This is a genomic window from Streptomyces sp. NPDC001549 (genome assembly GCF_042894025.1).
Taxonomy (GTDB): domain Bacteria; phylum Actinomycetota; class Actinomycetes; order Streptomycetales; family Streptomycetaceae; genus Streptomyces; species Streptomyces kutzneri.
On sequence record NZ_JBIAVJ010000031.1, the window covers coordinates 1 to 111,116 of the forward strand.

Below are 111,116 nucleotides of genomic sequence, written 5' to 3' on the forward strand. Positions count from 1 at the left end.
CATCAGACAAGCGGACTTCAACAGCACGAGGACCCGGGGGCATAAAAACAGGCTACAGACTTAGCCCTGAGATTTCCGGCGCATCACACTAGTGCTGTGACCGGCAAGGTTCACCGGGTCACGACGCCCGGCCACAGCACTAGGGCAGGCCGGCCAGGGTTTCGCAGCCGGTGGCGAAGTCGGTTCCGTCTTCGCCGTCGCAGGCGTCCGGGCCGTCCGGGCCGTCCGGGCCCCCGGTGAGGAAGTCGCCGGCGGGGCCTGCCTTGAGGGTGTCGATGCCCTCGCCGCCGTCGAGGAAGTCGGCGCCTCCCGCCGTTCCCGCGCTCGCCGTGCCGGTGAGGTCGACGTTGTCGCCGAAGACGCGGTCGTTTCCGGCGCCGCCGCTGATGGTGTCGTTGCCCGCGGCGGTGCGGAGCGCGTCGGCCGGGCCGCTGTCCCCGACGAGGAACTCGTCGGAGGCGCCGCCGATGATCCGGTCGTTCCCGGCGCCGGTCGCGCGTCCCCCCGCCGGGTTGGTGACGGCGTGGTCGCCGATCGCCGAGATCCCGCCGTCGGCGCCCAGGTCCAGCAGGTCGTTGCCGCCGCTGCCGATCGCGTGCTGCGCGGCCTCGCTGTCCCCGGTCATGGTCTCGGCCCCGGGCCCTCCGAGGAGTACGTCGCTCCCCGCGCCCGTGGCGTTGCCGGCGAAGGCGCCGGAGTCACCGAGCAGGGCGTCGTCGCCGGGGCCGCCGTCGATCCGGTCGGCTCCGCCGCCCACCGCGCTCAGTCCTCTGCTGTCCCCCGTCATCCGGTCGTTGCCGGGACCGCCGATCAGCTGATCGTTGCCGCCGCCCGTGGCGTTGCCTCCGGGGGCGTAGCTGTCGCCGGTGAACTGGTCGTCCCCGTCGCCTCCGAGGAGGCGGTCGTTGCCGCCGCCCGAGGCGTTGCCGGCCGGGCTGAAGCTGTCGCCGCGCAGCTGGTCGGCGCCCGCCGAGCCGTCGATGGTGTCGTTGCCGAGTCCGCCGATCAGGATGTCGTCGCCCGCCAGCCCGCAGATCAGGTCGTTGCCGCCCTGGCCGTGGATCGTGTCCGGGCCCGGAGTGCCGACGATGACGTCGTTGCCCGGGGTTCCGTCGGTGGTCGCGCCGGGGGTGGCGACGACGAGGGTGGCGGGTACGCCGAGGCAGGTCACCGCCCGTGCGCTGACGTCGCCGGTCCCGAGGAGGACGACGGATCCGGCGGCCAGGGCGCAGGCGAGGCCGGCGGCGGCCACCCGGCGCGGGCGATGTCCCGGCTCGGCCGCACGCTGATGTTCCCGGTGGGGCATCGTCTGTACTCCCTTTGCCGCAATTAGTCGGACTATCGCCATAACTAGTCGGGGCATGGGCCTCGGTGACGCCGACACACGGGCGGGCTCGGGCAGACGGCTGACGCGGATCGCCCCCATGGAGCAACGCCGAGGAGCGCGGGCGGACCCGTCAGGGGGCCGGCTGAGGACCCCGTCTCCTCCACCCCCTACCGGGGTATGACATCCGACTTGGCTCCACGGTCGGACGTGGGCGCGGATACCCCCTACCTACCTTCCACCTCGTCACGAGGAGAGGAGAAGGGGCATGCGCCGCTTCGGAAGGACGATGGTCACGGCCGCGCTGGCGGTGGCGCTCGTCGGGGGGACAGCCGGGTGGGCCTCGGGCGACAGCCAGGCGGCGGTCACCGGACCGCCGCCGGGCACCGCCGCCTGGCGGGCCGACACGGCGTCCGGCCGGCCGCTGCCCGATCCGGCGACCGCCGCGCCGCGCGAGGTGGCCGCCTTCTTCGCCGGGCTGGACGACGCGGCTCGCCAGGAGCTGCTGCGGTCCCACCCGCTGGTGGTGGGCAACCTGGAGGGGGCACCGCTCCCCCTTCGGTACGAGGCCAACCGGATCGCCGTGGTCGCCACCGGTGAGGCGCGCTACACCTCCCTCGCCGCGCCGGACCGGCAGATCCTGGCCTTCGACCCGCGCGGCCGGGGCCAGGTGGCCGAGGTGTTCGGGGACCTGGAGCGCGCGGAGCACGTCTCGGTGATCGTGCCGGGTTCGGACAACGACGCCGCCACCTACGACGCCCCGCGCAAGCCCCACACCGGCCCGGCAGGGATGGCCCGGGCCCTGCGCGAGGCAACCGGTGCCGGGACCGGGACTGGGACCGGGACCGGGACCGGGACCGGAGCCGGGACCGGAGCCGGGACCGGCGGGTCCACCGCCGTCGTCGCGTGGATCGGTTACACCACCCCGGTCGGCGTCGGCCTGGACGCGGCCGACGGCCGTCTCGCCCGGGCCGGAGCGGCCCGGCTGGCCCGTTTCACGGCGGGACTCGACGCGGTCGGCACGCCCGACCCGGTGCTGTTCTGCCACAGCTACGGCTCGGTGGTGTGCGGGCTCGCGGCCCGGCACACCGACGCCGCCGACCTCGTGGCCTTCGGCTCCCCCGGAATGCGCGCCGACACGGCGGCCGCCCTGCGCACCGGGGCCCGCGTCTGGGCCGCCCGGGGCCCCTCCGACTGGATCGCCGACGTCCCGAACGTCGAGTTCGCCGGGATCGGCCACGGCGCCGACCCCACCACCGCGGCCTTCGGCGCCCGCCGGGTGCCGGCGGCCGACGTACAGGGCCACACCGGCTACTTCATGCCCGGCACCCAGTCCCTGGCGGCCTTCGCCGCCATCGCGAAGGGAGAGGCCCGATGAGCGCCTCCGCCACCCTGGCCCCGCTGCGGAAGGCCGCCGCGCGGATCGACGGCCGGACCCCCGCCCACCGCGACCGGGCGATCGACGGGCTGCGCGCGCTGGCACTGCTGGCCGTGCCCACCGGCCACTGGCTGCTCGGCGGCTTCACCCTCGACTCCGACGGCGGGCTGCACAACGCCAGCCCGCTGTCCGCGTTCGGCGGCCTGGCCCCGGCGAGCTGGGTGCTCCAGATGCTGGGCATCTTCTTCCTCGTCGGCGGGTACGCCTCGGCGCTCTCCTTCGGGCGCCGCACCGGGTCGACGGGCGCCTGGCTCAAGGGCCGCGTCGTCCGGCTGGGGCGGCCGGTGCTCGGAGTGACCGCGGTGTGGGCGCTGGCCGCGCCCGTGCTGTACGCGGCCGGGGTGCCGGAGGCGTCGCTGCGGACCGGGGCGACGCTGGTGGTCCAACCGCTGTGGTTCGTCGGGGTGTACGTGGTGGTCACCGCGCTGACCCCGTACTGCGTGCGGGCGGCGCGGCGCCTCGGCGGCTGGGCGGCCGCCCCGCTGCTCGGTTCCGTCGCCGTGGTGGACTTCCTGCGCTACGGGCCGCTCGCCGACCCCGTACCGTCGTGGCTCGCCCTGGTGAACATCCTGCCGGGCTGGCTGTTCGCGTACCAGCTGGGCGTCTCCTGGGGCGAGCGGCGGATCGGGCGGCGCGGGGCCTGGCTGCTGCTGGCGGGCGGGACGCTGCTGTTCGCCGCGCTGCTGGCGGTCTTCCACTATCCGGCGTCGATGGTGGGCGTACCGGGTGCGGCGCGCACCAACTCGCACCCGCCGTCGCTACTGGTACTGGCCCTGGCCTCGGCGCAGTCGGGCGCGGCGATCCTGCTGCGCGACCGGCTGGCGAAGCTGCTGGCGCGGCCAGCCCTGTGGGCCCCGGTGGTCGTGATCAACCTGTCCGCGATGACGATCCTGTGCTGGCACCAGACGGCGATGCTGGCCGCGGCCGTGCCCGGCTCGTTCGTGGGTGAACTGGCCGGGCTCACGACGGCGCCGGACCGTCTGGGCTGGATCGGGGCACGGCTGGCGTGGATGCCGGTGTTCGCGGCGCTGTTGGTCGCTCTCGCCCGCTACGCGAGGCGGTTCGAGGTCGCGCCGCGGGAGGGACGCCGGGCGAGCGCGCTGCGCCGGACCGTGGCCGGGCTGCTGGCGGCGGGGTTCGCGGTGTTCGCGCTGGGCCTGGCCTGAGCGGGACCCGGCGGATACGGGATCCCATATCCCATATCCCGGATACGGCGAGAGCGCCGCTCCCTCCGGGGAGCAGCGCTCTCGTCACGTACGGGCGCTCCGCGTCAGGCGATCGAGGCGGCGACGATCGCGGCCACGGCGAGGTTGCAGGCGGCCGAGACCCAGACCGCCGGGTGGGGCTCCGGGTCCACGACGATGGCGCCGAGCTTGCCGGGGGTCACCAGGTCGAGCACGAGGAAAGCCACCGCCATCAGGATCAGGCCGAGCACACCGAAGGCCGCGGTGGACAACAGGCCCTTGCCGAAGTCCGCGTACGTCGTCCAGATCGAGGTGAAGACGATGCCGCCGATGCCGAGGAGCGCGGAGCTGAGGAAGAGGGCCGCGTTGCGGTTGCGCTCCTCCCAGATCTGCTTGGGAAGCTTCCCGGGCGTCAGCACGTCCACGAGGACGATGCCGAGGATCAGCAGCACCAGGCCGAGGGCGCCGTAGGCGCTGGTGCGGCCAAGTCCGTTGATGATGTCGCTCATTGAGAAGCCTGTCTCCGCGTGGGTGGGAAAGTATGTGCCGTGGAGAGGCCGAATCTATCGCACGGCCTTGACGCGGACCATGGGGAGGTCAGCAGATGGTAAAGGTCAGGGCCGCGCGGCCGGCCGAGGCGGAGGACCTGACCGGGCTGGTGATGCGCTCCAAGGCGCACTGGGGGTACGATGCCGCCTTCCTGGCCGCGTGCGCGCCGGAACTGCGGATCCGGGCCGGCGACGTGGCGGCCCGCCGTGTCGTCGTGGCCGAAAACGGGCGGGGAGAGGTCCTCGGGGTCGCCTCGCTGGAGGGGACTCCCCCGCTGGCCTCGCTCGGGCTGCTCTTCGTGGAGCCGTCCGCCATCGGCCAGGGCGTGGGACGGCTGCTGTACCAGGACGCGCTGCGGCGGGCCGTGGACCTGGGGGTGCGCCGGCTGGTGATCGACTCCGATCCGCACGCGGCCGGGTTCTACCGCGCGATGGGGGCGGTGGCGGCGGTGGCTGCGGTGGCAGCGGCCGCACCGGACGTGGCAGCCGACGATGCGGCCCTGGTCCGGTTCGAGGCGGCTCCCGTTCCGCTCGCCGACTGGGCGCGGGCCTGGACCGGTGGCGGGCGGGCCGTACACCTGGGCAATGTCGGCGAGTTCAACGCGCAGTTCGCCGACGCCACCCTGGACCCGGAGCAGCGGCCCGCGCACCACTACGCGTGCCTCGCTGCCTTCTACAGTCCCTACCCGGCCGCCCTGGTGCTGCCGCGGCCGGTACCGCGCGGCTGGACCGAGCTGGTCTGCCGCCAGCTGGGCTGGAGCGGGGTCGAGGTGTACGACGGCCTGCTGGACGCGGATCCCGGCCTCGCCGATGCCGTACGGGCCCGCCCGGCGCTGGCCGCTTTGCTCACCAGGGCGGGGCTGCCCCTCGTACCCTGGGGGCGCACCCGGCCGTTCGGTCGGCTGTCGGGCCGGCCGTGGCGGCCCGGGGAGCTGCGCTACGAGTCGAAGTCCGCGGCGCACGCCCTCTTCGGGCGGATCCTGGCGGACGGCGGGCATCCCGGGATCGTGCTCCCCCGGCAGTGGCGGGCCGACGGGCGGTGGGCGGCGGCCCGGATGCTGGCGGCCAGGACCAGGGCGGGCGAGAGCACCGTTCTGAAATCGGAGCACGGTGTCGGGGGTTCGGGCACCACGGTGGTCACCCCCGAGCGGGTCCGTGCCGCGGGCGGGGCGCGGGCCGTGCTGCGGCGGCTGCCGCGCGGACCGCTGCTGGTGGAGGAGTACGTCGGCGGCGGTCCGGCGGCCGGGGCCGGCGAGGGGCCGCGGGATCTGACGTACGACGGCTTCGTCGACGACGCGGGCCTCGCGCACGAGGTGGGCGGGGCGGTGATGGACGTGGCGGACGGCTGTTACCGGGGTGCCACGGTGGGCCCCGGGGTGGTGCCCGCGTGGGCGGAGAAGTCCCTCACCGCCTTCGGCACGGCGGTGGGGCGGGAGCTGGCGGAATCCGGTTACCGGGGCTGGTTCGACGTGGACTTCGTCGCCGACGGGGCGGGGCGGCTCGCGCCGACCGAGACGAACCTGCGGCTGACCGGGCCGTCCGTCGCCTTCATGGTGGCGGCCCGGCTCGACGCGCTGCGGGGCGCGGGGCACCTCGTACGGATCGCCGACCGGGTGGAGCTGGGCGCGAGGCTGCCCGAGGCACAGCTGGACGAGTTGTGCGCGGCCCTGGCCCGGGGCTGCGCGGAGCTCGGGGCCGTGTTCGTCCCCGCGATCCCGACCGGGGCCTTCGAACCGGCGCCCTGGCTGGGTGTGCTGGTGGCCGCGCGCAGCGGGGAGGCGCTGGACGCGGCCGAGGCGCTGGTGCGGGCCGAGGCCCTGGCGGTCGGGGCGATGTTCGGCCCGCCTTGAGCCGTCTCTTCCCGGTGCCCCGGTCAGCGGTCGGGCCAGTCGTCGACGGGGTCGTGGAAGTCGAAGGGGTCGGCCGGTTTGCTGACGACGTAGGCCGCGACGACGACGCCCGCGATCATCAGCGGGATGTTGAAGGCGTAGACGAGGGCGGCCTGGCGCGGCCAGTCCTGTTTGGCGGCCAGCCGGTAGAGGTTGTCCTGCGGCCACCAGGACAACAGCAGGTAGGACACGGCCAGATGGGCGGCCACGGTGAGGGAAGGGCCGCGGCGCTGGCGCAGCATCCGGGCGCGGCCGCCGAACAGGAACACCACTCCGACGCCGAAGGCGACGCACTCGAACAGGTACAGCAGGGAGAACAGGAACGCCCAGGGCTGCGGCACCCCGGTGAGGTCGGTCGATCCGGGCCAGAGGAGGTTCGTCAGGATCAGGGCGACGAAGCCCAGGACGACTCCCCCGCAGCCGGCCGCGCAGCCCGCCGGGGTCTCGCTGTTGCCTGCGGCGGCCCCGGACTTGCCGGACTTGCTTCCGGCGGTCCGCGCCGCCGCGGGCAGGATGGGCAGCGGCAGGGCGTCCCGGTCCTCCTGGCCCGCCGTGGTGCGGGGCAGGGTGCGCAGCCGGATGACGGTGCGCGGGGACTCCTCGCGGAGCACCTTGCCCGCCAGGTGGTCGCGCAGCTCCTCGATGTCCGGCAGCGGGGCCCCTGCGGACCCGGTCCGTCCGCCGGGCGGTGGGGCCACGTACGCGACGAGCCGCCGCGGGCCGCGGGGGCCGTCGACCCCCTTCAGGATGGCCGCGCCGATCCCCTCGTGGCTGCGGATGGCGGATTCGACGGGGTACGGGTCGAGTTGGCGGCCGCCGGGCAGGGTGATCCGGTCCCGGATCCGGCCGCCGTACTCCAGCAGCCCGTCCTCGCGGAGCAGGCCGAGGTCGCCGGTCGGTATCGCGTCGGCGCCGTCCGGCGGGCCGAGGCGGATCTCCCCGCCGCGTACCTCGGCCCGGAAGCCGGGGAACGCGGTGCCGAGCAGGGAGATCTGTTCCGGGTCGTCCAACGGGTGGGGCAGCTGAGGCAGTTCGAACCAGGTGCCGATGCCGGCGCACTCCGCGGAGCCGTAGACGTTGAGCACGCGCGCGCCGGGGCGCAGCCGGACCTGGAGGGTCGCCTGCTCGTCCAGGTAGAGCCGGTCGCCGGAGACGGCGAGCAGCCGCAGGGACCGGCAGGCGGGGTCGGCCCCGAGGTGGGCGGCCGGGGTGAGGCTGCCCTGTTCCGCGTCCTCGATCAGCAGTCGGGCGGCGCCGGCCGGGTCGGTGTGCAGCACGGTGACGCGGTCGGTCTCGACGGCCGCGCGGATGCCCTCGGGCTTCCAGGCGGAGCGCGGGGACAGCACGAGGGCGCCGCCCGAGCACAGGGCCCGGGTCCAGCCCGCGGCGAAGGCGGTCACGTCCGGACCGGCTGTGAACAGGTGCCGGTCCTGCGCGGTCGGCCGGGCCACCTCGGCCCAGCCCTCGTGGGCGGCGAGGAGCAGCCCGTGGCTCACGGGCACCGCGCGCGGCTCGGCCGCCCCGGTGAACAGGACCGCGGCGACGCGGCCGGGCGGCGGGGCGACCGCCCCGGGAAGCCGGTCCGCAGGCGCGTCCGCGGGCCGGTCCGCAGGCGGATCCGCGGGCGCGTCCACGGGACGGTCCACGAACCGGCCCGCGGACTGTTCGGTGCGCGGCCCGCCGATCGCTGCGGCCTCCGCGTCGAGCCGGATCACCCGAGGGCCGCCGCCGTTGTCGAGGGCGGCATGCTGGGCGGCATCGGTGAGCAGGACGAGGGGCTCGGCCGCGGCCAGCTGCCGGCGCCCGGAGCGCGGGCTCTCCACGTCGATGACGGCGTAGGACCCGCCGGCCTTGAGGACGGCGAGGAGGGCGACGACGAGTTCGGTCTGCCGGGCGGTGCCCACGGCGACGAGTGCGCCGGGCGGCAGGCCGGAGGCGAGCAGACGGTGCGCCAGCCGGTCGGCTCGCGCGTCCAGTTCCCCGTAGGTGAGGCCGTCCGGGCCGGAGATGAGCGCACGGGCCCCGGGGGTGTCCCGGGCCCACTGCTCGAAGCGGTGCAGGACGGTGTCGGTGGTTCGTTTGCCGAAGCGTACGGACTCGGATCCCTGCGTCATGGACCGATGATGCCACCGGGCACCGACAACGGACGCGGGTCGGCAAAATCGCTCGTGCGGGCGGGAGTTGGCGCCCCGTGCGGGCGATCCCGGACCGGATGCTTGACCTGAAGTTCGGTTGAGGTCCTAGCGTTCGGGTCATGGACATGGAAGTCACCGCCTGGACATCGCTGCACAGCGCGATCAACGCCCAGCAGGACCGTCGTACGCTCTCGCGGGCCGGCCTGCGCCGCGTCGCCTCCTTCGCCCGCCCGCACCGCCGCGGGCTCACCTTCTTTCTTCTGCTGAGTGTGGTGACCGCGCTGCTCGCGGTGGCCACCCCGGTGCTCGCCAGCCGGGTCGTCACGGCCATCGTGGAGGGCCGCGACAGCTCCGCGGTCACCCGGCTGGCCCTGCTCATCGCGCTGATCGCGGTCGCGGAGGCCGGGCTCGGACTGCTGACCCGCAGACTCTCCGCCACCCTCGGCGAGGGGCTGATCCTGGATCTGCGGACGGCGGTCTTCGACCACGTGCAGCGGATGCCGGTCGCCTTCTTCACCCGGACCCGGACGGGGGCCCTGGTCAGCCGCCTCAACAACGATGTGATCGGCGCCCAGCGGGCCTTCAGCAACACCCTGTCGGGGGTGGTCGCCAATACCGTCACCCTGGTGCTGACCCTCACCGTGATGCTCAGCATCTCCTGGCAGATCACTCTGCTGGCGCTGGTGCTGCTGCCGGTGTTCGTGCTGCCGGCTCGCCGGATGGGGGCGCGGATGGCGGCGATGCAGCGGGAGGCCTCCGCGCTGAACGCCGCGATGGGCACCCAGATGACCGAGCGGTTCTCCGCCCCGGGCGCAACGCTGGTCAAGCTCTTCGGGCGGCCCGCCGACGAGTCCGCGGAGTTCGCGGCCCGGGCGGCGCGGGTGCGGGACATCGGGATCCGTACGGCGATGGCCCAGTCGGCCTTCATCACGGCCCTCACCCTGGTCTCGGCGCTGGCCCTCGCGCTCGTCTACGGGCTCGGCGGGTTCTACGCCCTGCGCGGTTCCCTGGACGCCGGTTCCGTCGTCGCCCTCGCCCTCCTCCTGACCCGGCTGTACGCCCCGCTGACCGCACTGGCCGGCGCCCGTGTCGAGGTGATGAGCGCGATGGTGAGCTTCGAGCGGGTCTTCGAGATCCTCGACCTGAAGCCGCTCATCGCGCAGAAGCCGGACGCCCGCCGGGTGCCGCAGGGGCCGGTGGCCGTGGAGTTCGACCGGGTCTCCTTCGGCTACCCGGCCGCCGACAAGGTCTCGCTCGCCTCCCTGGAGGAGGTCGCCACCCTGGATGCCCGGGGCGGTACGCAGGTGCTGCACGAGGTGTCCTTCCGGGCCGAGCCGGGCCAGATGATCGCTTTGGTCGGCTCGTCCGGCGCCGGCAAGTCGACGATCGCGCAGCTGCTGCCGCGACTGTACGACGCCGACGCGGGCGCGGTCCGGCTCGGCGGGATCGACGTACGGGACCTCACGGCGGACTCGATCCGCGAGACGCTCGGCATGGTCACCCAGGACGGGCACCTCTTCCACGAGTCGGTGCGCGCCAACCTGCTGCTGGCCCGCCCGGAGGCCTCCGAGGAGGAGATCTGGGAGGCCCTGCGGCGCTCGCGGCTGGACGGGCTCGTCGCCTCGCTGCCGGACGGGCTGGACACGGTGGTCGGGGAGCGCGGCTACCGGCTCTCGGGCGGGGAACGGCAGCGGCTGACCATCGCACGGCTGCTGCTGGCCCGGCAGCGGGTGGTGATCCTCGACGAGGCCACCGCGCACCTGGACTCCACCTCGGAGGCCGCGGTGCAGGAGGCCCTGGGCGAAGCCCTGGCGGGCCGGACGGCAGTGGTGATCGCGCACCGGCTGTCGACCGTACAGGCGGCGGACCTGATCCTGGTGGTCGAGGACGGCCGGATCGCGGAACGGGGCACGCACACCGAGCTGCTGGCGGCGGGCGGGCGGTACGAGGAGCTGTACCGCACCCAGTTCGCCGTGTCGGGCGGCGAGGCACCGGTGCCGGGCGCATGATCCTGTGATGGACATCAAACTGGAACTCGTCGCCGTCCCCGTCACCGACGTGGACCGGGCCAAGGCCTTCTACGAGAAGCTCGGCTTCAACGCCGACCACGACGTCACCGTCAGCGAGGACATCCGCTTCGTCCAACTGACCCCGCCGGGCTCGGCCTGCTCGATCGCGATCGGCAAGGGGCTGACCCGGATGACCCCGGGGTCGCTGGACAACATGCAGGTCGTCGTCACCGACATCGAGGAGGCGTACGAGGACCTGCGCGGCCGGGGGGTGGAGGTGACGGAGATCCAGGACCTGCCGTGGGGCTCCTTCGTCTACTTCTCCGACCCCGACGGCAACGGCTGGGCGGTCCAGCAGACCACCCCCCGCAAGTCGGCGGGCCCCGCGTAGGCCGTCTCCGCCGGTGACGCCGGTTGGACGTTCCGCCGAGGGCGGGGCGCGACCGTGGTCGGGAAAGCACCTTGCCTGCGGGCCCTGTTGACGGATTGGCTGGCCAGGTCAGGACGGCAAGGTGACTCCCCGGGGAAGCGAATGACATCCATGCTCGACGGCTGTACCCCGTGGCCCGACGAGTTCGCCGACCGTTACCGGGCTGCCGGGCACTGGCGCGGCAGCACGCTGGACAACCTGCTGCGCGACTGGGCCCTGCGGTACGGGCCGCGGACCGCGCTCGTGCACGGCGGTACCCGCGTCACGTACGCGCACCTGAACCGGCGTGTGGACCGGATGGCCGCCGGGTTCCGGCTGCGCGGCCTGCGGACCGGGCAGCGGGTCGTCGTCCAGCTGCCGAACGTTCCCGAGTTCGTCATCACCGTGTTCGCGCTGATGCGCGCCGGCGCGGTCCCCGTGTTCTGCCCGATGACGTACCGCGCGTCCGAGGTGTCCCACCTCGTGCGGGTCGGGCAGGCCGTCGGCTATGTCGGTCCCCCGGCCCACCAGGGTTTCGACCTCACGGCGATGGTGGCGGGCATTGCTGCCCAAGGCCCCTTCCTGCGGCGGGTGTTCACCTTCGAGGCCCCGGGCGAAGCGTCCCCGTACGGCGGCTTCACCGTCGACCCGGCGGGCTGCCAGTACTACCCCCTGGGCTCCCTCGACTCCCCGCCCGAGCGGCCGCTCGCGCAGAGCGCGGACCAGGTGGCGTTCTTCCTCGTCTCCGGCGGTGTCACGGCGGAGCCGGCACTCGTTCCGCGTACCCACAACGACTACGCCTGCCAGGTCCGGGCCGCGGCGGAGCTGGTGTCGCTCACCGGGAACGACGTGTACCTCGCCGCGCTGCCCGCCGGGTCCGACTTCGCCTTCGGCTGCCCCGGCGTCGTCGGCGCCCTCTCGGTCGGCGGCACCGTCGTCCTGGCCGAGGACCCGGGGGCCGCCGCATGCCTCTCGGCCGTCGCGCGTGAGCGGGTCACCGTCACGTCGCTGGAGCCTGCCGCCGCCCGGCGCTGGCTCGACCTGCTTCCCTCGGTCCAGACCGACCTGAGCAGTCTTCGTCTCGTGCAGATCGGCGGCGGGCCCTTGGACCGGGCGACCGCCGATCAGGTGGGGGTCCCGGGTTGGGCTGCCGCCTGCAGCGGGTCTTCGGCACGGCCGAGGGGGTACTCACCCTCACCCGGCCCGCCGATCCGGACGAGACCGTACTCACCACGCAGGGCCGCCCGCTCTCGCCCGACGACGAGATCCGCGTGGTCGACGCCGACGGCACGGACGTGCCCGACGGGGAGACCGGCGAGCTCCTCGCCCGCGGTCCCCGCACCCTGCGGGGCTACTACCGGGCGCCCGACCGCAATGCGCGCTCCTTCACCGCCGACGGCTACTTCCGCACCGGCGCCCTCGCACGGCGCACCCCGGACGGCGGGCTGGTGGTGACCGGCCGCCTCAGGGACGTTCCGTCCGCTCCGTGACGGGCGGGAAGGAGTCGGTGGGAGGATGTGCCGATGCCGACACCGATGCCGATGCCGATGGACCGTGAACCGATGGATCTCGACGCCTACGTCGAACGGACGCGCGGCGGACCGTGCTTCGTGTGCGCCTTCCTCGCCGGGGATCCCGACTACGCGCACGAGACCGTCTTCGAGGACGAGCACCACGTGGCCTTCCTCGACCGCTGGCCCACGCTCCCCGGAAAGGTCCTGGTGGCTCCCAAGGCCCACATCGAGCACGCGGTGCGCGATCTGGACCCGGCGGCCTACACCCGGCTGATGCTCGTCGTACGGGAGGTGGCGCTCGCCGTCGAGGACGTCTTCGACAGCGAACGGACCTACCTGTACTCGCTGGGGAGCCGACAGGGCAACGCCCACCTGCACTGGCACATCGCGGCGCTGCCGCCCGGAGTCCCGTACGAGCGGCAGCAGTTCCCTTCCCTGATGACCGAGAACGGGGTCCTCTCGCCGTCGCCCGCCCAGCAGGCCGCCACGGCAGGGCTCCTGCGCGCGGCCGTCGCCGCGCGCGGAGCCCTCGAACCGCCGCGGTGAGCTCAGGCCTCCGCGGCGGCGTGGTGGTGGTCGAGCTCCCACGCGTGGTGCTTGAACTCGTGGCGGAAGTCGGCGTGGTCCTCCCACTGGCGGGCGATGCCGCGCAGTACGTCCCAGTTCTGTTCCACCGCCTGGTCGATGACGCGGCGCATGGCCGGCTCGGCGGATTCCCGCTTCTCGATGAGGCCCTTGATGGCGGAGGCCTCCAGGACGGAGTTGCGCAGCGCGCGCAGGGCGCGGGAGGTGTCGTCCATGGCGAAGCCGTGTTCGCTGCCCGTCGCCTCGTCGAACAGCGGGGTGAGCCGCGCCTCGATGAATGCGGTGATCCGCTCGAAGTGCTGCACGTCCATCGGGGGCTCCCTCTCCTGCCGGACCACGCGGTGTATCCGGCGTCTCCACTCGCTTCTGCTGTTCAGGCGCCATTATCCAGCAGTCGGCCGGCCCGGCCGGCCCCGGCCGGGGCTGCCGTCAACTCCCCCCTCACCAGGGCCTTTTCCTCGTGATCTATGTTGATGGTCCGGTGTGAGCAATCGATATGGGGGACCGGTGGACGGGAATCCAGGGCTGACAGAACGCTTCGAAGAGCACCGCTCTCATCTGAGAGCGGTGTCCTACCGCATGCTCGGCTCGCTCGCCGAGGCCGATGACGCCGTGCAGGAGGCCTGGCTGCGCCTCGACCGGTCCGACGTCAGCGATGTCGGGAACCTCGGCGGCTGGCTGACGACGGTCGTGTCGCGCGTCTGCCTGAACATGCTGCGCTCGCGCGAGTCCCGGCGCGAGGACCCCATGGAGGCGTATCCCTCCGACCCCGCCGTCAGCCGTGCGGACACCGTCGACCCCGAGCAGGAAGCCCTGCTGGCCGATTCGGTCGGGCTGGCGCTGCTGGTGGTGCTCGACCAGCTGGCACCGGCCGAGCGGCTCGCGTTCGTGCTGCACGACCTGTTCGCCGTGCCCTTCGACGAGATCGCCCCGATGATCGAGAAGTCCGCGGCGGCGACCCGTCAGCTCGCCAGCCGCGCCCGCCGCCGGGTCAAGGGGGCCCCGCTGGTGCCCGAGGCCGATCTGACCCTTCAGCGCCGGGTCGTGGACGCCTTCCTCGCCGCCACCCGCGGCGGGAACTTCGACGCGCTCGTCACCCTGCTCCACCCCGACGTGGTACTCCGGGCCGACAAGGCCGTCGGGCCCACCCCCGCCCCGCTCCTCGTCCGCGGCGCCGTCACCGTCGCCACGGGTGCGATGGCCGCGATGCAGCGGGCCCGGTCCACGGCGCCGGCCCTGGTCGGCGGAACGGTCGGCCTGGCGATGGCCCCGCTGGGACGCCTGTTCCTGGTGCTCGGTTTCACGATCGAGGACGGCCTGATCACCGAGATCGACATCGTGGCGGAACCGGAGCGTCTCGGCGCGCTCGAAATCGCCGCGCTCGATGTCTGAGGGCCGGCTGTCCGGCCCGCGGAAGCGGCCGTAGCGATTCCGTGCCGCGGCCGCCTCTTCAGGGCCGCGGCACGGCGCTCACATACTGGCGCCGTGACCGACTGCGTCAAGCACCTGCCCACGGGGGCGATACCGCAGGGCATGGTCGCGGCGTGGGGCGTCGACACCGCCCCACGCCGGCTCCGGGCCCGCGTACCGGCGGTGTTCGCGCCCGCCGCCGGGAGCCTCCTCCTCGCGGGCCCGGTCCTCCTTGAGGAGGAGCGCAGGCGCGAACGGGCGCGGAAACGCGCGGAGTCGGAGTCACGGAGCTCCGACTCCTCCACCGGCGGCGGATGCGGCGGCGGGGGATGCGGCGGCGGGTGCGGCGGCTGCGGGTGACGCCGCGCCCCCGGGGGCCGGGGCCAGGGCCGGGACCCGGCGGTCAGGGCGCGAGTACGTCCAGTTCCTCCAGCGCGCCCACCGCGATCCGGCGGGTCAGTGCATCGGCGCGCGCCGCGTCGCCCTCGCGGATCGCCTCGGCGACCTGGACGTGCAGGGTGACGGCGGCGGGGTCGGGATCGTGGAACATCACCGCGTGCTCGGTGCGGCCGGTCAGGACCTCGGCGACCACGTCCCCGAGGCGGGCGAACATCTCGTTGCCGGAGGCGTTCAGCACGACGCGGTGGAAGGCGATGTCGTGCCGCAGGTAGCCCTCCAGCTGGTGGCCGCGTGAGGTGCGGACCATGCCGAGGGCCGCCTCGGTGAGTTCGGCGCACTGCTCCGGTGTGGCCAGCGTCGCGGCGAGCCCGGCCGCGACCGGCTCGATCGCGGAGCGCAGCACGGTGAGGGACCGCAGTTGCCGGGGCCGGTCGGTGCCGGCCAGCCGCCAGCGGATCACGCGCGGGTCGTAGACGTTCCACTCGTCGGTGGGGCGCACGGTGACACCGACCCGGCGGCGGGACTCGACCAGGTGCATCGATTCCAGGACGCGGACGACCTCCCGTACGACGGTGCGGGAGGCGTCGAAGCGTTCGGCGATCTCGTCGGTGCGCAGGACGCTGCCCGGGAGGTACTCCCCCGCCGTGATCGCGAGGCCGAGGGTGTCCAGCACGTGGGTGTGGAGCCCGGGCCCCTGGCCGGGACTGCCTTCGGTGGTCATGGCGTAAGCGTACGGTGACGCTTCCATCGACAAAAGATGTGATGTTTCCGACGTGAGGCTTGAATACGTAGTACTTAATGCGCTTCAGTGGTGCCACACGAACCGATGTCGACGAGGACAGCGAGGTAGGCGTGAGCACCCAGCGCGTCATTGTGGTGATGGGCGTGGCCGGTACGGGCAAGACGACCGTGGGGCAACTGCTCGCCGAGGCCCTCGGCATTCCGTACGCGGAGGGCGACGCCTTCCACCCGGCGGCCAACGTCGCCAAGATGTCGGCCGGCATCCCGCTGGACGACGCGGACCGGTGGCCGTGGCTCGACGCCATCGGCGAGTGGATCCGCAACCGCGCCGGCCTGCGCAGCGGTGTGATCGCCGCCTCCTGCCTCAAGCGCGTCTACCGCGACCGGCTGCGCGCGGCCGCCCCCGGGGCCGTCTTCGTCCACCTCTCCGGTGAACGCCCGCTGATCGAGAAGCGCATGGCGGAGCGCAAGGGCCACTTCATGCCCACCACTCTGCTGGACTCGCAGTTCGCCGCGCTGGAGCCGCTCCAGGACGACGAACTCGGCGTCGTCGTCGACGTGTCCGGATCCCCGGAAGACATCACCGAGCGGGCGCTGGCCGCCCTGCGTCAACTCCCCGCACACGAGAACTGAGGATCCCCACCCGTGACCGGTCTCAGCGTCGAGACTCTGGCAGCGGCCGCCACCGGACCGATCACCTCGGCCGGGAACACCCAGCTGGGGATAGCCGTCCTGGCGGGCATAGCCGTCATAGTCCTGCTCATCACGCGCTTCAAACTGCACGCCTTCCTGGCCCTGACGGTCGGCTCGCTGGCCCTCGGGGTCTTCGCCGGCGCACCGTTGGCCAAGACGATCGCCAGCTTCACCGCCGGACTCGGCGCCACGGTCGCGGGCGTCGGCGTACTGATCGCGCTCGGCGCGATCCTCGGCAAGCTGCTGGCGGACTCGGGCGGCGCGGACGAGATCGTGGACACGATCCTCGCCCGGGCCAAGGGCCGGGCCATGCCGTGGGCGATGGTGCTGATCGCCTCGGTGATCGGGCTGCCGCTCTTCTTCGAGGTCGGCATCGTGCTGCTGATCCCGGTGGTGCTGCTGGTCGCCAAGCGGGGGAACTACTCCCTGATGCGGATCGGCATCCCGGCACTGGCCGGCCTGTCGGTGATGCACGGGCTGGTCCCGCCGCACCCCGGACCCCTCGTCGCCATCGACGCGCTCCACGCGAACCTCGGGGTCACCCTCGGGCTCGGGGTGCTCGTGGCGATCCCGACCGTGATCATCGCAGGGCCGCTGTTCTCCCGGTACGCGGCGCGGTGGGTGGACATCCCGGCGCCGGAGCACATGATCGCGGCGCGCCCCTCGGCCGAGTTGGAACACCGGCCCCGGTTCGGGGCCACGGTGTTCACCGTGCTGCTCCCGGTGGCGCTCATGCTCGTCAAGGCCCTCGTCGACATTGTGGTCGACGACCCCGCCAGCCCGGTGCAGCGCGTGACCGATGTCGCGGGCTCCCCGATGATCGCGCTGCTCGCGGCCGTCCTGGTGGGCATGTTGACGCTCGGCCGGGCGGCCGGCTTCACCCGGGACCGGATCTCGGCCACGGTGGACCGGTCCCTGGCCCCGATCGCGGGCATCCTGCTGATCGTGGGCGCGGGCGGTGGCTTCAAGCAGACACTGATCGACGTCGGCGTGGGTCAGATGATCCTGGACGTGTCCGAGAACTGGCCCGTGCCGACCCTGTTGCTGGCCTGGCTGATCGCGGTGGCCATCCGCCTGGCCACCGGCTCGGCGACGGTGGCCACCATTTCGGCGGCCGGGCTGGTGGCCCCGCTCGCGGCGGACATGTCCACCACCGGGACCGCACTGCTGGTCCTGGCCATCGGGGCCGGCTCGCTGTTCTTCAGCCACGTCAACGACGCCGGCTTCTGGCTCGTCAAGGAGTACTTCGGGATGACCGTCGGTCAGACCCTGAAGACGTGGTCGGTGATGGAGACCATCATCTCGGTGGTCGGCCTGGGCCTCGTGCTGCTGCTGTCACTGGTCCTGTAGCTGGGCGGCGGCCAGCGCGAGCCCGCCCGCCGCCGTGGCGCAGCGCGCCGCGAGCCTGGTGACCTCGGCCTGCAGGGCCTCGGTCTCCCGGCCGTGCCACCCCGGCGCCATGGCCGCGACCCGCAGCCGGACCGCGTGCGTGCGCAGCGCGGCGGCATGGCCGCCGAGGCCGCCGTCCGGCTGCGGCGGCGCCGGCCGGGGCGGCCGGTCCGTGACCCGGCGGCGGGCCGGGCCGCGGGTGGGCGCGGCCCCCGTCGCGGCCGGCCCTTCGGGCTGGGCCGGGCCTCGGTCGCAGAAGGCCCAGAAGGCGGCGCCGAGCCCGAGAACCGGTTCGGCGGTCTCGGCCCGGCCGGTGGCGACCTGCCAGCCGGCGTGGTCGTTGAAGGGGTTCGCGTCCGTCAGTGCGTGCCAGGCGAGGATGTCGGCGAAGGACGGGGCCAGCAGCGCGAAGGCGTGCTCGGCGCCGCGCTCGCGCATGATGGCGCGGAACAGCCGGACGGCCTCGCCCTGGCGGCCCGCTCCGACGGCGGCCAGGACCGCGGCCGCGCCGGGATCGTCGAACAGTTCGGGGCGGCCCGCGCTCGCGGCCCGGATCCTGGCCTTCAGCCCGCAGACGGCGATGCTGATCGCGAGGCTCTCCCGGCCCGCCAGGACTCCGGCGAGCCGCCCGGCCCGGGCCACACCCCGGCCGCGCGGGGCCCAGCCGAGGCCCGACGGGTCGGTGAGCGTACGCAGCAGGGTGCGCCAGCCGAGCCGGCTACGGCCGCCCCGAGCGAGGGCGGCCGCGGGCAGCCGGGCGCCGAAGGCCAGGCCGGAGGCGTAGCGGGCGGCCTCACCGACCGCGTCGGCGGCCTCGGCGAGGGCGCGGCACGGGGCGTCGAGCAGGTCGATGTCCGGGGCGGTGGACGCGGAGGTCGCGGCGTCGGGCATGTGATCCTCGTGGGGTTCGGCACGGGCTCGGGGACGGACAGGGTCGGACACGGGCGGGCAAGACGGGCAGGGACAGGTCGGAGTCGGAGTCGGAGTCGGAGTCGGACAAGCCCGGGTGCGAACGGGGACCGGGCCGGGCGCCGGGGCGCCCTCAGCGGCGGGTGAGCCTGAGCCGGATGCCCTGCGGATCGAGTGTCGGCGGCAGCGGTCCCACCGGGTCCAGCACCGGCCGGGTGCCTGTGACCCGATGGCCGCGCAGCACCTCGGCGCAGAGCGCGGCGGTGGCCATCAGGCCGAGCTGGTCACCCGGGCAGCGGCCGCCGCCGTGGCTGAAGGGCGCCATCCGGATGTCCTGGTCCGCGCCCGGGTTCTTCCACCGGCCGGGCACGAACACGTGCGCGGCCGGTACCCGTTCGGGGTCGCGCTGATGGAACGCGGCGGGCACCAGCACCGAGGTGCCGGCCGGGTAGCGCACGCCCCGCCATTCGGTCTCGGCGCGGGTGACGCGGATCAGGTCGGGCACCACCGGGTACAGCCGCAGGGACTCCCGGACGCAGGCCCGCAGCCGGGGCAGTTGGCCCCGGTCCGCACCGGCGGCGGCTTCGGCGGCCGCCTCGGCCGTGGCAAGGTCCTGCTCCGCGGGGTGCGCCCCGAGCAGGAGCAGGGTGCGCAGTAGCGTGTCCGGGACGGCGTCCATGGCCAGCAGCCAGTGCTGGGCCTGGCCGACGGGGTCGAGGGTGCCGGTCGGATCGGCGTGGCGGGCGGCCCGCCCGACGAGGGTGTCGCCGTCGGCCCGGGCGGCGTACTCCTCGATGCGGGCGCGGGCCTTGTCGTGCACGGAGCGCGCGGCGCGCACCCGGCCGCCGCGCCGGCTCCTGCCTTCGGCGCGCAGCTGGGTGAGCCATCCGCTCAGCTCCTCGTCCGCGGCTGCCGCGTCGCCGAGCACGATCCGCCGGGCGGCGCGGTGCACGGCGTACCGGGCGCGGGCGAGGTCGAGGGTGACGGCAGCGGTGGAGGCGGCGGTGAAGGTGCCGGTCGCGGGGGCGGAGGCGGTCAGGTGCCGGGCCTCCTCGGCGAGGGCCGCGAGGAAGGGCCCGCAGGAGGGGTGCACGGGCCGGCCCGCGGCCAGCACCTCGGCGCTGACCTCGCGTCGCTCCGCACGGAGCTCGCCGCGGGAGCAGCCGGAGTCGGCGGGCTCCTCGGGGTTCAGGCCCCGGCACTTGTCCGGCGGGGCCGCCGCGAGCACGCTGACGGGTTCGGCGTAGAAGCGGCGCAGGTCCTGCGGGTCGAGGAGGACGAGGACGGTCCGCCCGGAGCGGGTGCGGACCAGGGCGGGCGCGTCACCGTGGCGTGCGCGCAGGGCACGCAGCGCCGCGGCGGAGGTGCGCACCTCGCCTGGGCGGGGCCGGGTCAGTCCGCGCAGCAGGACGCCGAAGCCGGCGAGGGCCGCCCGGGCGGTGGTTTCCGGGGCCGGGGCCGGGGCAGGGGCCGCGTACCGCGGCGATTCCTTTACGGACGTTGCGGACGTTACGGACGTCCGCCGGCCAGGGGCTCCCGCGCCCAGCCCCCGCACGGCCGGCCCGCGATCCGCGAGCGGTGCCTCACCGCGGGGTGACCGACCGGCCCGCTCGGGGCGGCGGCGGGCGGCGAGAGCCCGTACCCGGGCTCGGAGCCCATCGAGGGCGGCCCCTTGGACCGTACGCATCCGTGCACCTCCGCGGCGGGAGCGACAACGCTCGGCGACAACGGCATCACCGTACGTCCCACCTGTGCAGTCCGCGCTCCGAGGACCACGTCAGGGGTCCAGCCCGACCAGCAGTGCCGCGATGTCCAGTCCGGCGGTGAGGTAGGAGGTGAAGGCCTCGTTGTGCAGGGCCCATGGCGAGCGGCCTCGGCGCACACGGGCGATGGCCTCGGCGGGTGTCAGTCCCCGGTCGACGAGGCACTGGGCGACGACGAGGCCGGACCTGTTGTAGCCCGAGTGGCAGCGGACCAGTGTGGTGAGGCCCGAGTCGAGGGCGAGTCCGGCGGTGCGGGCGAGGCGCTGGACGGTGTGGAGCTGGTCGGTGGTGAGCGCGGCGTCCGGCATTTCCGCCACGACGTGCTCCGCGCGTGGTCCCGGGCCGTGGCCGGTCCGGGTGAAGAGGCTGATGACGAGGTCGAACTCGTCCTCCACGACGACGGGCCACAGCTCACCGGCCGGGTCGGTCCAGTAGTGGCCTCCCATCCACAGGCCTGGTGCGATCTCGTCCCACGGGGAAGGCGGCCCGGGTACGTCCCGGTCGCGCCGTCGGGTCTTCCTCATACGGCCGGCCTCCTGGGGACGGCCTCCAGGATCTCATACAACAGGCCCTCATTCAGCGGCAGTTGGTGCGAAGGCCGCTTCGCGGAAGGCAGTGCGCGGCGCACCTCGCCCGACGGTCGGCAGGAGGACCGCCCAGCGGCGGTGGCGGGGGGAGACCCAGAGGGCCGGGCCACCGTCCTGCGGGGCGTGGTGGGTCCAGACCCCGTGCGGGGCGGGGTCCCAGAGCAGGCCGCGGGCGGGGGTGAGTTCACCGGTGCGGATCCGGAGCGACTCGGTGGTCCAGGCGCGGCTGACGCCCGCCGGGTCCACCGGGTCCAGGAGGTGGCACAGGAAGCGGACGAGGTCGGCGAGGGGCGCACGGAGGGTGCCGTCGGTGAAGCGGGTGCCGGTCATGCCCAGGGGGTGCCAGACCCGGGTGGCCGCGAGGTCGGCGAGCGGGCGGCCGGAGAGCTGTTCGGCGAGGCGGGTGAGGTGGGTGAGGTGGGTGAGGGCGGCGGTCCCGCCCGGGTGCGTGAGGAGGTGGTGGGCGGTGGTCCCGGCGGGGATGCCCTCGGCGGCCGTGTCCCCGTATGCGGCGAGCGGCGTGTGCAGCCGCAGCGCGCCCTCGTCGACGAGGCTGCCGATGACCGGCCAGAGCGCGAGGGCGCCGCTGAGGGCGTCCACGTCGAAGGCGGCGTCGGCGGGGTGTCCGCCGTCCGAACCCGCCTGTGGTCCCCCGGGTCCGCCGACGGCCCACACCGCCCCGGGGTCGGCGGACTCCACGAGGGCCCGGACGGCGGTGGCCTGGTCGCACAGGGGGGTCATGGTCGCCCACGTTAACGAGCCGGGCGGCGGCGACCCGGCAGGCCGCCGCGGAGTCCGTGCTCCCGCCACCCGAATGCCCCCGCGGCAGCAGGAAGGGGCGGGGCGCCGGCAGGCGCCCCGCCCCCGTGTTCTACCGGCCGGGCTGGCTCTTGTCCGGGCGGTCGGTCACCCGCAGGGTGTTCAGCAGGGGCTTGCCGAATCCGCTGTGCGTGACGAAGCGGACGTTGAGGACCCCGTCCGTGACCGTGACCGTGTACGTACGGGTCAGGGCCTTGTAGGTGCCCGCCTCCAGGGAGATGTCCAGGGAGGGAAGGACCTGCGTGCCCTCGGCCAGGACGTCGAAGACGCGCTTGTCGGGCTTGGTGGAGGAGAGCTCCGCGAACCCGAGCTCCACCGTGTAGGTACCGTTCGGCACGTTGTCGAAGCGGTACTCGTACATGCCCTCACGGGCGTTGCGGAACAGCCGCTGCTCGTCCGTGCCGGCGATGGTGCGGCCGGTGGCCTCCACGGTGCTGTTGCCCTGGTAGCCGTAGGAGCCGGGCGTGTACTTGCGGTCCGGGGACCAGGCGTCACCCAGGCCGTCCGTGGTGGTGTAGCCGGATCCCGCGTCCAGGCCGACCTGATAGCGCGGGACGACGACCTTGACCGGGACGGAGAGCACCGGGGTCCGGCCGCTCGCCGAGGTGATCTTCAGGTCGGCGGTCAGGACCGCGCCCGGGGTCAGTCCGGTCGTGTCGACCGAAAGGGTGAGCGGGGTCTTCGCCCCGGTCGCGAGGGTGCCGGTCGCCGGTGTGGCGGTCAGCCAGGTCGCGTCCTCGGACACCGTGAACTCCGTGCCGAGGCCCGGGTTGGTCAGCTCCAGGGTCCGGGTCCGCTGCTGGTTCGCCGGGAGGACGACCTCCACGGACGGCTTGGACGCCGTCACCTTTCCGGTGCGCAGGGACTGGGTCACCGCCGTGACGTCGGCGGCCTTGACGTTCACCGTCGCCGTGGCGGACTCGTACTGGGGTGCCGCCAGCGAGACGGGGAGCGAGCCCGACGGGCTCTGCACGACGTACCCGCCGTCCGCGGCCGTGGTCGCCGACACCGCCGTGTCACCCGTGCCGACGGTCACCGTGGCGCCGGCGACGCCGTTGCCGTCGTTGGCGTCGAGCACCCGGCCCGCCACCACACCGCTCTTGGTGGTGCGGAAGGCGATGGAGAGGCCGTCCGTGATGACCGCGGTGTTGAAGGAGTACTTGAAGGCGTCGGTGCCGGCCGCGTTCTCCACGCCGACGGTGGCCGTGGAGCCGCCCTTGATGCCGGTGCCGCCGGTCCCCTTGTAGGAGTAGGAGACGGTGCCGTCCTCGCCGATGGCGGCCGAGAAGGAGAACTTGTCGGCCTGCGCCGACCAGTGGGACACCTGGCGCCACTCGATCACGTAGCTGCGGTGCGGAGCGGTGCCGCTGACGCCGGTGAAGACGCCGGAGCCGCTGCCCGCGGCGCCGACGACGAGGTCGTCCCAGAACGGGTACAGGGCCGCGTTGGGCGTGGCCGTGCTCGGGAGGTCCCCGTTGATGTCGCCGGTGTTGTTGCCGCCGAAGCTGACGGTGCCGTTGGTGCCGATCCAGGCCTGGCCGTACGTCTTGCCGTACAGGGGCAGCGGGAAGGGCAGGTCGACGCGCTCGGTGGTGTTGTCACCGGTGAGCGCGAGCTGGCGGGTGCCCTCGGTGTACGGGCGGTCGCCGGCGGCGGCGCAGGCGTAGCCGTAGCCGTCGGTGCGTTCGGGCAGGTTCACCGCGACGGTGGCGTCGCCGGCGACGGTCACCTTCGCCGTGCCGCCGGTGACGCAGCGGGAGGCGTGGGTGGCGTTCACGTCGTACGTGCCGTGCGGCAGGGTGACCTCGAAGCGGCCCTGGCCGTCGGCGGTCGCGGTCACCGGGGTGTCCGCGATGGTGACGGTGGCGCCCGCGGCGGGGCCGGCGGCCGAGGAGACGGTGCCGGTGAGCTTGCCGGAGGCGGCCTGGGTGAGGGTGAAGTCGCCGGTGGCGGTGGCGTTCTCGGTGACCGTGGCCGTCCCGGTCTGCTGCCCGTAGCCGAACTTGGCCGCGGTCAGGGCGTAGTCGCCGACCGAGAGGGAGGCGAAGCGGTAGCTGCCGTCGGCCGCGGTGGTGGTCGTACGGTCGATCGGGCCGTCGGCGGTGATCTTCACGCCCGCGACGGGCTGGCCGCCGGAGCGTACGGTGCCGCCGAGCGAGCCGATGGCGCCGCGCGGGGCGGCGGTCACGGCGGCGAGGACGTCGAGGCGGCCCTCACCGAAGACGTTGTTGTCGGCGGCGTTGCCGCCGCACTGGCTGCTGTCGGTGTCCAGGGCGGTGCCGTCCAGGAGCGACTCGGTCTGCGCGATGTCGCCTTCCAGGGCGGGTGCGGCGGACCAGAGCAGGGCGACGGCGGCCGCGGTGTGCGGGGAGGCCATCGAGGTACCGGAGAAGGCCTCGTATCCGCCGCCGGGGACGGAGGAGCGGACGTTCACGCCGGGGGCGGCGATGTTCGGCTTGACGATGCCACCGGGGCCCGCGCCGCGCGAGGAGAAGGACGCGATCGCGTTGTTGATGTCGAAGGCGCCGGAGCTGTAGGAGCTGGCGTAGTCGCCGGGCGAGCCGGCGGTGTTGCAGCTCGGGCCGGCGTTGCCGTTGGAGAAGGCCGGGAAGATGCCGGCGGCCCGCCAGGTGTCGACGATCTGCTGGTACCAGGTGTCGCCGCCGCTCCCGCCCCAGGAGTTGTTGACGATGTGCGGGGCGAGGTCGGGGCGCGGGTTCTGGCCGCTCGGATCGGTCGGGGCGACGATCCACTGGCCCGAGGCGAGGAGGGAGGCCTCGGAGCAGGAGTTCGACTCGCAGCCCTTGGCCGCGATCCACTTGGCGCCGGGGGCCACGCCGATCTTGTTGGCGCCGCCGTCGTCGCCGACCATCGTGCCCATCGTGTGGGTGCCGTGGTCGTTGTTGTCGCACGGTGCCGCGGTGGTGCACACGCCCGCCGGGTCGAACCAGTTGTAGGCGTGGTCGTACGTGCCGTCCGCCTTCTTGCCGCGGTACTGGTTGTTCACGGCCGGGTGGGTGTAGTCCACGCCGCTGTCGATGTTGGCGACGACGATGCCCTCGCCGCGCACCCCGGCCTGGTCCCAGACCTGCGGGGCCTTGATCCGGTCGATGTTCCACTCGATGGCGTCGGCGACGGCCTTCTCCCGCTTGCCCTCGGTGGGCTTGGGGAGGTCGACCTTGTCGTCGGCGTCGATCCGGGCGACCTCGGGGCGCTGGGCGAGGGTCCCGGCGAGCTTCTGGCTGCCGACTACGCGCACGGCGTTCACGATCCAGTACGAGGTGTACTCGGCGCCGGCGCCCTGCAGGGCCTTGACGACCTCGGCCTGGCTGCGGGCGGCGTGGTCCTTCTTGATCCGCAGAACCGTTTCGGCCTTGGCGGCGCGGGTCTGCTGCTTCCCCGCGGCGGTGAGGTCGGCCGCGCTGTCGAGGTAGACCCAGAAGGCCGCCTTGGCGGAGTCGTCGAGCTGGGCGCGGAGCCCCGGTTCGATCTTGCGCTCGGCCGCGGTCGGGGCGGCGGGGCCGGGGTCCGGCGCGGCCGCGGCGACGCCCGCGCCGATCGGCAGGAGCAGGAACGAGGTGAGGGCGGCGAGCGCCGTGCGTAAGGACCGTGCGGGCCTTGCCGACCTTGTGGGCCGTAGGGCTCGTGGGGACCGATTGTCGCGTTGGGCCACGTGTTGTCTCCTCGTACGCCGTGTGCGGGTTGTGCGGGAAGGGTGCGCGTGACGTGCGCGGGTCATGGTGAAGGAGGCGTCATGTTCATTACAAGAGGGGCTTTTCGGCCGTCCTGCGACCCGCCCCGGTGGCCCGTACCGGCCGCGCGGGCCAGCCTGAAGACATGACTGCGCCCGCCGAGCCGTCCGGAGCCGGTGTCCCGATCGCGTCCGCGCGTGGCCGGTGGATCCTGCTGACCACCGTGCTCGGGTCGACCATGGCCATGCTGGACGGGACCGTGGTGAACGTGGCGCTGCCGCGCATCGGGGAGGATCTCGACGCCGATCTGGCGGTGCTCCAGTGGACGGTGAACGCCTATCTGCTGACCCTGGCCGGGCTGATCCTGGTCGGCGGGTCACTGAGCGACCGCTTCGGGCGGCGCCGGATCTTCGTGCTCGGCGTGGTGTGGTTCGCCGTCGGCTCGCTGCTGTGCGGCATCGCGCCGAACGCCGGGGTGCTGATCGCCGCCCGGGCCCTGCAGGGCATCGGCGGGGCGCTGCTGGCGCCCGGCTCCCTGGCCCTGATCCAGGCGTCCATCCGCGCCGAGGACCGGGGCCGGGCGATCGGCCTGTGGTCGGGGCTCGGCGGGGTGGGCGCGGCCGTGGGACCGTTCCTCGGCGGCTGGCTGGTGGACGGGCCCGGCTGGCGGTGGGTGTTCCTGCTGAACGTTCCGCTGGCTGCGGTGTGCGTGCCGGTCGCGCTGCGGCACGTACCGGAATCGCGGGACCCGCAGGCGCACGGGCGGTTCGACGTGGCCGGGGCGGCACTCGGTGCGAGCTCCCTGGGGCTGGTCACCTACGCGCTGATCGAAGCCCGGTCGGGAGCGGCGGCGGTGATCGTCGCGGCGGTGCTCGGGGTCCTGCTGGGCATCGCCTTCGTCTACGTGGAGCGGCGGCGGCCCGATCCGATGGTGCCGCCGGACATCTTCGCGTCCCGGCAATTCACCGCCGTCAACCTCGTCACCCTGTGCGTGTACGCGGCGATCGGCGGGTTCTTCTTCCTCGTCGTGCTCCAGCTCCAGGTGGTGTCCGGCTACTCGGCGCTGGCCGCCGGGGCCGCGATGCTGCCGACGACCCTTCTCATGCTCCTCCTGTCGGCGCGCTCGGGTGAGCTCGGGGAGCGGATCGGGCCGCGTGTCCCGCTCACGGTGGGGCCGCTGCTGTGTGCGGGCGGGACGCTGCTGATGCTGCGGGTGGGCCCCGCGGCCTCGTACGTACAGGACGTGCTGCCCGCGATGGTCGTCATGGGCATGGGCCTCGTGGCCCTGGTGGCCCCGCTGACGTCGACCGTGCTCGCCTCGGTGGATCCCGGCCGGGCGGGCCTGGCCAGCGGCATCAACAACGCGGCGGCGCGCGTCGCCGGGCTGCTCGCGGTGGCGGCGCTGCCGCTGCTGTCCGGGATGGGGCCGGAGTCGTACCGCTCGGCGACCCAGTTCGACGCCGCTTTCGGGCGGGCCATGCTCTGGTGCACCGGGGCGTTCGTGGCCGGCGCCGCCCTGGCATGGGCGACCGTACGCTCCCACGTGCCCGAGGCGTGCCACCCGCAGTGTCATACGTACTGTGCGGTGTCGGCCCCGCCGCTCGAACCCCGTGAGGAGTCCGGCTGATCCCGTGTGCTGGAGCGCGACGGCCGATCTGGTGGCGGGCACGGCCATCTCCGCCGCCGGGATCGTGTGCCTGGCGCGGGTACGGCGGGCCCGCGACCTGCCGGTCGCCGCGCTGCCGCTGCTGCTGGGCGCGCACCAGCTGATGGAGGCCGCCGTCTGGGGCACGGGCGGCGGCTGCTCCCCGGCCGCCACGGCCTGGGCGGTGATCGCCCTGCCACTGCTGGCGCTCTGGGTGCCGGCCGGGGTCCTGCCGGCGGCCGCGCCCGAGGTCCGGCGCCGCCTGTGGGGGCCCATGGCCGCGGGTCTGGCCACCGCCGCCGTGCTCTCGTACTGCCTCGCGACCCGGCCGGTGACCGCCGAGATCCGGGGCCACCCCATCGGCTACGGCGTGAATGTTCCGTGGATGCCGCTGGTGCTGACGGGTTATCTGTTCGCCACTCTGGGCTCCCTGCTGCTCGGGGGCGACCGGCGGTTGCGGACCCTCGGCGTGGTGCTGGCGGTGGGGGCGCTGGCCTGCTCAGCGCTGTGGCGGCTGGAATTCGCCTCCACCTGGTGCGCCTTCGCGGCGGTCGCGTCGCTGCTGGTCTGGGGCTGGGTCCGGCGCCCGTACACCGCTCCCCTGTCACGTGATCGACCGAAAGTTACCTAGACGTATGTAGTGACTTCACACGCAGGCGGCAGTAGAACTCGTTCCCATTCTGTCATCGAGTGAGGAACGTCACATGAGCGATAAACCGCTGTCTAGAAGTGTCTCCAACGGGATCTCCCGGCGCGGATTTCTCGGTAGAACAGGTTCTGTTATCGGGGCCATGGCCCTGGCGGGCCACATCACCCCGGCCCAGGCGGCCGCCCCACCCGGCCCGGTCTCCGACGGTGCCCGGGTACCGGCCCTGGTCATCGGCACCGGCTACGGCGGATCGGTGGCGGCCCTGCGGCTGGCGCAGGCCGGCGTGGACGTGCAGATGATCGAGATGGGCATGTCCTGGGACACGCCCGGCTCGGACGGCAAGATCTTCCCCAAGGTGACCAGCCCGGACTACCGGTCGTTCTGGCTGCGCACCCGGACCAAGGCGCCGCTCAGCAACTTCCTCGGCTTCCCGATCGACAAGGACGTTCCGAAGTACACCGGGATCCTGGACGCCGAGGACTTCGCCGGCATCACGGTCTACCAGGGCCGCGGGGTCGGCGGCGGTTCGCTGGTCAACGGCGGTATGGCGGTCACGCCCAAGCGCGCGAACTTCGCCGCCGTCCTCCCCTCGGTGGACGCCGACGAGATGTACGCCACCTACTACCCGAGGGCCAACGCCGGTCTCGGGGTCGGCATGATCGACCCGGCCTGGTTCGACACCGCCGACTGCTACCAGTTCTCCCGCGTCGGCCGCAAGCACGCCCAGCGCTCCGGCTTCGCCTGGACCTTCGTACCCGACGTGTACGACTGGGACTACATGAAGCGGGAGGCCGCCGGCACCGCCACCAAGTCGGCCCTGGCCGGCGAGATCCTCTACGGCAACAACGCCGGCAAGAAGTCGCTCGTCCAGACCTATCTCGCGCGGGCGAAGGCCACCGGCCGGGTCGCCATCTCCGCTCTACACAAGGTGACTTCGGTCTCCCCGGCCGCGGGAGGCGGCTACACGGTCACCATCGACCAGATCAACACCACCGGTGACACCGTGGCCACCAAGACGGTGACCGCGGACCGGGTCTTCTTCGCGGCCGGCAGCGTCGGCACCAGCAAGCTCCTGGTCAAGCTGAAGGCCACCGGAGCACTGCCGAACCTCAACGGCGAGGTCGGCAAGGGCTGGGGCGAGAACGGCAACGTCATGTGCGGCCGCGCCAACCACCTGTGGGACCCGACCGGCAAGCTCCAGTCGACCATCCCCTGTTCGGGCATCGACAACTGGGACGCGGGCGGCGCGTTCGCCGAGGTCGCACCACTCCCCACCGGGATCGAGACGTACGCCTCGTTCTACCTGTCGATCACCAAGAACCCGAACCGCGCCGAGTTCACCTGGAACGCGGCGACGGGCACGGCCGAGCTGAGCTGGCAGACCGCCTGGAAACAGCCGTCCGTCTCCATGGCCAAGACGATCTTCGACAAGATCAACTCGAAGGAGGGCACGATCTACCGGACCGACCTGTTCGGTGGCAACAAGATCTGGAACGACACCCTCACCTACCACCCGCTCGGCGGCGCCGTCCTGAACAGGGCGACCGACAACTACGGGCGCCTGCACGGCTACACCGGCCTGTACGTGATCGACGGCGCGCTCATCCCCGGCAACGCGAGCGTGAATCCCTTCGTCACCATCACGGCACTCGCCGAACGCAACATAGAGAAGATCATCGCCACCGACCTTCCGTAGAGCCGCGTCCACCCCCCAGCGGCCGGGGCCATTCGGATCTCCCGAACGGCCCCTTTTGCCTGTGTGCCGCGCCCCGCCGCTCAGTGCCCCGGCAGCACGCAGACGCTGTCCAGGCCGAGCACGTGGTTGAGCCGGCCGAAGGCCAGCCAGGACCCGATGCTCATCGTCAGCTCCACGATCTCCAGCTGGCTGTAGTGCGCGGTCATCCGGTCCCAGAACTCCTCGTCGAGCCCGTGGTGGTCGAGGGTGTACCGCTCGGCGTACTCCGCCGCCAGCCGGGTGCGCTCGTCGAACGCGCCGGTCGTACGCCACTCGGTGACCGCCTCGGAGAACTCCTCCTCGACCTTCTCCCCGTCCCGCTCGGTGCGCCAGTCCAGGCAGAAGACGCACCCGTTGATCTGCGCGACGCGCAGCCGGGCGGCCTCGAACTCGCGCAGGCCCAGGGTGGTGTGGGCGTACACGGACAGGGAGAAGTTCGCGGCGGCCATGCCGATGCCGGGGACCATGTCGCCCCACACGTACTCGATCGGGTGCTGGCCTTCGGGGATGTCGATCCTCATGACTGTTTCCTTCCGAGTCTGCCGGTGGCGGGGCGCAGCGGGATGTCGAGGGCGTCGTAGAGTCCGGGTTCCGCCTCGATGAGCCAGTCGATGGCGCCGACGAGGCGGCCGACGGCGGTGGCGTTGCCGCCCGCCGAGCGGTTCTCGCCCTCGTCCGTGGCCTCGATGGTGACCTCGATGCGCGGGCGGCCCTCGATGACGACCCGGTGGGCGCCGTCGCCGCCGTCGGGCGGCATGGGCCAGTCCGGTGCGCACGAGGCATGGATGCGGGTGACGTGCTCGATGACGATGCGGGGCTCGCCCTCGACGATGCCCTGCACCTCGAAGCGGATCGCCCCCTGGGTGCCGGCCTCGAACTCGCCCATGGTCCTGGTGGTCACCGTGGTGTCGAGCGCGCGGCGGTCCGACGTCTCGCGGATCTCGTCGAGTTCGACCCCGAGCGCCCGGGCCATCATCCGTATCTGCCCGCCCCACACCATGGTGGGGATCGAGGGCATGAGCATCATCGGCTCGTGGTCCATGGGCTGCCCCATGCCCACGAGGTGGCGGACGGAGTCCGGCTGGTCGTAGGTGGAGTAGTCGAAGATCTCCTGGCAGCGGATGACGTCGATGGTGGTGCCGAGTCCGCTGAGCAGGAGCGGGAGTATGTCGTTGCCCCACCCGGGGTCGACACCGGAGGCGAAGAGCGAGCCGCCGCCCTCCGCGACGGCGGCGAGCACCGGGTCGCGGAACTCGGGCGGGGCGCCCAGGTGGTCGTAGAGCGGGTACAGGGCCGGGCTGACGACGACCGCGCCGGACCGGACGGCGCGGGTGATGTCGGCGAGTGCCTCGTCGGGCCGGATGTCTCCGGACGCGGCGTACACCACGGCCTGGGGGCAGGCGGCGAGTACGGCTTCGATGTCGTCGGTGGCCTCTACCCCCAACAGGCGGTCGAGTTGGCCGAGTTCTCCCGCGTCGCGGCCGACCTTGGCTGGATTGTGGACGATGACTGCGCAGAGTTGGAGCGCGGGATGGGCCTCGACGGCACGGATCGCCAGACGGCCCACGTTGCCGGTACCCCAGACAACCGTGGAAATCATGCGCGGAGGGTAGCCACAGGTCCTTTACGTTGCCAGAGTCGCGCGGCCTGAACTCCTCCGTCTCCTCCGGCTACTGGTTTTGGCCTCCCAGGACGAAGAGGAGGTAGACGAAGAAGGCGAAGAGGTGGCCGACGAACAAGTACGCGATCAGCCGGATGATCAGGCCGCGCGGGAACTTGGATTCGAAGCGGGCCCGTATCGTCGCGGGCACGGGCGTGGGAGTGGGAGTGGGCGCGGGCGCGGGCTTCTCGGCTTGGGACATGGGTACGGCTCCTCCGCTATCGGTGGTGCGTGGTCGTGGGCGTGGTGGGCGCGGTCGTGGTGGCGCCGCCGAGGCACAGCCCGGCGAGGCTGCTCTGCAGCAGCGTGTGGACGAAGAGCAGGTCGGCCCCGCCCGGGGAGGCAGCGCCGATCCGGTGCGGGGTGAGCGAGTCGAAGTGCGCGCTGTCCCCGGGCTCCAGCAGGTGCTCGGCCTCTCCCAGGTGCAGCCGCAGCCGCCCTTCCAGGACGTACAGCCATTCCTCGCCGGGGTGTACGCGGACCAGCTCGCCCTGGCTGCGGCCGTGAGGCACGTGCACGCGCAGCGCCTGCATGCCCCGGCCGGAGCCACCGGCCTGCCAGTACGTCCAGCCGTCGGCCTCGCGGGCGCCCGGACCGCCGGCCCGTACGATGGGATCCGCGACGGCGGGGGTCTCGCCGAGCAGCTCGGAGACGGTCGTACCGTAGGTGCGGGCGAGTCCGAGCAGGAGCGGCAGCGAGGGCTGGCGCCGGCCGGTCTCCAGGCGGGACAGGTGGGCGGGCGAGAGCCGGGCCCGTGCGGCGGCGGCCTCCAGGGTGAGTCCGGCGCGGCGGCGCAGGTCCCGCAGCTGCGGGGCCACGGCGGTCAGCTCGTCCGCCGGTTCGTCGGGACCGGCCGCGCCTTCGGGGCCGGTGTCGGATCCGGGTGTCATACCCCCGATTGAGCCAGATTCTTGCCTGCCTGGCAAACCACCTTGCCTCTGAGGCAAACCGCTGCGGCGGGCGGCCCCCGCCTCGCCTGTTCGATGGCCCGTTGCCGGGCGAACGCGTCACCGCGGCTGCGCGGGTTCCGCGCCGTAGAGGCCGGCTCCTCGCCGTGGGCCTGCAGGTGCTCTTCCTGCTCGCGGTCCTCTACGTGCTCCACCGCACCCGGCTCTGGCGCAGACTGCGCGAGGGCGACGGCGACTTCGACGACGAGCAGGGCGGCCGGCCCCCTGCCGGTCCTCGGCCGGCCCCCGGCCGGTCCACCCCCTAGCCGGTGTGTGCCGCCAGGACCGTGGCCACCGTGTCCGCCTCGGTCGCGGTCTTGTCCGGGCGGTGGCGCAGGACGCGGGCGAAGCGGAGGGTCACTCCGGCCGGGTAGCGGGAGGAGCGCTGGAGGCCGTCGTAGGCGATCTCGACGACCAGTTCCGGGCGGACCCGGACGGTGAAGCCGTCGTCCTCGACCGCCAGCCCGCGCAGCCGCTGCGTCTGCCAGCGCAGCATCTCGTCGGTGAGCCCCTTGAAGGTCTTGCCGAGCATGGCGTACGTCCCGTCACCGGCACGCGCCCCCAGGTGCAGGTTCGACAGCAGGCCGGTACGCCGCCCGTGGCCCCATTCGGCGGCGAGGACCACCAGGTCGAGGGTGTGCACCGGCTTCACCTTGAGCCAGTGTCTGCCGCGCCGGCCGGCCGCGTAGGACGAGTCCAGTGACTTGACGACGACCCCCTCGTGGCCGCGGCGCAACGTCTCGGCCCAGAACTCCTCGGCCTCGGCGCCCTGCTCCCCCGGGTCCTCGACGGCGAGGCGGCGGACCCGGGCGTCCTCGGGGACGAGCGCGGTGAGGGCCGCGTACCGATCGCGCACCGGCAGGTCGAGGAGGACGTCCTCGCCCACGGCCAGGACGTCGAAGAAGTAGGGGACGACCGGGAGCGTCCGCCGGGCGGCCTCGACGTCGGCCCGCGAGCCGACCCGGCTCGCGATCTCCTGGAAGGGGACGGGGCGGCCGTCCGCCGCCCGTCCGATGACCTCGCCGTCGAGGATGAACCGCTCCCCGGGCAGCGACCGGGCCAGCTCCGCCACCTCCGGCAGCCGCCCGGTGATCTCGTCCAGGGAGCGCGTGTAGATCCGTATGTCGTCGCCCTCGCGGTGGACCTGGACCCGGATCCCGTCCAGCTTCTCCTCCACCGCGCACGGCCCGAGCACCGCCAGCGCCTCGGCGACCGACTTGGCCGTGCCCGCCAGCATCGGCTGGACGGGCTGCCCCACGCGCAGCGTGACCGTGCGCAGGGCCTGCGCGCCCTCGGCCAGGACGGCCGCCGCCACCCGCGCCAGCGAGCCGTCCAGCATCACCGCCCGGCGCAGTGCGGCCGCCGGTACCTGGGCGGCCGCTGCCACGCCTTCCAGGGCCACCGCGTCGAGCGCGCCCTGGCGCACCTCGCCGGACAGCAGGGCGCGCAGGAACACCTGCTCGGGCCCGGTGGCCCGGCCCAGCAGGCCGGCGAGGATCCGGCCGCGCCGCTCCACGGACCCGGTGCCCGCCACCGTCGCGAGTTCACCGACCGCGGTGTCGACGTCCCGGACGGTCAGGACCGGGTCGGTCGCCGGTTCGATCTCCTGGGCGAGCGAGCGCCAGCCGATGCCCGGGCGGCCCTGCGGGAGGCGCCCGGAGAGGTAGGAGATGACCAGGCCGGCCTCCTCGGGGGGCGCGGCGGCGAAGAGCTCGGCGAGCAGGGCGCTCTTGCGGGACCGGGCGGAGGTGTCGGCGACCTCCCGGGACACGCGTGCGACGTCGGCCAGCAGCATGCGGCCATCCTCCCGCCCGCGGATGTGCCGCGCAGGTCGGGGGCGGGCCGGGACGGGCCAGGGCCTGTGGCGTGTACCGCAGCTGCGGTACACGCGGGGCCCGGCCTAGTCCTCGAGAAGGTGGGCGGTTCCGCCTGTGGGTGCTCGGAGCCCGGGGAACGGGCGCTTAGGGTGCCCGTATGAAGCTCCGAATGCCCCGGCGCCGCCGAGACCGTCTGCTCGCGGGCGCCGCCGCGCTCGCGGTCGTGGCGGGGGCCGGTACGTGGACGGCCGCGTCCGCGACCGGTGACGAACCCGCCGTGCACCGCCAGGACCAGGTCGTGAACATGCCCGGCGCCGGGATCGACACCTCCTATTTCACCGCGGGCGGCGGTGCGGAAAAACGACCCGCCGTCCTCCTCGGGCACGGTTTCGGCGGCAGCAAGGACGACCTCCGCGAGCAGGCCGAACGCCTCGCCCGGGACGGGTACGCCGTCCTGACCTGGTCGGCCCGCGGCTTCGGCCGCTCCGAGGGCCGGATCGGCCTGAACGACCCCGAGTACGAGGTCAAGGATGTCTCCCGGCTCATCGACTGGCTCGCGGCCCGGCCCGAGGTGCAGCTCGACGCGGCCGGCGATCCGCGCGTCGGCGTCTCCGGGGCCTCGTACGGCGGCGCGATCTCGCTGCTCGCGGCCGGGCACGACCCGCGGGTCGACGCGATCGCCCCGCAGATCACCTACTGGAACCTCGCGGACGCCCTCTTCCCGAACGGCGTCTTCAAGAAGCTCTGGTCCGGCATCTTCTTCACCAGCGGATCGACCGACGGGATGCAGCAGGCCGTACCGGGCCAGCGGCCCGGTACGGCGGCCGGCGCGCCCGGCTGCGGACGGTTCCAGCCCGAGCTCTGCGCGATGTACGAACGCGTCGCGGTGGCGGGGAAGCCCGATCCCGAGGCCCGCACCCTGCTGGAGCAGCGCAGTCCGTCGGCCGTCGGCGACCGGATCAAGGTGCCGACCCTGATCGTGCAGGGCCAGGACGACTCCCTCTTCCCGCTGGACCAGGCCGATGCCATGGCCAAGGCCATCGCGGCGAACGGCGCGCCCGTCTCCGTGGACTGGGCGGCCGGCGGGCACGACGGCGGGATGCGCGAGGCCGACCGGGTCGAGGCCCGGGTGGCCTCCTGGTTCGACCGCCACCTCAAGGGGGACGAGGGCGCCGGCACCGGCCCGGCGTTCCGGGTCACGCGCTCCGGAGGCATCGACTCCACCGACGGCGAGGTCACCCTGCGCGGCGCGGCCGGTGACCGGTACCCCGGGCTGGAATCCGGCCCGCGGGAGTTCGCCCTGACGGGGCCGGAGCAGACCTTCGCCAATCCGGCGGGCGGCGCGCCTCCCGCCCTGTCCTCGCTGCCGGGCATCGGCGGGCAGCTCGCCGCCTTCGGGGCCGGGCTCTCGCTGGACTTCCCCGGGCAGAACGCCCGGTTCGAGTCGGCGCCGCTGGCCGACGACGTGACGATCACCGGCACCCCGACTCTCACCCTGAAGGTGAGGTCGACAGCTGCGGACGGCTCGGCCGTCCTGTTCGGCAAGGTGTACGACGTGGGGCCCGACGGCCGTCAGCAGGTGCTGCCGAGCCAGCTGGTCGCACCGGTGCGGGTCGAGAACGCGCAGCAGGGTGCGACCGTGCGGCTGCGGCTGCCCGCGATCGACCACTCCGTGGCGGCCGGACACCGGCTTCGGCTGGTGATCGCCGCGACCGACCTCGGCTACGCGACCCCGGCGGCGCCGGCCACGTACACCGTCGCCGTGGAGGACCCGCTGGCCGTGCCCGTCGCCGCACAGGTGCGGTCCGCCACGGCCGGGCTGCCCGCCTGGACCTGGTGGCTGCCGCTGGGCGCGGTCGCGCTGGCCGCGGCGCTGCTGGGCGTGCGGCGGACCGGCCGGGGGGCCGCCGGGCCGCGGTCCGGCGCGTCGCAGCCGGACGCGGCACTGGCCGGCGTACCCCTGGAGATCACCGGACTGACGAAGCGCTACGCGAAGGCGCAGGACCGGTTCGCGGTGAAGGACCTGTCCTTCCGCGTCGAGAAGGGGCAGGTGCTGGGGCTGCTCGGACCCAACGGGGCCGGGAAGACCACCACCCTGCGGATGCTGATGGGGCTGATCTCGCCGGACGCCGGGGAGATCCGGGTGTTCGGGCACGCGGTACGGGCCGGGGCGCCCGTGCTGTCGCGGGTCGGGGCCTTCGTGGAGGGCGCCGGATTCCTCCCGCACCTGACGGGCCGCGCCAATCTGGAGCTCTACTGGCAGGCCACGGGCCGCCCGGCCGAGGACTCGCACATGGCCGAGGCCCTGGAGATCGCCGGGCTCGGCGACGCGCTGGAGCGCGCGGTGCGCACGTACTCGCAGGGCATGCGCCAGCGCCTCGCGATCGCGCAGGCCATGCTCGGAATGCCGGACCTGCTGATCCTCGACGAGCCGACGAACGGCCTGGACCCGCCGCAGATCCGGGAGATGCGGGACGTGATGATCCGCTACGCCGCGGGCGGGCGGACGGTCATCGTCTCCAGTCACCTGCTGTCGGAGGTGGAACAGTCCTGTACGCACCTGGTCGTCATGGACCGCGGGCAGCGGGTCGCGGCGGGCGAGGTCTCCGAGATCACGGGCGGCGGGGACACGCTGCTGGTGACGGTGGCGGAGCCGGTGGACGAGGTGAGCGTCGAGAAGGTGGCGGCGCTGGAGGGAGTGGGTTCCGTGGTGGCCGCCGATGACGGGCTGCTCGTACGTCTCGAAGGCGCGACGGCCGCGGGGCTGATCGCCGAACTCGTACGGCTGGAGGTGCCGGTGAGCCGAGTGGGCCCGCACCGGCGACTGGAGGACGCGTTCCTCACCCTGATCGGAGGTGCGGCGTGAGTACGGCGACGACGGTGCGGGAGGTGGCTCCGGGCTACCGGGCGAGCCGTACGCTGCCGCTGCGCGTGGAGGCGCTGCGGCAGTGGCGCCGACGGCGGACGCTGGTGATGGGCGGGGTGCTGGCCGCGCTGCCCTTCATCCTGATGATCGCGTTCGCGGTGGGCGGCGGGCCGGGCAGCCGGGGCGGCGGGAACGGCCGCATCACCCTGATCGACACGGCCACGGCCTCGGGCGCGAACTTCGCCGCGACCTGTCTGTTCGTCTCGGCCGGCTTCCTGCTGGTGGTACCGGTGGCGCTGTTCTGCGGGGACACCGTGGCCTCGGAGGCGAGCTGGTCCTCTCTGCGCTACCTGCTGGCCTCGCCGGTGCCCCGGGCGCGGCTGCTGTGGAGCAAGCTGGTGGTGGCGCTGGGCTTCAGCCTGGCGGCGATGGTGCTGCTGCCGGTGGTGGCGCTGGCGGCGGGCACGGCCGCGTACGGGTGGGGGCCGCTGAAGCTGCCAACGGGCGGGGCGCTGGCGGTCGGGGACACCGTGCCGCGGCTCGCGCTGGCGGTGGCCTTCGTCTTCGTCTCGCAGCTGGTGACGGCGGGTCTGGCGTTCTGGCTGTCGACGCGGACGGACGCGCCGCTGGGCGCGGTGGGCGGGGCGGTCGGGCTGACGATCGTCGGCAATGTGCTGGACGCGGTGACGGCGCTCGGGTCGTGGCGGGAGTTCCTCCCGGCGCACTGGCAGTTCGCGTGGGCGGACGCCCTGCAGCCGCAGCTGGAGTGGGGCGGGATGGTCAAGGGGGCGGTGGTGTCGGTGTCGTACGCGCTGGTGCTGTTCGCGCTCGCCTTCCGCGGGTTCGCCCGCAAGGACATCGTGTCCTGACGGGACGCGGACGGCGCACGGCCCGCGGCGCACGACCCGCGGCCCGCGGCCCGCGGCCTGGGGGACCTCGGGCCGTGGGCCGTTGGCCGGGGACCGGGGACCGTTGGCCGGGGACCGTGGGCCGTCCGTGGCAATGCGGCCGCGCCCGAGTGTGGCTGCGGTCCACTCGCCCGGCACGATGAACAACCGCGGTCATCACGACCGAGGGGTACCGCCCATGCACACAGCAGGACGTCCGGCCCGCAGGGCCGTGCTGACGGGTGGCCTCGCGGCCGCCGCCACCGTCGCGCTCGCGGGATGCTCCTCGGCGGGCACCCCGAGGGAGACGACCGCCGCACCCGAGCCGCGACCGGACACTCCGAAGGCCGCCATCGAAGCCGCGTACAAGTCCCTGAAGGACGGCACACCCCTGCCCGGGAACCTCCAGGCGATCGTGAGGGCGGTGGAGCCGGTGTACCGGCTGACGGTCGAGAACCCCGGCGCCGACCCCGTCGACACCATGATCCACAACCAGATCCGGGTGACCCCGGACGATCTGCGCTCCCACTCCGACCTGGCGCCCCTCGTGAAGAAGGGCGCCCTGGCCGTCGTCGGCGCCTACTACTCGCTGGACACCGGCAAGGTGGACGTCCTGACGGGGGCGCCCGTCTGAGCCGTCACTCGGGCCCCCGCGCCCCCGGGATCGCGTCGATCGCGGCGAGCAGCTCGGCGCCCAGCGGACGGTCGGCGACGGCCGCGTTGGCGCGTACCTGCTCGGCGGAGGTGGCTCCCGCGATGACGGAGGCGCAGCCGGGCTGGGCGGAGAGCCAGCCGATGGCGAGTTCGAGGACGGTCCGGTCGTGCTTCTCGGCGAGCGCGGCCAGCGCTTCGACGACGTCGAGGCGCTCCTCGGTGAGGTACGAGTCGCGGCCTTCGAGCCGGGAACCGGCCGGTACGGGCGCACCTCGGCGGATCTTGCCGGTCAGCAGGCCGTTGGCGAGCGGGAAGTACGGGAGGACGCCGACGCCGTAGTGGAGGGCGGCCGGAACCAGCTCGCGCTCGACCGACCGCTCCAGCAGCGACCACTCGTTCTGCGCCGACACGAAGGGCACCGAGCCGGTCTCGCGGGCGACGTGCGCGGCTTCGGCGAGCTGCCAGCCCGAGAGGTTGGAGTGGCCGATGTAACGGACCTTGCCCTCGGCGACGAGCTCGGTGAGCGCGGCCAGGGTCTCGGCGATCGGGGTGGCCGGGTCGGGGCTGTGCAGCTGGAAGAGGTCGATGTGGCCGGTGTCGAGGCGGCGCAGGGACTCCTCGACGGCACGCCGGATGTAGGCGCGGCCACCGCGCGATCCGGCGGCGGGCCCGTACTTCATGTCCACGCCGTCGTAGCCGAACTTGGTGGCGAGGACGACCTGGTCGCGGCGGCCCTTGAGGGCCTGCCCGAGGTGTATCTCGGAGCCGCCGGCGCCGCCGTAGATGTCGGCGGTGTCCAGGAGGGTGATGCCCGCGTCCAGGGCGGCGTCGACGACGGCGCGGGTGGCCTGGGCGTCCAGCCGGCCGCCGAAGTTGTTGCAGCCGAGGCCGACGGCGGAGACCTGCAGTCCTGAACTGCCCAGGGGGAGATAGCGCATGCGGTTCGTTCCTCCGACTCGACGAGTACATGATCAACTGAACTTTCAGTCTAGGCGTCCGCCCCGGTCGCCGGACCGGAATCCGGGCAGCGGGCTGTGAACGCCGTGTGACACGCGAGGGCCCCGGCCCCACCGGCCACCTCGGCCGCCCCGGGTAATTTGACCGTGTGGATCATGACGCCGCCCCGCTGGCCGCGGCCGCGTTCTGACCGGAGTTCCCCCGACCCGCCCGGGGCGGGGGTCGGCCCGACCCGAAGGAAGCCCGTGAACCGGAAGCCGATACCGGCCGCCGCCGTCGCCACCTGCGCGGCCGCCGTTCTCGCCTTATTCGCCGGACCCGTCAACGCCGAGGAGACCACCCCCGGTCCCGTCGCCGGCGCCTCGCCGACCAGGGGGCCGTCCGTCCCGCCGACCACCCGCCCCACGGTCATGCCGTCGGGCACTCCCGTCCCGGGCACTCCCATCCCGGGCGCCACCCCCACCCTGGTCCCCACCGCCACCCCGAACCCCACCGCAACCCCGCAACCCGGCAGGCCCACCGGCCATCCCGGAGGCGGAGGCACAGGCGGAGGCGGGGGCGGAGGCGAGACGCCCACCCCCACGCCCGGATGCCCGCACACCGTGCCCCAGCTCCCCACCCCCGAGAGCGTCCCCGCGTACGGCACCGTCACCGTCGACATGTGCGCCACCGACCACCGCACCGGCCGCGGCAAGCTGGTCTTCACCGCCGGGTACAGCAGCGGCCCCATCACCTACCGCGTCACCCTGCGGTGGACGTTCGAGGGCAAGCCCGAAGCCGGATGCGAAGGGTGCTGGTCCTCGGCCCGCTACGACTACACCGAGGACGTCTACGTCAACGACGCCGTCCAGGCCGAACCTCTCGCCGTGAGGTTCGTCCTCCAGCACCGCGGCCAACTGATCGGCGAGCAGCGGCCCGGTACCGGCGTGACCGTCGTCGACATCCAGCCCATGGAACCCGCCGGGCAGGACAACCCCACGTTCGTCGGCCCGGTGCCCGGCGCCACGCCGCCGCCCCAGTCCCCCTGACCTCTCCCCCGCCGTACGGGCCCGTCCCTGAACCCAGACGGCCTGGGCAAAGTCTTGTCGATCACTTGTCGAGCCGGACCAGGGTGCCGGCAAGGGTGATGGCGGCCTGGCGGCGGGCGGGGTGTTTGTCGTGGCGGGTGGCGATGCCTCGCCACCGCTTGAGGCGGTGGAAGCAGCGTTCGACGATGTTGCGTCGCAGGTAGACGGCCGTGTCGGAGCGGCAGGGCCATTCCCGGCGCCGGGCTCGGCCCGCGAGCCGGTCGACACGCTCCGGGATCGTGGCTTTGATGCCGCGCCTGCGGAGGCAGGCGCGGCAGGTCCGGGAGGAGCAGCCCTTGCCCGCGATGACCCGCCCGGGCCGTACGCGAGGTGAAGTTTGCCGGTCAGCCCGCCGCGGGAGCGTCCGGGGGCCCGTTCATCGAGCCCCATTTGGCGGCGGTGTGCTGGTGGGCCCGCACGATCGTGGCGTCGATCCGGGCGGCGGCCGGGAGGCGGTCGAAGGTGCCGTCGGCCGCCCAGCGGGCGAAGCGCCCGGTGACGGTCTGCCATGGGCCAAACCGCTCGGGCAGGTCCCCGCCAGGGCACACCGATGCGGAACGTGAACACGATGCCTTCGAGCACCTGAGGGTGATCACGCCACCACCCACGAGCCCGACGCGACTCCTCCAACGCCTGCGCCCACTCCTCCTCGAACGCCGGCACCCACCGCTCCGCACGGCGGTCCGCGCGCGGCTGGGCAAGGAGTTCGGCCGGCGTACCGGGGGCGGGCGCGTACGGGGTGGCGGCGGGTGCTACCCGCAACGGTAGAAGGACCCTGACAGCGGCCGTCGCGGTTCGGGCGGATGCGGTAGCCGAGGCCAGTCAGGACGGTGGCGCGCACGATGTCCATCACGTTGCCGACCGTCTCGAAGCGGGTGACGGCGCCGCCTGCACGACCCTGCCCCCAACCACCGTTGGAGCCTCGGCACGTCCTCACACGGACTCGCCGAATGTGTGAGTCCAAGCACTTTCCAGCGGATCCCGGGACCGACTCGCGCTTCTCCACGTCTGGATCTTGAAGAGGCAAGAACACACGGGGGGGGTGGTCGGCCATCGGCCCGAGGCACCCCTTGGAAGAAGGGGGCTCAGTGACCAAGCTGCCACAAAGGTTCTACTGGTGTTTGGGGGCAGCCGCCGGGCTGGTTGTCGCGGCACTGATCGCATTCCTCTGGAGTCTGGCCGAGGACCAGAGACCTCCGCTCACTCCCGCCGACGTCCAGGGAACGTGGACTTCTTGGTCGGCCCCCGACGGCGGGCGCCTGACCGTCCGGCCGGACGGCACCGCAGACCTGCAGCGGGTGGCGAAGCCGGCACCTGACTGCGGGATGCCCTCCGAGCCCGTTCCCTCCACTTACAGCGGCCCGGCAACTTGGGTTTTCGACACCTACCCCGATGAGTGGCCGGGCATCAGGTTCGACTACCAGTCCCCGCTCAGCGGGAAGACCTGCACGATCTACCTCCCCATCACGATCTCCGAACAAAACGGCACCCTGGGATTCTTCCCCCACGATTTCCGCTCCCACTACAAGCGCGACACCGCACACCCGGGCTGACACCAGCCAACCCCCGGATGCACGAGCCGTGGCCGGGCGACGGGCAGGGTCGCAACTCCCCCAGGCCTCCCCCGCGCTGCCACCAGGGGCTAGCCGCGCAGCAGCAGGGTGACCGGCCGGGCAGCCGGGGCCTGGGCCTCGACGACGACATCGACCAGCTTCAGCCAGGCAGGACACTCCGGTTTTCCGCCGACGCCAATGTCGGCTGCTTCGCCGACGCAGGAGCGTGGACGACCTTGTCCGCGCCGTTTCGCACGTTCAAAGACGGCAGGCCGGTGCCCCGCGACGCCGAGCGACTGCCCGGCTGGTGCGAGTGGGTGCGCGACGAGTCACAACAAGCCCTGGTCCGGGACCGGGGCGGTCCTGCCGCTGGGCAGCAGGAGCGCAGTCGGCCGACGCGCTCAGCCCGCACTCCCTCTGCCCGGCTCGGCGAGTACGCCGGCGGCGGTCCGGGGCGTGTAAGTCGGATGGCCGACAGATAGCCGGAATGGAAAAAGTTTTCCGCAGACGTCTATCGAATGGCCGTTCGCTGGGAATGCTGCGTGTGATCTCCCGCCCTGCCCGACGCTCCCACACGGCGTTGCCCGGGCGGGCCTTCCGTTCTGAGCCCTCGGGAGGTACGACGCCATGCAGTCATCCCCCACTCCGCCGCCGGCCCCCAGCCGCCGCGGAATCCTCACCGGCCTCGGCCTGGCCGCTGTCACCCCGCTCGTCCTCGGCATCACCACCCGCCCCGAACGCCCACACGTCCCGGTCGGCCCGACGGTCCTGCTGCGCGACGCCTCCCTCGTCCTCACCATGGACCCGGCCCTCGGCAGCGGCCCCCTCGGCGCCCTCGAGAACGCCGACGTCCTGATGCGAAACGGCACCATCGCCTCCGTCGGCACGGGCCTGCGGCCCCCGCCCGGTACCTGGATCGTGGACGCTTCGGGCAAGCTGGTCATGCCGGGGTTCGTCGATACCCACACCCACCTCTGGCAGGCGGTGATCCGCGGGGGCTGTACCGACGGGGACCTGTTCGGCTGGTTCACACGATGTACCGACCCCCAGCGGGGCCGGCTCACCCCCGAGGCCCTGCGCAGCTTCGTACGCCTCGCCGCCCTCGACGCCGTCCAGTCGGGGGTGACCACCCTCGTGGACTGGGTGGACATCTTCTCGTACGACCTGATCGAGAGCTACGTACGGGCCCTGGCCGGAACCGGAGTGCGGTTCATCTACGCGATGTTCCCCTCCGAAGCCGACCCGACGCTGGTCACGAAGGTGAAGAAGGAACTCGTCGACCCCGTTCCGCTCGGCGGTTTCCAGGTCGCCACGCACGCGGCGCGAGCCGTCCAACACCTCAACCACGCGCACTGGGAAGCCGCCCAGGACCTCGGAGTCATGCTCAATTCCCACGTCCTGGAACGCCCCGAGCAGCGTGCTGACGACCCCATCGGGGTCCTCACCGACATCGGCGCCCTCGGTCCGCGGCTCCTGATCAACCACGCGATCCACCTGACCGACGACGAGATCGCCGCCGTCTCCGCGCACGACGTGCGTGCGGCTCACTGCCCGCTCAGCAACATGCGGCTGGCCTCCGGCATCATGCGGCTGTCCGAGTTCGGGCGGCGGGGCGTCAAGGTCGGCCTCGGCCTGGACGGCGGAACCAACGACAGCTCGGACTTTCACACGCTGATGAAGACGGCCATCGGCCTGCAGCGCGCCCGCGCGACGGAGGCCGGGATCTTCCCGCAGGTGCACGACGTCCTGCGGATGGCCACGCTGGGCGGCGCCGAGGCCCTCGGGATCAGTGACCGGACGGGCTCCCTGACCCCCGGAAAACGGGCCGACGTCGTGGTCGTCGACCCGGCCGCCCTGAACTTCGCGCCGCGCTTCGACTGGGTCGGCCAGACCGTTTTCAACGGGCGGCCCGAGAACGTCGAGGCCGTGTTCGTGGACGGACGGCCCCTGAAGTTCGACGGCCGGCTCGTGGACATCGACACGGACCGCGTCGTACGGGAGGCGGAGACGGCCGCCGCCCGACTCCGGGCGGCGGCCGGATAGACCACGTCAGCCCGGCGGACCGTGCGCAGCCCTCATCCGGTTTCTCCGGCCCCCCTCGCCCCGGCTGCGGTGGGTGATCTCAGGCCTGCCGTGGCGGCCCGGCCGTGCACCGGATTGGACGCTGTCCCGGTCCGGTGGCACTCGCCGTCGCCGCCCAGGCCGGGCAGGGCGGGCAGGCCGGGCAGGCCGGGGGCCGGGCAGGGCGGGCGCACCACCCCTCCGCAGGGGGGCCGGGGGTGGGAGCGGAGCTCACAAGCGGCGAGGCCGGCGCCGCGGGTCAGCCCACCGCGTCCCAGGCCCCCATCGGACCGTCCAGCCAGGCGGGTGGCAGCTCGGCGGCGTCCCACTCCTCCCGCAGTGCGGCCGCCGGCGTGGCGAGCCGCTCCAGCACGGCGACGCTGGTGGCGGAGTGCAGAAGGGAGTAGCGGCTGTGGATGGCGGTGGCGCTGCCGGGCCCGTACTCCACGTACAACCGCTCCAGACGGGCCCGGTGCGCTGCGGCGAAATCCGCCAGTCGGCCGGCGTACCGGGCCCTCTGCCGGGGGGTCATCGTGGCGAGGACGGCACGGAGCACCTCCTCGGTGACCTCGGGGTCGAGGTCGGAAACGGTGGTGAAGGAGAGGTAGAGGGGGGTGACGGCCGCCTTCGCCTGTTCCACCTCCATGCGCCCGACGGGCGGCCGGGCGGCCGAGGCGGCACTCGGTCCGTCGGGGTCGACGGTCTGCCGCAGTGCCCGTCCGGCGATCTCGCCGAGCTCGTCGGTGACGGCACGGGCACCGTCCAGCCAGCCCGACTCGTACGGCTCGCCCTTGTCCCCCGGTACGGACCCCCCGAGCGCGCCGACCTCCTCGCACGCGCCGGCCAAGGCGCCTGCCTCGACCAGGGCGATCAGGCCCGCCGCATCGTCGGCGGAGACCCCCGCCCGGCCGAGCAGCTGGAGCAGCGTCCTCTTCGCGTTCAGGACGCTGACCGAGTCCAGCTCCTGCCGGTTCTCCTCGGCGGCATGCATCGGATCCTCCTCATCCTGTGGGTCGGCGGTGCGGTGCGGTGCGGTGCGGCGCGGCGCGAAAGCGCGGAGCGCACCGTTTGACAGTTCAACGCGGGACGGCGCCGCTGTGATCCCTTCGGACGCCCTGCTGCTCGACGACTACATCCGTTCAGCGGAACCGAGCGCCTCGACCGCCTGGAGGGCGGCGCTCAGCACCCCTGGTCCAGGCCCGGCGCGGCTCCTCTTTGCGGCGGGGGCGGGTCAGCCCAGGACGAGCGGGAACCTCACCGCCACGTCGCGCAGTTCGGCCCGCTGCGCGTCGGTGGGCGCGCTGCGGCCGGTGCCGACCAGGAGCGCGTCCCGGTCTGTGAACGACGCGGGGAACGCCGCCCCGGCGATCCGCTCCAGCATGGCGCGGGAGCGGGCCAGACTCTCCTCGGGCGGCCGGGTCCGCGCGTCAGGGAGGTGGGCGATCAGGTCGAGGTGGTGCAGCGTCCACTCCAGGACGTACGCGTCGAGGTAGTCACCCACGGTGAGGACCTTGTCGCGGGTGCCCACCCGGGCCCTCGGGTCGGCGAGTTCGGCGGCGCGGCCCGCGGCAGAGCCGACGTCGTCGAGGTGGAACCGGAGCAGATGCGGGTCCCCGTAGGCGGCGGCCAGCCGGACGGTGAGGGCGTCGAGCGGGTCCTCGCCGCTCGGGGGCCGGTCCTCGACGTGCCAGTAGGTCACCGCGTCGACGGTCGGCTCCGTCGCGGCGGGGGTGGCGAGGGTGATCAGGACGTCCTGGGCATCGATGACCAGGTGGCACACGAGGTCCCGTACGAGCCAGCCTGCGCAGCCCGACGGCCGTGCGAAGTCCGGGTCCGGGATCTCGGCGACCGCCGTGCGCAACGCCGTCCAGGAAAGGGTGAAGAGGTCCACACGGGCACCGTAGTGCGGCGCCGCCGCGGCGGACAAGCGAGGCTGTCCGGTCCGGCCGGGCGATTCCCGTCGCCCCGTGCCGCGGGGTCGGAGCGCCCCGTCAGGGTTCCGACGTTCGCATCCGCTGCGGCCGTCCTGACACTGTTCACCGTCGCGTTCGCCGGAGTGCTGCTCGGCGCGGTGCTGTGGCGCCAGGGCGTGTGTGGCCACTCGGCTCTGCGCACCGGAGTCGCCGTCGCGCCGGGACCATGGCCGGCGCCGCCGGTCGCGCTGCGGATCGGGCCCGCCGTCGCCGGATGCGGTGCGGCCGCATCGCTCTGGTGGGAACCGTCCTGTTCGCGGCCGGCATCCTGTGGCGGGCCGCGACGCTCGACTCGGGCTCGGCCCACGCAGCCTCGCTCCTGCCCGGCATGAGGCTGACCGGCCTCGCCGTCGGCATGACGCTGCCGGTCCTGACCGGGGCGTCGGCGGCCGCCCTGCCGCCGGCCGGCTTCGCGCGTCCACGTCGGAGATTGCGCGATGAGCGGCGGCAAGCCCCTCGACCGCGAGGAGACGCCCGCCACGGCTTCCGCGCGTCTCGCGCCGCTCCTGGCGCGCCCCGACCCGTGTCCCACGCTGATCTGCATTCCCGTCCACGGATGCTCGGGCCCGCCAGGGGTCAGCGCGGCCCCAGCTCGCACCGGCGCCGCGCGGCGGGGCCCGGACGGATGCGGCGGGGGCGAGCGACACGGGGAACTCCACCCGCCAACGGTGACCCGGCACCGTGAACCAACCGGGGAGGCGCAATGCTCAAGCGCGCACGCTGCGAGTCGTCGAGGAAGCATGGAAAAGCGGGGACGGCACGCTGCGGCTGATCGTCTTCATGGGAGCGGCCACCTGCGCCGCACTCACCCTCGGTGGTGGCGCCTGGCTCGCTGGGCCGGTCTAGCGGTGCTGAGGCGCGATCCGGATTTATCGGAGCCAGGCGGTCTGAGGATTGTCGAGAACGTGCCACCGGCTCCGTCCCAGGGACATCAGCGGCCACCACCGGCCGCACGAGGAAGAAGGAGAAACCAGCATGGCGATTCTGCGGATGGACAACGTCGGCATCGTCGTCGAGGACATGGATGCCGCCATCGCGTTCTTCGTCGAACTCGGTATGGAGCTGGAGGGCAGGGCTGAGGTCGAGGGCCCCTTCGCCGACCAGTGCACCGGACTCGACGGCGTCCGCTGTGACATCGCGATGGTCCGGACCCCGGACGGTCACAGCCGGATCGAGCTGGCGAAGTACCGCAGCCCCACGGTGATCAGCGCCGGGCCGCGCAACCGGCCGCACAACATTCTGGGCACGCACCGCGTCATGTTCGCCGTCGACGACATCGAGGACACCGTTGCCCGTCTGCGCCCTCACGGCGCCGAACTCGTCGGCGAGATCGCCCGGTTCGAGGACAGCTATCTGCTCTGCTACCTCCGCGGCCCGGAGGCATCATCGTCGGACTGGCCGAGCAACTGCGCTGAGCAGCAGAAACCGAACCATGCAGCCGAGCGAGATCATCGAGGTGCTGAACCGCCCGGTCAGCCGGGAGCTACTGGCGTCACGTGACCCGCCTGGCCTACGTCGCCAAGACGCAAGGATCGCTTGGCGCACCAGCCCCTCCGGCATCACGCGGCGCAGGAGGTCTGCCCGCCGGTCGACGATTCGGATGGCTGCCGGTCGCCGGGGACGTCTGACTGGGGGGCGGTGCCCGGCGGCGGGCGACGGGCCGCCGGGCGGACATGGCTCAGACCAGCGCGTTCTTGTAGAAGATGCTGGAGCGCCGGTCGCCCTCCACACCGGTGGCGAAGCCGATGAAGAGACGGGCCTCGCCAGCGTTGGTGCGGTAGATCGCCAGGCCCTCGGGCTCGCGGTGGTGGAGGGTGGAGCCGGCCTTCGTGAGGACGGGGCCCTGCGTCACGGTGCCTGTGTTGATGTCGATGCTATTCGCGTGAGCGGCTGTACCGGCCGCGGTGCAGCTGCGTGGTCCACGGCGGCATACGGCTGCGGCGAAGGAGGACACGGCGCTCCGGGAAACGCAGAGCCACCTGGACTTCGAACTCGACTGGGAGCGCTGGCTCGGACCCGACCCCGGCTGCCAGCACGTCTGCGCATCCCTGCGCCGGATCACCGCCACCGACGGCCCCACAGCCTCGTAGGCCGGTCGGGCCGGGGATACGGTCCATGACCAGCGCCCGAAGCCAGCGTCCGCAGTCGGCAGGACCGGCACCGGATCGGCAGCGCCACGGGGCCGGGAGCAGCCCGTCCGGGCACGCATGACCCCCGCGAAGACGGCCACGACGTCCACGCCGCGTACGGGCGGCGAGGCCGCCTTCCGGAAAGGCCTCCAGGCCCTCCAGGAGTACATCGCGCGGAATGGCCGGCCCGCCGCGGCCGGCTCGACCCGGCGCAGCTCGCCGCGCTCACCGAGCTCGGCGTCGACTGGGCGCGGCCGTGACCGCCGGCACACGGCGAGAAAGGATCAGATGGGGCGGACCTGCTGTGCCTGGGGACCCTTGGGGCCCTGGCCAGTGGTGAACTCCACCCGCTGGTTCTCCTCAAGCGACCGGAACCCGGACGCATCGATTTCGGAGAAATGCACGAACAGGTCCGGAGTACCGTCATCCGGCGCAATGAACCCGAACCCCTTCTCCGCGTTGAACCACTTCACAGTCCCCTGAGCCATGACGCGCCTTCCCGATCCACCCCAGCCCGCGAACACCGCGGCCGGCAGCAACCCGTTACTCCCCCACCCTGCACAGGCGAAACACCACTAAGGAGTGAAAGAGGCGCGACCGAGCACGACAACTCCCCCGCCTCCCAGCCCCGCCTCCACCACCATGGTCACCTCGACAGCCCAGACCACGGCATCCGCGTACCGCGGCGGGGGCAGCCAAGATGCTGTGCAGAAAGCGGAAGGCCACCATGCGATGCACGCCGTGCGCGCGGTACGGAGCTTCGCACACGGACCCTTCGTCCCGCGGGCCGGGCTCGTGGGCGGTGGCGTGATCACCGTCAGGCCCTCACCCGGCTCGACAAGTGATCGGCAAGACACTGCCTAGACGAGGCGGGTGGCGCCCGGGGACGGGGATGCCACCGTGACGCGGGGCGGTGTGAAGCCCGCGCGGCGGAAGGCCTCCGCCACCGCGTGCGTCACGGCCGGCTCGGCGTCCGCGTCGATCAGGGACAGCGCCGAGCCGCCGAAGCCGCCGCCCGTCATGCGGGAGCCGTACGCGCCCGCCGCGTTCGCCGTGGAAACCGCCAGGTCCAGCTCCGGGCAGGACACCTCGTAGTCGTCGCGCAGCGAGCGGTGTCCTTCGGTGAGCAGCGGGCCCGTTTCGCGCAGTCGTCCGGCGCGCAGCAGTTCCTCCATCCGCAGCACCCGTTCGTTCTCGGTCACGACGTGCCGGACCCGCTTGCGCCCGACCGGGTCGTCGAGGCGGGCCAGGGCCTGCTCCAGCTCCTCGTACGGGAGGTCGCGCAGGGCGGACAGGCCGAGGGCGTCGGCCGCGTGGTGGCAGGAGGCCCGGCGCCGGCTGTAGGCCCCGTCGGCGAGTGCGTGCTTGACGCGGGTGTCGATGACGAGGAGGCGCAGGCCGGCCGCCGCGCAGTCGAAGGGGATGTGGCGCTGTTCGAGGCTGCGGGTGTCGAGGTGGAGGGCGTGTCCCTGCGTCGCGCAGGCCGAGGCCGTCTGGTCCATGATCCCGCAGGGGACGCCGACGTAGGCGTTCTCGGCGCGCCGGGCGAGTGCGGCCAGTTCGGGGCGGGTGAGCGGGATCCCGTACAGGTCGGTGAGGGCCAGGGCGGTGGCCACCTCCAGGGCGGCGGAGGAGGACAGGCCGGCGCCGGTCGGTACGTCGGACCGTACGTGCAGGTCTGCGCCGCCGATCGGAAGTCCGGCGTCCAGCAGGGCCCAGGCGACCCCGGCGGGGTAGGCGGCCCAGCTCGCGGCGCCCTGCGGAGGGCGGGCCGGATCGAGACCGGCGAGGCCGAGGGTGACCGCGCCGGAGGGGACGTCGGCGGAGTGGACCCGCAGGATCCGGTCGGTGCGCCGGGCGGCGGCCACCTCGGTGCGCTGCGGGAGGGCGAAGGGCAGGACGAAGCCGTCGTTGTAGTCGGTGTGTTCGCCGATCAGGTTGACCCGGCCCGGGGCCGCCCAGACCCCCTGGGGCGGGTACCCGTACAGCTGCTGGAAACCGTCCTGGGCCGTCCCGCTCACGCGCTCGCCACCTCCCGCAGCCGCGCGGCCGCGGCCTCGGGCCGGACGTCGTTCATGTAGGCCTCCATGCCCGATTCGGTCCCGGCCAGGTACTTCAGTTTGTCCGCGGTCCGGCGGATCGTGAAGAGCTCCAGGTGGAGCGCGAAGTCGGCCCGGCCCTCACCCGCCGGGGCCTGGTGCCAGGCGGAGATGTACGGGGTCGGCTCGGGCCGGTCGAAGAGCCGGTCGAAGCGGCGCAGCAGCTCCAGGTAGACCCGGGGGAACTCCGCGCGGGCCCCGTCACCGAGGGCGGGCAGGTCGGGGACCCGGTGGCGGGGGTAGAGGTGGACCTCGTACGGCCAGCGCGCCGCGTAGGGCACGAAGGCGGTCCAGTGCTCCGTTTCGAGGACGACGCGGGTGCCTTCGGCGCGCTCGGCGGCCAGGACCTCTTCGAAGAGGTTGCCGCCGGTGCGCTCGCGGTGGGCGGCGACGGTGGCGAGCATCCGGGTGGTGCGCGGGGTGACGAAGGGGAAGGCGTAGATCTGGCCGTGCGGATGGGCGAGGGTGACGCCGATCTCGGTGCCGCGGTTCTCGAAGCAGTAGACCTGCTGGACGCCCTCGCGGGCGGAGAGTTCGGCGGTGCGGTCGCTCCAGGCGGCGAGGACGAGTGCGGCGCGCTCCTCGTCGAGGTCGGCGAAGGAGGTCAGGTGGTCGGGGGTGAAGCAGATGACCTCGCAGCGGCCGGTGTCGCCGGCGAGGGAGGGAAAGCGGTTCTCGAAGACGGCCACCTCGTAGTCGGGGGCCGGGATCTCGCTCGCGCGTCCCTCGGTGGAGGGGCACAGCGGGCAGGCGTCGGCGGGCGGGTGGTACGTGCGGCCCTGCCGGTGGGAGGCGATGACGACCCGGTCGCCGAGCAGCGGATCGCGCCGTACCTCGGAGCTGCCCGCGGTGGCGGACGCGTCGAGCGGACGCGGGTCGGGGAAGGCGCGGGCGGCGCCGTCGCCGGTGTCGTAGTAGAAGATCTCGCGGCCGTCGGCGAGGCGGGTACTCGTGCGCTTCACGGAAGGAACTCTCTCACTCCAGGGTGACGACCGTGGTGCGGCCGAGGTCGGGCCGGTCGCGCAGCGGCAGTTCGGTGCCGGGGCGCTCCAGTTCGAGAACGATGATCTCGTTCTCGTCCGCTCCGTCGTGCCAGAGGGGTCCGGGGGCGTAGAGCGTGCGCTGCGGGCCGCGCGGGGTGTCGTAGTGGCCGAGGAGGAAGCCGTTCAGCCAGACCAGGCCGGTCCCCCAGCCGGACATGTCGACGAAGGCGTCGGCGGGCCCGTGCGTCGCGAGGTCGTGGGTGAAGCGGTGGAAGGCGGGCCGGCCCCCCTCGGGCGGGTTCTGTGCGAAGGCGAGTCCGGTGAGGTCGGTGAGCGGCAGCGGCCGGATCTCCCACTCGAACAGTTGCTGATGGCCGTGGCGGACACCGCGCCAGATGCCCTTGCGGTCGTATGTACGGGCCGGGGCGCACGATCGCGTCGAGGCCGAGGTCCTGGGCGAGGCGCAGGAAGCGGCCGAGGTCGCGGGGGCCGGTGAAGTCGGCCTTCCCGGGGGCGGTTTCGTGGAAGTTCCAGGGGACGTAGGTGTCCACGGTGTTCACGCCCAGGGCGCGCAGCCGCTCCAGCCGGTCCGCCCAGAGGTCCGGGTGGACGCGGAAGTAGTGCAGGGCCCCCGAGACGATGCGGTGGGGGCGGCCCGCGCGCCGGAATCCGTCCTGGTCGTACATGAGCATGCCCTGGCTCCCGAGAGAGGTCGTGACGCCGGGAAGTACGGTGCGCCGTCGGATACATGAACACCTCGCGCGCCTTCATTCCACGTTCACGGCTCGCCACGTGCCCGAGCGTTCACCCGGCGGTCACAGAGCTCGGCCGCCGGGGAACTCGGCCGCCTGGGGCGGAGCGCGATCCGCACGCCCGGAGCCTGCTCCTGCTCCTGCTCCTGCTCACGGGCCGGAAGACACACGTGCCGGGCGCTGCCGAGGTCAGTCAGTCCAGACGTCCCACCATTGCTGCGACTGGAAGTTCTTCTGCCACAGCTGCACGCGGGCTCCGTTGCCCACGACGTTCGCGTCGCGGTCCATGACGATGTTGCCGCCGCCGTAGAAGCGTGCGTTGTAGATCGCACGGTCGCCCGACGGGTGGGACCAGCTCTGCTGCGGGGTGTTGTTGCAGTCCCAGATCTGCACCTTGGTGCCGTTGCGGCCACCACCGTTGAGGTCGGCGTCCAGGCATTTACCGGGGAAGCGGTAGCTCTCCAGCGCGCCGTTGTTCCAGAGGTACCAACGCTGCTGGGTGGTGCCGTTGCATTGCCAGATCTGAACGACCGTGCCGTTGCCGCCACCGTTCGCATCCACGTCCAGACACTGGGTCGTGGGGCGTTTGGCGAAGTCGTTGGTGATCCGCACGGGCTGGTTCAGTAATCGCTGCGGCGCGGCGACCGGCACGCCCTGCGGCGGTGCGGCCCAGTACACGGGCTGGGGTGCGGTCCGGGCCGGGATCGTGGTCACGCCAGTGGCATCGGCCCCGGCGGTTCCGGTCAGAGCGGCGGCGAAAGCGACGGCGGTGGCTGCGGTGAGCGCCGCCGATCGGGTGATACGAGGCATGTTCCCTCCCAAGTCTCCGGGTGCATGCGGGCGATGCCGCTCAAGGCCGACGACGCCCGGCAGGTGCCGGCAAGCAGCTGAACACAGCCCGGCCCCTCTCTGTCAGAACGCCGATTCGGCCATGGAGGCTTGGACTGTCCGGAGGCGGGCCGCAGGCCGGATCGGGCGTCTGCGCAGGGCGATCGGCGTGCGACGTCCCCGCCCCGGTCGTTCGTCCGGCCCACCGTCCGGGCCGCGCGGCCGGTGGACACCCGCTAGGCCGGGTCACGCCGGCGATGTGCCGCCAGGCGGTGGAGGTACGCCCGGCCTCGCGAGAGGAGGTCGGGCAGGTCGGGGGCCGCCGGGTACCAGCGTTTTTCGTACTCCCAGCAGAGCCAGCCGTCCCGCGGTAGTGCGGCCACCGCCTCGGCCAGGGGCAGGATCCCGGCGCCGAGCGGGACCGGGGTGAGGTCCCGTGCCGACCGCACGTCCTTCACCTGTACGTAGCCCAGGTGCCGGGTCAGCGCCCGGTGCGAGGCGGCCGGGGACTCACCGCCCAGCCAGGTGTGCAGCACGTCCCACAGGGCGCCCGCGCCCGGATGTGCGACCTTGTCCAGCACCCGGGCGGCCGCGGCCCCCGTGCGGTGCGAGTCATGGGTCTCCAGCAGGATCCGCACACCGTGGCGCTCGGCGTACGGCGCCGCGGCCGCCAGCCGGCGGACGGCACGGGCGTCGGCAGCCACCTCGGGCAGGCCGCCACCGGGGAAGACCCGCACGTACGGGGCCTCCAGATCGGCGGCGAGCCGGACCAGGGCGCGCAGTTCGGCGAGGACCGGCCCGTCCGGGCCCGGGGCGGCCATCCGCGCATAGCCCGCGACCCCGAGGACGGCGACCCCCGAGGCGGCGAGGGTCCGCAGCGCGGCGGCGCGCTCGGCTGCCGGGGTGCACGGGTTCCTCGGGGTGGGCGCGCAGTTCGAGGCCGTCGAACCCGTGGGCCGCCGCGAGGGCGGCGCTGCGGCCCAGCGCTGTGCCGGACAGGCCGAGCGTGGAGAACGCGTACTTCACGAAGGCTCCTCGCGGGCGGCGGATCAGGCTTCGTAGTCGTACTTCACCCCGATGCCCAGGGTGCCCTGGGTGGGGAGGATCCCGGCGCCGACGATGTCGAGGACCGGCGGGAGGAGGAGTTCCGCGAGCCGGGCCGCTTCCTGCGGGGTCAGCGCCGACCACGGGCCCGAGGCGAGTTCGTCGGTGAGCTTCTCGACCTCGGTGCGCAGTGCCAGCCCTGCCCCGGTGGCCGTGCCGTCCCCGGCCAGCAGGCCCCGGGAGGCGAGCCGCCCGCGGGCGGCGTTCCACTCGTCGGCGGACCACCGGCGGCTCTCGAACCACTGGGCCGGCGCGGCTCCCACGCCCGACTGCAGGACCAGGGACTCGACCGGGTCGAGGTGGTGGGCCTGAAGGGCGGCGAGGTGGCCGTCCCCGCGGTGCTCGCGCAGGATCGTCGCCGCGTGCCAGAGCACGGTGTGCGGTGCCGAGGGCCAGGGCAAGGCGGCGTTGGCGGCGGCCAGCGGGCGGGCGCCGGTGGTGGCGGCCTCGGCGGCGCGCCGGGCGAGGCCTGCGGCCTCGGCCAGGTCCGGGGAGGCGGTGCGCTCGCCGAGCAGGGCGTGCAGGGAGCGGTCGGCGGCGACGGCCCGGGCGGCGAGCACCCGGGCGGGCGGGGCGGTGTGCCAGGACTGTGCGAGGTAGTGGTCCACCATGCCGGGGCTGAAGCTGTAGAAGAGGGCGTTCACGAGCCCCGCTCCGGCCGGGCCCAGGGGTGCGGCCCGGTAGGCGAAGTACATCGGCCACCGGTCGTCGGTGGCGTAGCCGAGCGCGCCGGCCTCCGCGTAGGCCTCGGGGGCGAAGTAGACGACGGCGTGAACCGGTTCGAGCAGCTGCCACAGCTGCCGGACGGTGCCCGGTGCGTGTGCGGTCCTGTACGTCATCTCGCGTTCCCCCGAAGTCGGTTGGTGCCCGGAACAACAGGGGGTCAGCCTAGGGGGTGTGGTGGCGAGCAGGCCGGTGAAAGCGCGGGCCAGAGCGTCACATAACGTGCCCTCCATGCAACAGATGTACTCGGCCGGGCCCGCCACGGACGGCGAAGACGCAGGCAGGCGGCGGTTCCTCGCGATCGCGGCGGGGGCGGCCACGGCTGCGGGGCTCGGGACCTTGGCCGGTTGCGCGAGCGGCGACGGCGAGGGCACGGGCGGATCCGGGGCGGAGCCGCGGTCCGGGTCGGCGCCGGAGTCCGCCGTGCCGGGCGGGAAGCCGTCGGCGGCCGGGCCGCAGGGTCTTGACGTGAAGGTCGAGAACGCCCGCCCGGGCCATGCCGACTGGCCGGTGGACAAGGCCGGTCCGGCGCGGGCCATCGAGGGGTTCGCGGACAAGGTCAGCGTCCTGCCCGGCGAGTCCTTCGGGCTGCACGTGTCGACGACCGCGCCCCGGTTCACCGTCTCCGCCTACCGGATGGGCTGGTACGGCGGGGCGCGGGCGCGGCTGGTGTGGCGCTCCGAGGCCCTGCCCGGGGTCCGGCAGCCGGAGCCCACGGTGGACGCCGGGACCAGGATGGTCCGCACCCGGTGGACCCGTACCGCCACGGTCGAGACGAAGGACTGGCCGGAGGGCAGCTACCTGCTGCGGCTGGACGCGCAGGGCGGCGAGGGCCGGCGGTTCGTGCCGATCACCGTCCGGTCCGCGGCGACCGCCGGCCGTACGGTCGTGGTCAACGCGGTGGCCACCTGGCAGGCGTACAACCGGTGGGGCGGCTACGGCAGCTACGACGGCCCCAGCGGCGGCTTCGCCTCCCGCTCCCTCGCCGTGAGCTTCGACCGGCCGTACGAGTACGACGACGGCGCGGGCCTGTTCCTGGTGTACGAGGCTCCGCTGATCGCGCTGGCCGAGCGGCTCGGCATACCCCTCGCCTACACGACCACCACCGACGTGGCACGGGAGAAGCGGCTCCTGGAGGGGGCGGCGGCGGTGCTCTCGCTCGGGCACGACGAGTACTGGTCGCCGGAGCAGCGGGCCCATTTCACGGCCGCCCGCGACGCCGGTACCAACATCGCGATCCTGGGCGCGAACTGCTGCTACCGCCGGATCCGGCTGGAGCCCTCCGACCTGGGGCCGGACCGCACGCTGGTCTGCTACAAGTCGTCCTACGAGCAGGACCCGGGGTTCAAGCGCGGCCATCCCGCGACGGTGGACTTCCGCTCCGCGCCCGGCGCGGACCCGGAGAGCTCGCTGCTCGGCGTGATGTACGACGGCTATCCGGTGGACGCCCCGTACGTGGTGACCAACCCCGGGCACTGGCTCTTCGAGGGCACCGGCGCGAAGGCGGGCGACCGCTTCGAGCACTTGGTCGGCGTCGAGTACGACAAGGTCAACACGGGTTTCCCGACGCCCCGGCCGATCGAGATCCTGGCCCACTCGCCCGTGGTGTGCGAGGGGCGGCCCAGCCACCAGGACACGGCCTACTACACGGTGGCGAACGGGGCGGGGGTGTTCGCGACCGGCACGATGCGGTGGGTGGAGGCCCTGGACGCGACCGGCGACGGCCGCAGCGGACGCAACCACGGTCTGGACGCGCGCTCGGGGGCGCTGACCACCCGGGTGACGGAGAACCTCCTGCGGGTGTTCGCGGTGGGCCCGGCCGGCCGGACCCACCCGGCACAGGACAACGTCAAGGCGGTGTACGGGAGTTCGTGAGCCGGTGCGGCGGCCGGGCAGGGGGTGGGGCGCGGGTCGGAGGGGGTGGACTTCGCCCGGAGAGGGTGTTTAGGATTGTGATCACGGCATCGCGTGTCGGTCACCGTCCGGGTGAGGCATGGAGGCGCCCGTGACGTGCCTTTCGGAGGCATTCACTCATGTCCGTTCAGCTGAACCACACGATCATCCACTCCCGTGACAACCGGGAGTCAGCCACCTTCCTGGCCCATGTCCTCGCCCTGGAGGTCGGGACCGAGTGGGGGCCCTTCGTCCCCGTGGACACCGGAAACGGCGTCACCCTGGACTTCGCGACCGTCCCGGCCGAGTCCATCACCCCGCAGCACTACGCGTTCCTCCTCTCGGAGGAGGAGTTCGACGTGGCGTTCGAGAAGATCCGGTCGGCGCGGGTCCCGTACTTCGCCGACCCGCACGGCCGGCACCCCGGCGAGATCAACCACAACGACGGGGGCCGCGGGGTGTACTTCACGGACCCGAGCGGCCACGGGATGGAGATCATCACGCGCCCGTACGGCTACCAGGAGCCGGGCGCCGAGTGACCCTCGCCTGAGCAGGCGCGCGGTGGGGGATGAGTAGCGCTACTCATCCCCCGGCGTCCGGCGGCTGTCGCGCGAGGCCCGCCTCACCCTGCTGGGCGCCCTGGCCTGCCCCGCGCCCCTCCTCCTGGCGGCCCACCTCATGGCCCTGTGACGGTCATCCGTTCCATGACGGCCACCGGCAGCAGCGGGTTCCGGGCGGCGGCCCCCGCCGTCCCCTCGTCGCCGAGCAGCGCGACGAGGACGGGTACGGGCACCCGTGGATGCCGGGCCGCCATCGCGCGTACGCCGCTGTCCGGGTCGTCGAGCATCCGTACCACCGAGTCCGGCGACAGCCGGGGGTCGGTGGCGGCGCGCAGCCGCACCTCGGCGTCCTCGTCCCCGCTGAACCGTTCCACCAGACCGGGCGTCGAGTCCGGGTCGTCGAGGGCCAGTTGCCGCAGCCGCGGGTGCGGGTCGTCGGCGTGGCGGAGCAGGTCGCGCCGCGGGAAGTTCGGGTGCCCGTAGGGCCGGTCGGGGGTGGAGTAGCTCCCGTTCCACCACTGCCACACCTCCAGCAGCATGTCCGCCGGAGCGTCGTCGCACCGCTCGGCGAGGAAGAGCCGTACGACCCGGTCCTCGTCCCGGGCCAGCCGTTCCACCACGTCCGGCGGCAGCCGCCGGGCCGTCGCGACGCTGCTGCGCAGCAGGAGGTGCGGGGACGCCGCGAGGCGGCGCATGGCCTCCTCGTCCTCGTGCAGTGCCACCACCCACGCGACCGGCCGCCGCATCGTCCGCGGGTCGATGTCCACCCGTACGGCGGCCCGCCGCTCCTCCGTCAGCTCGGGTCGCGTGGACACGGCGAGGCGTACGTCGTCCTCCGGATCGGCGGCGAGTACGTCGACCAGGTCGGGGGCGAGGTAGGGGTTCCGGGCCAGGTTCCGGCGCAGCCAGGGGTCCGCGTCGGCGCAGAGCCGCAGGACGAGGTCACGTTCCAGCCGGTGGCCCTCGACGAGGCGGCCCGCCCCGCGCTCGGCGTCGTAGAACTCCGCCGTGAGCGGCACCTCCTCGTGCCGGGCGAGCGTGACCGCGGTCCGCACGGCGGGAGCGGGATCCGCGATCAGCCGGGCCCGGGGCCCTTCGTCGAGGTCCCGCCAGCCGGCCTCGCACGCAGCGGCCCGCACCCGCGGGAGCGGATCCGCCAGCAGGGCGAGGCGCAGCGGGAGGGGCAGTGCGGGCATCCGGGCCAGCTCCTCGCGGACCGGGCCGAAGGGGTCCGCGGCCAGCGTCCCGTACGCCTCCCGCGTCAGCCCCGGCCCGGCCATGGCCGCGGCCTGGAGCATCAGCTCGCGCCGGGCACCGCTGGATTCGCCGAGCACCAGCCGTGACCACTGGGCGGCGGAGAGCCCGAGGGATGCGGGTGCCTCGGCGAGCCTGCCGCGGACCCGCCGGTCCGGGTGGTCGACCGCGGCGTCGACGACGGCGGGTGACAGGTCACGCCGCGCCAGGAGGTACGGGGCGGCATCCAGGTCCAGCAGCCGGATCCGGATGCGGTCCGGTGCGGCCGCGTTGAAGCTGAGCCCCTGGAACCAGGCCTGCCGAAGCCTCGGCCCGGCGTCCGGCCCCCAGCCCCGGTCCAGCCACCGGTCGTCGAAGCGTCGTACGTCTGTCCCCATCCGAAGGAAGGTAGACGATGTCCGGCGTGCCCGTGTCCGGGTGTACCTCGACGCGGGTCCGCACCCCGGACACCCGCGGCGGGAAACGACCCTGGAGGATGTCCACATGAGCCGCATCGGTCGCATCGGTCGCATGGCGGCATCCGTGCGGGCGGCGGGGCGCCGCCGGCATCCATGCGGCGGCAGGGCGCCGAGGGAGGGACACACCATGTCGGACAGCACCCCACTGGGTGATCGGATGAAGCGCTACGAGGCGGTGCACCGTGCGGTCCTGCCGCGCCGCACCTACACACTGCTCCGGGTGGACGGCCGCGCCTTCCATACCTACATGCGCGGCGCGGCCCGGCCGTTCGACGAGGTCTTCATGGGCGACATGGATGCCGTCGCCGAGGCACTCTGCGCGGAGATCGCCGGAGCGCAGTTCTCGTACACCCAGTCCGACGAGATCAGCGTCCTGTACACCGACTTCGGCAGCACGGGCACCGAGCCCTGGTTCGGCGGGGTGGTCGCCAAGCAGCTGTCGGTCGCCGCGTCGCTGGCCACGGCCGTCCTGAACGAACGCCGGCCGGGCAAGCGCGCCTTGTTCGACGCCCGCCTGTTCACGATCTCCGATCCGATCGAGGTCGCCAACTACTTCCTGTGGCGGCAGCGGGACGCCGTGCGCAACAGCATCAGCATGGCCGCGCAGGCGCACTTCCCCCACAAGCGCCTCCAGGGAGTCTCCTCCGGGGGCATGCAGGAACTGCTGTGGTCGGAGGCCGGGGTCAACTGGAACGAGTACCCGGACGGCTGCAAGCGCGGGCGGGTCGCCGTACGCCTGACCGGTGAACGGGAGACGGTCTACGTCGACCGGCGGACGGGCCGGGAGGAGACCACCACAGCGGTCCGTTCCTGGTGGGAGACCTCACCCGCACCGCACTTCACCACGAGCGCCGAGGGCTGGCTGGCCGGCACGATCCCGATGATGCCGAGCTTCGCCCCGGCCGCCGTCTGACCGCGGCCGGTCCGGGCAAACAGCAACGCCCAGCGGGGAGGCGTGCTCCCGGCCGGGCGTTCTCGACAAGTGTGCTGTCGGTGTTGCAGGGGCGGCAGGATTCGAACCTGCGGCCTTCGGTTTTGGAGACCGGCGCTCTGACCAGCTGAGCTACACCCCTTCGGTGGGACCAACCATGACACGAACGGGCCGGGAGATCCAATCAATTCCTGGCTCGACGGGTGCGAGTCGCTCGCCGGAGCATGTTCTGACGGTGGACGACGAGCCGACCGCCATCGAACTCCCCACCCCCGAGTGGCCTTGAAGAGCGTTTTGTGCGTGCGGGGTTGTTCGGTAACTCGGGCCTGACGTCGGATCGGCTGATCACCCGTGTGAGGATCGCGCTGTGCGCGCCTGTAAGTGACGGCACAAGGTCGAGCAGGGGGTGCTGGAATGTTCGCGGGGAGAACAGCGCGGCTGGTGGTCAGCAACGACGGCGAGGAGCTGCTGGAGCTGACGGTGGGGCCCTGGGCGGACATCCACCGGATCCCGCCGAAGGAGACCTGCGTCGTTGTCACCCACTCGCCCGCGGGAGATGACACGTGGAGTGGGACGTTGTACGGCGACGAGCCGTTCGAGGTCGAACATCGGCCGGATTCGGTCACGGTGTGGGCCAACGGCCACTGCTTCCACCTCAGCGACCGGCAGGGTAACGCGATCTACGCGAACGAATACGGGGGCGGGTGCCCCGCCCAGGCCTCGGACACGCGCGGGTGAGCCTTCGCGATCCGTGAGAGCACCTGGATGCCGCCGGCGTTGTCGGAGACATTGGCTGCGGTAACCCGGACGGCGAGGAGGAGGCCGAGGGCGCCGACGCCGATATGGCGCTTGCGGCCTGCGATCTTCCGGCGGCCGATGCCCTGGCCGGGAGGGCAATGGTGATGCGGCGACGAGCGAGCTGCGCGGCTGTTCGGCCGTCGCCTCGACGTAGGTGTTCTGGTCCGCCAGCTGCGGCGCGTACGCGAACCCCGCCAGCGTGAACAGGCCGAAGACGATGCCGCTGTTTATGTGGACAGTTCAAGTTGATCATCCTCCGGTGTGCCGACGACAGCGAAGAAGGTGCGGACTGACGGCTTCAGGAGCCAACCAGGGCGCCAATCAGCGTGTGAGCCGCCGGCTTGGTCAGCAACGGGGCAGCCGTGGTGCTCACAGTGAGGCTTCGTACGCCTCGCGGATGGCGGCAGGGATGCGTCCCTTGTCATTGACGAGGTAGCCGTTCGCCCGGGCCCATAGCCGTATTGCCTCGCCCTCCTGACCGCTGTCCCTCACGGGGCCCCTGACGGTTTCCCTCGGATGATCCGAGGACACCCCTTCGAGGTGGTCCGCCGCATCGTGGAAGAAGTCGGACAGTGAGGCGAAGCGTCCTTCCTCAGGGTTCTGCCCCTCGCTCCAAGATCCGACGGTGCCGGTGCGTGTGTCCAGGAACCTGCCGTAGAAGCCGTCGCTCTCCGCGGCGATCGGTACCCACTCCCGGCGCCAGAATGGCAATTCGGGGTCTGAGGACGGTTCCATCATCTCCAAGCCCCACATGTGCAGGTAGACACGTTGAATATCTGTGAGTCCCAGCAGGAGACCGCCGTTCGGGATGACTCCCTCACACCCCAGCGCCACCAGGCACGAGCCGGCGTCGGGGTGCTTCTCACCACCGATGTCGTTGGCCAGAAGCCACTGCGACATCTCCCTCGGCAGCTTCAGCCCCATGCGCTCTTCAGCATCGCTGATGGCCGTCGGGCTGCCTGGGCCGCCCAGACCAGCGAAAACGCTGAGAGCGTTCTGCCTGAGCCAGCTGGTGACACGGCCCCACGCCTGTCCCACGTCTTCTTTCTCGTGCGTCGGTATTTCGCTCATGCCTGCCCCCCAACGGAAGGAGCACGCCTGCTCGCGTTACTGGCTCCCAGGAACCGCAGAACGGGCTTCAAGGTTCTGACGTCGTCTGTCGAGAAGGAATGCGACTGCTGACCATCCATGGGCAGACCGTACGTGGGTTCACTGACATCGAACCCTTTGGGCCACCATGCCGCTGTGCGTCAGCCTAGTCCTCGAAGGGCTCGTTGAGGTCGGCCAGCAGCTTCTCGATGCGCTGCCTGGTGCAGCGGTGCCGCTCGACCTCGCGATCCCAACCGCGCTCGGCCGCGTCCAGAGCAAGGGTCTGCTCGACCCGGCGACGCGTTCGCAGCCGTGGCGCGTACTCGGGTGTGGTGACGAACTTCGCGCAGGTCAGGTAGAGGTCGCACTCGCAGGGGCCCTCGGCGGGCAGGCGCAAGCACCGGCCGAGTTCGAGTTCGGTCTTGAAGAAGTTCGTCTTCGGGGCACCTTCTGGGGAAACTTGGGTGCGTCACCCGCGCCGATGAGGGTGTAGCCGGGCACGTCGGCGTACGGCCAGATCGCGGTGTCCCGGAAGAACTGGGAGAGCCCGGAAATCCGCTGGATCCGGGAGCTGACCCCGTCCGCGCCGACCGGTCGTCCTCCGTGCGCCGCACGATGCGCGTGCGGCCCGCGCCAACATCGCTTTCCCGCCGCAACTGCGGGCCGTTCCGGCGGTCTTGTCGGAAGATCACAAGTTCCGCGATGGCCGGTCGGCTCCGGGGTACGCTCCCCGCTCCGGGTTCCTCGGCACCTGCGCCATACGGGCAACCATGCTGAATGCCCGGGCCTGCCATGAGATCGCCGTCCGCCCGCGGTTGCTCTCAGCGCAAACCAACCACCATGTCCAAGGCCTCGCACAGATCGGCCGGCGTTTGGAGGACGCCGTCGCGGTCCTGCCGCCACATCACACCCCCGCACCGCACCCCGCTCACCGGCCGTTGGCACCACGCCCGTGGCGCAGCGCCTTCGGCCACCACCGCGTCCACGCAACGACGACATCCCCCTGACACCGCCCCCGCCCCACACTCCCTCTGATGGAAAGCCCTGCCCTGTTGACCCTGGCCGAACACCCGACCACCGCCCCGCCGCTCGCCACATACGGCGCCGTACTGGGCAGCCGACACGTTGTCCGCCTGCTCGGCGGCACTCTGATCGGGCGCCTGCCCAACTCCATGGTTCCGGTGGGGCTCGTCCTGTGGATCACCGGCGGCGGGGGGTCGCTGGCCTTCGCCGGAATGCTCGCCGCCCTCTACGGACTGGCGTCCGGGCTGTCCCAGCCGGTCAAAGGCAGGCTGATGGACCGCTACGGTCAAACCCGCGTGTCGACACCGGCGGTGCTGCTCAACGCCAGCTGCCTGGCAGCGCTCCCCTTGATCGGGACGGGCGGGCACCCCGCGGCGGTGACCGCGGTGGTCGGGCTCGCGGGTCTGGTCACACCGCCGCTGGAGGCAGGGCTTCGGGCGCTTTGGCCGACAGTCCTGCCTGATTTCGGGCGGCGCCGAGTCGTCCAAGCCCTCGACACCGGCTCGCAGGGACTCCTTTACATCGCCGGCCCCCTGCTCGCCTCGTGGCTGGCGACCACGCACGGGCCCGACACCGCCTTGGCCGCGACCGCCGCCCTCGGGCTGATGGGCACGACGGTGGTCCTGACTGCCGTACCGTCGCAGACCTGGCGTCCTGCCGCCGGGGTGACGGAAAGAGGGCGGCTGATGAGCGCCGGCCTGGTCCTGCTGCTCACCGCGCTGGCGGGAACGGGGTTCGCGTTCGGAGCGATGAACGTGTGGGCCGCAGGCATGGCGGCCACCCATGGGCGGGCAATGCTCTGCGGACTGCTTCCTGCCGTTTTCTCCACCGGCAGCTTCCTCGGCAGCCTGATCTACGCCCGACGGGCGTGGCCCGGCACGACCAAATCCCAGCTCATCACCACCAGCGCCCTGTTCCTCCTCGGCTGGGCGCCCCTGCTGGCCCAGCCCGATCCCCGCACAGCCTTCGCCCTCACGGCGATCCCGGGGCTGTTCTTCACCTTGATCATCACCAACGGCTTCCACACCGTGGACGCTCTCGCCTCCGCCTCCCGCACCACCGAGGCGTACTCCTGGCTGATCCTGTCGGTCGGCACCGGGCAGGCGGCCGGAACCGCGCTCGCCGCAACCCTCGCCGCCCACCCCGGTGTTCTCGCCGCGCTCCCCACCGGCGGCGCCGCCACCGCGCTGACCATCCTCATCCTCGCCCGACGCAAGCTCGGCCCAGGCCGTCGCCTCGGCCGCCACCGGCGTCCCCGACAACAAGGACATCCTCGCCAAACGCCGCCACCGACTCGATGGCGAGCGGCGGGCGCGCGCTCGCTGCTCGTGGCGTCGACCGGCTGCGAAAGGGCGCTACGCGCCGTGGCTGGTCACGCTCGAGGGAATCGGCGTCGCCGCAGGCGAGCGACGCTTGACCACCCGGCGGCCCGGTTACGGTACCGAGTAAAACAGCGTTCGCTGTCGCTCCCTTGAACACGTTGGTGGTGTCCTGTCGGCCTCACGATCCGGCACCAGGGCGACGCGGCCCGGTCGGCGTGGGTGGCGGGACCGCGGGGTGCGGAGGATCGTGATGATGGGGACCCGTGGAGCGGGAGGTTCCGTCATGCCCCGAAGCCGGCGAGCGGGGCGGGTGCGGGGCTCGCTCCTCGCGCTCACGCTCCTCGCGCCCGCCCTGCTGGGCGCGGCCCCGGACGGCTCGGGCGAGACGATCTCCCTCACCGGGAACGGGCCCGGTCGGCGGCTCGACGTCACGTTGACTCAGGTGGTGGACCCGGCGAGCCCCGCGGGTCCCGAGCCCTCCGGGGCCGGCCGGCTCATCGCGACGCGCTTCCGCCTGGAGAACACCGGGACCGCCGTCTACCAGGACTTCCCCGCTCCGGCCGCGCATCTGCTGGACACCGCCGGGCAGCGGTACACCGGCGACGACGTCCCCACCACCGCCGGGCCGGTCTTCCCCGAGACCGTCACGCTCGATCCCGGTGGCACGGCGGAGGGTTTCATCACCTTCCGGCTCCCGGCGGACGCCGAGCCGGCCGCGGTTCAGTTCGCCCTGGACACCGGCCTCGCCGACGACGTCGGCCAGTGGAGCCTGCCGCTCCCGTAGCGGGCGAGTTTCGGCCGCCCCCTTGACCACTCTGGTCCAGACCAATAGTTTCCGGCATGCACAGCGCACGCGCACACGCCCCGCTCCCCGCATCCGCAAAGGAAGCCCATGCGCCGCAGCATGCTCGGCAGGCTGGCCGTCGCCGCCTGCTCCCTCTCCCTGCTGACCGCCTTCGCGCCCGCCGCCGCCGCGCAGGCCGACGGCGGCCACGACCGTTCGTACAGGAAGGTCGGCTACTTCACCCAATGGGGTGTCTACGGACGGGACTTCCAGGTCCAGGACCTGGAGGCGAACGGCTCCGCCGGCAAGCTCACCCACATCAACTACGCCTTCGGCAACGTCAGCCCTGAGGGCAGGTGCTTCACCGGGAACGTCCCCGGCGAGGCCGACCCCTGGGCCGACTACGTGCGCCCGCTCGACGCGGCGAACTCCGTCGACGGGGTGGCCGACACCGGCGAGCAGCCGCTCGCCGGCAACTTCAACCAGCTGCGCGAGCTCAAGGCCAAGCACCCCGGCCTCAAGGTGCTGATCTCGCTGGGCGGCTGGAGCTGGTCCACGCACTTCTCGGACGCCGCGCTCACCCCCGCCTCCCGCAAGGCCTTCGTCGAGTCCTGCATCGACCTCTACATCAAGGGCAATCTTCCGCAGGACGGCGCCCGCGGCGGCGCGGGAGCGGCCGCCGGCGTGTTCGACGGGATCGACCTCGACTGGGAGTGGCCCGGCTCCGCGGGTGACACCGACACGAAGTACCGGCCCGAGGACAAGCAGAACTTCACCGCGCTCGTCAAGGAGTTCCGCACGCAGCTCGACGCGTACGCGCGGAGCCGGAAGAAGAAGACCACGTACGAACTGACCGCCTTCGTCCCGACCGCCCCCGCCAAGATCGACGCTGGCTTCGACGTCCGCCGGATCATGCGCGACCTCGACTTCGTGACCCTCCAGGGCTACGACTTCCACGTCTCCGGCGAGCCGAGGACCGCCCAGCAGTCCGCGCTGTACGCGCGGGGCGACTTCAGTGTCGACGGCACGGTGGACGCCTGGCTCCGGCGCGGCGCGCCCGCGAACAAGCTGGTGATGGGCATGCCGTTCTACGGACAGGGCTGGACCGGCGTCACCGGTGGCGGGGACGGCATGGGGCAGCCGGCCACGGGCCCGGCACCGGCCACCTGGTCCGCCGGGTACGAGGACTACAAGGCGCTGAAGAAGCTGGCCGACTCCGGCACCTACACGATCCACCGGGACCGGCGCGGCGGCCACGCCTGGCTCTTCGACGGCACCACCCTGTGGACGTACGACGACCCGCAGGTGCTGCGCGCCAAGACCGGGTACATCCGCGAACACGGTCTCGGCGGTGCGATGTTCTGGTCGCTCGACGCGGACACCGCGGACGGCGAGCTGATGACGGCCGTCGACCGGGGCCTGCGCGGCCGCTGACCGGGGCCGCCCGAGACCGGCGCCGCCGGGCCGCGGAATATCGTCCGGCCCGGCGGCGCCCCTCCACCTACGCTCCACCGCATGGAGAACGAGACGGTACGGGCGGCCAACCGACTCACGGCACGCTGGGCCGCGCAGGCCCGCCCACAGGACTCGGGCACGGTCTTCGCCGCGGCCGGGGTCTGGCCGCTGCTCGCCGAACACGACCTGCTCGATCACGCCGGGCTGTTCGGGCCGGGCACCGCGAGCGACGACAGCTTCGCGCACTTCCCCGGGATCAGTTCCGAGCCGCTGGCGATCGGTTCGGCCCGGCAGTCCGCGATGGCCCGGTTCCACGCGACGGGGTTCGAGGCCGCGGCCGTCACCGCCGTAGCGGCGCGGCCGGGCGGAGCCGCACCGCCCCGTGTGCAGCACCGGGTCCGCCGGGCGGAGGTCCGGTTCGACCGGCCGTTCGGGTTCCTGGCCGTCCACCGGGCCTCGCGGCTGGTCCTCGCCGCGGGCTGGGTCACCGATCCGGAGACGGCGGTCGAGCCGGGCAGGCACGTCGGCACGAGGCGGCCAGCGCCGCCGTCTCGCTGAACGCGGGGACGCGCCCGGTGCCGCCGCGGCCGGAGACCGAGAGGGAGGCGGCGGCCGTGCCGTACGCCACCGCGTCCGCGAGAGTGTCCCCGAGGACGAGCCGGGCGGTGGTCGTACCGGTGAAACAGTCCCCCGCCCCGGTCGCGTCCACGGGCTCGGGATTGACGGGCACGGGGTGGTAGGCCGCCCGGGTGCCGTCGTCCAGCAGCAGCCGGCCGGCGCCCGCGGTGACCGCGACCGTACGGGCGCCCAGTGCGCGGCAGCGGGCTGCGGCGGTGCGTGGGTCGGCGGTGTCCACGAGGGCCAGCGCGTCGGCCGGACAGGAGGTCTTGAGCAGCCCGGTCAGCGGAGCGATCCGGGCCAGCAGCTCGCGTGCCTCGGCCCGGCCGGTCAGCCGGGAGCGGAAGTTGGGGTCGTAGGTCAGGTGCCCGCCCGCCCCGTGCACGAGGCGGGCCGCGGCCAGTACGGCGTCGCGGCTGCTCGGCGACAGGGCGCCGGTGATTCCGCTGGTGACGAGCGCTCCGCAGCGGGTCAGCAGCGCGCGCCAGGACGCGATGTGGCGGGGCCCGAGAGTGGAACCCGCGCTGCGGGTGCGCCAGTAGACGAACGCGCGGTCGCCGTCGGTGTCGGCGGAGAGCAGGTAGGCACCGTTGGGGTGCGGGGCGCGGTGGACGTGGGAGACGTCCACGCCGAGTTCGGCGGCCCGGTTCAGCAGCGGGACGCTGAGTTCGTCGTCGCCGACCACGGCGAGCAGGGCGGTACGGGCCCCGGCCGCGGCCGCGGCGGCCGCCGCGTTGAGGGCGTCTCCGGAGTAGGAGATACGGGCCGGGGTGCCGTCGGCGGCCTCGCGCAGGGCGGCGCCCGCGTGGATCTCGACCAGGACCTCGCCGAGTACGAGGACGTCGTAGCGCCTGTCGGCTCGTCCGGCCACGGTCAGTGCCCTGCGGCGGCGTCGCAGGGGGCGCAGCACGGCGTGGCCGCCCCGGCGAACACGGCGGCCAGTCCGCCCGGGTCGGACGGCAGGCCGTCGCCGATCCCGACGGCGGTCGCGCCGGCGGCGAGCCAGTCCGGGACCTCGGCGGGCCGGATGCCGCCGGTCGGGACGATCACCGCTCCGGGCAGGACGGCCCGGAGGGAGCGGACGAACCCGGGGCCGCCGACGTGCGCCGGGAAGACCTTGGCGGCGCCGGCGGCCCGGACGGCGGCGGCGATCTCGCCGGGGGTGAACCCGCCCTCGATGAAGACGGCCTCGCGGCGTACGGCCACCGCGCGGACCTCGGGGGCCGGGTAGGGGGAGATCAGGAAGGCGGCGCCCGCGTCGAGGGCCGTCTCCGCCTGCGCGGTGGTGGTGACCGTGCCGACGCCGATGAGCGCCGGGCGGCCGTGGACGTCGCTCAGCGGCGCGGTGCGGGTGACGGCGGCGGCCCAGCCGGGGGTGGAGGTGGTGAGCTCGACCGCGCGGCAGCCGGCGGCGAGCAGGGCGGTGGTGCGGCGGACGGCCTCGTCGGCGTCGGTGTTGCGCAGCACGGGCAGCACGCGCTGGGCCGTCAGCACCGCGTAGAGGCGGTCTGACGGGTGGCCGGACGGAGGCCCGGACGGGCGGCTGGACGGGTGGCCGGACGGAGGGCCGGACGGGTGGCCGGACGGAGGGCCGGACGGGCGGCTGGACGGGTGATCGGGCAACGGACCCTCCCCTTCGCTCCACGCGTTTGTTCCATGTAGTGGAACGGCGTACCGTATGACGGAACCATGTGGTCTAGACCCTACCCACGCCAGGAGCGCTCGTGTCAATGGATGAAGCGGCAGTGGGCGGGCGCGCGGGGCGGGCCTCCGCGGCCGGTTCCGCCGTGGAGAAGTCCCTGCGCGTCCTGGAGGCGGTGGCCGCGCCCGGCGGCCCGCACCGCCTCGCCGATGTGACGGCGGCGGCCGCGGTGCCCAAGTCGAGCACCTTCCGCATCCTGGCCTCGCTGATCGACCAGGGGTTCGTACGCCAGGAGGCCGACAGCCGGTACGGGGTGGGTCCGCGGCTGCGCGGACTGTCCGCCCTGGTCGGCGCCGGGGAACCGGCCGGCATCGGGCACATCCTCGGCGAACTCCGGCGGACCACCGGCCAGACGGTCCATCTGGCCCTGCACAGCGGGCGGACCATCACCTACATCCGCAAGCTGGAGAACGAGGACCAGCCCTTCCGGACGGCCTCCCGCGTCGGCATGTGCATGCCGCTGCACACGACCGCGATCGGCAAGAGCATCCTGGCTCTGTTGCCCGCCGAGGAGGTACGGGAACTGATCGGAGCGACCGGACTGCCTCGGCGGACGCCGCACACGCTCACCACCGCACGGGCCCTGCACGCCCAACTGGCGGCGGTCCGCGCCCAGGGCTTCGCCCTCGACGACGAGGAGAACGAGCCCGCCATCCGCTGCATCGGCGCGGCGATCCCCGGTCCGGCGGGCCGGCCCGTCGGCGGGGTCAGCGTCACCACCGTCACCTTCCTGGTCTCCCGCGAGGAGATCGAGGCGTACGCGCCGGCCCTGCGCGCGGCCGCGGAGGCTCTGGCTCCGCTGCTGTGACCCCCGGTGGAGGGGCCCGGAAAACTCTTCGGGAAAATTCTTCCGGATAACTGTTATCGACGCCCCCGTCGACGGTCTCCCATGTATCGGGCATCATCGACCGCCGGTACGGACAGGGAACATCACATGACTACTGAGCACACCGCAGCGCTTGTGGCAGCGGCCCGCGCGGGCGACCTGCGCGCGCAGGACGAGCTCGTCAGCACCCATCTCCCGCTCGTCTACAACATCGTCGGGCGGGCCCTCAACGGGTCCTGCGACGTGGACGACGTGGTGCAGGACACGATGCTGCGGGCGCTCGACGGGCTGGGCGGCCTGCGCGTGGACGAGAGCTTCCGGTCCTGGCTGGTGGCGATCGCGATGAACCGCGTACGGGCGCACTGGCAGGCCCGGCAGAGCGGTTTCGGCGAGAGCACGCTGGAGGCGGCGAGCGATGTCGCCGACCCGGGTGCCGACTTCGTCGACCTGACCGTGGCCCGCCTCCAGCTCGCCGGACAGCGGCGCGAGACGGCCCGGGCCACCCGCTGGCTGGAGCCGGAGGACCGGGCGCTGCTGTCCCTGTGGTGGCTGGAGTGCGCCGGGGAGCTGACCCGGGCCGAGGTGGCCGGCGCGCTGGAACTGTCCCCGCAGCACACGGCGGTCCGGGTGCAGCGGATGAAGGCGCAGCTGGAGTCGTCCCGCGTGGTGGAGCGCGCGCTGGACACCCGTCCGGCGTGCGAGGAGCTGCGGAGCGTGATGGCGGGCTGGGACGGTCAGCCCTCGGCGCTGTGGCGCAAGCGAATAGCCCGGCACGCCCGTGAATGCATACGTTGCTCCGGCCTGTGGAGCGGGCTGGTTCCGGCGGAGGGACTGCTGGCCGGTCTGGCCCTGGTACCGGTCTCGGCGGCCCTGCTGGCGGGCATGAAGACGGCGGGGGCGGTCGGCTTCGCCCCCGCGAGCGTTGCCTTCGCCGAAGGTGTCGACGCGGGCTTCGGCGGCGGCTACGACGACGCGGCGACCCAGCTCACCCCGGTGGCCGACATGGGCGGCGGTGGCCGCGGCGCGCTGCGCAAGCGCCGGCAGAGCCGCCGCCGGGTGATCGGCGGTGCGGTGCTCGCCGCCTGCGTCGCGGGCGGCGGGCTCGTGTACCTCGGGGGGCTGCCCGGTTCGGGTGACACGAAGGACGGCGCCGCCGCGCCCGCGACCCCGCTGGCCGCGCTCTCGGCGACCGAATCCGCCGCTCCGCCCTCGGAGTCGGCCTCCCCCTCCGCGTCCCCCTCGCCCTCCCCGTCGGCCTCCGCCTCGCCGAGTCCGTCGGCGAGCCCGAGCCCGACGCAGTCCAAGAGCAAGTCCCCGAGCCCGAAGGCCTCGGCGGCCAAGCCGGCGCCCGCCCCGCCGTCGGGCGTGGCCGGTCAGGTCGTGGCCCTGGTCAACAGCGAGCGGGCGGCGGCCGGCTGCGGCCCCCTCAAGGAGGACCCGCAGCTGCGTGCGGCGGCTCAGGGGCACTCCGACGACATGGCGGCCCGGGACTACTTCGATCACACCAGCCCCGACGGCAACGACCCGGGCGACCGGACGACCGCGGCCGGGTACCGCTGGTCGACGTACGGGGAGAACATCGCGCGGGGCCAGCAGACGGCCCAGTCGGTCATGGACTCCTGGATGAAGAGCCCGGGCCACAAGGCGAACATCCTCAACTGCTCCTTCAAGGACATCGGCGTGGGCATCCACCAGGGCTCGGGCGGCCCCTGGTGGACCCAGAACTTCGGCGCGCGGTAGGGAGCGGGCCGGTCGCCCGGCCCCGTCGTCAAGGTCCCGTCAGGGCTGCAGGCCCCGCAGCTTCTCCGGGTTGACGGTGACGCGCAGTGCGGTGATCCGGCCGTCGGCGGCCTCGAAGGTCATGGCGCCGACGGTCGCGCCGTTGTGGACGAGCAGCAGGCCGGGCTCACCGTTGATCTCCGCGAGGCGCATCGCCCCCTCGCGGGCCTCGGACTTGGCCAGGACCCCGAGCCACCAGCGGGCGACGCGGTCGGCTCCGTGCAGCGGGCGGCGGGCAGCGGTGACGATGCCGCCGCCGTCGGCCAAGGAGACGATGTCGGGGGCGAGGACCGTCAGCACCTCGCCGAGGTCCCCGCCGAGGCAGGCCTGCCGGAACTTCTCGACGATCTCGCGCTGCTCGGCCGCCTTGGCGGTGAAGCGGGGGCGGCGCGCCCGGACGTGTTCGCGGGCCCGGTGCGCGGACTGGCGCACGCTGACCTCGGACTTCCCGACGACCTCCGCGATCTCGGCGTAGGAGTACCCGAACACCTCGCGGAGCATGAAGACCGCGCGCTCGGTCGGGGTCAGGGTCTCCAGGACGACCAGGACCGCCATGGACACGGTGTCGGCGAGTTCGGCCTCCTCGGCGATGTCGGGCGAAGTGAGGAGGGGTTCAGGGAGCCAGGGTCCGACGTACGCCTCGCGGACGGCCTGGGCCGACCTGAGCCGGTTCAGGCTCAGGTTGGTGACGGTGCGCACCAGGTAGGCCCTGGGGTTCTCGACCGCCGTGCGGTCGGTGCGGTGCCAGGCGAGCCAGGCGTCCTGCACGATGTCCTCGGCGTCGGCGACGCTGCCCAGCATGCGGTAGGCCGTACCGAACATCAGGCGCCGGTGCTCCTCGAAATTGTCACTCATGATCACCACGGTGTCATTCGCGGACCCTGATGTTCAAGGGAGGCCGGCCGGGTCGGTTTCCGGCGACGAGCGCCTCGGTGCCGCCGGCACCGTAGAAGAGTCCGAAGCGCAGCGCGATGCCCTCGATCCCGTAGGCGCCCAGCGTCAGCTCCGCCTTGACCCGCATGCCTTCGAGGTGGCGTTCCACCGCGCGGTCGCCGGCCGGGGCGAACGGGTCGGCGTCCTCGGTGATCACGTGGTCGCCGAAGTCGCCGAAGTCGCGGTAGCCGTAACCGAAGACCGTCGGCCCAGGACTCCGCTCGCCCCGGCCAGCAGTACCTTCTCGGTGTCGTTCATGCCCCTGGGACAAGGCGCCCCCGGCGAACGTGACGCCTCCGGGGTGCGACCCGCGTCACACGAGGGCCGTCTCTTCCGGCCCGGGTGTCAGTGGTGGAAGCCGGACCGCGGGGCGGCGGCCGGTACGGGCGGGGGCGTGGTCTTCAGGTGTTCCACGGCCGCGCGCAGGTCGGTGGCGAGCAGGGCCATCTGATCGCGGGTCACGCCGTGCCGGACGAGGACGCGTTGGATGACCGTGTCGTCGCGGTCGGCGGGCAGCGGGTACGAGGGCACCTGCCAGCCGCGCATGCGCAGCCGGTCGGAGAGGTCGTAGAGGCTGAATCCGGCGGTGTCGGGGTCGGCGAGTTTGTAGGAGACGGCGGGCAGGGCGCCCTGGCCGTCGTAGAGGAGGGTGAAGGGGCCCATGTCGGCGATCTGCCGGGCGAGGTACTGGGCGGTGTCGGCGCAGGCCTGCTGGACGCGCCGGTAGCCGGCCCGGCCCAGGCGCAGGAACAGGTAGTACTGCGCGATGATCTCGCCGCCCGGGCGGGAGAAGTTGAGGGCGAAGGTCGGCATGTCGCCGCCGAGGTAGTCGACGTTGAAGACGAGGTCGGCGGGGAGCAGGTCGGCGGTGCGCCAGACGATCCAGCCGACTCCCAGCGGCGCGAGCCCGTACTTGTGGCCGGAGGTGTTGACGGAGGCGACGCGCTCCAGCCGGAAGTCCCACACCACGTCGGGGTGGAGGAAGGGCGCCACGAACCCGCCGCTCGCACCGTCCACGTGGATGGGGACGTCCCAGCCGTGCTCGGCCTGGATCCGGTCGAGCTCGGCGGCGATCTCGGCGACGGGCTCGTAGTCGCAGGTGTACGTGACGCCGAGGATGGCGACGACACCGATGGTGTTCTCGTCGACGTACTGGGCGAGCTGATGGGCCTGCAGACCGGTGGCGCCGGCCTCGATCGGGACCTGGCGCAGTTCGACGTCGAAGTAGCGGGCGAACTTCTCCCAGCAGATCTGGACCGGGCCGCACACCAGGTTGGGGCGGTCGGTGGGCAGGCCCTCGGCGCGGCGGCGCTCGCGCCACCGCCATTTGAGGGCGAGGCCGCCGAGCATGGCGGCCTCGCTGGAGCCGGTGGTGGAGCAGCCGGCCGCGGTGGTGCCGGCGGGGGCGTTCCACAGGTCGGCCAGGATGTTGACGCAGCGGGACTCGATCTCGGCGGTCTGCGGGTACTCGTCCTTGTCGATCATGTTCTTGTCGAGGCAGACGTTCATCAGACGGTGCACGCCCTCGTCCGACCAGGTGGTGCAGAAGGTGGCCAGGTTCTGGGCCGCATTGCCGTCCAGGAGCAGCTCGTTGCGGAGCAGTTCGTAGACGACCTCGGTGGGTGAGTGGTCCTCAGGAATCCTGTACTTGGGGAGGATCTGGCCGCTCAGCGTGGACGCGAACACGTCCGTGTCGGCGTCCTGAGCGCGTGCGTCCTTCGTCTCATGAAGAGCCATATCGGGACTATAGGTACAAAAGCCACCTTTACCTCAGAAGGCGGACCGGCCGGTCGGCCATCCGAGCATGCACCCTGGGGCCTCTGCGGCTTGGGCCGTCGATCGCCATGTACGGCGGATGCCGTCGGTGTCGGCGGCTGCGAGCCGGATCGAGGCCGTGGTCAGTGAACGGTCGGCACGGCCCACGGGGAAGAGGACGGTCTCCACCCGGTCGCGGCGGTCAGTCGCGGGCCTGGAGGTACGTGTCCAGTTCGGCCGCGCCCGCCAGCAGGGCGCGGCCGCGGGCGGAGAGGCGGGCGCGCCAGGCGGTCAGGGCGGACTCCAGGGGTGCCACGCCGCCCGCCGTGCGGACCTGTGCGAGCAGGGAGGCGATCTCTTCCAGCAGGTGGCCGCCGCGGCGGAGTTGGTGGGCCAGGCGGGCGTCGCGGACGTCGGCCTCGTCGTACACGCGGTACCCGGTCAGCGGGTCGCGGCGCGGGCGGACCAGCCCGGCGCGTTCCCATGCGCGCAGGGTCGCGGGCCGGACACCGAGTTCTCGGGCGAGCGGCCCGATGAACGTGGCGCCTGACGTGGCGCCGGGCTCGAAGGCCGCACCGGTGGGCGCCAGGGCGCGCAGGGCGTTCTCCACGGCATCGAGGGTCCGGCGGTCGGCGAGGAGTTCGGCGTGGGTCCCGTCGATGAGACGGAAGGCCTCCTCGGCCGCGCCCTCGTTCACGGCTCGCATGATCGATGCCGCCGTCCGGTGGCCGTGGCCCGGCACGAGGGCGAGGAACGCGGCCAGCGCGCGTGCGTGCAGCGGGGTGTAGGTGCGGTAGCCCTGGGGGGTCCGGTCCGCGGCTGGGAGGATGCCGGCCTCCTCGTAGTTCCTGATCGCCTGCGTGGACAGACCGTGCCCGCGCGCCAGGTCGACCGGTCGAAGGCGTCGACCGCTTTGAAGGTTTTGGCTCACGAAACCCAGGATAGAGCGGAAAAGTTTCCACCGGAGGTTCAACGATAGCGTTGAAGGCATGCCAACCGACATCAAGGACATCGCCCGCGCCGTCGACGCCGCCACCGTGATGGAACCGTTCGCGGCCCGACCTCGGCTGCTCGCCCTCGGCGAGCCCACCCATGGCGAGGACACGCTGCTCGAAGTGCGCAACGAGCTCTTCCGGCAGCTCGTCGCGCAAGGGGGCTACCGGACGATCGCGATCGAGAGCGACTGCCTGGCGGGCCTGCTGGTCGACGCGTACGTCACCTCGGGCACCGGCAGCCTCGACGAGGTCATGGAGCGCGGCTTCAGCCACGGGTTCGGCGCATCCGCCGCCAATCGCGAACTCGTGCGCTGGATGAGGGCGTTCAACGAGGGCCGACCTGCGCCCGAGCGGCTCCGCTTCGCCGGGATCGACGGCCCGTTGGAGATGGCGGGTGCCGCGAGCCCCCGGCAGGCCCTCACCGCGCTCCACGACCACCTCGCCCGCCACGTCGACGCCGAGCTGCTCCCCTGCACCGCGCACACGCTCGACCGCCTGCTCGGCGCCGACGACCGGTGGACCGAACCCGCCGCGATGATGGACCCGACCCGGTCCACGGGGCGCTCCGCCGAGGCCCGGGAGCTACGGCTGCTCGCCGACGACATGGTGGCACTGCTGGAGGAGCAGACGCCGCACCTGATCGCGGCGACCTCCCGGGAGGACCTGGACCGGGCCCACCTGTACGGACGCACCGCCACCGGCCTGCTGCGCTACCACCACTGGATGGCCGACGGCTCGGCGGCCCGCATGACCCGGCTGGTGGGCCTGCGGGGCTGGATGATGGCCGACAACCTCCTCGCCCTCGCCGCCCGGGGCCCGGTCCTCGCCCACGCCCACAACGCCCATCTCCAGCGGGAGAAGAGCGCGATGCGGATGGGCGGCAGGCCGCTGGAGTGGTGGAGCGCCGGTGCGCTGCTGAGCTCCCGGCTCGGCACGGAGTACGCCTTCGTGGCCACGGCCCTCGGCACGATCCGGCACCGGGGAGTGGACACGCCGCCGCCGGACACCCTCGAAGGCCTCCTGTACGCGCTCCCGGACGACCGCTGCGTCGTCGACGCCCGTCGGCTGGTCACCTCCCTGGGCGGCGCACCGGCGCCGGTGCCCCGGGTCTCCCCCTGGTTCGGCTACGCCCCGCTCGACCCGGCCCACTTGGCCACGATCGACGGGGTCGTGTTCATCAAGGATCTCCCGGAGGTCCCGCCCGCATCCACCCCGGAGTCACCTGGCACACGATCGGGCCGAGCCTGACGCTCTGCTTCCAGCCGACTCTGCAGTGTGATCCCGCACATAGCGCCGCCCTCACTCAGGAGAAATTACTGTCGAATAGAGTTTGCCCCGCAAATCTTCCCGTCCGGGCCCCCGGAACCGCTCCGGACGGGAAGATCATCCAACTTGTTCTACCGGCAACTTGTCCATCCATGTCCGGATACAGGCCAAGCCCCTCCCGAGCCCTGATACCTCTTCGGATCATGAAGAAGATCACTCGCCGTCAGGCCTTGGGGGCAACTGCCGGTGCCCTCACCGTCCTTGGCCTGACCGCCGCTGCCGCGGGCGCCACGAACGCCGCCGCGACCCCCACCGAGCCCACCACCCCGGGCACGGTCGACGAGGTCTACAAGGGCCGTCGTATCCAGATCACCGCCGGCGGAGGCGGCCACCACGGCGGCCACCACTCGCCCGGTCAGCCCACCGTCCGAATAGACGGCAAGGAGCTGCACATCATGCGCAACGCCGATGGCACCTGGATCAGCGTCATCAACCACTACGAGACCTTCGCCGACCCCAAGCTCCTCGCCCGCGCCGCGGTGCGCGATCTCCAGGGCGCCGCCCTCGTTCCCTTCGGAGGTGCGGCATGACCGTCCGCAAGAACCAGGCCACGCTGACCCCGGCGGAGAAGCGCGCCTTCACCTCGGCGCTGCTGGAGCTCAAGCGCAACGGCAGCTACGACCGCTTCGTCACCACCCACAACGGCTTCATCATGAGCGACACCGACTCGGGCGACCGCGTCGGCCACCGCTCCCCCTCCTTCCTGCCGTGGCACCGGCGCTTCCTCCTGGAGTTCGAGGAGGCGCTGCAGAAAGTGGACGCGAGCGTGGCGCTCCCGTACTGGGACTGGACCGCGGACCGGACCTCCCGCGCCTCCCTCTTCGCCGCCGACTTCCTCGGCGGCACCGGGCGGACCCGCGACGGGCAGGTCATGGACGGTCCGTTCGCGTACGCGACGGGCAAGTGGAACATAAACGTCCGGGTGGACGGGCGCGCCTACCTGCGCCGTGATCTCGGCGCGGCCGTCGCCCAGCTGCCGACCAAGGCCGAGGTGGACGCCGTACTCGCCATGCCGGTCTACGACATGGCGCCCTGGAACAGCTCCTCCAACGGCTTCCGCAACAACCTGGAGGGCTGGCGCGGCGCCAACCTGCACAACCGGGTGCACGTGTGGGTCGGCGGTCAGATGTCCACCGGGGTCTCCCCCAACGACCCGGTGTTCTGGATGCACCACGCCTTCATCGACAAGCTCTGGGCCGACTGGCAGGCCAAGCACCCCCAGTCCACGTACCTGCCGGGCGCGGGCACGCAGAACGTCGTCGACCTGAACGACACCATGCGGCCCTGGAACAACGTGACCCCGGCGGACATGCTGGATCACCGGAAGTTCTACACCTTCGACACCGAACCGGCCGCCGCCGCCGCCAGCCAGCGGTAGTGCAGTTCGGGGCGGCCGACCTGGCCGTACCGGGGGGTGCGGTCCGCGCGGCCGGTGTCCACCAGGTGCTCCAGGTAGCGGCGTGCGGTGATCCGGGAGATCCCGGCCGCCTCGGCCGCCCCTGCTGCGGTCAGCCCCTCGGGCGCCGACCGCAGCAGGGCGGCGACCCGGTCCAGGGTCGGCGCGCTCAGCCCCTTGGGGAGCTCGGCCGGGCGGGGTGCGCGCAGGGCGGCCATCGCCCGGTCGACGTCGTCCTGGCCGGCCGCCTCGCCCGCCGTCTGGCGGAACTCGGCGTAGCGCAGGAGCCGTTCGCGCAGGGTGGGAAAGGCGAACGGCTTCAGTACGTACTGGACCACGCCGAGGGAGACGCTCTCACGGACCACGGCCAGGTCCCGCGCCGAGGTCACCACGATCACGTCGACGGGATGTCCGGCGGCGCGCAGCCCGCGCGCGAAGCGCAGCCCGTGCCCGTCGGGCAGGCCGAGGTCCAGGAGCAGCAGGTCGACGCGGGTCCGTTCCAGGAACCGGGTGGCCTCGGCGAGCGAGTGGACGGCGCCGACGGCGGTGAAGCCGGGCACCCGGCCGATGTAGAGCGCGTGCGCGTCGGCGGCCACCGGGTCGTCCTCGACGATCAGTACGCGCACCTCGCCCCCGCTCATCGCGGGCCCCCCGGGCCCGCGGCGGGTGCGGACGCGATCGGCAGGCGGACCGTGAACTCCGCGCCACCGCCCGGGCCCTGAGCGGCCACCACCGCGCCGCCGTAGCGCTCCGCCACCTGCCGGACCAGCGCGAGGCCGAGGCCGCGGCCCTCGCCCTTGCCCGACCAGCCCCGGCGGAACACGTCCACCCCTTCGGGCAGCCCGGGTCCGTTGTCCGCGACCCGCAGCAGCAGCTCGTCCGGCTCGGGCCGCAGCGTCACCGCGATCCGGGCCCCCGGTACGGCGGTGAGCGCGTCGACCGCGTTGTCGATGAGGTTGCCGAGCACGGTGACCAGGTCCCGGGCCGGCGGCAGCCCGCCCCCTTCGGCGAGACTGCGGCTGTCGGCGGTGACGACCAGCTCGACGCCCCGCTCGTGCGCCTGGGCGGCCTTGCCCAGCAGCAGCGCCACCAGCACCGGCTCCCCCACCGCGGTGACCACCTCGTCGGTGAGGGCCTGGGCGAGTTCCAGCTCGGCGGTGGCGAAGTCGACCGCCTCGTCCGCGCGGCCGAGTTCGATGAGCGAGACCACGGTGTGCAGCCGGTTGGCCGCCTCGTGGGCCTGGGAGCGCAGCGCCTGGGTGAAGCCCCGCTCGTGGTCCAGCTCGCCGGTCAGCGCCTGCAGTTCCGTGTGGTCGCGCAAGGTGACCACCGTGCCCCGGCGGCCTCCGCCCGCGACGGGCGAGCTGTTGACCACCAGCACCCGGTCCGCGGTCAGGTGCACCTCGTCCACCCGGGGCCGGTCCGCGAGCAGGGCCCCGGTGAGCGGGGCCGGCAGACCGAGGTCGGCCACCCCGCTGCCGGTGACCTCGCCCGGCAGACCCAGCAGTTCACGTCCGGCGTCGTTGATCAAGGTGATCCGGCGCTGCCCGTCGAGCATCAGCAGCCCCTCGCGGACCCCGTGCAGGGCCGCCTGGTGGTAGTCGTACATCCGGCTGAGCTCTGCCGCGTTCATGCCATGAGTGTGACGGCGCAGCCTCGCGTTGACGACGTACGTGCCCACGCCGCCGAGGGCGAGCGCGCCGCCCGCGACCCAGGCGAGGGCGGAGAGCTGCGTGGCGAGCCGGTCGCTGATGGCGCGGACGGTGATCCCCGCGCTGACCAGGCCGATGATCCGGCCCTCGTCCTGGAGCGGGGTGACCACGCGGATGGAGGGGCCGAGGGTGCCGGTGTACGTCTCGCTGAAGGTCTCGCCGCGCAGCGCGGGGGCGGTGTTGCCCATGAAGGGCTCGCCGATCCGGCGCGGGTCGGGGTGGGTCCAGCGCCGCCCCTCGGGGGACATGATCGTCACGAAGGCCACTCCGGAGTCCGCGCGGACCCGCTGGGCGTAGGGCTGGAGCTCGACGGACGGGTCGATCCCGCGCGCCGCTCCCCGTACGGCCTCACGTACGGACGGCGAGTCGGCCACCGCGTGGGCCACGGCCCCGGCCTGGCGCCGGGCGGCCTCCTCGGCCTGGCCACGGGCCGTGGCGTACGCGAAGACGGCGCAGCCCGCGACGACCACGGCGACCAGCAGCACCTGCATGGCGAAGAGCTGGCCGGCGAGGCTGCGCGGGGGGCGGGGAAAGCGGAACATGGCGCTCAGTGTGCACCGGGTCGTGAACTCAATGAACGCAAGGGTGACCGGGGTCACAGGCGTGGGCGATGGTCTCCCCGAACGTAATCACCACCGGGAGGCATCGTGGCCGCCAGGCGCGACAGAACGCACTATCTCTACATCGCGGTGATCGGCGCGGTGCTGCTCGGCATCGCCGTCGGCTTCGCCGCCCCCGGCGTGGCCGTGGAGCTCAAACCGCTGGGCACCGGCTTCGTCAACCTCATCAAGATGATGATCTCGCCCGTGATCTTCTGCACGATCGTGCTGGGCATCGGATCCGTGCGCAAGGCCGCCAAGGTGGGCGCCGTGGGCGGACTCGCCCTCGGCTACTTCATGGTCATGTCCACGGTGGCGCTGGCCATCGGCCTGCTCGTCGGCAACCTGCTGGAGCCCGGCAGCGGGCTGCACCTGACCGAGGCGGCGCGCAGTGCGGGCGAGGCGCAGGCCAAGGCGGGCGGGGCCGAGAGCACGCCGGAGTTCCTGCTCGGGATCATTCCGACCACGCTGGTCTCCGCCTTCACCGGGGGCGAGGTGCTCCAGACGCTGCTGGTGGCGCTGCTCTGCGGGTTCGCGCTGCAGGCCATGGGCGCGGCGGGCGAGCCGGTGCTGCGGGGTATCGGGCACATCCAGAAGCTGGTGTTCCGGGTACTCGCGATGATCATGTGGGTGGCTCCGGTGGGCGCCTTCGGGGCCATCGCGGCGGTGGTCGGGGCCACCGGCATCGACGCACTGAAGTCCCTCGCCGTCATCATGATCGGCTTCTACACGACCTGCCTGCTCTTCGTGTTCGTGGTCCTCGGCACGCTGCTCCGGGTATGCACCGGGGTCAGCGTCTTCGCACTGCTGCGCTATCTGGGCCGGGAGTTCCTGCTGATCCTCTCGACCTCCTCCTCGGAGTCGGCGCTGCCGCGGCTGATCGCGAAGATGGAGCACCTGGGGGTCTCCCGGCCGGTCACCGGGATCACCGTGCCGACCGGCTACTCCTTCAACCTGGACGGGACGGCCATCTATCTGACGATGTCCTCGCTCTTCGTCGCCGAGGCGATGGGCAAGCCGCTGGCGCTGGGCGAGCAGATCTCGCTCCTGCTGTTCATGATCATCGCCTCGAAGGGCGCGGCCGGGGTGACCGGCGCGGGCCTGGCCACCCTCGCCGGCGGACTGCAGTCGCACCGGCCGGAACTGGTTGACGGCGTCGGCCTGATCGTGGGCATCGACCGGTTCATGAGCGAGGCCCGGGCCCTGACGAACTTCGCGGGCAACGCGGTCGCGACGGTGCTCATCGGAACGTGGACGAAGGAGTTCGACCACGCGCGCGCCACCGAAGTCCTCGCGGGACGGCTGCCGTTCGACGAGAGCACGCTGGTGGACGACGGGCACGGCGCGCAGCAGCAGGGCGAGCCCGCACCGTCCGCCGAGTCCACCGGGGCTTCCGCGCCCTCCGAGTCCTTCGAGTCCTCCGAGTCCGACGGAACCCCGAATTCCGTACTGCAGCCCTCGGGCAGCCCCAAGGACGGGGTACCGGTCTAGCCGGTACGCCCCCTGCGGGCCGGCCGGGCAGGGCTCGCCCCCACGGTGCCCAGCCCGGCCGGCCCGCCGCATTCTCCGCACTTGCACCCATAGTCGGGATTCGGCCACCGATAAACGAACCTCCAGGCTGTAAAAGGTACTTCCGTAACAGGCTGTGTGCATGACATCTTGCGTCCACCACTTGTTTCGTTCGACCCGGCCTGACCACCGGGTCTTCGGAGGACGCATTGATACCCCACATATCCAGCCGACCTCGACGTACCCTCGTGCTGGCTGCCACGCTCGGCGCGGCACTCGCCTTCGGGGCCCCCGCCGCGCTCGCCGGCACCGCCCCCGTCTCTCCTTCCGGTTCCTCGGCCCCCGCCCCCGCGGCGGCCCCCCGGGCTGCGGCCCCGACTTCCCAGAGTGCGACCTGGGTTGCCGGTACCCGTGCCTACCTCGTGATCACCGCTCCCGGTGACACCACGGCGGTGCGGGGCGCCGTCACGGCCAACGGCGGCACGGTGTTCCAGTACTACGACGCCATCGGCGTGATCGTCGCCCACTCCGCGTCCGGTACCTTCGCCACCACCATGCGCGGTGTGAGCGGCGTCCAGCAGGTCGGCGCCACCCGCACCTCGGACGTGCCGGCGGACGCCTACAACCCGGCGCTGCCCGCCAACCCGGCGCAGGCCACGACGCCTTCGGGCGAGCCGGTCCGGGCCGACATGACCCAGATCAAGGCCGACCAGGCCTGGGCCGTCACCACCGGTTCCGCCTCCGTCAAGGTCGGCATCCTGGACACCGGTGTGGACGACCAGCACCAGGACCTGGCCCCGAACTTCAACGCGGCGGACTCCGCGTCCTGCGCCTACGGCAAGCCGGACACCCGTACGGGCGCCTGGCGGGACGTCGGCACCCACGGCACGCACGTGGCCGGTACGGTCGCGGCCGCCAAGAACGGCAAGGGCGTCATCGGTGTGGCCCCGGGCGTGAAGATCTCCTCGGTGCGCATCGCCGAGCCGGGCTCCTCGCTCTTCTTCGCCGAGAACACCGTCTGCGGCTTCATGTGGGCCGGTGACCACGGCTTCAAGGTCACCAACAACAGCTACTACACGGACCCGTGGCAGTTCAACTGCCCGGACAACGCCGACCAGGCCGCGATCATCGAGGGCGTCAAGCGCGCCCAGGAGTACGCGGAGGGCAAGGGCTCGCTGCAGGTCGCGGCGGCCGGCAACTCCAACATCGACCTGGCCAACAAGACGACCGACACCGAGAGCCCCAACGACTCGACGCCGGTCACCCGCACCATCACCAACGCCTGCCTGGACATCCCGACCGAGCTCCCGGGCGTGGTCACGGTCTCGGCGATGGGCACCACCGCGAAGGCCTCGTACTCCAACTACGGTCTGAACGTGGTCGACGTGACGGCCCCCGGCGGCGACACCACCGGTATCTACAGCACCCAGCCGGGCGGCAAGTACGGCACCATGAGCGGCACGTCGATGGCGTCCCCGCACGTCGCCGGTGTGGCAGCCCTGCTGGCCAGCACCAACCCGGGCATCACCCCGGCGCAGCTGCGCGACAAGCTGGCCACCCAGGCCAACGACGTCGCCTGCCCGTCGGACAGCCGCTGCAAGGGCACCACGGCGAAGAACGGCTTCTTCGGCGAGGGCCAGGTCGACGCGCTGAAGGCCGTCGGCAGCACCCCGCCGCCCGGCAAGTACTTCGAGAACACCGGTGACTTCGCCATCGGCGACAACACCACGGTGGAGAGCCCGATCACCGTCAGCGGTGTCACCGGCAACGCCCCGGCCACCCTCAAGGTGGGCGTGAACATCGTGCACACCTACATCGGTGACCTGAAGGTCGACCTCGTCGCCCCCGACGGCACCGTCTACACCGTGCACAACCGCTCCGGCGGCAGCACCGACAACATCAACCAGGTCTACACCGTGAACGCCTCCTCCGAGGTCGCGAACGGCACCTGGAAGCTGCGGGTCAACGACAACGCCGGCGGCGACACCGGCAAGGTCGACTCCTGGAACCTGACCTTCTAGAGGTCCTCAGGTCCTTCCGGAAAGCACTCCTAGCGCTGGAGCACGTCGGCGAGCCAGTCGAAGACGACGTCGCAGTGCTGCTGCGGGGCCATCGGGGAGCAGTGCAACTGCGCCCCGGTGGCCTCCGTCAGTTTCACGTACTCGCGGCGCGTGCGCAGGAGGTCGTACATCTGCTGCGGCTGGCCCGGGTAGAACAGCTCGAAGTCGTAGTCCAGGACGAGCGTCGGGGCCTTGATCCTCCCGACCACCTTGGTGATGTCGAGGCCCATGGCCACCTGCGCCGGGGTCCAGAGGTCCGTGAGCACGACGCCCTCGCGGGCCTGGCGCAGTGCCTGCCGGTCGAAGATCTCGAAGCGCTTCTTGACGGTGAAGGCGAGCTCCGGCGTCAGCTCCGGGACGACCTCCTCGTTCCAGACCCGGTTGGTCTCCTCCTTGTCGGGCGTGACGATGGCGCGCAGCTCCGCGTCGAATCCCAGCCAGGGGCTGACGCAGCCCGGCTGGCAGGCGACGGCGGCGAGCCGGTGCTCGAAGGCGGCGGCGCGGGCGACCAGGTTGCCGCCCATGCTGAGGCCGGTGAGCGCGATCCGGCCGCTGTCCACGTCCTTGCGGTGCTCCAGCCAGTCGATGAGCGGGCCGACCACCTTCTCCCAGCGGGTGGTGAAGGGGATCTCCTCCACGAACAGCAGCTGCCCCTGGCCGGGTCCGTCGTAGACGAGGGCGTTCCAGCCCCGGCCGAGGGCGGCGGCCACGCCGTAGGTCCACATGTCGAGGTTCTGGCCGTCGCTGCCGTTGGTGAGGATCACGGTGGGGCGCGGTTCGGCGGGGCCGTCCGGGCGGAAGAACCAGACCGGCAGGTGGGTCTTGCCGTACGGGACCTTCGCGCGGACGGCGGCCAGTGAGCAGAGCCTGGCGCAGGTGTCCCAGGCCCCCCGCCCGGCCAGGTAGACCGCCTCCTCGTCACCGGGGTGGTCGGTGCCGAGCACGTAGAACAGCGCCTGCGCGTAGTACTGCGCGGCGCGCAGGGAGCGGAAGCGGCGGGTCTGCGAGGGGGCCCCGTGGCCATGGCGGCCGGCGGCCGGGGGCGCGGCGAGCCGGTCCCCCCAGGCGCGGAAGGTGTCGCTGAACGTCTGCTCGGACAGACCCGCCGCGTTGATGGCGTTGACCGCGGTCAGCACCTCGCCCACCTCCGAGGCCCGCATGCCGGCGGCGCCGAGTGCCATCAGGCCCGCGAAGTTGAAGCCGGGATCGTCGAAGAGCTTCATCGCTCCGGGGGTGGGATCCACGGCCTTGGCGGACGGCTTGGGCCCGGCGGCCGCGGCGGTCGCGGTGCGGTCCCCGCCCCCGACGGCGAGCGCCCCGGCCCCCGCGGCGAGCCCGGTCAGGGCCGCGCGACGGGTGAGTGCGGAGGGCTGGTGCGGTGTACGAGCGGTCATGCAGCGGACCGTACGCCGGGCCCTTGGCGGGTCGGGGCGCGGCGCGCCCTCCCTTGCTCCGAACGGCGGCGCGCCCCCACGAGGGGGTGTCTTGCCGGTCGGCCCGGCCTGACCGACAGGACACCCCCCAGGGCCGCCGGCCCGTCAGCCCGTCCGCCGCCCGGCCCGCAGCACGCAGTCGCCGCAGAGCCCGCCTCCGGGCACCTGGTAGTAGAGGCAGCAGCTGCGCCGTACGAACGCCACCCCGAGCCCCTCCTCATGGATGAAGGTGCCGGTGCCCGCCAGGGCTCCGCCGTCGGCCAGCAGGGCGCCCGCCAGTTCCACGGCCGCGCCTCCCGGTACCCGGTCGATCAGCACGCGCAGCGCCCCGACGAGCCCGGACGCCGCGTTCCCGCGCAGGACCTTCGGCGAGACCCCGAAGTGCTCGCGCAGGCCCTCGTCGAGCACGGCCAGGTTCGCCAGGACGTTCTCCCCGAGCGCCTCGGCCGGCAGGCCGGGGGCGGGCTCGGGCAGCCACAGCTGGAGCGATCCCGCGTCCGGCAGCCGCCACCACACCCGGTCGGCGGCCAGGTCCGGCACGCGGCCCGCCAGTGCCGCGCACCCGAGCCCCAGCGACCAGAGCCGGGAGACGATCCCGAACTGCGCGGTCGAGGCGGCCACCCGGCCCGGTCCGGTGCCGATCCGTCGGCCCACCTCGGCCACGTACGGCCCGAGCTGCTCCCCGTACAGCGCGGTGAGCGGCCGGAAGCCGGGGCCGGGCGGTTCCTTCCCGCAGGGAACGGTGAAGAAGGGTCCTACGGCGGCCAGTCGCCGCAGTACGTCGTCCATACCCGGAATGATCTCAGCGGCGCGGGACCGGGATCAGGCCGGGTCCGGGGTCGCCCCTTCGAGGACCTCCAGGTAGTGCGGGTTGCGCATGATGCCGAGCACATTGCCGAAGGGGTCGGTGACGGCCGCCGTGACGAAACCGGCGTCGCCGTGCGTGGTCACCGGCTGGTACTCCGTCGCCCCCAGGTCCAGGAGCCGCCCGTGGACCGCGGGAAGATCGTCGACGGCCCAGTAGGCCACCGCGCCGCCCGGGTCCTTCGCCGCGCCCGGCGGGGCGTAGCGGCGGTCGACGATGCCCAGCTCGTGCTGGTAGTCGCCGATGCGGAACTCGGCGTAACCGGGCCGCTCGAAGTACGGGGCGATCCCGAGGAGCTCGGTGTACCAGGCCTTCGCGGCCTCCAGGTCGTCGGCCCAGAAGTTGATCGTCGCAAACCCTCGCAGCATGAACGCCCTCCTCTGCGGACGGAAGCATCGCCCCGACTCTACGGCGGCCCCGCGGGGGCCGTAGCAGACCCGGGTGGCGCAGTCGTACCTCCCCCGTGGTCCGGGCCCCTCACGGACACACCGCCGACGACCATGCGTTCGATGTCCGGGCGGGGTGGCGCAGCGGCGGGGCCGCGTGCGGGATCCGCGCGCGGGGCCTTGCCCGTGATCACCCGGCTCTATCCGCATCCTCGCAGGTCAGGCGTGATCACACGGCGTTCGGGGACCGTCGGCGCGGCCGTCTGGGGGGCCCATGCCGTGCGCGTGAAGGGATGTCCGGGGATCGTGATTACGGGTGCTCCGAGGCGGGGACCCAAGTGCTCGGAAATCGGTGTCACGCCATTGCCAAATTGGGGGTTCATGAGAGGACTTTAAGGAGCTACATTGAGCCACTCGCGTTCACCTGACAGCCGGTTGCCTTTCACTCGTGTTTTGCACGGGGGGCGACGTCATGGACGCAGACTGTGCAACCACCCCACCGCCCAGAAGGACCGAAGGCTCCGTGCCCGTACCCGTACACCTCGCGGGCCGCACCGTGCGGCTCGAGCCCCTCGCCCCCCACCACACCGAGGCTCTGGCCGTGGCCGGGGCCGAGGATCGTACGACTTACGCCTTCACTCCCGTGCCCCACGGGGTGCAGGCGTCACACGAGTACATCGAACGTGCCCTCGCCGATCAGGCAGCGGGTCGATCGCTCCCGTTCGCGGTGGTCAGAGCCACCGACGGGCGGGTCGTCGGTTCGACCCGGTTCCTGGAACTCGACTACTGGCAGGGGCCTCTGATCTGGCCCGCCGTGCCGGGAGTCCCGTTCGGCGATCCGGCGACGGCGATCCCCGATGCCGCCGAGATCGGCAATACCTGGCTGTCCCCGGGCGCCCAGGGAACCGGCATCAACACCGAGGCGAAGCTGCTCATGCTCCGCCATGCCTTCGAGACCTGGGGGGTACGGCGCATCTCGCTGCGCGCCGATGCGCGCAACGGCCGGTCGCGGGCCGCCATGGAACGTCTGGGGTTCACCTGCGAGGGGGTCCGCCGGGCCCATTCGCGGGGGCTGGACGGCGCCGTCCGCAGTACGGCCTTCTACTCGATCCTCGACGAGGAGTGGCCGGCCGTGCGGTCGATCATCGAGCTGAGGCTGTCGGCGGGCGCGCAGCGCAAGCGGCGCCGCAAGACCCTGATCCCCGCGTAACCGCGCCCTGCCGGACGGAAAAGCGGAAAAACGGTCCTGCCCCAGCCCTCGACCCGGCTCTCGACCCGGCCCTCGCCACTGCCTCCTCAGCCGAGGAAGGCCGGGGCGAGGGCCGAGTCCATGAGCCGGGCGGGGGCGCCGCCGCCGTCGGCCGGTACGGCGTACAGGTCGGCGCCGAAGTCCCCCGGCAAGGCGTAGACGACGGTCCGGTCGTCGGTCCACACCACCTGGTCGTCCACGCTGCGCTCCTCGGCGAGCGGGGTCTCGGCCCCGGAGGCCAGGTCCAGGGCGTACAGGCGCCACGGCGCCTCGGCAGGCAGGCCCGGCACGCGCTTCTTGAAGACCACCCGGGTCCCGTCCGGTGACAGCGACGGGCACTCGGCGTTCTCGCGCAGGGTGGTCACCGTGCGCTCGCCCAGGTCCCCGCGGACCAAGTGGGTCCGGCCGCCGGTGGCGAGGGTCGCGTAGAAGGTCCGCTCGTCGGCGGCGAAGGTGACCCCCCAGAAGTTGACGTCGGCACTGCGGTACGGCTTGCCGTCCTTCAAAATCGTGAAGTCCTCCAGCGAGGCGTCGAGCCTGCCGGTGCGCAGGTCGAGCACCGAGGTCCGCGTCGAGAAATTCGCACCCGCGTACGAGTCCCCGCCGACGAAGACGGTCCAGGCGGCGAGGTGCCCGCCCGGCGAGACCCGGGCCCGGGTGGGGAGGCCACCCAGCGGGTGAGCGGAGACCTCCTTCAGCCGGGCGTCGAGAACGACGGCCCGGTAGCCCTCCTGGACCCCGCCGCGGTCCGCCTGGAGGCAGATCCCGGTGCCCTGGGCCGCGTGGAAGCGCAGGCAGCTCACCCCGGACGCGGTACGGGCCCCCTCCGGCGCGCCGGCCGCGACCGTGGCGAGCTCGTCCCGGTGCGGCCCCCAGGCCATGTTGCGGAACACGATCCGCCGGCCGCCGGCGCCCGGCGCCAGCGAGACCGCGCCCGGGTTGACCGGCGGGCCGCCCGCCCGGACATGGTCCTTCTCGTCGGCGCGGGAGGAGGCCCGCACGACGGCGAGTACGCCCACGGCCGCGAGGAGGGCCACGGCGGTGGCCAGGATCAGGATCCGGCGCTGGAGCGTCATGGGATGACTCCGGGCGGGGTGGGGTTCCGGGGGCGGCGCGGGGGCACCATACCCAGCGGCCCGCACAAGAGCCAGGCATGGACGGGGGCGGGTCCGTGAACTCCACCGGGCGTACGGGCGCCGGGCAATGGCCTCCCCCAGGGCACCCCAAGAGTAGGGAAAATACGGAACCCTGACATGCTTTCGTTCATCCTTCGAACGGAAGGACCCAGCAGTCAGACCACCCCGCCCCTCTGGGGCAGCACCAGCCGGAGAGCCACCGCACATGTCGTACGCACCCGACGGGCAGCAGTACCAGCCGTACCGGCCGGAAGGACAGATACCGCAGCCGCCCCAAGGCGACCAGTACGGCCGGCCGTACGGACAGCAGCCGCCGCCCGGCCGCCCCCAGCAGCCGTACGGGCAGCAGGACCAGTACGGGCAGCAGCCGCACTACGCACCGCAGGACCAGTACGGACAGCAGCCGCAGTACGGGCAGCAGGGCCAGTACGAGGAGCCCGAGCCGCCGCGCCGCAGGTCGCGGGGCCGCCGCTGGCTGATCGCGGGCGCCTCCGTGCTCGCACTCGCCGGTATAGCCGCGCTCGTGCTGAACCACTACGAGATACCCCCGTTCACCGACAAGGGCTCCGCGGTGTCCTTCGGGCAGGCGCCCGCCGGTGGCGGCAAGAAGAACGACGCTCCGCCGCCGAACTCCAAGATGCTCATGCCGACCGGGCCGGCCGCCGAGTTCAAGAACACGATGACCCTCCCCGACGGCACGCACGTGGCCGTCACCACGCTGGACGGCAAGAAGTCCGGCTTCAAGGGCAAGGTCTGGGTCTGGGCCCCCAAGGAGTACAGCGACCCGAAGTTCGCCAAGAGCGGCTTCCCGGTCATGATCGCCCTGCCGGGTGGTGCCGGTTACCCCAGCAACTACTGGATGGGCACCGACCTCGGCCTCCAGACCAGCATCGGCAAGTGGTACGCGGAGGGCAAGAGCAAGCCCTTCATCCTGGCCATGCCGGTCCTCAACCCGGGGCCGGACGACAAGGGCGTCTACTGGGACGGCTCCGACATCCCCGGCCAGCCCAAGATGGGCACCTGGCTGACCGAGGACGTCCCGGACCTGATGAAGGCGAACTTCCGCACCGTCAAATCCCGTGACGGCTGGGCCTTCATGGGCTCCTCCACCGGCGGTTTCGCGGGTCTGAAGGCCGTGCTGAAGCACCCGGACAAGTTCAAGGCCGTGATCGCCTCCGGCCCGGACATCGTCCCGGACTCCTCCCTGTGGAAGGGCCACGACAAGGAGAAGGCCGAGAACAACCCGGAGCTGCTGGCGAAGCAGCTCATCGACACCAAGGGTCCGGACGTCTACCTCGCCTTCCAGGTCGGCGACAACGAGAGCAACAAGAAGACGCTGCCCGACGTGCAGAAGTTCGTCGCCACCTACGGCAACAAGGGCCCCGTCCACGCCGAGTTGAAGGTCATCAAGGGCGGCCAGCACAACGCCAAGACCTATGTGCCGAACATGGGCGAGGGACCGGTCCAGTTCATCAGCAAGGTCATGGAAGGGCCCGTCGAGTAACCACCGGCTCCCCCGCACCATCGAGCTCCGGCCCGCCGAACACCTTCGGCGGGCCGTCGCCGTTCCAGGCCGCCCAGCCCGGATCGCCCGTCACCGCGAACCGCACCCAGGCCGCGTGCATCTCGTCCGCCAGCGCCTGCGGGGTGTCCGGCCCGGCCAGCCAGGCGGCCTCCGGTACCGCGAGCGTGTCGAACACGAAGCCCAGCTCCAGGGCGTGACAGGAGCCCAGCCCCGGAACGCCGGAGGGCCAGCCGAACTCGTACAGGAAGCTCGGCGCCGCCCGCCGCACCCCGGCGAGCCTGCGCAGCGGATCGCGCAGCAGCCGGTCGGTGAGCAGCTGTCCGGCGAGTTCGGCAGGGCTCGCGGCGGGCAGCGCGGCACGCAGCGTCCGTACGGCCGCCCGGTCCTTGCCGGAGCGGGCGCGGGCCAGCGCCACGGCGAGCGGGCCGAGCCGGTCCAGCAGCCGCATCCCGCCGGTGGGGGCGAGCCACAGCCGGTACTCGTCACGGGTCCAGCCGAGGAGCAGCGGCACCTCGGCGGAGGCGGCCCGGGCACAGAGGGTGTCGAGGGGGTCGGCAGGGACCGTGTCCGGGTCGGTGACCAGGCCGAAGGCGGGTCCGCCGACGAGCGGGCCCGATCGGCGCAGGACGGCCGCCTGGGCGGCGAGCAGGTCGTCCGGCGCGGTGGCCGTGAAGGCCGCGGCGGTGGCGTCCACCTTGAGCAGCGAGGCCATCCGCCGGACCATGGCGCGGACCCTGGGGCGCGGCAGGACCTCGGGGGCTCCGCTCTGCAGGACGGCCCGGGTGAAGAGCCCGGCCGCGCGCGGAGCGGCCAGGAGGGCGCCGATGCCGATGGCCCCGGCGGATTCGCCGAAGACGGTGACCCGGCCGGGGTCCCCGCCGAAGGCCCCGATGTTGTCGCGGACCCATGCGAGGGCGGCGATCTGGTCCAGCAGGCCGCGGTTGGCGGGGGCGCCGGGGAAGAGCCCGTAGCCGAGGACCCCGAGGCGGAAGTTGAAGGAGACGAGCACGACCCCGTCGCGGGCGAAGGCGGAGCCGTCGTACACGGGGACGGCCGAGGAGCCGCGGGTGTGGGCCCCGCCGTGGATCCAGACCATGACGGGCAGCCGGGCCCCGGGGGCCGGGTCGGGGGTCCACACGTTCACGTTCAGGCAGTCGTCCCCGGGGATGACCGGGTCGGAGAGCAGGGCGGCGAAGGGGTCGGGGTAGGGCACCTTGGGCGCGGTCGGCCCGTAGGCGGCGGCGTCGCGTACGCCGTCCCAGGCGGCCGGGGGCGCGGGCGCCGCGAAGCGCAGGGATCCGACGGGCGGGGCCGCGTAGGGGATGCCCAGGAAGACGGCGGTCCCCCCGGGCCCGGTCCGGCCCTCGACGACTCCGGCCGCCGTCCTGACCCGCGGGCGGTGGCTGCCGTCGGTTGCGCCCTCTGCGCTCATCTCGTCCTCCCGCGATGACGGTGCCGGTCGCACCGTCGCACAGCCGCCCAACGGGTGACAAGGCGTGACCGGGTCCGGGCCCGGCCCGGTTGGACGGGCATGCGATTCCTGCGTATCCACCATGCCGTGCCCGTCGCCCTGCTGCTCGCGGGGGCCACGCTCCTGTCCGGCCCGGCCCTGGCCGCCGGCCCGGAGTTCCAGTACGTCGGCCAGGACGACAAGGTCCACGGCCTCACCGCGCCGAGGGGGTGCGTCGAGGCGGAGGGCGGCGGCGCCCGGGCGGTCACCAACGGGACCCGGAGCGCGGCGACCCTCTACGAGGGCCCCGGGTGTTCCGGCCGGGCCCTGCGGGTCCTGCGGCCCGGAGAGGTCGGCCAGGTGCGGCCGTATTTCGCCTCCGTCCGGTTTTCCGTCACCAGGTAGGCGCACGGGCCGTGACCCTTTGGCCTCCCCCGCGTTGTATGCCATGTCAAATGCCACAGGTTCTGTGGCGCCCCACATATCTCAAGAGGAGATCTTGATGTCGCGTATCGCGAAGGCACTGGCCATCACCGCTGTCACCGGTAGCGCCGTGGTCGCCGGTGCGGGTCTGGCTGTCGCCGATGCCGGAGCGCACGGTGCGGCGGTCGGCTCCCCCGGTGTCCTGTCGGGCAACCTGCTCCAGGTTCCGGTGCACGTCCCGGTCAACGTCTGCGGCAACACCGTGAACGTGATCGCCCTGCTGAACCCGGCGTTCGGCAACACCTGCGTCAACGCCTCCGGCCACGGCGACCACCACACCGAGGGTGGCGACTACGGCCACTGATCGCCTGATCGGCTGATCGACGGAAGGGCCCCCGCCACCCGGCGGGGGCCCTTCCCCCTGTGTCCCCGCGTCCCGCGTCCGGGCGTTCCGCACGTCGGGCGGGCACGCACGGGCCGCGCGCGTCATTCGTAGCGGTACAGCCCCTGGTGGCCGGACATCTCGCGCGGGGTGATGTTCCACGGCGGCATCGGCTCGTCCAGAGCGATCACGCGGCCGCGCTGGAGGTCGCCGAGGGCGAGCGGGGCGGCGGGCAGGTAGCCGGAGCCGGGGTGCTTGTGCTGCCAGCGGTCCCAGATCAGGTCGACGAAGGCGTGGTGCAGCCAGAACGCCGGGTCGTTGGGCGCCGTACCGCCGGTCATGTGGCCGCCGATCCACTGGTGGACCTTGTTGTGGTTGCGCCAGCGCTCGCTCCTGGGGGCCGACCAGCCCTCCAGCTTGTTGCGGAAGCCGCCCGCGGTGGCCGTGGAATCCCAGGGGGAGACGTCGTACGTCGGGTCGTCGATCGCCCACTGGAGTTCGGCCGCGGTGGGCAGGGTGATCGGATTCTGCGGCCGGCCGAGGTTGCGGGTGAGGAAGGCGGACTCGGTGATGCCCACGGTCACCGTCCAGTTGCCCGTGTCGTAGGCGAACGGCCCGGTCATCACCTTGCGGTCGCTCGCCCGGCCGGTGCCGCCGAGGAAGTCGTCGGCCCAGAGGGAGGAGACCGGGCTGGTGTCGGTGGTCCAGTCCCAGTACGGGACGCTCACGCCCGGGTCGATCTCCTGCAACTGCCGCTCGAACTCCAGCAGATAGCGCCGGTGCCACGGGAAGAAGGACGGGGACATGTGCCCGACGCGCAGCTTGCGGTCGCGGTCGGGCACGAAGTACTTGTCGTGGGTGCGCACGAGGGCGTCGTAGGCGCCGTCGCGCTTGAGCTCCAGCACCGCCGCGGTGAACCGCTTCTTCTGGGCACTGGTGAGGTTCTTCTGGTTCTGCCGGGTGTGCAATGCGGGGCTCCTCCCGTTCCCGTGGGTCAGTCAGCCGTGGTGCGGGGCCGCGAAGGCGAGCTGGGCGGTGCCCAGTTCGTCGACGGCGGCCCGGGCCACTTCCAGTGGCGTGGAATAGGACTGGAAGTGGTTGATCCCGCTGAGGTAGCTGCCGTCGGCCCGGCGCATGACGTGCAGCGGGCGGCCGTCGATCCGGACCCCGGCGACGTCGACGGCGATGTGCCGGCCTCGGTAGGTCTCCTCCTCGGCGAGCGGCGCCGGGGTGAGGGTCTGCCGGGGACGCCGGGCGCGCTGTACGGGGGCCAGGGCCGCGGCCGTGCCGGCGAGCACGGCCGCGGTGAAGGCCGTACGCAGGACCGCGCGGCGGGTCAGTGGTGCGGCGGGCGATGCTGCGGACATACGGTCTCCCTCGCTCGGTGGCCGGCGGCTACGGGTCTAACGCCGCGCGGCGGGCGAGGTCACCCGTGGGCGCCGCGGAGCTGCTTGTAGAAGAGGGTCGTGGGGTGGAGCCGGCCCGCCGGGTCGGTGGCGTAGTCGGGGATGGTGCCGGCTTCCGTCCAGCCCGCGGAACGGTAGACGCGCTCGGCTCCGCTGCCGGTCTCGGTGTCCAGGAACAGCAGCACCACCCCGGCCCGGGCGGCGGCCGACTCGGCCCCGGCGAGCAGGGCGCGGGCGGTGCCCCGGCCGCGGGTGGCCGGGTGGACCATGAGTTTGCGCAGCTCGGCGCGGTGGCGGCCGTTCGCCTTGGTCTCCCGGTACCAGCTGACGGTGCCGTCGATCCGGCCGTCGCCGCCGGTGCGCGAGACCCACAGCGCGAGGGAGCCGTCCTCGACGGCGGGCAGCAGGGAGTCCCACCAGGCGGCGGCGCCCTGGTGGTCGAGCCCGGCGAGGAAGCCGAGGGACGATCCGCCGTCGACCACGGCGAGCAGCAGGGCGGCGAGTTCGTCGCGGTGGGCGCGGAGTCCGGTGGCGGAGAGCGCGGTGATGGTGGCCGTCATGGGGCGAGGATAAGGATCAGCGCGTGGCCCGCCGGAGGCGGGGCAGGCACAGGTCGCCGAAGATCGCGTCGGCCGTTCGGCCACTCCCCGGCCGGCCCCCGGGGGGGCGGGGCCGGCCGGGGAGTGGGGTCATGGCGCGGGGAGTTCCGCGAAGTCGGCCACCAGGCCGCGGTGGTGGCCCGCCGTGCCGAGGGCCAGGGAGTCGGCCTTGGCCCGCTTGAGGTAGAGGTGGGCCGGGTGTTCCCAGGTCATGCCGATGCCGCCGTGCAGCTGTACGCACTCCTCGGCGGCGCGGACGGCCACGCCCGAGCAGTAGGCCTGGGCCACGGCGACCGTCAGCGGGGCGTCGGGGGCCGCGGTGGCCAGGGCATCGGCCGCGGCCCGCGCCGCCGCGCGCGCGGACGCCACGTCGAGCCAGAGCCGGGCGAGCCGGTGCTTGAGGGCCTGGAAGGAGCCGACGGGGCGGTTGAACTGGTGCCGGCCCCGGACGTGGCCGACCGTCTCCGTCAGGCACCACTCGGCGAGCCCGAGCTGCTCGGAGGCGAGCAGTCCGGCCCCGGAGAGCAGGGCTCCGGCGACGGCGGCCCGGGCGGTTCCGGCATCGGCGAGACGGGTGCCGGCCGCGGCCTCCAGGGTGACGGTGGCGAGCGGGCGGGTCAGGTCCAGCGGGACCTGCGGGGTCAGCCGGGCCGAGGCGGCCGGGACGGCGTAGAGCCCGGTGTCGGCCAGGACCAGCAGGACGTCGGCGGCCACGGCGTCCGCCACGGCGGTGACCGTGCCGGTCAGGCTCCCGCCGCCGAGGTCCCGGAGGGGGGCCGGCAGGGGCGCGCCCGGGGCGAGGGTCAGCGGCACGGCGGGGACGCACACCGTGCTGCCCGAGGCCAGCTCCCGCAGCAGCGGGGCGGCTTCCGGGGTGTCGCAGCCGAGCAGGATCTCCGTGGCGAGCACGGCGCTCGTCAGGTACGGGACGGGCGCCACGGCCCGGCCCAGCTCCTCCAGGACCACGGCCGCCTCGCGGTGGCTCGCGCCCTGTCCGCCGAGCTTCTCGGGCACGAGGAGACCGGCCGCGCCGATCTCGACGGCGAGGGTGTGCCAGAGCGCCGGGTCGTGCGGCCGGCCCGTCTCGGCCCGGTCGAGGACGCTCTTCGCGTCGCAGCGGTCGGTGAGGAGCGCGCGTACGGCGGAGCGGAGCTCCTCCTCGGTCCCGGAGTAGAGCAGGTCGGTCGGTGCCGCCGCGGTGGTCATCGGTTGAGGTCCTTCCAGGCGAGGTCCTTGTCGTCGCGCGGCTCGGGGGGCAGGCCGAGGACGCGTTCGGCGACGATGTTGAGGAGGATTTCGCTGGTGCCGCCCTCGATGCTGTTGCCCTTGGCGCGCAGATAGCGGTAGCCGGCCTCGCGGCCGGTGAAGTCGACGCCTTCGGGCCTGCGCATGGTCCAGTCGTCGTACAGGAGGCCCTCCTCCGCGAGGAGTTCGACCTCCAGCGCGCTGATCTCCTGGTTGAGCCGGGCGAAGGTGAGCTTCATGCCCGATCCTTCGGGGCCGGGCTGTCCGGCGACGAGCTGCTGGCGCAGCCGTTCCCCGGTGAGGCGGGCGACCTCGGCCTCGACCCACAGTTCCAGCAGCCGCTGGTGGAGGGCGTGGGTGCGCAGCTCGGGGCGTTCGCGCCAGGCGGCGGCGACGGGGGCGATCATGCCGCCCTCGCGCGGGATGCGCATGCCGCCGATGGAGACCCGCTCGTTCATCAGGGTGGTGCGGGCGACCGCCCAGCCCTCGCCGACGGCGCCGAGGCGGTGGGAGTCGGGGATGCGGACGCCGGTGAGGAAGACCTCGTTGAACTCGGCCTCGCCGGTGATCTGGCGCAGCGGCCGGACCTCGACGCCCGGGGCGTGCATGTCGCAGAGGAAGTAGGTGATGCCCTGGTGCTTGGGGAGCCCGGGGTCGGTGCGGGCGATCAGGATGGCCCAGCGGGCGGTGTGGGCACTGGAGGTCCACACCTTCTGGCCGTCGACGATCCAGTCGCCGGAGCCCGTCTCGCGGACCGCGCGGGTGCCGAGCGCGGCGAGGTCGGATCCGGCGCCGGGCTCGCTGAAGAGCTGGCACCAGACCTCCTCGCCGGCCCACAGGGGGCGCAGGAAGCGCTGCTTCTGCTCCTCGGTGCCGTAGGCGAGGATCGTGGGCGCGGCCATGCCGAGGCCGATGCCGATCCGGCGCGGGTCGTTGTCGGGTGCGCCGGCGGCTTCCAGTTCGGCGTCGACGACGGCCTGCAGGGAGCGGGGCGCGCCGAGGCCGCCGAGGCCCTCGGGGTAGTGGACCCAGGCGAGTCCGGCGTCGAAGCGGGCGCGCAGGAACGCGGCGCGGTCGGTGTCGGCGGGCGGGTGGGCGCGGAGCAGGTCCCGTACGCGCGCCACCAGTTCCTCGGTGGTGGTCATCGCGGGTCCCCTCCGTCCAGGGCCGGTACGACGACCAGCCGGCCGGTGGTGGTGCCGTCGGCGAGGCGCTGTACGGCGTCGGCGACGGCGGCCAGCGGGACGCGTTCGCTGACCAGCGGTCTGATGGCGCCTTCTGCGGCGAGCCGGGTGAGTTCGGTGTGGCAGGCGGCGATGGCGGCGGGGTCCTTGGTGGCGTACAGGCCCCAGTGCAGGCCGAGTACGGCGTAGTTCTTGACGAGGGCGTGGTTGAGGGCGGGCGCGGGGATGGTGCCGCTCGCGAAGCCGACGACGACGATGCGGCCCTCGAAGGCCGCGCACTTGGCGGAGGCGGTGTACGAGTCACCGCCGACGGGGTCGTAGACCACGTCGGCGCCGCGCCCGCCGGTGAACTCCTTCACCCGGGAGACGACGTCCTCGGTCGTGCGGTCGATCACCAGGTCGCAGCCGAGTTCTTCGGCGGTGCGCGCCTTGGCCTTGCCTCCGACGACCCCGATGACGGTGGCCCCGGCGGCTTTGCCGAGCTGGACGGCGGCGCTGCCGACCCCGCCGGCGGCGGCGTGCACGAGCACGGTCTCGCCCGGCTGGAGGCGCGCCCGGCGGTGCAGGCCGAACCAGCCGGTCTGGTAGCCGATGTGCAGGGCCGCGGCCTCGGCGTCGTCGAGGCTCTCGGGGGCCGGGAGCAGGGCCCGCTCGGACGCGATCACGTACTCGGCGAAGCCGCCGTGGGGCAGGCTCGGGGTGGCGATGACGCGGCGGCCGTCGTCGGTGAGGCCGCAGATCTCGACACCGGGGGTGAAGGGCAGCGGCGGGCGGATCTGGTACTGGCCGCGGACGAGCAGCGCGTCGGGGAAGTTGAGGTTCGCCGCGAGGACCCGCAGCCGCACCTCGCCCTCGCCGGGTACCGGTTCGGGAATCTCTTCGAGGCGAAGGGCCTCTCGGGGTTCGCCGGGGGTATGTACTCGCCATGCCTGCATCCGGGGCCTCCAGCCGCCGTCGAGGAACCACGCTCCGCGGGCATACTAAGCAGTCGCTTGCCTCTCTGGGAACCACCGGTCAGGGTGGAGAACCCTCCGGAGCGAATCAACACGCGTCATTCAGGCCACATCCGCACCAAGATCAGGCAGCATGTGGCGTGCACGTGTCATGACTCAACGGGGAACGGCACCTGTCCAGGGGGGACAATCACATGAGAAGAAGCATGTCCGCGGCCGCCGCCGCCATCGTCGTGGCCGGCCTGATCAGCGCGGCGGGCCCGGCCGTGGCGGCCGACGCGAAGTGCGCACCGAAGATCCAGGTTCTCGGCTCGATCGGGGACGAGTCGTACGTCCGCGACATCCCGCCCAGCCAGGGTGTCTTCGGCCTCGGTGCGGGCAACCTCGCCGTCGGCGTCTCGGGCCGCAAGCCCGTCTACTGGACCGGCACCACCGTGCACCGGGTCCCGCTGAGCGACCCGGACCAGAGCGGGCAGGTGATCGCCGTCAACGCGCACGGCCTGATGGTGGGTGTCCTCCACGGGGTCAACCTCCACTCCCTGTTCACGTACCGGGTGGGCGACGCGGCCATCACCCTGCTGCCGGACAGCTACGGACACGGCATCGAGGCCGACGTCAACGACGCCGGGTACGTGGTCTCCCGCTCCGACGGCGGGGTCGCCACCGTCTGGAAGGACGGCCAGAAGGTCCGCGAGCTGCCCCTCCCGGCCGAGGCCGGTCCGGGGTCCCGGATCGAGATGGTCACCGGCATCAACAACCGGGGCGACATCCTCGGCATGGCCGCCCAGGACTACGAGGTCCCCGAGACCGGGCAGCACCTGGAGGGCACCCACCCGGTGCTGTGGCCGGGAGACGGCTCCGCCGCCCGGCTGCTGGCCCCCACGGCGAACGACAGCTACGTCCAGGACATCGACGAGAGCGGCCGGGTCGTCGGCTACGACTGGGCCGGACCGTGGTACGAGTACGCTCCGCTCGTCTGGGAGCCCCCGCTCACCGGGACGCCCACCTCCCCGGCCGTGCTGAGCACGCACCCGTACGCCACGTTCGAGGCGATCAGTGCGACGACGAACCTCACCGTCGGCACGGCCAAGTTCCACCCGGACATGCCGACCCTGCCGGACCAGGCACTCCTGCGGTCCGGCTCCGGCCCGGTCAAGGCCCTGCCGCGGCTGACCGCGGGCGGGGCGAGCACGGCCGAAGCGGTCTCGGACACCGACCGGGTCGGCGGCTCGGCCGTGAACGCGAAGGGCAAGCTCAAGCCGGTCATCTGGACCTGTGCGACCAAGCAGGCGTACAACCCGGGGAGCTAGTGCTGTGACCGGAGCCGCCCGGGGATGGTGATCTGAGCGCCCGCACGCTATCGATGGGCGCATGGAGAACCCTCTGCACGGGCTGCCCGCGCCACCGGCGCTCGGCGCCGCCGCCCTGCCCCCCGGGACCTACGAGGGGCAGGTGGTCCTCGTGACGGGCGGCGGCACCGGGCTGGGCAAGGCCATCGCCGCCGAGTTCGCCCGGCTCGGCGCCGATCTGGTGATCGCGAGCCGGCGCGCCGGGCAGCTCAAGGCGGCGCGGGAGGAGTTGGCGGCCGTCCCCGGCGCGGGCCGGGTGACGGCCGCCGTCTGCGACATCAGGGACCCCGATCGGGTCGCCGAGGTCTTCGACGCCGCGCAGGCGGCCTTCGGCCTGCCGGACGTACTGGTCAACAACGCGGCCGCGAACTTCCCCTCCCCCGCGGAGGACCTCTCGCCGAACGCCTGGCGGGCGGTCGTCGACATCACGCTGACGGGCACCTGGCTGATGACCCGCGAGTTCGGCCGCCGCCACCTCGCCGCGGGCACCGGCGGCTCGATCGTGAACATCGGCGCCTCGTACGCGTGGACGGGCGGGCCGGGCTTCGCCCACAGCGCCGCGGCCAAGGCCGGGGTGAAGAGCCTGGTGGAGACGCTCGCCGTCGAGTGGGGCCCGTACGGCATCCAGATCAACGGGCTCGTCCCCGGGCTGTTCCCGCACGCCGACATGACCGAGGACATCCGGGGCGGCCTGGAGCGCGCCGCGCCCGGCGCGAAGGACGCCCGGCAGCCCGCCCTGCGGGTCGGCGCGCCGCGTGAACTGGGCTGGGCCGCCACCTTCCTGGCCTCGCCGTACGCCCGGTTCATCACCGGGCACACGCTCGTGGTGGACGGCGCGAACTGGCAGCGCCGGTCGGTGGTCAGCCCCGAGGTGGTCCCGGTCCGCACCCAGCTGGGCCGCGGCCCCTTCACCCCCTCCCCCTGAACGCCGGTTGTCAGTGGGCGGTGCGAGGATCGGAGCATGTCTCTCGCCGATCTGACCCTTGACCGCTGGCGCTCGCTCGAACCGGCCGCCGCCGAGCGCCTCGCCCACGAGGCCGCCGGACAGGTGGGCGGCCGGGTGGTGCTGTTCGACGCCGTCGGACACCTGGGCGGGTCGCTGCACCGCGTACGCATCGAGCGCGAGGGACGGGAGTTCGCCCTCGTACCCGGCGGGACGGTGCGGCTGGGGTTCGACCTGGACGCCTGGGAGCCGACGCCCGCACAGACGGCCGACTACGCGGCCAGCGTGGACGAGGGGTACGGGTACGGGCACGAGGACCTCAAGGCCTATCTCGCCGACGTGCTCAGCCCGCCGCGCACCGCGACGCTGGCCACCGTGCTCATGGCCGTGGAGGACGAGGCCCTGACCGAACCGGCGGCCGACATGCCGGCCGCGCTCGCGGCGCGCGGGCTGCGAATACCCGGCGCCGACGAGTGGGAGCACGCGTGCGGGGCCGGGGCGGGCACCCTGTTCCGGTGGGGGAACGAGTGCCCCCTGGGCGAGCCGTCGTACGGGAACGGGCGCCTGCGTCACGAGCCGAACGCCTTCGGGCTGCACATCGCCTACGACAGCTACGGCACGGAGCTCAGCGGCGACCCGGCCGCGGTGCACGGCGGTGACGGCGGGGAGGCCGTCTGCGGCGGGTACGGCGATCTGCTCGGCTGGCTGCCGCTGGCCACCGCCAACCGCAACCCGTACGCGGCCGAGTTCACGTACGGCCCGGACGGCGAGGGCATGTACGAGGAGTTCTCGACCCGGCCGGTGCTCATCCTCCGCTGAAGCGCGGGGGCCTGCGGGCCGCCTTGGCGGTGTAACCCTCCCGGCAGTCCTCCGAGGTGAGGGTGAGGGCCGCGGTCATCGCCACCCCGTCGAGGGCCGCGGGGAGGGCGGCATCGGCGTAGCTGTCGATGGCGCGCTTGATGCCCTGGACGGCGAGCGGCGCGTTGGCGGCGATCTCCTGCGCCACGGCGCGGGCGGTGGCCTCCAGGTCGTCGCCGGGGACGACCAGCTGGACGAGATGGAGCCGCTGCGCCGTCGCGGCGTCGACGCGCCGGCCCGTCAGGGCCAGGTACTTGGCCCAGCCCGCACCCGCCTCGCGGGCGATGCGCAGGTCGCCGCCCGCGTCCACCGCCACACCCAGCCCGGCTTCCGGGAGCGCGAAGACGGCGTCCTCGGCCGCCACCCGGACGTCGGCCATCAGTGCCAGCTCGAAGCCGAAGCCGAGGCAGTAGCCCTGGACGGCGGCCACCACCGGCTGGGGGAGGCGGGCGAGGACCGCGAACCGCTCGTGCACCCAGCGGATGCCCTCGTAGTAGTTGCGGGTGCGCTCGGCCGGGGTGCCGCCCGTGACGGCGCCGCCCGGGGCGGTCACGTCGATGCCCGCGCAGAAGGCCCGGCCCTCGGCCCGCAGCAGCACCGCCCGTACGGACGCGTCGAAGCGGATCCGGTCGGCGAGCAGGCCGAGCTGGCGGGTGGACTCCCAGCTCCAGCCGTTGAGCCGGTCCGGGCGGCACAGGGTGAGGACCGCGAGACCGTCCGCGACCTCCAGCCTGATCCGCTCCTCGCCCTCCGCGATCTCCGTGGAGATGGTGTCGATCACCGTGTCCCGCACCCCCGGCCCGATGGCTGACGACCCGTCGAACTGACGGATCGTCAGACTAGAGGGGGCCGGTCAGCGGGGGAAGACCTCGAACGCCACGGCCGGACGCCCGCCGAACCGGGCCGCCGCCTGCTGGGCGTTCCCGGTGAGGAAGGTGCGGACGTACTCCTCGGGGTCCTGGTCCGTGAGCACCTCGATGTACGCCTTGTGCTCCAGGAGGGACGTGATCGAACGCTCCAGTCCGGGGCCGGCGTCGACCGCGTGCGTCGGGGTGGCGGATCCGGCCACCGCGACCCAGCGCACGCCGTTCCACGGCTCCAGGCCCTGCTCGATCAGCTCGGGGAAGATCCAGCGGTTCCCGGCGTCACCGGCCGCGTCCAGCACGGCCCGGCCGACGGCCTTGTGGTCGGGGGTGTTCCAGTAGCCGCCGCCCTGCGCGCCGCCCCACGTGTCACGGTGGTTGAGGGTGACGATCAGCTCGGGCCGGTGCCGCCTGATGGCGGCGGCGATGTCCCGGCGCAGGCCGAGGCCGTACTCGACGACGCCGTCGCGGTAGTCCAGGAACTCCACCTCGGACACGCCGACGACCGCGGCGCTCGCCCGCTGCTCCGCCTCACGCAGGGGACCGCAGTCGGCGGGGGCGATGCTGTCGATGCCCGCCTCGCCGCGCGTGGCGAGGAGGTAGACGAACTCCCGGCCCCCGTCCGTCCAGTGCGCGATGGCCGCGGCGCACCCGTACTCGAGGTCGTCGGGGTGCGCGACCACCGCGAGGGCGCGCGTCCAGTCGGTGGGCATGGGCTGCAAGGCGGGCTGCTGATCAGGCTGTTCGGTCATGTATCGCACAATAGGCGAATGGACCGACACGGGCGGGTGGTGGCGCTGCTCGACGCCACGGGGATCTTCTTCGAGCCGGCCCGTACCGCCTTCCCGGGGGCGAGCGAGGCCGCGTGGGAGCGGGCCGGCCGGCTGGATCCGGGCGCGATCGGGCCGGACGGGACCTGGGCGCTCGATTTCCGGTGCTTCGCGATCGCCCGGCCCGGCGGCCGCTGGGTGCTGGTGGACGCCGGGGTCGGGCCGGCGCAGTCCCCCGCCGCCGCCTGGGCGCCGGTGCCGGGGCGGCTGCCGGAGGCCCTCGCGGCGGCCGGCATCGCTCCGGCCGACGTGGAGGCGGTGGTCCTGACCCACCTTCACGAGGACCACGCGGGCTGGTCGTCGGGGGCCGGCGGGGAGCCGTTCTTCCCGGCGGCCCGGTACGTGGTACAGCGCGCGGAGGTGGCCGGGCTGGACCGGGCGGACCCGGTGTGGGACTGGACGGTGGCGCCGCTGCGGGCGAGCGGGCAGTTGCACGAGGTCGACGGCGCCCACCGGCTGGCGCCCGGCATCACCCTGCTGCCGACGCCCGGACACACCCCGGGTCACCAGTCGGTGCTGGTGGACCAGGGCTCCGGAGCCCGGGACGTGGTGGTCACCGGGGACGTACTGGTGCACGCGGTGCAGCTGGGCGACCCGGCGGTGCCGTACTCCCACGAGCGCGACCGGGATACCGCCCGCGTCTCCCGGGAGGACCTGCTCGCACGGGCCCGGCGGCGCGGCGCCCTGCTGGCCACCGCGCACCTGACCCGCGCGTTCGTGGAGCCGCCCCCGGAAACGACAGCGGGCCGGCGCCCCTGAGCGGGGACGCCGGCCCGGCCGGTCGACGCGGGATCAGCCGATCGGCCGCGGGCTCGCGTCGATCCCGGTGGCCGTCGCCCGGAACCAGACGGCCTTGCCGTCGGCGCCGACGGCGGACAGGTCGACCAGACCGTCGCGGTCGAAGTCGCCCGCCGAGACCAGCGTCGGGTAGGCCGTCCGGCCGATGCCCGAGCCGATCTTCACGCGCTGCGCCGTGCCCCAGCTCGTGGGGTCGAGGTGCCCGGCGGCGTTCTTGGCCCCCTTCACGGCGAACAGGTCGCCCGAGGCGTCGTCGCGCACCCACAGGTCGGTGGCGCCGTCGCCGTCGGTGTCGCCCGGGACGAGGACCGAGACGGTGTCCCAGCCGCCGTCGCCGACGAGGACCGGGCCGCCGTTCATGTCGAGGTAGCCGGAGCGGCTGCCCGTGTACGCCCAGAGCCGCGCGCCCTGCTTGACCAGCAGGTCGGGCTCGCCGTCGCCGTTGAAGTCACCCGCGTCGGCGATGTCCTCGGCATGGGACCAGTGGTCGTCGCCGGTCCACGCCGGGTTGTCGTTGACGCACCCCGCGTCCGGATCCGCGACCGGGCAGAAGACGCTCAGCACGATGCCGTCGTGCGGACGGACGCTGCCGAGACCGTCGTTGGGGAGGAGCCGGAGCTGCTTCGCCCTGATCCCCTCGTTGGGCTCGAGGACCAGCAGGTCGTTGTAGCCGTCCTCGCCCCAGTCCCCGCCGGCGGCGATCCGGGTTCCCGGGGCGAAGGACGCCCCGCCGTCGACGGCCGGGGCGAAGGTGCCATCGGCCCGGCCGGCTGAGAAACGGAGCCTGCCGCCCGCGTCCAGGGTCCACAGGTCGCGCAGTCCGTCGCCGTTCAGGTCGTCGGCGGCGTCGCGGACCCCGCCGTTCCCGAGGGCCCAGAGGTGGTACACGGCCTGGTCCGAACGGCGCCCGGCCTTGTCGACGCTGTACGCGTAGATCATGTGGGGACCGGAGCCGGTCGGCGTGATCACGACCGCGGCGCCCGGTGCCACGGTGACCTCGCGGGAGTCGAAGGTCGACCAGTAGACGATCTTCTCGAGGTTGACGGCGCCACCGGTACCGAAGGTGAACGTGCCCGGGGTGCGGGCCTTGCCGGTGTTGGCGGGGGCCCCGTTCGAGGCGTCGGGGAACTCGGGGGAGCTGATCACCGGCGGCACGGGGCGGCCGATGGTGGTCTCCAGCTTCGCGCTCGCCGGGGCGAAGCGCTTCCAGGCCGAGGAGTCGGACTCGTCCGCGGCGAACAGACCGACGGTGACGGAGGCCTGGGACGTGGCCGCCGCCTCCTTCACCAACGCGGTGGCGTCGAATTCGAGGTCGCCCGCCGCGCAGCCCTCACGGCCCCTGGCGTCCGTCACCGTCGCCAGCCGGACGGCCTTGGCGGGCTGGTTCTTCCACGTGGTCTTCGCCGAGACCTCGCCGACGCTCCACAGCTCCACCGGACGGCCCGTGCAGGACGCGGCCCCCGTGTTGGTGATCCGGAAGGTCGCCTTGGAGACCGTGGCGCCCTTGAGCGCGCCGGTGTCCAGGCGGAGGTACGCGCGGGACAGACCCTCGGCGCCGCCCTCGTTGCCGACGCGCAGGTCGTCGGCGGTGTTCCAGTAGGAGCGGTTCGGGTTCTTCTTGGACACGCGCGTCCAGGCCTGTGCGCCGACGGGGGTCTCCCCCGCCCCCGCGGCGCTGCCGGCGGGCGCAGCGACGGCGGTCGTCGCCGTTCCTGCCACCACGCCGGTCACGGCCAGTCCGCCGGCCAGGGCCAGCGAGACGGCGCTCGACATCCTTCTCAGCATGCACGCTCCACACATTGGTCGGTTCCTCGGGTACGAGGCCCCACCCTAACCGTGTGATCAACTTCTGCCGGAACGATTTATCGAGGCCCCCATCACATCCCTGACCTGCGCGGACACCGGTTACGCCTCGTCGCGGACCAGGGCCAGCAGCCGGTCCAGGACGCGGGTGCCGCCGGCGCGGACGCCGTCGTGCTCGAACTCGTCCGTCACCCAGGTCCGCAGGCCCCGGACGGACCGGGCCGTCTCCAGCGAGTGCGCGGTGTCCACGTACATGTCGTCGTGGTAGACGGCGGCGGCCACCGGCACCTCGTTGGCGGCCAGGCGCGCCGGGTCGTAGAGCCGCTGCCAGCCGGTGCGGGCGGCCAGCAGATCCGCGGTCTCGCGCAGCGGGGCGAGGGACGGGTCGGTGGTGAAGTGCCAGGGGTGGATGGTCTCGCCGGTGAAGAGCAGCGGCTCGTCGCCGGCGAGCGTCTTGCCGGCGTCGAAGCGGGGGTGGCCGGCGCGTACGCGTTCGGCGGCCCACGCGGTGGGGGTGGCGGGGTCCTGGGCGTAGATCGCCTCGTGGACCAGCGCGTAGAGGGGGTGCCCGGCGAAGGAGAGCTGGGCGCGGACGCCCTCCAGGAAGGCGTCGGAGAGGGCGGGTCCCGCGGGGGTCGGCACGAAGGCGTCCTCCAGCAGGTAGTGGAGCTGGTGGCTGCCGTCGCCCCCGCCGAGGAGGATGCCGAGCGACTGGAAGCCCTCGACGGTGAGGCGGTGGCCGCCGGGGAGTTCGGCCGGGTGCTCCGCGAGGTGGGCGGCGATCCGGCGGGCGCGCTCGGCGTCCATCGGGTACCGGGCGTAGTGGGCCAGGTTCTTGCGCTCGATGCGGGGGTACGCGGCCTCGTACACCTCGTCGGCGGTGGCGGTCAGCGACGGGAGGCCGCCGGTGATCAGGGCGGCGGTGAGGCCCTCGGGCGCGGTGCAGAGGTAGTGGGTCGCGCAGAAGCCGCCGAAGCTCTGGCCGAGCACGGTCCAGGGCGTGCCGCCGGTCAGGCCGGGGCGGATGGCCTCGGCGTCGCGCACGATGGAGTCGGCGCGGAAGTGGGCGAGGTACTCCGCCTGCTGCGCGGGGGTGCCGCGCAGGGGCAGGGTCTGCCGGTTCACCGGGGTGGAGCGGCCGGTTCCGCGCTGGTCGAGGAGCAGGACCCGGTACTCGGCCAGTGCGCGCTCCAGCCAGGCCTGGCGGCCGATGAAACGGCGGGCGCCGAAGCCCGGACCGCCCTCCAGGTAGAGCAGCCACGGCAGCGCCTCGGGGTCCTTGCCGGCGGCCACGACCTCCCGGGCGTACAGCTCGATCCGCTCCCCGTCCGGGCGCGCGTGGTCCAGGGGGACGGAGAACCGGTGGTCGGTGAGGACCGTGCCGGGCTGGCGGTAGCTGTGTGCGATGGTCACGGACGGCCCCCAGGGGTACGAGGAGATGAAGGACCGCGCCCCGGCCGGGTGGCGGCGGGGGCGCGGGGGTTGCGGCGGTCCGAGTCTAGGCAGGACCGGACCGGCCGGGCCGACCCGATCCGACCCGGCCGGGCGTAACGGGCGGGCCGGGTCGGGTCGGACGGGGTGTCAGAACTCGACGACCGAGCGGAGGACCTCGCCGCGTTCCATCCGGGCGAAAGCGTCCTCGACGCCGTCGAGCGGGATGGTCTCGGAGACGAAGGCGTCCAGGTCGAGTCGGCCTTGCAGGTAGAGGTCGACGAGTAGCGGGAAGTCGCGCTCGGGCAGGCAGTCCCCGTACCAGGAGGACTTCAGGGCGCCGCCGCGGCCGAAGACGTCGAGGAGCGGGAGTTCGAGCTTCATCTCCGGGGTCGGTACGCCCACCAGGACCACCGTCCCGGCCAGGTCGCGCGCGTAGAAGGCCTGCTGGTAGGTCTCGGGGCGGCCGACGGCGTCGATGACCACGTCCGCGCCGTTGCCGCCGGTCAGGGCCTGGACGGCCTTGACCACGTCCTCCGTGCGCCCGTTGACGGTGTGGGTGGCGCCCAGGCCCCGGGCCCACTCCAGCTTCCGGTCGTCGATGTCGACCGCGATGATCCGCGAGGCGCCGGCGAGGCGGGCTCCGGCCACGGCCGCGTTGCCCACTCCCCCGCAGCCGATGACGGCGACGGAGTCGCCCCGCCCGACGTTGCCGGTGTTCAGGGCGGCGCCGAGACCGGCCATCACGCCGCAGCCGAGGAGTCCGGCGGCGGCCGGGGCGGCCGCCGGGTCCACCTTGGTGCACTGGCCGGCCGCGACCAGGGTCTTCTCGGCGAAGGCGCCGATGCCGAGGGCCGGGGAGAGCGGGGTGCCGTCCTCCAGGGTCATGGGCTGGGTGGCGTTGTGCGTGGCGAAGCAGTACCACGGGCGTCCGCGCTTGCAGGCGCGACAGGTGCCGCACACCGCACGCCAGTTGAGGATCACGAAGTCGCCGGGGGCCACGGAGGTGACGTCCGGGCCGACCGATTCGACGACCCCGGCGGCCTCGTGGCCGAGCAGGAAGGGGAACTCGTCGTTGATGCCGCCCTCACGGTAGTGCAGGTCGGTGTGGCAGACGCCGCAGGCCTGCACCCGGACGAGAGCCTCGCCGGGTCCCGGGTCGGGCACGAGGATCGTGGTCGTCTCCACCGGTGCGCCCTTGCTCCGGGCGATGACCCCTCGTACGCGATGTGTCACGTCGTACCCCGCTCTGATCGTATCCGTCTGGATCAACGAACGTACACGGACGGCACGCGGTAAGGGAGTTGTGTCACGTTCCGGCGCGCGACCCGGCCAGATCCGGCGGTACGGCGGCCCGGAGTGCCGCGCCGAAGGCCGCCACGGCCGGGTGCGCGCCGGCTCCGCTGCGGAAGGCGAGGTTGGTACGGCGCTCCATGAGCAGGCGGGTGAGGCGTACGGCCGGATCGGGCGGTCCCGTGACCCCGAGCTGCGGTACGACGGCCACCCCCTGGCCCGCCGCGACGAGGGCGAGCACGGTGGCGAACTCGTCGACCTGGTGGCGGACCCGCGGGGTGAAACCGGCGGCCTGGCAGGCCCGGACGGTCATGGCGTGGCAGAGGGTGCCGGGGGTGGCGGTGATCCAGGGCGCCCCGGCGTGCGTCCGCAGGACCGCGCCCTGGTCGGATCCCCCGGACTCGGCGGGTCCCCCGGGAGGGGCGGGGGCCTGGGCGGGGGCCTGGGCGGGGGCCTGGGCGGGGACCCCGGCGGCGGGCGCGGCCAGATACATCGCCTCGCCGTAGAGCGGTTCGGTGGCCAGTCCCGGCTCGGGCTCGGCGGGTACGAAGTCGTACTCGTGCACCAGGGCCACGTCCAGGTCCCCGGCCCGCAGGGCGTGTGCCACCGCCGCCGGGTCCGTCTCCGAGACCATCGGCTCCAGCCCCGGGTGGCGCCGGGCGAGGGCGGTCAGCGCGGCCGGGACGATGGCCCGGGTGGCGGTGGGGAAGGCGCCGATCCGCAGGGCTCCGGCCAGGCCCCCGCGCGCTTCGGCGAGGTCGGCGTCGGCCTGTTCCAGCCGTTCGAGGACCGCCTCGGCGTGTCCGACCAGGTTCTGGCCGGCCGGGGTGAGGCGGACCCCGCGGCCGGTGCGCTCCAGCAGGGGCAGGCCGGCCTCCCGTTCGAGGACGCCGAGCTGCTGGGAGACCGCCGAAGGGCTGAAGCTGAGGGCCTCGGCGACAGCGGCGATGGTGCCGCGGCGGGCGAGTTCGCGCAGCAGGCGCAGGCGTCGTACGTCGAGCATCGGCTCAGCTTACGGGTTGGGTAAGGAACGCGAACTGGATTTGACCCTTCGGACGGGCAAGGCTCGTGGGCATGGCACAGGACATCGCACAGAACCTCCCGTTGCACGGGATCCACGTACCGCTCGTCACTCCCTTCACCCGCGCCGGGAACGTCGCCGCCGAGGCGCTGGAGGCGCTCGCCCACGAGGTGCTCGACGCGGGCGCCACCGGCATCGTCGCGCTCGGCACCACCGCGGAGGCGGCCGGCCTCGACGAGGCGGAGCGCGACCTCGTCACCGGGGTGTGCGCCCGGGTCTGCGGGGAGCGGGGCGCGCCGCTCGTCGTCGGCGCGGGGGCCGGCGGCACCCGGGCCGCCGAGGCCTCGCTGGCCCGGCTGACCCGGTGGCCCGAGGTGCGGGCGGCGCTGGTGACCGTGCCGCCGTTCGTCCGTCCCCCGGCGGCCGGGGTGCTGGCGCACTTCGCGCGGCTGGCCGGGGTGAGCCCGGTACCGCTGATCGTTTATCACATCCCGTACCGGACCGGGCAGCCCCTGGACGCGGCCGCGCTGCGGGCGCTCGGGGCGCTGCCGGGGGTGGCCGGCATGAAGTACGCGGGCGGTGGCATCGGCGAGGACGCGGTGGCGCTGCTCGGTGACCTGCCGGCCGGGTTCGAGGTGCTGGCCGGTGACGACGCGTACCTGTCCCCGCTGCTGGCGCTGGGTGCGGTGGGCGGGATCCTGGCCTCGGCGCATCTGGCGACCGACCGCTTCGCGGAGCTTGCCGCGGCGTGGCGGGCGGGCGACGTGGCCCGGGCACGGCCGCTGGGGCACGCGCTGGCCCGGATGTCGGCGGCGGCTTTCGCCGAGCCCAATCCGGCGGTCCTCAAGGGTGTCCTGCACGCCCAGGGGCGGATCCCGACCCCGGACGTCCGGCTGCCGCTGCTGCCGGCCTCGCAGGGGGCGGTGGAGGCCGTGGCGGCCGCCCTGGAGCGGCTGGCGTGACCCTGGGGCGCACACCGGCCGGCGATCCGCCGGAAAGGATCCCGAATGGGCGATTCGCCGCCTACGAGCAACTCGCCCGAATCAGGCACCCGGAGAGCGGACTTGCCCGTATTGGCCACCCGGCCGGCGACCCGTGATGTGAGCCACACCGAACACGTCAACATCATTTCCGGAAGACAGCCGATTCCCTTTTCCCGGAAAGGGAATCGGCTATTACGCGGATACCCCTTCAAGGTCATTTACCCGGCTGATAGCGAGATGTCGATCTATCGGTGGAATTCGGGTCTTGTTCCCGCGCGGCGGGCTCGCCTACGGTCACCTCGTTCCTGGTGGTCAGCTGCCGAATACGGCCGCCGCCCGGGATCTCCCGTCCCCCCACGTGAGGAATTCCGCCATGCCTGCAAAGGGTAAGCACCGTCGGCCGAAGCACCACCGGATCACCCGCAAGCTGGCTCTGGCCGGCACCGGTGGCGCGGCCCTCACTCTCCCGCTGATCAGTGCGACCACCGCCGGGGCGGTGGAGACGGCCGCCGCCCCCACGACGTATTCCGTGGTCGCGGGCGACACCCTTTCGGAGATCGCGGCGGATCATTCCCTGAGCGGCGGCTGGCAGCAGCTCTACGCGGCGAACCGGAGCGTCATCGGCGACAACCCGTCGATCATCCGGCCCGGCGTCAAACTGAAGCTCGGCACCCCGGCGGAGACCGAGCGCGCGAGCAGGTCCGCCGCCCGGACCACCCTCAAGCCCGCCGCCAAGCCCGCCACCGCCTACCCGAACAATCTCGACGGGTGGATCCGCGAGTCCCTCGCCGTCATGGCCAAGCACGGTATTCCCGGCTCCTACAACGGAATTCACCGCAATGTGATGCGGGAGTCCTCGGGCAATCCGCTGGCGATCAACAACTGGGACATCAACGCCCGGAACGGCATCCCGTCCAAGGGGCTGCTCCAGGTCATCGATCCGACCTTCCGCGCCTACCACGTGCCCGGCACGTCGCAGAACTCCTACGACCCGGTCGCCAACATCACGGCCGCCTGCAACTACGCGGCGGCGCGCTACGGCTCGATCGACAACGTCAACGGGGCCTACTAGGAGCCGGAGAACTCCCCGCGCCGGTTCACACCGGACGACGCCGGGCGGCGCGGACGAGGATCCGCAGGGGCGCCGCCAGGCCGTAGCCGATGTCCCGGCGCAGGGCGGTGACCCCCGCCCGCTCCACGGCGTTCAGCTGGTGCGCCATCAGCTCCGTCATCGTCGCGATGACGGGACGCAGCCCGGGTTCGGCGAGGCCGCCGATCCCGTGGGCGGCGTCCAGGGCCGTACGGGCACGCCGGCACTCGGCGGCCAGCAGAGCCCGCACGGCCGGGGTGTCGCGGGCCTGTTCCAGGTCGGCGCGGGTCACCGAATGCTCGTCGAGCCGGGCGC

General features: G+C 73.0%; 102 protein-coding genes, 1 tRNA gene and 7 pseudogenes (1 of these 110 running past the window's edge). 49 read left to right on the top strand and 61 right to left on the bottom strand.

Annotated elements, in window-relative coordinates:
* Window positions 1–139: 139 nt before the first annotated feature.
* A complete protein-coding gene (locus ACFY04_RS36250; RefSeq protein ID WP_389123775.1) occupies window positions 140–1,306 on the bottom strand; it encodes a calcium-binding protein in 1,167 nt (388 codons plus the stop codon).
* 286 nt (window positions 1,307–1,592) lie between these two features.
* Between ACFY04_RS36250 and ACFY04_RS36255 the strand changes: the two genes are divergently transcribed.
* Together ACFY04_RS36255 and ACFY04_RS36260 are read left to right on the top strand one after the other, a co-directional pair.
* A complete protein-coding gene (locus ACFY04_RS36255) occupies window positions 1,593–2,702 on the top strand; it encodes an alpha/beta hydrolase (protein ID WP_389123778.1) in 1,110 nt (369 codons plus the stop codon).
* The gene (locus ACFY04_RS36260) at window positions 2,699–3,928 is read left to right on the top strand and encodes an acyltransferase (RefSeq protein WP_389123780.1); all 1,230 of its coding nucleotides are present in this window, start codon (window positions 2,699–2,701) and stop codon (window positions 3,926–3,928) included. Before ACFY04_RS36255 ends, ACFY04_RS36260 begins: the two co-directional genes overlap by 4 nt.
* A gap of 104 nt (window positions 3,929–4,032) precedes the next feature.
* Here ACFY04_RS36260 and ACFY04_RS36265 read toward each other — a convergent pair whose 3' ends face one another.
* Window positions 4,033–4,455: a DUF350 domain-containing protein gene (locus ACFY04_RS36265; RefSeq protein WP_030717969.1), complete on the bottom strand. Its 423-nt coding sequence runs from the start codon at window positions 4,453–4,455 to the stop codon at window positions 4,033–4,035.
* Window positions 4,456–4,550: 95 nt separating this feature from the next.
* On the opposite strand from ACFY04_RS36265, the gene ACFY04_RS36270 reads away from it, so the two are divergent.
* On the top strand, window positions 4,551–6,344 hold the full coding sequence (locus ACFY04_RS36270; RefSeq protein ID WP_389123782.1) for a GNAT family N-acetyltransferase: 1,794 nt from the start codon (window positions 4,551–4,553) through the stop codon (window positions 6,342–6,344).
* 23 nt (window positions 6,345–6,367) lie between these two features.
* Here ACFY04_RS36270 and ACFY04_RS36275 read toward each other — a convergent pair whose 3' ends face one another.
* Window positions 6,368–8,497 carry an AMP-binding protein gene (locus tag ACFY04_RS36275; RefSeq protein WP_389123785.1) on the bottom strand — a complete coding sequence of 710 codons (2,130 nt, stop codon included), beginning with the start codon at window positions 8,495–8,497 and terminating at the stop codon, window positions 6,368–6,370.
* A 140-nt stretch (window positions 8,498–8,637) separates the two neighbouring features.
* Here ACFY04_RS36275 and ACFY04_RS36280 point away from each other — a divergent pair, with 140 nt between their 5' ends.
* The 5 genes and pseudogenes from ACFY04_RS36280 (at window position 8,638) to ACFY04_RS36300 (ending at window position 12,996) form a co-directional block, all read left to right on the top strand.
* Entirely contained in the window at window positions 8,638–10,527 is a 1,890-nt protein-coding gene (locus ACFY04_RS36280) for an ABC transporter ATP-binding protein (RefSeq protein WP_389123788.1), read from the top strand.
* A gap of 7 nt (window positions 10,528–10,534) precedes the next feature.
* On the top strand, window positions 10,535–10,918 hold the full coding sequence (locus tag ACFY04_RS36285) for a VOC family protein (protein WP_382538598.1): 384 nt from the start codon (window positions 10,535–10,537) through the stop codon (window positions 10,916–10,918).
* Window positions 10,919–11,068: 150 nt separating this feature from the next.
* Window positions 11,069–12,004 (top strand): annotated as a pseudogene (locus tag ACFY04_RS36290) (AMP-binding protein); the annotation flags it as partial.
* A 74-nt stretch (window positions 12,005–12,078) separates the two neighbouring features.
* Entirely contained in the window at window positions 12,079–12,426 is a 348-nt protein-coding gene (locus ACFY04_RS36295) for an AMP-binding protein (protein ID WP_389123987.1), read from the top strand.
* Between the two features lie 33 nt (window positions 12,427–12,459).
* Window positions 12,460–12,996: an HIT family protein gene (locus tag ACFY04_RS36300; protein ID WP_389123791.1), complete on the top strand. Its 537-nt coding sequence runs from the start codon at window positions 12,460–12,462 to the stop codon at window positions 12,994–12,996.
* Between the two features lie 2 nt (window positions 12,997–12,998).
* Here the strand turns inward: ACFY04_RS36300 and ACFY04_RS36305 are convergent, their stop codons facing one another.
* Window positions 12,999–13,346 (bottom strand): hypothetical protein, encoded by a 348-nt coding sequence (locus ACFY04_RS36305; RefSeq protein ID WP_389123793.1) that lies wholly within the window; start codon window positions 13,344–13,346, stop codon window positions 12,999–13,001.
* A gap of 196 nt (window positions 13,347–13,542) precedes the next feature.
* Here ACFY04_RS36305 and ACFY04_RS36310 point away from each other — a divergent pair, with 196 nt between their 5' ends.
* Together ACFY04_RS36310 and ACFY04_RS36315 are read left to right on the top strand one after the other, a co-directional pair.
* Window positions 13,543–14,427 carry a sigma-70 family RNA polymerase sigma factor gene (locus tag ACFY04_RS36310; RefSeq protein WP_389123795.1) on the top strand — a complete coding sequence of 295 codons (885 nt, stop codon included), beginning with the start codon at window positions 13,543–13,545 and terminating at the stop codon, window positions 14,425–14,427.
* A gap of 93 nt (window positions 14,428–14,520) precedes the next feature.
* Window positions 14,521–14,805: a hypothetical protein gene (locus tag ACFY04_RS36315; RefSeq protein ID WP_389123797.1), complete on the top strand. Its 285-nt coding sequence runs from the start codon at window positions 14,521–14,523 to the stop codon at window positions 14,803–14,805.
* 43 nt (window positions 14,806–14,848) lie between these two features.
* On the opposite strand, the gene ACFY04_RS36320 is transcribed toward ACFY04_RS36315, so the two are convergent.
* Window positions 14,849–15,565, bottom strand: coding sequence for a FadR/GntR family transcriptional regulator (locus ACFY04_RS36320; RefSeq protein ID WP_389123799.1), 717 nt, complete (start codon window positions 15,563–15,565; stop codon window positions 14,849–14,851).
* Between the two features lie 131 nt (window positions 15,566–15,696).
* Here ACFY04_RS36320 and ACFY04_RS36325 point away from each other — a divergent pair, with 131 nt between their 5' ends.
* Window positions 15,697–16,218 (top strand): gluconokinase, encoded by a 522-nt coding sequence (locus tag ACFY04_RS36325; protein ID WP_389123802.1) that lies wholly within the window; start codon window positions 15,697–15,699, stop codon window positions 16,216–16,218.
* A gap of 12 nt (window positions 16,219–16,230) precedes the next feature.
* The gene (locus ACFY04_RS36330; RefSeq protein WP_389123806.1) at window positions 16,231–17,628 is read left to right on the top strand and encodes a gluconate:H+ symporter; all 1,398 of its coding nucleotides are present in this window, start codon (window positions 16,231–16,233) and stop codon (window positions 17,626–17,628) included.
* Here the strand turns inward: ACFY04_RS36330 and ACFY04_RS36335 are convergent.
* From ACFY04_RS36335 to ACFY04_RS36355, 5 genes are all read right to left on the bottom strand, one after another.
* Window positions 17,614–18,558 (bottom strand): hypothetical protein, encoded by a 945-nt coding sequence (locus tag ACFY04_RS36335; protein WP_389123808.1) that lies wholly within the window; start codon window positions 18,556–18,558, stop codon window positions 17,614–17,616. The genes ACFY04_RS36330 and ACFY04_RS36335 overlap by 15 nt on opposite strands.
* 151 nt (window positions 18,559–18,709) lie before the next feature.
* Entirely contained in the window at window positions 18,710–20,263 is a 1,554-nt protein-coding gene (locus tag ACFY04_RS36340; protein ID WP_389123811.1) for a cytochrome P450, read from the bottom strand.
* Between the two features lie 90 nt (window positions 20,264–20,353).
* A complete protein-coding gene (locus tag ACFY04_RS36345) occupies window positions 20,354–20,863 on the bottom strand; it encodes a protein phosphatase (protein ID WP_389123813.1) in 510 nt (169 codons plus the stop codon).
* A gap of 48 nt (window positions 20,864–20,911) precedes the next feature.
* Entirely contained in the window at window positions 20,912–21,667 is a 756-nt protein-coding gene (locus ACFY04_RS36350) for a hypothetical protein (protein WP_389123814.1), read from the bottom strand.
* Window positions 21,668–21,797: 130 nt separating this feature from the next.
* Window positions 21,798–25,418 (bottom strand): S8 family serine peptidase, encoded by a 3,621-nt coding sequence (locus ACFY04_RS36355; protein WP_389123815.1) that lies wholly within the window; start codon window positions 25,416–25,418, stop codon window positions 21,798–21,800.
* A gap of 164 nt (window positions 25,419–25,582) precedes the next feature.
* On the opposite strand from ACFY04_RS36355, the gene ACFY04_RS36360 reads away from it, so the two are divergent.
* From ACFY04_RS36360 to ACFY04_RS36370, 3 genes are all read left to right on the top strand, one after another.
* Window positions 25,583–27,064, top strand: coding sequence for an MFS transporter (locus tag ACFY04_RS36360; RefSeq protein WP_389123817.1), 1,482 nt, complete (start codon window positions 25,583–25,585; stop codon window positions 27,062–27,064).
* 4 nt (window positions 27,065–27,068) lie between these two features.
* Window positions 27,069–27,713, top strand: a complete 645-nt coding sequence (locus tag ACFY04_RS36365) for a DUF6629 family protein (RefSeq protein ID WP_389123820.1) — start codon at window positions 27,069–27,071, stop codon at window positions 27,711–27,713.
* Between the two features lie 73 nt (window positions 27,714–27,786).
* The gene (locus ACFY04_RS36370; protein ID WP_389123822.1) at window positions 27,787–29,427 is read left to right on the top strand and encodes a GMC oxidoreductase; all 1,641 of its coding nucleotides are present in this window, start codon (window positions 27,787–27,789) and stop codon (window positions 29,425–29,427) included.
* A gap of 80 nt (window positions 29,428–29,507) precedes the next feature.
* Here the strand turns inward: ACFY04_RS36370 and ACFY04_RS36375 are convergent, their stop codons facing one another.
* From ACFY04_RS36375 to ACFY04_RS36390, 4 genes are all read right to left on the bottom strand, one after another.
* Window positions 29,508–29,987: a carboxymuconolactone decarboxylase family protein gene (locus ACFY04_RS36375; RefSeq protein ID WP_314247523.1), complete on the bottom strand. Its 480-nt coding sequence runs from the start codon at window positions 29,985–29,987 to the stop codon at window positions 29,508–29,510.
* Entirely contained in the window at window positions 29,984–31,066 is a 1,083-nt protein-coding gene (locus ACFY04_RS36380) for a dihydrodipicolinate reductase (protein ID WP_389123826.1), read from the bottom strand. The genes ACFY04_RS36375 and ACFY04_RS36380 overlap by 4 nt, the downstream gene beginning before the upstream one ends.
* Before the next feature lie 70 nt (window positions 31,067–31,136).
* Window positions 31,137–31,328: a DUF6126 family protein gene (locus tag ACFY04_RS36385; protein ID WP_389123828.1), complete on the bottom strand. Its 192-nt coding sequence runs from the start codon at window positions 31,326–31,328 to the stop codon at window positions 31,137–31,139.
* 16 nt (window positions 31,329–31,344) lie between these two features.
* Window positions 31,345–32,016 carry a helix-turn-helix domain-containing protein gene (locus ACFY04_RS36390; protein WP_389123831.1) on the bottom strand — a complete coding sequence of 224 codons (672 nt, stop codon included), beginning with the start codon at window positions 32,014–32,016 and terminating at the stop codon, window positions 31,345–31,347.
* A 101-nt stretch (window positions 32,017–32,117) separates the two neighbouring features.
* On the opposite strand from ACFY04_RS36390, the gene ACFY04_RS36395 reads away from it, so the two are divergent.
* Window positions 32,118–32,339, top strand: a complete 222-nt coding sequence (locus tag ACFY04_RS36395; protein WP_389123833.1) for a hypothetical protein — start codon at window positions 32,118–32,120, stop codon at window positions 32,337–32,339.
* Here the strand turns inward: ACFY04_RS36395 and ACFY04_RS36400 are convergent.
* Entirely contained in the window at window positions 32,336–33,868 is a 1,533-nt protein-coding gene (locus ACFY04_RS36400) for an ATP-dependent DNA ligase (RefSeq protein WP_389123834.1), read from the bottom strand. The genes ACFY04_RS36395 and ACFY04_RS36400 overlap by 4 nt on opposite strands.
* Window positions 33,869–34,047: 179 nt before the next feature.
* Here ACFY04_RS36400 and ACFY04_RS36405 point away from each other — a divergent pair, with 179 nt between their 5' ends.
* From ACFY04_RS36405 to ACFY04_RS36415, 3 genes are all read left to right on the top strand, one after another.
* Window positions 34,048–36,756: an alpha/beta fold hydrolase gene (locus ACFY04_RS36405; RefSeq protein ID WP_389123836.1), complete on the top strand. Its 2,709-nt coding sequence runs from the start codon at window positions 34,048–34,050 to the stop codon at window positions 36,754–36,756.
* Complete coding sequence (locus ACFY04_RS36410) at window positions 36,753–37,625, top strand: ABC transporter permease (RefSeq protein WP_389123837.1); 873 nt, start codon at window positions 36,753–36,755, stop codon at window positions 37,623–37,625. The genes ACFY04_RS36405 and ACFY04_RS36410 overlap by 4 nt, the downstream gene beginning before the upstream one ends.
* Window positions 37,626–37,842: 217 nt before the next feature.
* The gene (locus ACFY04_RS36415; RefSeq protein WP_389123840.1) at window positions 37,843–38,277 is read left to right on the top strand and encodes a hypothetical protein; all 435 of its coding nucleotides are present in this window, start codon (window positions 37,843–37,845) and stop codon (window positions 38,275–38,277) included.
* A 4-nt stretch (window positions 38,278–38,281) separates the two neighbouring features.
* Here the strand turns inward: ACFY04_RS36415 and ACFY04_RS36420 are convergent, their stop codons facing one another.
* Window positions 38,282–39,235 (bottom strand): aldo/keto reductase, encoded by a 954-nt coding sequence (locus ACFY04_RS36420; protein ID WP_389123843.1) that lies wholly within the window; start codon window positions 39,233–39,235, stop codon window positions 38,282–38,284.
* A 264-nt stretch (window positions 39,236–39,499) separates the two neighbouring features.
* On the opposite strand from ACFY04_RS36420, the gene ACFY04_RS36425 reads away from it, so the two are divergent.
* Entirely contained in the window at window positions 39,500–40,282 is a 783-nt protein-coding gene (locus tag ACFY04_RS36425) for a hypothetical protein (RefSeq protein WP_389123844.1), read from the top strand.
* Window positions 40,283–40,343: 61 nt separating this feature from the next.
* Here the strand turns inward: ACFY04_RS36425 and ACFY04_RS36430 are convergent, their stop codons facing one another.
* Window positions 40,344–40,628 (bottom strand): hypothetical protein, encoded by a 285-nt coding sequence (locus tag ACFY04_RS36430; protein ID WP_389123990.1) that lies wholly within the window; start codon window positions 40,626–40,628, stop codon window positions 40,344–40,346.
* Between the two features lie 37 nt (window positions 40,629–40,665).
* Window positions 40,666–40,869: a transposase gene (locus ACFY04_RS36435; RefSeq protein WP_389123847.1), complete on the bottom strand. Its 204-nt coding sequence runs from the start codon at window positions 40,867–40,869 to the stop codon at window positions 40,666–40,668.
* A 540-nt stretch (window positions 40,870–41,409) separates the two neighbouring features.
* Here ACFY04_RS36435 and ACFY04_RS36440 point away from each other — a divergent pair.
* Entirely contained in the window at window positions 41,410–41,874 is a 465-nt protein-coding gene (locus tag ACFY04_RS36440; RefSeq protein WP_389123848.1) for a hypothetical protein, read from the top strand.
* A 627-nt stretch (window positions 41,875–42,501) separates the two neighbouring features.
* The gene (locus ACFY04_RS36445; RefSeq protein WP_389123851.1) at window positions 42,502–43,917 is read left to right on the top strand and encodes an amidohydrolase family protein; all 1,416 of its coding nucleotides are present in this window, start codon (window positions 42,502–42,504) and stop codon (window positions 43,915–43,917) included.
* 277 nt (window positions 43,918–44,194) lie between these two features.
* Here ACFY04_RS36445 and ACFY04_RS36450 read toward each other — a convergent pair whose 3' ends face one another.
* Entirely contained in the window at window positions 44,195–44,926 is a 732-nt protein-coding gene (locus ACFY04_RS36450; protein WP_389123854.1) for a hypothetical protein, read from the bottom strand.
* A gap of 240 nt (window positions 44,927–45,166) precedes the next feature.
* Window positions 45,167–45,826 carry a maleylpyruvate isomerase N-terminal domain-containing protein gene (locus ACFY04_RS36455; RefSeq protein ID WP_389123857.1) on the bottom strand — a complete coding sequence of 220 codons (660 nt, stop codon included), beginning with the start codon at window positions 45,824–45,826 and terminating at the stop codon, window positions 45,167–45,169.
* A 1,057-nt stretch (window positions 45,827–46,883) separates the two neighbouring features.
* Here ACFY04_RS36455 and ACFY04_RS36460 point away from each other — a divergent pair.
* A pseudogene (locus ACFY04_RS36460) lies at window positions 46,884–47,323 on the top strand (VOC family protein).
* A 263-nt stretch (window positions 47,324–47,586) separates the two neighbouring features.
* Here the strand turns inward: ACFY04_RS36460 and ACFY04_RS36465 are convergent.
* Complete coding sequence (locus ACFY04_RS36465; RefSeq protein ID WP_389123860.1) at window positions 47,587–47,760, bottom strand: hypothetical protein; 174 nt, start codon at window positions 47,758–47,760, stop codon at window positions 47,587–47,589.
* Window positions 47,761–47,812: 52 nt separating this feature from the next.
* Here ACFY04_RS36465 and ACFY04_RS36470 point away from each other — a divergent pair, with 52 nt between their 5' ends.
* Window positions 47,813–47,998: a hypothetical protein gene (locus ACFY04_RS36470; protein WP_389123862.1), complete on the top strand. Its 186-nt coding sequence runs from the start codon at window positions 47,813–47,815 to the stop codon at window positions 47,996–47,998.
* A gap of 323 nt (window positions 47,999–48,321) precedes the next feature.
* Here the strand turns inward: ACFY04_RS36470 and ACFY04_RS36475 are convergent, their stop codons facing one another.
* The 8 genes and pseudogenes from ACFY04_RS36475 to ACFY04_RS36510 form a co-directional block, all read right to left on the bottom strand.
* Window positions 48,322–48,525: a cold-shock protein gene (locus ACFY04_RS36475; RefSeq protein ID WP_389123993.1), complete on the bottom strand. Its 204-nt coding sequence runs from the start codon at window positions 48,523–48,525 to the stop codon at window positions 48,322–48,324.
* 372 nt (window positions 48,526–48,897) lie between these two features.
* On the bottom strand, window positions 48,898–50,058 hold the full coding sequence (gene galK / locus ACFY04_RS36480) for a galactokinase (RefSeq protein WP_389123864.1): 1,161 nt from the start codon (window positions 50,056–50,058) through the stop codon (window positions 48,898–48,900).
* Window positions 50,055–51,098, bottom strand: a complete 1,044-nt coding sequence (gene galT, locus ACFY04_RS36485; protein WP_314247571.1) for a galactose-1-phosphate uridylyltransferase — start codon at window positions 51,096–51,098, stop codon at window positions 50,055–50,057. The genes galK and galT overlap by 4 nt, the downstream gene beginning before the upstream one ends.
* Window positions 51,099–51,111: 13 nt before the next feature.
* A complete protein-coding gene (locus tag ACFY04_RS36490; RefSeq protein ID WP_389123996.1) occupies window positions 51,112–51,516 on the bottom strand; it encodes a hypothetical protein in 405 nt (134 codons plus the stop codon).
* 13 nt (window positions 51,517–51,529) lie between these two features.
* A pseudogene (locus ACFY04_RS36495) lies at window positions 51,530–51,811 on the bottom strand (beta-galactosidase); the annotation flags it as partial.
* A 249-nt stretch (window positions 51,812–52,060) separates the two neighbouring features.
* Window positions 52,061–52,681: an RICIN domain-containing protein gene (locus ACFY04_RS36500; RefSeq protein WP_389123866.1), complete on the bottom strand. Its 621-nt coding sequence runs from the start codon at window positions 52,679–52,681 to the stop codon at window positions 52,061–52,063.
* Between the two features lie 254 nt (window positions 52,682–52,935).
* Window positions 52,936–53,725, bottom strand: a pseudogene (locus tag ACFY04_RS36505) (sugar phosphate isomerase/epimerase family protein).
* A gap of 23 nt (window positions 53,726–53,748) precedes the next feature.
* A complete protein-coding gene (locus ACFY04_RS36510) occupies window positions 53,749–54,642 on the bottom strand; it encodes a hypothetical protein (protein ID WP_389123869.1) in 894 nt (297 codons plus the stop codon).
* Between the two features lie 115 nt (window positions 54,643–54,757).
* Here ACFY04_RS36510 and ACFY04_RS36515 point away from each other — a divergent pair, with 115 nt between their 5' ends.
* Together ACFY04_RS36515 and ACFY04_RS36520 are read left to right on the top strand one after the other, a co-directional pair.
* Window positions 54,758–56,401, top strand: a complete 1,644-nt coding sequence (locus ACFY04_RS36515; protein WP_389123872.1) for a N,N-dimethylformamidase beta subunit family domain-containing protein — start codon at window positions 54,758–54,760, stop codon at window positions 56,399–56,401.
* Window positions 56,402–56,559: 158 nt separating this feature from the next.
* Window positions 56,560–56,958, top strand: coding sequence for a VOC family protein (locus ACFY04_RS36520; RefSeq protein WP_389123875.1), 399 nt, complete (start codon window positions 56,560–56,562; stop codon window positions 56,956–56,958).
* A gap of 137 nt (window positions 56,959–57,095) precedes the next feature.
* Here the strand turns inward: ACFY04_RS36520 and ACFY04_RS36525 are convergent, their stop codons facing one another.
* On the bottom strand, window positions 57,096–58,610 hold the full coding sequence (locus tag ACFY04_RS36525) for a PE-PGRS family protein (protein WP_389123877.1): 1,515 nt from the start codon (window positions 58,608–58,610) through the stop codon (window positions 57,096–57,098).
* A 208-nt stretch (window positions 58,611–58,818) separates the two neighbouring features.
* On the opposite strand from ACFY04_RS36525, the gene ACFY04_RS36530 reads away from it, so the two are divergent.
* A complete protein-coding gene (locus tag ACFY04_RS36530; protein WP_389123879.1) occupies window positions 58,819–59,604 on the top strand; it encodes a tRNA(His) guanylyltransferase Thg1 family protein in 786 nt (261 codons plus the stop codon).
* An 86-nt stretch (window positions 59,605–59,690) separates the two neighbouring features.
* Here the strand turns inward: ACFY04_RS36530 and ACFY04_RS36535 are convergent.
* Window positions 59,691–59,764 (bottom strand) — tRNA-Trp (locus ACFY04_RS36535).
* A 272-nt stretch (window positions 59,765–60,036) separates the two neighbouring features.
* Here ACFY04_RS36535 and ACFY04_RS36540 point away from each other — a divergent pair.
* On the top strand, window positions 60,037–60,360 hold the full coding sequence (locus tag ACFY04_RS36540) for a hypothetical protein (protein WP_389123880.1): 324 nt from the start codon (window positions 60,037–60,039) through the stop codon (window positions 60,358–60,360).
* Here ACFY04_RS36540 and ACFY04_RS36545 read toward each other — a convergent pair.
* The 4 genes and pseudogenes from ACFY04_RS36545 to ACFY04_RS36560 all read right to left on the bottom strand — a co-directional run.
* Window positions 60,333–60,509, bottom strand: a pseudogene (locus ACFY04_RS36545) (transposase); the annotation flags it as partial. The gene ACFY04_RS36540 and the pseudogene ACFY04_RS36545 overlap by 28 nt on opposite strands.
* Before the next feature lie 280 nt (window positions 60,510–60,789).
* Window positions 60,790–60,921, bottom strand: a pseudogene (locus tag ACFY04_RS36550) (histone-like nucleoid-structuring protein Lsr2); the annotation flags it as partial.
* Between the two features lie 69 nt (window positions 60,922–60,990).
* Window positions 60,991–61,491 (bottom strand): annotated as a pseudogene (locus tag ACFY04_RS36555) (SMI1/KNR4 family protein); the annotation flags it as partial.
* Window positions 61,492–61,675: 184 nt separating this feature from the next.
* On the bottom strand, window positions 61,676–61,906 hold the full coding sequence (locus tag ACFY04_RS36560; protein ID WP_389123881.1) for a hypothetical protein: 231 nt from the start codon (window positions 61,904–61,906) through the stop codon (window positions 61,676–61,678).
* Between the two features lie 637 nt (window positions 61,907–62,543).
* Between ACFY04_RS36560 and ACFY04_RS36565 the strand changes: the two genes are divergently transcribed.
* The 4 genes from ACFY04_RS36565 (at window position 62,544) to ACFY04_RS36580 (ending at window position 66,651) form a co-directional block, all read left to right on the top strand.
* Window positions 62,544–64,007 carry an MFS transporter gene (locus tag ACFY04_RS36565; RefSeq protein ID WP_389123883.1) on the top strand — a complete coding sequence of 488 codons (1,464 nt, stop codon included), beginning with the start codon at window positions 62,544–62,546 and terminating at the stop codon, window positions 64,005–64,007.
* 130 nt (window positions 64,008–64,137) lie between these two features.
* Entirely contained in the window at window positions 64,138–64,638 is a 501-nt protein-coding gene (locus ACFY04_RS36570; RefSeq protein ID WP_389123885.1) for a hypothetical protein, read from the top strand.
* Window positions 64,639–64,746: 108 nt separating this feature from the next.
* On the top strand, window positions 64,747–66,072 hold the full coding sequence (locus ACFY04_RS36575) for a glycoside hydrolase family 18 protein (protein ID WP_389123888.1): 1,326 nt from the start codon (window positions 64,747–64,749) through the stop codon (window positions 66,070–66,072).
* 81 nt (window positions 66,073–66,153) lie between these two features.
* On the top strand, window positions 66,154–66,651 hold the full coding sequence (locus ACFY04_RS36580) for a serpin family protein (protein WP_389123891.1): 498 nt from the start codon (window positions 66,154–66,156) through the stop codon (window positions 66,649–66,651).
* Here the strand turns inward: ACFY04_RS36580 and ACFY04_RS36585 are convergent.
* Both ACFY04_RS36585 and ACFY04_RS36590 read right to left on the bottom strand, forming a co-directional pair.
* Window positions 66,578–67,582, bottom strand: coding sequence for a PfkB family carbohydrate kinase (locus ACFY04_RS36585; RefSeq protein ID WP_389123893.1), 1,005 nt, complete (start codon window positions 67,580–67,582; stop codon window positions 66,578–66,580). The genes ACFY04_RS36580 and ACFY04_RS36585 overlap by 74 nt on opposite strands.
* Before the next feature lie 2 nt (window positions 67,583–67,584).
* Window positions 67,585–68,205 carry a bifunctional 4-hydroxy-2-oxoglutarate aldolase/2-dehydro-3-deoxy-phosphogluconate aldolase gene (locus ACFY04_RS36590; protein ID WP_389123896.1) on the bottom strand — a complete coding sequence of 207 codons (621 nt, stop codon included), beginning with the start codon at window positions 68,203–68,205 and terminating at the stop codon, window positions 67,585–67,587.
* 236 nt (window positions 68,206–68,441) lie between these two features.
* Between ACFY04_RS36590 and ACFY04_RS36595 the strand changes: the two genes are divergently transcribed.
* Window positions 68,442–69,221: an IclR family transcriptional regulator gene (locus ACFY04_RS36595; RefSeq protein WP_389123899.1), complete on the top strand. Its 780-nt coding sequence runs from the start codon at window positions 68,442–68,444 to the stop codon at window positions 69,219–69,221.
* A 126-nt stretch (window positions 69,222–69,347) separates the two neighbouring features.
* Window positions 69,348–70,979, top strand: a complete 1,632-nt coding sequence (locus ACFY04_RS36600) for a sigma-70 family RNA polymerase sigma factor (protein WP_389123902.1) — start codon at window positions 69,348–69,350, stop codon at window positions 70,977–70,979.
* A 39-nt stretch (window positions 70,980–71,018) separates the two neighbouring features.
* Here the strand turns inward: ACFY04_RS36600 and ACFY04_RS36605 are convergent, their stop codons facing one another.
* The 4 genes from ACFY04_RS36605 to ACFY04_RS36620 all read right to left on the bottom strand — a co-directional run bounded on the left by ACFY04_RS36605 (window position 71,019) and on the right by ACFY04_RS36620 (window position 74,637).
* Complete coding sequence (locus ACFY04_RS36605) at window positions 71,019–71,873, bottom strand: RNA polymerase sigma-70 factor (protein ID WP_389123904.1); 855 nt, start codon at window positions 71,871–71,873, stop codon at window positions 71,019–71,021.
* Window positions 71,874–71,886: 13 nt separating this feature from the next.
* Complete coding sequence (locus tag ACFY04_RS36610; RefSeq protein ID WP_389123906.1) at window positions 71,887–72,222, bottom strand: hypothetical protein; 336 nt, start codon at window positions 72,220–72,222, stop codon at window positions 71,887–71,889.
* A 74-nt stretch (window positions 72,223–72,296) separates the two neighbouring features.
* Complete coding sequence (locus ACFY04_RS36615; RefSeq protein WP_389123907.1) at window positions 72,297–73,688, bottom strand: glutamate decarboxylase; 1,392 nt, start codon at window positions 73,686–73,688, stop codon at window positions 72,297–72,299.
* Between the two features lie 220 nt (window positions 73,689–73,908).
* Window positions 73,909–74,637, bottom strand: a complete 729-nt coding sequence (locus ACFY04_RS36620; protein WP_389123910.1) for a TioE family transcriptional regulator — start codon at window positions 74,635–74,637, stop codon at window positions 73,909–73,911.
* Window positions 74,638–74,695: 58 nt separating this feature from the next.
* On the opposite strand from ACFY04_RS36620, the gene ACFY04_RS36625 reads away from it, so the two are divergent.
* The 3 genes from ACFY04_RS36625 (at window position 74,696) to ACFY04_RS36635 (ending at window position 77,405) form a co-directional block, all read left to right on the top strand.
* Window positions 74,696–75,949: an erythromycin esterase family protein gene (locus ACFY04_RS36625; protein ID WP_389123911.1), complete on the top strand. Its 1,254-nt coding sequence runs from the start codon at window positions 74,696–74,698 to the stop codon at window positions 75,947–75,949.
* Between the two features lie 221 nt (window positions 75,950–76,170).
* On the top strand, window positions 76,171–76,557 hold the full coding sequence (locus tag ACFY04_RS36630; protein WP_389123913.1) for a tyrosinase cofactor: 387 nt from the start codon (window positions 76,171–76,173) through the stop codon (window positions 76,555–76,557).
* Window positions 76,554–77,405, top strand: coding sequence for a tyrosinase family protein (locus tag ACFY04_RS36635; RefSeq protein ID WP_389123915.1), 852 nt, complete (start codon window positions 76,554–76,556; stop codon window positions 77,403–77,405). Before ACFY04_RS36630 ends, ACFY04_RS36635 begins: the two co-directional genes overlap by 4 nt.
* Here the strand turns inward: ACFY04_RS36635 and ACFY04_RS36640 are convergent.
* Together ACFY04_RS36640 and ACFY04_RS36645 are read right to left on the bottom strand one after the other, a co-directional pair.
* Window positions 77,357–78,064 carry a response regulator gene (locus ACFY04_RS36640; protein WP_389123918.1) on the bottom strand — a complete coding sequence of 236 codons (708 nt, stop codon included), beginning with the start codon at window positions 78,062–78,064 and terminating at the stop codon, window positions 77,357–77,359. The two genes, ACFY04_RS36635 and ACFY04_RS36640, sit on opposite strands and share 49 nt — an antisense overlap.
* Window positions 78,061–79,677, bottom strand: coding sequence for a sensor histidine kinase (locus ACFY04_RS36645; RefSeq protein ID WP_314247607.1), 1,617 nt, complete (start codon window positions 79,675–79,677; stop codon window positions 78,061–78,063). Before ACFY04_RS36645 ends, ACFY04_RS36640 begins: the two co-directional genes overlap by 4 nt.
* A 105-nt stretch (window positions 79,678–79,782) precedes the next feature.
* Between ACFY04_RS36645 and ACFY04_RS36650 the strand changes: the two genes are divergently transcribed.
* Both ACFY04_RS36650 and ACFY04_RS36655 read left to right on the top strand, forming a co-directional pair.
* On the top strand, window positions 79,783–81,225 hold the full coding sequence (locus tag ACFY04_RS36650; protein ID WP_389123919.1) for a cation:dicarboxylate symporter family transporter: 1,443 nt from the start codon (window positions 79,783–79,785) through the stop codon (window positions 81,223–81,225).
* A 266-nt stretch (window positions 81,226–81,491) separates the two neighbouring features.
* Window positions 81,492–83,264 carry a S8 family serine peptidase gene (locus ACFY04_RS36655; protein WP_389123922.1) on the top strand — a complete coding sequence of 591 codons (1,773 nt, stop codon included), beginning with the start codon at window positions 81,492–81,494 and terminating at the stop codon, window positions 83,262–83,264.
* 29 nt (window positions 83,265–83,293) lie between these two features.
* Here the strand turns inward: ACFY04_RS36655 and ACFY04_RS36660 are convergent, their stop codons facing one another.
* From ACFY04_RS36660 to ACFY04_RS36670, 3 genes are all read right to left on the bottom strand, one after another.
* Window positions 83,294–84,697: an alpha/beta hydrolase family protein gene (locus ACFY04_RS36660; RefSeq protein WP_389123924.1), complete on the bottom strand. Its 1,404-nt coding sequence runs from the start codon at window positions 84,695–84,697 to the stop codon at window positions 83,294–83,296.
* 144 nt (window positions 84,698–84,841) lie between these two features.
* A complete protein-coding gene (locus ACFY04_RS36665; protein ID WP_389123927.1) occupies window positions 84,842–85,525 on the bottom strand; it encodes a (2Fe-2S)-binding protein in 684 nt (227 codons plus the stop codon).
* Window positions 85,526–85,558: 33 nt separating this feature from the next.
* Complete coding sequence (locus ACFY04_RS36670) at window positions 85,559–85,969, bottom strand: VOC family protein (protein ID WP_389123930.1); 411 nt, start codon at window positions 85,967–85,969, stop codon at window positions 85,559–85,561.
* Between the two features lie 541 nt (window positions 85,970–86,510).
* Between ACFY04_RS36670 and ACFY04_RS36675 the strand changes: the two genes are divergently transcribed.
* Window positions 86,511–87,197, top strand: a complete 687-nt coding sequence (locus tag ACFY04_RS36675; protein ID WP_161292060.1) for a GNAT family N-acetyltransferase — start codon at window positions 86,511–86,513, stop codon at window positions 87,195–87,197.
* 86 nt (window positions 87,198–87,283) lie between these two features.
* Here ACFY04_RS36675 and ACFY04_RS36680 read toward each other — a convergent pair whose 3' ends face one another.
* On the bottom strand, window positions 87,284–88,312 hold the full coding sequence (locus tag ACFY04_RS36680) for a TolB family protein (RefSeq protein ID WP_389123931.1): 1,029 nt from the start codon (window positions 88,310–88,312) through the stop codon (window positions 87,284–87,286).
* Window positions 88,313–88,577: 265 nt separating this feature from the next.
* On the opposite strand from ACFY04_RS36680, the gene ACFY04_RS36685 reads away from it, so the two are divergent.
* Entirely contained in the window at window positions 88,578–89,876 is a 1,299-nt protein-coding gene (locus ACFY04_RS36685) for an alpha/beta hydrolase (protein ID WP_389123934.1), read from the top strand.
* Here ACFY04_RS36685 and ACFY04_RS36690 read toward each other — a convergent pair.
* On the bottom strand, window positions 89,854–91,329 hold the full coding sequence (locus tag ACFY04_RS36690) for a carboxylesterase/lipase family protein (protein WP_389123937.1): 1,476 nt from the start codon (window positions 91,327–91,329) through the stop codon (window positions 89,854–89,856). The two genes, ACFY04_RS36685 and ACFY04_RS36690, sit on opposite strands and share 23 nt — an antisense overlap.
* Window positions 91,330–91,428: 99 nt before the next feature.
* On the opposite strand from ACFY04_RS36690, the gene ACFY04_RS36695 reads away from it, so the two are divergent.
* Window positions 91,429–91,752, top strand: coding sequence for a hypothetical protein (locus ACFY04_RS36695; protein WP_389123939.1), 324 nt, complete (start codon window positions 91,429–91,431; stop codon window positions 91,750–91,752).
* A 97-nt stretch (window positions 91,753–91,849) separates the two neighbouring features.
* Window positions 91,850–92,134 (top strand): chaplin, encoded by a 285-nt coding sequence (locus ACFY04_RS36700; RefSeq protein ID WP_266480100.1) that lies wholly within the window; start codon window positions 91,850–91,852, stop codon window positions 92,132–92,134.
* A gap of 122 nt (window positions 92,135–92,256) precedes the next feature.
* Here the strand turns inward: ACFY04_RS36700 and ACFY04_RS36705 are convergent, their stop codons facing one another.
* The 6 genes from ACFY04_RS36705 to ACFY04_RS36730 all read right to left on the bottom strand — a co-directional run bounded on the left by ACFY04_RS36705 (window position 92,257) and on the right by ACFY04_RS36730 (window position 97,521).
* Window positions 92,257–93,120, bottom strand: a complete 864-nt coding sequence (locus tag ACFY04_RS36705; RefSeq protein ID WP_389123941.1) for a tyrosinase family protein — start codon at window positions 93,118–93,120, stop codon at window positions 92,257–92,259.
* Between the two features lie 30 nt (window positions 93,121–93,150).
* Window positions 93,151–93,519 carry a tyrosinase family oxidase copper chaperone gene (locus ACFY04_RS36710; RefSeq protein ID WP_389123943.1) on the bottom strand — a complete coding sequence of 123 codons (369 nt, stop codon included), beginning with the start codon at window positions 93,517–93,519 and terminating at the stop codon, window positions 93,151–93,153.
* A gap of 59 nt (window positions 93,520–93,578) precedes the next feature.
* On the bottom strand, window positions 93,579–94,118 hold the full coding sequence (locus ACFY04_RS36715) for a GNAT family N-acetyltransferase (protein ID WP_389123945.1): 540 nt from the start codon (window positions 94,116–94,118) through the stop codon (window positions 93,579–93,581).
* 129 nt (window positions 94,119–94,247) lie between these two features.
* Window positions 94,248–95,363: an acyl-CoA dehydrogenase family protein gene (locus ACFY04_RS36720; RefSeq protein ID WP_389123947.1), complete on the bottom strand. Its 1,116-nt coding sequence runs from the start codon at window positions 95,361–95,363 to the stop codon at window positions 94,248–94,250.
* Complete coding sequence (locus tag ACFY04_RS36725) at window positions 95,360–96,547, bottom strand: acyl-CoA dehydrogenase family protein (protein ID WP_351158877.1); 1,188 nt, start codon at window positions 96,545–96,547, stop codon at window positions 95,360–95,362. Before ACFY04_RS36725 ends, ACFY04_RS36720 begins: the two co-directional genes overlap by 4 nt.
* On the bottom strand, window positions 96,544–97,521 hold the full coding sequence (locus ACFY04_RS36730) for an NADPH:quinone oxidoreductase family protein (RefSeq protein ID WP_389123950.1): 978 nt from the start codon (window positions 97,519–97,521) through the stop codon (window positions 96,544–96,546). Before ACFY04_RS36730 ends, ACFY04_RS36725 begins: the two co-directional genes overlap by 4 nt.
* A 212-nt stretch (window positions 97,522–97,733) precedes the next feature.
* On the opposite strand from ACFY04_RS36730, the gene ACFY04_RS36735 reads away from it, so the two are divergent.
* The 3 genes from ACFY04_RS36735 (at window position 97,734) to ACFY04_RS36745 (ending at window position 100,650) form a co-directional block, all read left to right on the top strand.
* Window positions 97,734–98,849: a hypothetical protein gene (locus tag ACFY04_RS36735; RefSeq protein WP_389123953.1), complete on the top strand. Its 1,116-nt coding sequence runs from the start codon at window positions 97,734–97,736 to the stop codon at window positions 98,847–98,849.
* Window positions 98,850–98,910: 61 nt separating this feature from the next.
* Window positions 98,911–99,813 carry an SDR family oxidoreductase gene (locus tag ACFY04_RS36740; protein WP_389123955.1) on the top strand — a complete coding sequence of 301 codons (903 nt, stop codon included), beginning with the start codon at window positions 98,911–98,913 and terminating at the stop codon, window positions 99,811–99,813.
* 36 nt (window positions 99,814–99,849) lie between these two features.
* On the top strand, window positions 99,850–100,650 hold the full coding sequence (locus ACFY04_RS36745; protein WP_389123958.1) for a hypothetical protein: 801 nt from the start codon (window positions 99,850–99,852) through the stop codon (window positions 100,648–100,650).
* Here ACFY04_RS36745 and ACFY04_RS36750 read toward each other — a convergent pair.
* Window positions 100,637–101,470, bottom strand: a complete 834-nt coding sequence (locus ACFY04_RS36750; protein WP_389123959.1) for an enoyl-CoA hydratase/isomerase family protein — start codon at window positions 101,468–101,470, stop codon at window positions 100,637–100,639. The genes ACFY04_RS36745 and ACFY04_RS36750 overlap by 14 nt on opposite strands.
* Window positions 101,471–101,542: 72 nt before the next feature.
* Window positions 101,543–102,304 carry a PIG-L deacetylase family protein gene (locus ACFY04_RS36755; RefSeq protein ID WP_389123961.1) on the bottom strand — a complete coding sequence of 254 codons (762 nt, stop codon included), beginning with the start codon at window positions 102,302–102,304 and terminating at the stop codon, window positions 101,543–101,545.
* Between the two features lie 18 nt (window positions 102,305–102,322).
* On the opposite strand from ACFY04_RS36755, the gene ACFY04_RS36760 reads away from it, so the two are divergent.
* Window positions 102,323–103,141 (top strand): MBL fold metallo-hydrolase, encoded by an 819-nt coding sequence (locus tag ACFY04_RS36760; protein WP_389123963.1) that lies wholly within the window; start codon window positions 102,323–102,325, stop codon window positions 103,139–103,141.
* Window positions 103,142–103,174: 33 nt separating this feature from the next.
* Here the strand turns inward: ACFY04_RS36760 and ACFY04_RS36765 are convergent, their stop codons facing one another.
* The 4 genes from ACFY04_RS36765 to ACFY04_RS36780 all read right to left on the bottom strand — a co-directional run bounded on the left by ACFY04_RS36765 (window position 103,175) and on the right by ACFY04_RS36780 (window position 108,710).
* The gene (locus ACFY04_RS36765; RefSeq protein WP_389123965.1) at window positions 103,175–104,953 is read right to left on the bottom strand and encodes a DNRLRE domain-containing protein; all 1,779 of its coding nucleotides are present in this window, start codon (window positions 104,951–104,953) and stop codon (window positions 103,175–103,177) included.
* A gap of 132 nt (window positions 104,954–105,085) precedes the next feature.
* Window positions 105,086–106,390 carry an alpha/beta fold hydrolase gene (locus tag ACFY04_RS36770; RefSeq protein ID WP_389123998.1) on the bottom strand — a complete coding sequence of 435 codons (1,305 nt, stop codon included), beginning with the start codon at window positions 106,388–106,390 and terminating at the stop codon, window positions 105,086–105,088.
* A 174-nt stretch (window positions 106,391–106,564) separates the two neighbouring features.
* On the bottom strand, window positions 106,565–107,650 hold the full coding sequence (locus ACFY04_RS36775) for an S-(hydroxymethyl)mycothiol dehydrogenase (RefSeq protein WP_389123968.1): 1,086 nt from the start codon (window positions 107,648–107,650) through the stop codon (window positions 106,565–106,567).
* 73 nt (window positions 107,651–107,723) lie between these two features.
* Window positions 107,724–108,710 carry a LysR substrate-binding domain-containing protein gene (locus ACFY04_RS36780; protein ID WP_389123969.1) on the bottom strand — a complete coding sequence of 329 codons (987 nt, stop codon included), beginning with the start codon at window positions 108,708–108,710 and terminating at the stop codon, window positions 107,724–107,726.
* 71 nt (window positions 108,711–108,781) lie between these two features.
* On the opposite strand from ACFY04_RS36780, the gene ACFY04_RS36785 reads away from it, so the two are divergent.
* Entirely contained in the window at window positions 108,782–109,690 is a 909-nt protein-coding gene (locus tag ACFY04_RS36785; RefSeq protein WP_389123971.1) for a dihydrodipicolinate synthase family protein, read from the top strand.
* Between the two features lie 394 nt (window positions 109,691–110,084).
* Window positions 110,085–110,783, top strand: coding sequence for a transglycosylase SLT domain-containing protein (locus tag ACFY04_RS36790; RefSeq protein WP_389123974.1), 699 nt, complete (start codon window positions 110,085–110,087; stop codon window positions 110,781–110,783).
* A gap of 25 nt (window positions 110,784–110,808) precedes the next feature.
* On the opposite strand, the gene ACFY04_RS36795 is transcribed toward ACFY04_RS36790, so the two are convergent.
* Window positions 110,809–111,116, bottom strand: partial view of a phytoene/squalene synthase family protein gene (locus ACFY04_RS36795; protein WP_389123977.1) — the 3' end only. 598 nt of this gene lie beyond the right edge of the window; the window shows 308 of its 906 coding nt (coding positions 599–906); its start codon lies beyond the right edge, outside the window; its stop codon occupies window positions 110,809–110,811.

What these genes read in the sequence shown, in the direction of transcription:
- ACFY04_RS36250 (WP_389123775.1), bottom strand. Translation starts at nt 1,306, where the DNA reads ATGCCCCACCGGGAACATCAGCGTGCGGCCGAGCCGGGACATCGCCCG.
- ACFY04_RS36255 (WP_389123778.1), top strand. Translation starts at nt 1,593, where the DNA reads ATGCGCCGCTTCGGAAGGACGATGGTCACGGCCGCGCTGGCGGTGGCG.
- ACFY04_RS36260 (WP_389123780.1), top strand. Translation starts at nt 2,699, where the DNA reads ATGAGCGCCTCCGCCACCCTGGCCCCGCTGCGGAAGGCCGCCGCGCGG.
- ACFY04_RS36265 (WP_030717969.1), bottom strand. Translation starts at nt 4,455, where the DNA reads ATGAGCGACATCATCAACGGACTTGGCCGCACCAGCGCCTACGGCGCC.
- ACFY04_RS36270 (WP_389123782.1), top strand. Translation starts at nt 4,551, where the DNA reads ATGGTAAAGGTCAGGGCCGCGCGGCCGGCCGAGGCGGAGGACCTGACC.
- ACFY04_RS36275 (WP_389123785.1), bottom strand. Translation starts at nt 8,497, where the DNA reads ATGACGCAGGGATCCGAGTCCGTACGCTTCGGCAAACGAACCACCGAC.
- ACFY04_RS36280 (WP_389123788.1), top strand. Translation starts at nt 8,638, where the DNA reads ATGGACATGGAAGTCACCGCCTGGACATCGCTGCACAGCGCGATCAAC.
- ACFY04_RS36285 (WP_382538598.1), top strand. Translation starts at nt 10,535, where the DNA reads ATGGACATCAAACTGGAACTCGTCGCCGTCCCCGTCACCGACGTGGAC.
- ACFY04_RS36300 (WP_389123791.1), top strand. Translation starts at nt 12,460, where the DNA reads ATGCCGACACCGATGCCGATGCCGATGGACCGTGAACCGATGGATCTC.
- ACFY04_RS36305 (WP_389123793.1), bottom strand. Translation starts at nt 13,346, where the DNA reads ATGGACGTGCAGCACTTCGAGCGGATCACCGCATTCATCGAGGCGCGG.
- ACFY04_RS36320 (WP_389123799.1), bottom strand. Translation starts at nt 15,565, where the DNA reads ATGACCACCGAAGGCAGTCCCGGCCAGGGGCCCGGGCTCCACACCCAC.
- ACFY04_RS36335 (WP_389123808.1), bottom strand. Translation starts at nt 18,558, where the DNA reads ATGCCCGACGCCGCGACCTCCGCGTCCACCGCCCCGGACATCGACCTG.
- ACFY04_RS36340 (WP_389123811.1), bottom strand. Translation starts at nt 20,263, where the DNA reads ATGCGTACGGTCCAAGGGGCCGCCCTCGATGGGCTCCGAGCCCGGGTA.
- ACFY04_RS36345 (WP_389123813.1), bottom strand. Translation starts at nt 20,863, where the DNA reads ATGAGGAAGACCCGACGGCGCGACCGGGACGTACCCGGGCCGCCTTCC.
- ACFY04_RS36350 (WP_389123814.1), bottom strand. Translation starts at nt 21,667, where the DNA reads ATGACCCCCCTGTGCGACCAGGCCACCGCCGTCCGGGCCCTCGTGGAG.
- ACFY04_RS36360 (WP_389123817.1), top strand. Translation starts at nt 25,583, where the DNA reads ATGACTGCGCCCGCCGAGCCGTCCGGAGCCGGTGTCCCGATCGCGTCC.
- ACFY04_RS36370 (WP_389123822.1), top strand. Translation starts at nt 27,787, where the DNA reads ATGAGCGATAAACCGCTGTCTAGAAGTGTCTCCAACGGGATCTCCCGG.
- ACFY04_RS36375 (WP_314247523.1), bottom strand. Translation starts at nt 29,987, where the DNA reads ATGAGGATCGACATCCCCGAAGGCCAGCACCCGATCGAGTACGTGTGG.
- ACFY04_RS36380 (WP_389123826.1), bottom strand. Translation starts at nt 31,066, where the DNA reads ATGATTTCCACGGTTGTCTGGGGTACCGGCAACGTGGGCCGTCTGGCG.
- ACFY04_RS36385 (WP_389123828.1), bottom strand. Translation starts at nt 31,328, where the DNA reads ATGTCCCAAGCCGAGAAGCCCGCGCCCGCGCCCACTCCCACTCCCACG.
- ACFY04_RS36390 (WP_389123831.1), bottom strand. Translation starts at nt 32,016, where the DNA reads ATGACACCCGGATCCGACACCGGCCCCGAAGGCGCGGCCGGTCCCGAC.
- ACFY04_RS36400 (WP_389123834.1), bottom strand. Translation starts at nt 33,868, where the DNA reads ATGCTGCTGGCCGACGTCGCACGCGTGTCCCGGGAGGTCGCCGACACC.
- ACFY04_RS36405 (WP_389123836.1), top strand. Translation starts at nt 34,048, where the DNA reads ATGAAGCTCCGAATGCCCCGGCGCCGCCGAGACCGTCTGCTCGCGGGC.
- ACFY04_RS36415 (WP_389123840.1), top strand. Translation starts at nt 37,843, where the DNA reads ATGCACACAGCAGGACGTCCGGCCCGCAGGGCCGTGCTGACGGGTGGC.
- ACFY04_RS36420 (WP_389123843.1), bottom strand. Translation starts at nt 39,235, where the DNA reads ATGCGCTATCTCCCCCTGGGCAGTTCAGGACTGCAGGTCTCCGCCGTC.
- ACFY04_RS36445 (WP_389123851.1), top strand. Translation starts at nt 42,502, where the DNA reads ATGCAGTCATCCCCCACTCCGCCGCCGGCCCCCAGCCGCCGCGGAATC.
- ACFY04_RS36450 (WP_389123854.1), bottom strand. Translation starts at nt 44,926, where the DNA reads ATGCATGCCGCCGAGGAGAACCGGCAGGAGCTGGACTCGGTCAGCGTC.
- ACFY04_RS36475 (WP_389123993.1), bottom strand. Translation starts at nt 48,525, where the DNA reads ATGGCTCAGGGGACTGTGAAGTGGTTCAACGCGGAGAAGGGGTTCGGG.
- ACFY04_RS36500 (WP_389123866.1), bottom strand. Translation starts at nt 52,681, where the DNA reads ATGCCTCGTATCACCCGATCGGCGGCGCTCACCGCAGCCACCGCCGTC.
- ACFY04_RS36510 (WP_389123869.1), bottom strand. Translation starts at nt 54,642, where the DNA reads ATGACGTACAGGACCGCACACGCACCGGGCACCGTCCGGCAGCTGTGG.
- ACFY04_RS36515 (WP_389123872.1), top strand. Translation starts at nt 54,758, where the DNA reads ATGCAACAGATGTACTCGGCCGGGCCCGCCACGGACGGCGAAGACGCA.
- ACFY04_RS36520 (WP_389123875.1), top strand. Translation starts at nt 56,560, where the DNA reads ATGTCCGTTCAGCTGAACCACACGATCATCCACTCCCGTGACAACCGG.
- ACFY04_RS36525 (WP_389123877.1), bottom strand. Translation starts at nt 58,610, where the DNA reads ATGGGGACAGACGTACGACGCTTCGACGACCGGTGGCTGGACCGGGGC.
- ACFY04_RS36530 (WP_389123879.1), top strand. Translation starts at nt 58,819, where the DNA reads ATGTCGGACAGCACCCCACTGGGTGATCGGATGAAGCGCTACGAGGCG.
- ACFY04_RS36540 (WP_389123880.1), top strand. Translation starts at nt 60,037, where the DNA reads ATGTTCGCGGGGAGAACAGCGCGGCTGGTGGTCAGCAACGACGGCGAG.
- ACFY04_RS36565 (WP_389123883.1), top strand. Translation starts at nt 62,544, where the DNA reads ATGGAAAGCCCTGCCCTGTTGACCCTGGCCGAACACCCGACCACCGCC.
- ACFY04_RS36570 (WP_389123885.1), top strand. Translation starts at nt 64,138, where the DNA reads ATGCCCCGAAGCCGGCGAGCGGGGCGGGTGCGGGGCTCGCTCCTCGCG.
- ACFY04_RS36575 (WP_389123888.1), top strand. Translation starts at nt 64,747, where the DNA reads ATGCGCCGCAGCATGCTCGGCAGGCTGGCCGTCGCCGCCTGCTCCCTC.
- ACFY04_RS36580 (WP_389123891.1), top strand. Translation starts at nt 66,154, where the DNA reads ATGGAGAACGAGACGGTACGGGCGGCCAACCGACTCACGGCACGCTGG.
- ACFY04_RS36595 (WP_389123899.1), top strand. Translation starts at nt 68,442, where the DNA reads ATGGATGAAGCGGCAGTGGGCGGGCGCGCGGGGCGGGCCTCCGCGGCC.
- ACFY04_RS36600 (WP_389123902.1), top strand. Translation starts at nt 69,348, where the DNA reads ATGACTACTGAGCACACCGCAGCGCTTGTGGCAGCGGCCCGCGCGGGC.
- ACFY04_RS36605 (WP_389123904.1), bottom strand. Translation starts at nt 71,873, where the DNA reads ATGAGTGACAATTTCGAGGAGCACCGGCGCCTGATGTTCGGTACGGCC.
- ACFY04_RS36615 (WP_389123907.1), bottom strand. Translation starts at nt 73,688, where the DNA reads ATGGCTCTTCATGAGACGAAGGACGCACGCGCTCAGGACGCCGACACG.
- ACFY04_RS36625 (WP_389123911.1), top strand. Translation starts at nt 74,696, where the DNA reads ATGCCAACCGACATCAAGGACATCGCCCGCGCCGTCGACGCCGCCACC.
- ACFY04_RS36630 (WP_389123913.1), top strand. Translation starts at nt 76,171, where the DNA reads ATGAAGAAGATCACTCGCCGTCAGGCCTTGGGGGCAACTGCCGGTGCC.
- ACFY04_RS36635 (WP_389123915.1), top strand. Translation starts at nt 76,554, where the DNA reads ATGACCGTCCGCAAGAACCAGGCCACGCTGACCCCGGCGGAGAAGCGC.
- ACFY04_RS36640 (WP_389123918.1), bottom strand. Translation starts at nt 78,064, where the DNA reads ATGAGCGGGGGCGAGGTGCGCGTACTGATCGTCGAGGACGACCCGGTG.
- ACFY04_RS36645 (WP_314247607.1), bottom strand. Translation starts at nt 79,677, where the DNA reads ATGTTCCGCTTTCCCCGCCCCCCGCGCAGCCTCGCCGGCCAGCTCTTC.
- ACFY04_RS36660 (WP_389123924.1), bottom strand. Translation starts at nt 84,697, where the DNA reads ATGACCGCTCGTACACCGCACCAGCCCTCCGCACTCACCCGTCGCGCG.
- ACFY04_RS36665 (WP_389123927.1), bottom strand. Translation starts at nt 85,525, where the DNA reads ATGGACGACGTACTGCGGCGACTGGCCGCCGTAGGACCCTTCTTCACC.
- ACFY04_RS36670 (WP_389123930.1), bottom strand. Translation starts at nt 85,969, where the DNA reads ATGCTGCGAGGGTTTGCGACGATCAACTTCTGGGCCGACGACCTGGAG.
- ACFY04_RS36680 (WP_389123931.1), bottom strand. Translation starts at nt 88,312, where the DNA reads ATGACGCTCCAGCGCCGGATCCTGATCCTGGCCACCGCCGTGGCCCTC.
- ACFY04_RS36685 (WP_389123934.1), top strand. Translation starts at nt 88,578, where the DNA reads ATGTCGTACGCACCCGACGGGCAGCAGTACCAGCCGTACCGGCCGGAA.
- ACFY04_RS36690 (WP_389123937.1), bottom strand. Translation starts at nt 91,329, where the DNA reads ATGAGCGCAGAGGGCGCAACCGACGGCAGCCACCGCCCGCGGGTCAGG.
- ACFY04_RS36695 (WP_389123939.1), top strand. Translation starts at nt 91,429, where the DNA reads ATGCGATTCCTGCGTATCCACCATGCCGTGCCCGTCGCCCTGCTGCTC.
- ACFY04_RS36700 (WP_266480100.1), top strand. Translation starts at nt 91,850, where the DNA reads ATGTCGCGTATCGCGAAGGCACTGGCCATCACCGCTGTCACCGGTAGC.
- ACFY04_RS36710 (WP_389123943.1), bottom strand. Translation starts at nt 93,519, where the DNA reads ATGTCCGCAGCATCGCCCGCCGCACCACTGACCCGCCGCGCGGTCCTG.
- ACFY04_RS36715 (WP_389123945.1), bottom strand. Translation starts at nt 94,118, where the DNA reads ATGACGGCCACCATCACCGCGCTCTCCGCCACCGGACTCCGCGCCCAC.
- ACFY04_RS36720 (WP_389123947.1), bottom strand. Translation starts at nt 95,363, where the DNA reads ATGACCACCGCGGCGGCACCGACCGACCTGCTCTACTCCGGGACCGAG.
- ACFY04_RS36725 (WP_351158877.1), bottom strand. Translation starts at nt 96,547, where the DNA reads ATGACCACCACCGAGGAACTGGTGGCGCGCGTACGGGACCTGCTCCGC.
- ACFY04_RS36730 (WP_389123950.1), bottom strand. Translation starts at nt 97,521, where the DNA reads ATGCAGGCATGGCGAGTACATACCCCCGGCGAACCCCGAGAGGCCCTT.
- ACFY04_RS36735 (WP_389123953.1), top strand. Translation starts at nt 97,734, where the DNA reads ATGAGAAGAAGCATGTCCGCGGCCGCCGCCGCCATCGTCGTGGCCGGC.
- ACFY04_RS36740 (WP_389123955.1), top strand. Translation starts at nt 98,911, where the DNA reads ATGGAGAACCCTCTGCACGGGCTGCCCGCGCCACCGGCGCTCGGCGCC.
- ACFY04_RS36745 (WP_389123958.1), top strand. Translation starts at nt 99,850, where the DNA reads ATGTCTCTCGCCGATCTGACCCTTGACCGCTGGCGCTCGCTCGAACCG.
- ACFY04_RS36755 (WP_389123961.1), bottom strand. Translation starts at nt 102,304, where the DNA reads ATGACCGAACAGCCTGATCAGCAGCCCGCCTTGCAGCCCATGCCCACC.
- ACFY04_RS36760 (WP_389123963.1), top strand. Translation starts at nt 102,323, where the DNA reads ATGGACCGACACGGGCGGGTGGTGGCGCTGCTCGACGCCACGGGGATC.
- ACFY04_RS36765 (WP_389123965.1), bottom strand. Translation starts at nt 104,953, where the DNA reads ATGTCGAGCGCCGTCTCGCTGGCCCTGGCCGGCGGACTGGCCGTGACC.
- ACFY04_RS36780 (WP_389123969.1), bottom strand. Translation starts at nt 108,710, where the DNA reads ATGCTCGACGTACGACGCCTGCGCCTGCTGCGCGAACTCGCCCGCCGC.
- ACFY04_RS36785 (WP_389123971.1), top strand. Translation starts at nt 108,782, where the DNA reads ATGGCACAGGACATCGCACAGAACCTCCCGTTGCACGGGATCCACGTA.
- ACFY04_RS36790 (WP_389123974.1), top strand. Translation starts at nt 110,085, where the DNA reads ATGCCTGCAAAGGGTAAGCACCGTCGGCCGAAGCACCACCGGATCACC.